The organism is Actinoplanes lobatus (assembly GCF_014205215.1).
Lineage (GTDB): Bacteria > Actinomycetota > Actinomycetes > Mycobacteriales > Micromonosporaceae > Actinoplanes > Actinoplanes lobatus.
Map to the genome: position 1 here is coordinate 8,518,165 of NZ_JACHNC010000001.1, position 115,343 is coordinate 8,633,507.

The window sequence follows — 115,343 nt, forward strand, 5'->3', positions numbered from 1 at the left end:
ATCGCCGGCGCCACCTCCGGCACGGACATCACCGCGTCCAGCGAGACCGCGCTCCAGGTCGCCGCCAGCATCCAGGCCGTCACCATCGTCCTGACCATGCTGCCGATCATGCTCGTCTATCCGTTCATCCAGCGCTACTTCGTCTCCGGCGTCATGCTCGGCGCCGTCAAGGGATAACCGAGGAGTCCTCCCATGGTTCAGCTGACCCGACGACACCTACTCACCGCGTTCGGAGCCGCCGCCGTCACCACCGTCGCGGGCTGCGGTGACGGCGAGGAGTCCACCGAAGGCCTGGACGGCAAGCGCGCCGGCGCCATGGACGGGTTCAAGGCGGGTGACCAGTTCAAGGCCACCGAGCCGATCACCTTCTCGATCATGATGCTCAGCAACCAGGGCTACCCGTACAAGGCGGACTGGCCGTTCTTCGCCGAGCTGACCAAGCGCACCAACGTGACGCTGGAGTCGACCGCGGTGCCGGGCAGCGACTACAACCAGAAACGCAGCGTCATGGTGAGCGCCGGCGACGCCCCGATGATCATCCCGAAGACGTACCACCCGGACGAGGAGGCGTTCATCGCCAGCGGGGCGGTCATCCCGGTCAGCGACTACATCGACCTCATGCCGCACTACCGGGAGAAGGTCTCCCGCTGGAACCTCCAGCCCAACCTGGACGGGTTCAAGGCGCAGGACGGCAAGTACTACCTGCTGCCCGGCCTGCACGAGAACACCTGGCAGGACTACTCGCTCGGGGTGCGCACCGACGTCATGGAGAAGCTCGGGCTGTCCCAGCCGCAGACCTGGGACGACCTGACCACCGTGCTCCGCGAGATGAAGAAGGCCCACCCGGACGTCTATCCGCTCTCCGACCGGTGGAGCACGCCGCCGCAGCCCGGCGCCAACAACCTGCTCAACATCCTCGCCACCTCGTACGGCACGCACGCCGGCTGGGGATACCGGCCGGCCCACTGGGACGCCGCCGCCGGAAAGTTCGTGTTCTCCGGCGCCATGGACGAGTACCGGCAGGTGCTGCAATACCTGAACACGCTGGTCACCGAGAAACTCATCGACCCGGAGAGCTTCACCCAGACCGACGACATCGCCCGCCAGAAATTCGCCAACGGCAAGTCGTTCGTGATCAGCGTGAACGCGCAGACCCTGGTGAACGAGCTCCGCAAGGACATCGCCAAGATCCCCGGCGCCACGGTGTCCAAGCTGATCCTGCCGACCGGCCCGGCCGGCGCCACGCTGCCCGGCGAGAGCCGCCTGGAGAACGGCATCATGATCAGCAAGAAGGCGCTGGAGAGCAAGAACTTCGTGGCCATGATGCAGTTCATCGACTGGCTCTGGTACTCCGACGCCGGCCTGATGCTCAGCAAGTGGGGCGTCGAGGGGCAGACCTACGCCGGCAAGGTCGACGACGGCAGCTTCAAGCTCGACCCGGGCGTCAAGTGGGGCGGCCTCAACCCGGACGCGCCCAAGGACCTCCAGGTCGACTACGGGTTCTTCAACGGCGTGTTCGCGTACGGCGGCAGCACCGCGATGCTCAACTCGCAGTTCTCCGAGGAGGAGAAGGCGTTCCAGGCCGAGATGAACAAGCGCGAGGTCCGCCCGGTCGACCCGCCCGCGCCGCTCAACGACGTCGAACGCGAACAGGTCACCCTGTGGGCGTCGGCGCTCAAGGACCACGTCAACCAGCAGACCCTGCGGTTCGTCCTCGGGCAGCGGCCGCTCAGCGAATGGGACGCCTACGTCAAGGAGCTGGAGGGCAAGAACTCCACCCAGTACGTGGACACCGTGAACAAGGCGTACGAGCGGTACAAGAAGGAACACGGCTGATGAGCCGCTTCCCCACGGCGTGGCGCGAATGCGTCGGCACCGGCCGGATGGAACTCGCGCTGCGCCGTGACCACCAGGACTCCCTGGCCCTGGTCCAGCGGGAGATCGGGTTCCGGCACATCCGCGGGCACGGGCTGTTCAGTGACGGGATGGGCATCCACCGGCCTTTCGTCTACGCCGGACAGCGGCACGTGCGGCACTCCTTCACCTATCTGGACCAGGTCGTGGACGCCTATCTCGAGCAGGGCATCCGGCCCTTCCTGGAGTTGGGGTTCATGCCGTCCGGGCTGGCCTCCGGCGACCAGACGGTCTTCTGGTGGGGCGGCAACGTCACCCCACCGGCGTCGCACACCGAGTGGGCCGACCTCATCGGCGCCACGCTGCGGCATCTCATCAGCCGCTACGGCATCGACGAGGTACGCGAGTGGCCGATCGAGGTGTGGAACGAGCCCAACCTGCCCCAGTTCTGGCAGGACGCCGACGCGGACGCCTACCACCACCTGTACGAGGTGTCCGCGCACGCGGTCAAGGACGTGGACGCCTCGCTCCAGGTGGGCGGGCCGGCCATCTCCCCCGGCGACGACAAGTGGCTGGAGACGTTCGCCGCGTTCGTCTCCCGCCACGACGTGCCGATCGACTTCGTGAGCCGGCACGCCTACACGTCCGGCCCGGCCCGGCACGTCCCGTTCGGCGTGCACCAGAGCCTGGCACCGGCGTCCGCACTGCTCGACCAGTTCGCGCTGCCCCGAAAACAGCTGGCCGGAACACCGTTGGGAGGTCTGCCGGTGCACATCACCGAGTTCAACTCGTCGTACCGGCCGGACAACCCGGTACACGACACCGCGTTCCACGCCGCCTACCTGGCCCCGGTCCTGGCCGGCGGCGGCGACCTGTGCGACTCGTTCGCCTACTGGACGTTCAGCGACATGTTCGAGGAGGAGGGCGTCCCCACCGCCCTCTTCCACGGCGGATTCGGCCTGCTGACACACCGCCAGATCAAGAAGCCGATCTTTCATCTGTACGCGTTCCTCGCACGCCTGGCGCCCGAGTTCGTCTCCCGGGGACCCGACCACCTGATCACCGCCGACGACTCGGGCCGGATCACCGTTCTGGCCTGGGCGCCGGTGGACCACACCGACGCCGCCAACTCGCCCGCCACCCACCACGTGCTGCTGTCCGTCCCGGCGCCCGGCCCGGCCCTGTTCCTGCTGCGGTCCAGTGTCGACGACGAGCGGGGCAACGCGTGGTCGGCGTGGCGGGAGATGGGACGGCCGCACTCCCCCTCGCCACGGCAGGTCGACATGCTGCGGGAGGCCGCGGAACCCGCCCGCGTCCACCGCAGCGTGCAGGTCACCGACGGCCGCGTGGAGATCGAGATCGTCCTCGCCCGGCACGAGGTCACCCTGCTGGAACTCACCCCGGTGGTCGACGAGACCCCGCCCTGGTGGAACGACTCCCGCCTGGTGTCCGGGGAGGAGCCATGAGCGAGCTTGCGAGCGAATCATCAGGCTCAGTATTGAACTCATGGCGGCGCCGGAGCGAAGCGGAGGTGACGCCATGAGCGAGCTTGCGAGCGAATCATCAGGCTCAGTATTGAACTCATGGCGGCGCCGGAGCGAAGCGGAGGTGACGACATGAGCGAGCTCGCGTTCGGCACCGGACCGCTGTCCCGGACCGCCGCGACCGTGCACAACCTGCTCGTCGTCGAGGCGCTGCTCGTGGCCACCACCCTGCCCGGGCTCGTGGCGCTCCTGCTCGACCGCAACGTCGGCAACCTGCCGCTGGTCGCGTTGTGCGCGCTGCCGGTCGGGCCCGCCCTGTCGGCGGCGCTCTACGCGCTGCACCACCGCAGCAGCGACCTGACCGAGCTACGGCCGGCGGCGGCGTTCCTGCGCGGCTACCGGCTCAACGCCCGGGGCGCGCTGCTGGTCTGGGCGTTCTGGCTCGGCTGGATCACGGTCCTCGCGGTGAACCTGGCCAACCTGGGCGCGGCCGGGCTGCCCGGATGGTGGGTGGCGCCGTTGCTGCTGGTCGGCGCCGCCGCGACGGTGTGGATGCTGAACGCTCTCGTGATCACCTCACTGTTCGCGTTCCGTTTCCGTGATGTGGCGCGCCTGGCCGCGTACCTCGTCATCCGGACGCCGGGCGTGAGCCTCGGCAACTGCTGTCTCGTGATCGTGGTTCTCGGCGGCGTGCTGGCGAGTTCCGAGGCGGTCGTGGCGCTGGCCGGATCGGTGCTGGTCCTGGCACTGCTGCACAACAGCCGGCGGCTGATCGCCGTCGTCCGGAAGGAGTTCACCAGGTGAAGATCGGTTACGGCGGCGACTACAACCCGGAGCAGTGGCTTCCCGAGGTGTGGAAACAGGATTTCCGCCTGTTCGACGAGGCACACATCGACACGCTCACGGTCGGGGTCTTCACCTGGGGTCTCACCCAGCCCGGACCGGACGTCTACGACTTCACCGTGCTGGACCGCATCGTCGACCGCGCCGCCGCCGAGGGCCGCCGGATCTGCCTGGCGACCGGAACCGGGGCGCACCCCGCCTGGCTCGCCAAACAGCATCCCGAGGTGACCCGCACCGACTTCGAAGGACGCAAACACCGGTACGGGCAGCGGCACAACTCCTGCCCCAGCTCCCCCGTCTTCCGGCGCCTGTCCACCGAGATGGCCCGCCGCCTCGCCCAGCGCTACGCCGGGAACCCGGCGGTCATCGCATGGCATGTCGGCAACGAGTACGGCGGCGCCTGCTACTGCGACCTCTGCGCCGCCGGGTTCCGTGAGTGGCTGCGTCTCCGCTACGGCAGTCTTTCCTCTCTGAACGCGGCCTGGTACACCACGTTCTGGTCGCACACGTTCACCGACTGGGACCAGATCGAGCCGCCGTCCGCGCTCACCGAACACTGGCGCGGCCCCGACCACACCGCCTTCCAGGGCATCACCCTCGACTACCTGCGGTTCATGTCGGACGCGATGCTCGCCAACTACCGTGACGAGAAGTCGGCGATCCGCGAATCCGACCCGCGCACCCCGGTCACCACCAACTTCATGGGCCTGTACCGGCCGATCGACTACCACCGCTGGGCGCCGTACCTGGATTTCGCCTCCTGGGACAACTACCCGCCCGACGACAGGTCCCCGGCCCGGATGGCGCTCGCCCACGACCTGATGCGCGGCCTCAAGGACGGGCAGCCGTTCTGGCTCATGGAACAGACCCCGAGCGTCACCGCCTGCCGCGACGTCAACCCGCTGAAACGGCCCGGCGTGATGCGGCTGTGGAGCTGGCAGGCGGTCGCGCACGGCGCCGACGCGGTGCTGTTCTTCCAGATGCGGGCCGGGCGCGGCGCCAGCGAGAAGTACCACGGCGCGGTGATCGGCCACGCCGGCCGTGCCGACACCCGGGTGTTCCGGGAGGTGGCCGCCCTCGGCGCCGAACTGTCCGCCCTCGGCGGGATCACCCTCGGCGCGCGGACCCCGGCCCGGGTGGCGCTGCTGTTCGACTGGGACTCGTGGTGGGCGCTGGAGATCTCCGACGGACCGTCCCGGCTGGTCCGCTACCTGGACGTGGTCACCGCCTACCACCGGGCGTTGTGGACGCTCGGCGCCGACCTCGACGTGATCGCAGTGACCGCCCCGCTGGACGGCTACGACGTGGTGGTCGCCCCGGCCCTGCACATGATCAAGGGCGACCTGGCCGAACGGTTGTCGGCGGTCGCGTTCCGCGGCGGCTCGGTGATCACCACGTTCCTGTCCGGGCGGGTCGACGAGAACGACAACGCGTTCCTCACCGACGTGCCCGGCCCGCTGGGCGAGCTGCTCGGGGTCCGCGTGGACGAGTGGGACGCCCGCGAACCCGTCTACGTCAACCGGGTGCGGGTGGGCGACGCGACGTTCCAGTCCCGGCTGCTGTTCGAACTGGTCCTGCCGCAGGGCGCCGAAGTGGTCGGCCGGTACGAGGAGGACTGGTACGCCGGCACGGCCGCGCTCACCCGCAACGACTTCGGCGCAGGCCACGGCTGGTACGTGGGCGCCGGCCTGGATTGCGCCGGACTCACCTGGGTGATCCGCCAGGTGCTGGAGCGGCACGGGCTGCTCGGCCCCTACCCGGATCTGGGCGAGGTGGAGACCACGGTCCGCGTCACCCCGGACGGCTCCCGCCTGCTGTTCATCCTCAACCACGGATCCTCGCCGGTCGACCTCCCGGCTGTCCCCGCCGGTGATGCCCTCCTCCCCGGAGATCCACTGGCCCTCGAACCCTACGGAGTGCGGATCATCCATATGATCACCTGATGTCGATGTCGTGGCTCAACGAGCCCCCACAGTGGTCCGACCGGGACGGGACGATCCGGGTCACCACCGGCCCGAAGACGGATTTCTGGCGGCGCACGTTCTACGGCTACGTCACCGACGACGGCCACTTCTACCACCGGCCGGTGACCGGCGACTTCACCGCCGAGGTGGTGGTGTCCGCCGGGCACTCGGCGCTGTTCGACCAGGCCGGCCTGATGCTGCGGGCCGGCGGGACCACCTGGCTGAAAACCGGCGTCGAGGTGACCTCCGGCGCCGTACAGCTCAGCACCGTCGTCACCCGCGACTTCTCCGACCTCTCCGTGGTGGCCCTGCCCGGGTACGGCGGCGAGCTGGCGCTGCGCCTGACCCGCTTCGGCTCGGCCGTGTGCGTGCACCGCGGCGACCCGGACGGGACCTGGCATCTGGTCCGGCTCGGCCACCTGGACCTGCCGGAGACGGTCGACGTGGGCGTCATGTGCTGCTCACCGCAGCGCGAGGGCCTGGAGGTCACGTTCCGGGACTTCCGGGTCGGCGACCCGATCCCCCGCGAGGGCCTGGAATAGCCACGCCGATCGATTGCCCCGACCGGATAGCTTGACGACGTGACGGAGAGCCGGGACGACCGCATTGTGGCCGAATTCGGTGAGGGCCATGCCGTGGAGGACATCGCCGCGCGCTACGGCCTCACCGTGGCGCAGGTCTACATGGTGGTCGAGCGGGAGGTCCGCTTCGACCCCCAGCCGCCGTCGCCGTACTACACACCGTCGTACTACACGCCGTCCGCCCCGTCCTACCCGGACGTGGACACCATCGTGGCCGAGTACGGCGCCGGCTACGACATCCAGTGGATCGCCCACAAGCACAGCATCAGCGTCGACTGGGTCTACTACCTGATCCACCAGGCCGTCCAGGACGGCACCTGAAGATCCTTCGTGGTTCAAGGTCCACTTCCAACCCTTTGTCCGGTACGCGTGTCCTCGTCCCGTTCCGATCAGGGCCGTTCCGCCCGCCCGGCCCCTCTCGCTGCCCACTCCAGCCTGTGCCGCCCCCGCCGGGCGTAGATCGATTGGATACACCCGCCAGGTGCGGCCGCTCGCTCCAGGTGGGTGGTTACGGTTGTGCTGGCCAGGCACCGGGACTGCCCGCTCACGGCCTTGGCGCCAGTCACCCGGGATGGGTGGTCGCGGCTTGCCGGCCAGGCACCCGCCTTGCATCGCCGCGACGGCCGCCCACTCGGTGGTTTCATGTGCGCTCACCGGCGGCGACCGGCCGAATCTTGCGGCGAAGGCGGGGGAACACGCGAACAGGCGACTTGACATCGACGCCAGGCGACAACTGAGAAAGAGGCTCCAGAACTACCCGGATTCACCACGCGCCTTCACGCTGGTTCTTCGACCACCGCCCACATCAGATCTCGTCGTCGCCGAGTTCGCGCAGCGTGCCGTCCGGCGTCATGCGGTAGCGGCGGGGCGGTCTCATCATCCGTACGAGCCGCTCCATCCGGGCTGCGCGTTCCGCCTGCTCGCGCCCGGTCGGGTCGGCGACCCGGAACGCGTGCAGGTGGACATCGAGCGGATCGATGTCGTCCGGTTCGATCCGCCCCTCGAGGACGAACCCGAAGAATGCGCGCAGGGCCAGCTCGCCCAGCTCCAGCGGGTGGAACGGAAGCGGGTACGGATCCTCGGAGAACATCGGTTTGACGGGATGCTCGCCCGCCCAGTACGGCAGCTCGAATTCGTACGGTTCGCCGATGTTCTCCGCGATGCCGCCGTCCGGGGAGAGGCAGAGCGAACGGACGAGCTCGCCGTCCTCCCACACCGCGAAGCTCAGCGAGTCGGAGACCGAATGCATCCCGTGCATGATGATCCGCCGGCCCGCACCGGCCTGGAGCAGCCGGTCCGGCAGTTCCGAGGGGAGATGACGGACCAGCCGTTGGTCGCAGAACAGTTCGGCACCGGCCAGGACGGTCGCGTAGGAGGTGTCCTCCGGCGGATAGCAGTAGTCACCGAGCGGCCCGTCCCCGAGCAGCGTCACCTCGTAGCCGGGATGCATCTCGCGCAGGAGGTCCAGGGCCTCTGCCGGATCCGACCGGACCGCTTCCCTCAAGGTCGGCCGCAGATCACCTTCACTGAACGCCAACAGCGCGGTCTTCGCACCCATCGATCCCCCCGACGTCAATGATCATTGGAGCCTACGGCCCCCGCTGCTGGCATCTGGCGAAGGCCAGGTGGCCGGAGCGCAGGTAGAGGGTCCAGCCCGTGTCGTCCTCGTAGGTGTCGAGTGCCATCTGTTCGCTGCTGACCACGTCGCTGTCGAGCTGTTCGACGTCGATGTCCACCGTGACGAGCTGGTCGTCCACGTCCAGGTCCCATCTCCCGGCCGCGGCGGCGGGTGGCGGATCGTCCCAGCGCCGCGGTCCGTCCGGGCCGGGCGTCGTGACGCGATGATCGATCTGGCCCGCGAACACCGGCGACAGGGGATCGAGGGTGAAACGGCCGTCGGCCAGTACGAGCCGGTCTCCGTGCGGCGAGCACCAGGCGCCGAGGAACTCGCTCGCCGGCGGTGGGGGCGGTGCCGCTACCGGCCGCGTGACGAAGCCGATGGCGGCGAGACCTGCCGCGGCAACACACAGGCCGAGGGCGAGAGCCACCCCGAGGGCCATTGCCAGACCACGCCGCACTGTCGCTCCTCCGATCGTCGAAGCGAGCCTGCGGGAAGTTCGATCATGGTGGAAGGGCCTTCACCGATCCTGCCCGGAACCTTCACAGGCGTCAGGACGACCGGCCGAGTGCCTTGCGGAGGAGTTCGGCCAGTTGGGCCTGTTCTTCGAGGGTGAGGTTGGACGTGGCCGCCCGGGCGAACTCGAAGGTCTTCTCGAAGGCGGCGTTGAGTTCGTCGCCCGCGGGGGTCCGGGTGAGGCGGCGGGACCGGCGGTCGTGCGGGTCGGCGTGCCGTTCGACGAGTTCCCGGGCTTCCAGTCGGCTGACGATCTGGGTGATGTTGGAGGCGTCGCAGCCCAACTCGTCGGCCAGCTCCCGCATCCCCCGGGGCCGGGCGATCCGGCCCAGCACGCAGGCCTGGGCGACGGTCATCCCGTGCCGGTCGGCGGCGACCTCGTAGGCGCGGTCGTAAGCGTCGACGAATTCGAACATCGCGCGCTCGGCCTCGGTCGACGGGGAAACGGGACCGGAAGGAACGGCCATGCCCAAACCCTAACACTTGATTGACTCAAGCAATTGTGCCAGGGTGATGCTTGAGTCAATCAAGCATTCTTGGAGGTCTCCTCATGCCCAAAATCTTCGAGCCGGTGACGCTCGGCAAGCTGCAACTGCCGAGCCGCCTGCTGATGGCCCCGATGACACGGAGCCGCGCGTCCGCCGACGGCGTGGTCACGGCGCTCACCGCGGAGTACTACCGGCAGCGCGCCGGCGCGGGTCTGATCATCAGCGAGAGCATCCAGCCCAGCGCGATCGGGCAGGGCTACCTCATGACCCCGGGGCTGCACACCGCCGGCCAGGTCGAGGGCTGGCGTGCCGTCACCGGCGCGGTCCACGAGCAGGGTGGGCGCATCGTCGCCCAGCTCACCCACACCGGACGGATCGGCCACCCGGTCCTCTACCCGGACGGGACACTGCCGGTGGCACCGTCCGCGGTCGCCTCCGGCGAACAGCTGTTCAGCCTCGACGGGATGCTCGACCACCCGGTGCCGCGCGCGCTGACCACCGAGGACATCCACGCCACGGTCGGCGACTTCGCCGCCGCGGCCGGCAACGCCATCGACGCCGGGTTCGACGGTGTGGAGATCCACGGCGCCAACGGCTATCTGGTCCACCAGTTCCTCGCCGACAACACCAATCTGCGCACCGACGCGTACGGCGGGACGGTGGAGAACCGCATCCGCTTCGCCGTCGAGGTCGTGACCGCGGTCGCCGACCGTATCGGCGCCGAGCGCACCGGCATCCGGCTGTCCCCGGGGAACCCGTTCAACAACGTACGCGAGGCCGATCCGGCGCCGGTCTACCTGGCATTGCTGGGAGCGCTGACCGGGCAGGGGCTGGCCTACGTGCACCTGATCGAGGGCGGCGACCGGGAGCTGACCCGGCGACTGCGCGCCGCGTGGCCCGGCGCCCTGGTCCTCAACCCGCACCCGTCGGCGGAGGCGTATCCGGCCTCGCCCGAGTCGGCGGTGGAGGCGGTCGAGGCCGGGGTGGCGGATGCCGTCGCGCTGGCGACCCTGTGGCTGGCCAACCCGGATCTGGACGTCCGCATCCGGTCGGGTGGGCCGTACAACACCGCCGACCCGGCGACGTTCTACGGCGGCGACCACACCGGGTACACCGACTACCCGGCGCTCGGCCAGGGCGGTTCCGAGTGAGCCGGGCACATGCGCTCGTCGTCGTCGCCCACCCGCGCCCGGACTCGCTGACCGCGGCCGCCGCGGCCCGTGCCCATGACAGGCTGGCCGCCGGCGGCTGGACCGTCGACCTCCTGGACCTCTACCGGGAGGGCTTCGACCCGGCCCTGCGCCCGGACGACGAGCCCGACTGGGGCGACGCCGCCAAGGAGTACTCGGCCGAGGTACGAGCGCACATGGCCCGCATCACCGCCGCCGACCTCATCGTGGTGGTCTTCCCGGTCTGGTGGTGGGGACTCCCCGCGATCGCCAAGGGATGGGTCGACCGCGTGTGGAACCGGGGATTCGCCTACGAACCGTCCACCCTGCACGGCAAGCGGATGCGCTGGGTCGGGCTGGCGGCCGGCTCGGCGGCCCACTACGCCACCCACGGCTTCGACAAGGCCATCGACCTGCAACTGCGGGTGGGGATCTCGGAGTACTGCGGGATCACCGACGCGACCGTCCACCTGGTGCACGACACCCTCACCGAGCCCGACGTGACCGCAATCGACGAGATCGTGTCGTCCACGACGGTCGCGGCCTAGGGTCGGCTCCCCGCCTGGGCGGAGATCGGTGCGCCGGCCGACCTCCGCCCGGGCGGACCGTTCGCGCTCGTCGTTCCCGAGTTCGCGCAGCGTGCCGTACGGCACCGAACGCATCCCGCGCATGATGATCCGCCGGTCCGTGGTAGCCGGGCAGGGCTCTACAACCCCGACCCGGCCGCACGTCAGGGAGCGTTGCAGGGCGGACCAAGATCATGTAACTGGGCGACCCGGGCGCCATAGGATCGGCGGATGGACCTTGCCGAGTTCGAAGCATTGGCCGGACCGCTGCTCCGGAACGCGGCCTCGGAGCGCGCTCGGTACGGGTTCGCCCTCATCGAGGGCCGTACCGCCACAGCGGAGGAGATCGCGAGTGTCGAGCGCGAGATGGCGGTGACTCTGCCGGACAAGTACAAGACGTTCATTGATGCGGTTCGGTGGAGGTCTGTTCGGCTTCGTCGAGCTGTTCCCGATCATGGCGGCGCCCGAGGAAGCCCGCGACCTGCGTACCGTCAACGACCGCGAGTTTCCCGACCGCACCTTCGTCGTCGTCGCTCCGGTCGGCACCGGCGACCACTGGGGCTTCCCCGTGCGTGACGGACGCTGCCAGGAACAGGTCTGGTGCACCTACCACGACGCCGTCGACGACGAACCCGTCGCAGCAGATTTCCTGGAGTTCGTCGCCGAGCACGGGCTGAAGAGTTCCAGCGATCGGGCACTGGAACGCCGGCACTGAGCCCGCCGAAGAACCGCGCCGACATGTCGCCGGCGAGCGCGACCGGCGGCTGTGAGAGTTTGATGGCGCCACCTTTCTCCGTTGGAATTCCGGCCGGTTCGCCGTATCAGAATCGCAGAACGACATCCGTTCCCAGGAACGGAAAACCGGAAAACCCAAGATCAAATGCTTACACTTCGCGGGCCGGGTGGGGGAGAATTTATGCATGAGGCAGGCATCGTTGTTCAGCAAAGCGGAAATTGCGGCGATGCGCGACCCCACCAAAGCGCGGAACCATTCTCCCGCGCGCGACGGATTCCGCCGGAGACACCAGCGTTGTCGCGAGTGGGGCCTTGAACGGCGTCATGCCGAGAAGCTTCGCCGACTCCACCAGAACACCCCCGCACCCGGGCTCGGCAACGATCCGGCCCCCTCCCCGGCAACCGCTGCCCACCCCACGGCTCCCGTCGCAGCGCCCGGTCTCCGGTCCGCGGCACCCGGTCCCCGGCCCGCAGCACCCGGTTCCCGACCCGCAGCACCCAGTCCCCGACCCGCAGCACCGGTCACGTCTCCGGTCACGTCGGTCACCCCCGACGTTCCGCGTCGTGCGGCGCCCTCCGCGCGATCAGGTGCCCGCACACGACCGGGAGCCCACGCGCCATCCGGCACCTGGCCGGTCGCTCCGACACCGCAGCAGGCCACACCGCTCACCACAGCGGATCAGCGGACACGGCCCACACCACAGGCAAGACCGGACACCGCGACACCCGCAGCGCCGCCGGAGACGCCGCCGGAGACGCCGCCGGAGACGCCGCCGGAGACGCCGCCGGCAGCCGCCCTACCGATCACGACGAGTCCCCGACTATCAAAGCCGCAAATCGGAGTCATTGGCGTAACCAGGACCGCTGGCGTGACCAGGACCGCCGGCGTGACCAGGACCGCCGGCATGACCAGGGTCGTTTGCGTAACCAAGGACGCTGGCGTGACCGGGACTGCCCGAGATTCGTCAGCCCGGTCGTCGGGTTGCGTCCCGGCCGCCGATTCTGAATCGATCGGCTTCGGTGGGCATTCCATGGACGAGCGTGGTCATTGCCGGGCGAAAGTCGCGGTAGCGCGCGACGCTGTCCAGTGCCGCCCGGTCCATGATGATCACCGGGACTGGGTTGAGCTGGGTGCGGCACGCCGAGTGCCACAAGATGGGAGCGTTGCCTGCCGGGCCGAACTGATCATCGGGTGGGTGTCTGGTCGCCGCTTCGTTCTTCTTCGAATGGCTCCGAGCTGCCGTAGAAGTGGAAGTCGTAGTAGCCGAGCGGGGTGGCGGTCAGCACCGCGGGGCACGCATGGCTGGAGGAGTTCAGGGCGGCCGCTGACGTTGTGCATCTGGCCAGGGCCCGGATCCTGGCTGGGGCGGAGGAAGCCGATCCGACCGACCACGGTCGGCGTCGTTGCGATCGGCCTGGTCTGTCCGGCATTCGGGACGCGCTGCCACACAGGAGACCGTCCAGGTAGCTCCGAATCGTTGCCGGCGGCGTGGCCGCGTCATCGACCGTGAGGCGCGATGGGGTGGCCCGGCCACCGATCTCCACCCGGCCGGCACTCGAGTGAGCGCCCCGGCCACCGATCTCCGCTCGGCGGGCGCCGCACAGGCCGGGGTGGCGGTGAGGTCACGCCGGTGGGGCCGGACGGTCCGGGAAGGAAGTGGGCGGGGTCTCGCGTACCGGATCAAGGTTGACGGGTGAGGACCTGCGGGCCGGATTCGGTGATGGCGACCGTGTGCTCGGAGTGGGCGGTACGGGAGCCGTCGGCCGAGCGGATCGTCCAGCCGTCCTCGTCGTACCGGATCTTGTCGGTGGTGCGGCAGAACCACGGCTCGATGGCGATCGTCAGGCCCGGGTCGAGGCGGATGCCACGGCGGGCCCGGCCGTTGTTGGCGACGTGCGGGTCCTCGTGCATGGTGCGTCCGATGCCGTGGCCGCCGAACTCGCCGTTGACGCCGTAGCCGTACGAGCGGGCGGTCTCGCCGATCACCGCGGAGATGTCACCGAGGCGCCCGCCGGGCTGCGCGGCCGTGATGGCGGCCTCCAGGGCGACCTGGGTGGCCTCGATCAGCCGGAGGTCGGCCGGGTCGGGCGTGCCGACGATCACGGAGACCGCGGAGTCGGCGACCCACCCGTCGATGCCGACAGCCATGTCGATGCTGAGCAGGTCACCGTCGCGCAGCACGTAGTCGTGGGGCAGGCCGTGCAGCACCGCGTCGTTGACCGAGAGGCAGAGCACGTTGCGGAACGGTCCGCGGCCGAACGAGGGGGCGTAGTCCCAGTAGCAGGAGTCGGCGCCGCGTTCCTTGATGCGGCGGCGGGCGTGGTGCTCGATGTCCATCAGGTTGACGCCGACGCCGGCGACCCCGGTCAGTTCGGCGAGCAGTTCGCCGACGAACCGGCCGGTCACCGCCATCCGGCCGATCTCCTCGGCGGACTTGAGCTCGATCACGACAGCCTTCCCCTTCCCGGCGCGGTATTTCTATACCGGTATTTATATACCACGCCGTGGCGGGAAGGATATTCTGCTGCCATGGTTCGCCAACCCCTCACCGCCGAACAGATCGCCGCCGGCCGGCGCCTCGGTGCCGCGCTGCGGGCCGCACGCGGTGGCCGTGGCCTCGTCGAGGTGGCCCTGGCGGCCGGCATCTCCCCGGAGACGCTGCGCAAGATCGAGGCGGGCCGGCTGCCGGCGCCGGCGTTCGGCACCGTGGTGTGCCTGAGCCGGGCTCTCGGCGTACCCCTGAATGATCTCGCCGAGGTCTGGCTGACCGACATGCCGGCGCGGCAGGCGTCGTGAGGGACCGCGCCCGTGCCCGCCGGGAGGACGACCCGGCGGGCACGGACGGCCGTCAGGGACGGCCCGCGAGACCGGCCTCGACCAGGGCGGGGAAGTAGCCCTTGGCCTGGCCCGCGGCGGTGGGGTGCAGGACCGTGTTGTCGCGGATGCCCTCGGCGCCGATCAGCCAGGGGCGCGCCGTGCACAGCTCGTGCCCGGTGAACGGCCGCGCCACGTCGACGTAGCGGACCCGGGACTGCCTCGCGGCCTCGGCGATGGCCGCGTTGAGCTGGTGGATCACCTGGTTCGAGCGGACCCGCAGGGCCGGCTGGACCGGTACGCCGGCGCAGCGCCGGGTCCGGGCGAACGGCAGCGGGTAGCCGGTCACCACGATCCGGGCGTTCGGCGCGGCGGTGGTGACCGCACGCATCATCCGGGCGAGATCGCGCGGCAGGGCCGAGGACAGCCTGCGGTTGATCGCGGCGTAGCCGGTACGGCAGGCGGCCACCCGGGCCGGGCTCTGGCAGGCCAGCAGGACCTGCTTGACGCCCAGGTCGTTGGCGCCGGCCGTGATGGTGACCAGATCCGTCTCCCGGCTCAGCGTGGCCACCTGCCGGGTGGCGACATCGATGGTGGTCGCGCCGGTACAGGCCGGGAAGCGCAGCGTGATGGAGCCGTGCGCCTGCCGGGCGAGCAGGGTCGGGTAGGCGGCGGAGCTCCGGCCGCAGGCGTCACCGGTGGAGGCGGCCCCGTGCCCGGCGGCGACGGAGTCGCCGAGCGCGACGTACTGGAGTGGGTCCGGGGCGGCGGCGCGGGCGGCGACGGCCGCGGGGGCGGCCCAGGCTGTCGAGGTCATCGCCATGGCCGCACAGGCGGCGACGACTCGACGGAAGATCGCGGTGGGGTAAGGCATGACGGACTCCGGCGGGGGGGATCGTAAACGGACATCAGGAGCATAAAGGAGGATTCACCCCACACGCGTCAGGGACGGCATGATATGGCACGGTGTCCGATATCGTGAGTCGTCGATGAGTTGCGGAGGCGTGCATGATCCACCCGGCCTGGTTGCCGTCCGAGGCGTTCCGCGCGATCGGCTCCCGGCGGGTCCTGGTCCAGGGCACCGGGCCGCTCGCCGACACGGTCCGCCACGAGATCGCCGAGGCCTGCGCCCGGTTCGGCGGCACCGTCGTACAAGATCGAAAGACCGCGGAGCTGATCCTGTCGATCGCCGGCCCGGGCGGCGAGGGTTTTCGGCTGGGACGTCGCGGCGACGCCACGGTGATCAGCGCCGACGGGCCGTCCGGCCTGCTCAACGGCCTCTTCGAGGTGGTCCGGCGCGGCGAGCGCGCCTTCGGCCCGGCCCTCACCGACGAACGGCACGTGCCCGCGCTGGCCCGCCGCATGCTCGACCACTGGGACAACGTCGACGTGCACCCGGTGATGGGCCAGGTCGAGCGCGGCTACTCCGGCGGCTCGCTCTTCTGGCACGACGGGCGGCCGCGCGATCTCGGCCGGGTCCGTGACTACGCCCGGCTGCTCGCCGCCTCCGGCGTCAACGCCGTCGCGATCAACAACGTCAACGTCCACACCACCGAGACCCGCCTGCTCACCGATCGGCTCACCGAGGTCGCGGGTCTGGCTTCAGCCTTTCGGGTGTACGGGATTCGCGTGCACCTGTCGGTCAACTTCGCGGCCCCCGTAATCCTCGGCGACCTGCCCACCGCCGACCCCGCCGACGAGGCCGTCCGCGCCTGGTGGAAGAGCACCACGGCACGGGTCCACGAGGCGGTCCCCGACCTCGGCGGCTACCTGGTGAAAGCCGACTCGGAGGGGCAGCCCGGCCCGTTCACCTACGGCCGCAGCCACGCCGACGGGGCGAACATGCTGGCCGAGGCCCTGGAGCCGTACGGCGGCGTGGTCCACTGGCGGGCCTTCGTCTACAACCACCGGCAGGACTGGCGGGACCGCTCCACCGATCGCGCGCGGGCCGCCCACGACCACTTCGCGCCGCTGGACGGCACGTTCCGGGACAACGTGATCCTCCAGGTCAAGCACGGTCCGATGGACTTCCAGACGCGCGAGCCGATCTCCCCGGTGCTGCTGGGCATGCCGTCCACCCGGCTGGCCGTGGAGTTGCAGGTCACCGGCGAGTACACCGGCCAGCAGCGGCACGTCTGCTACCTGCCGCCGATGTGGAGCGAGGTGCTGCGGGCGGTCGCCGGCAACGTGTCCGGGCTGGCCGCCGTCTCGAACGCCGGCGACGACCCGTTCTGGACCGGCCACCCCCTGGCCCAGGCCAACCTGTACGCCGTGGGCCGCCTCGCCTGGAACCCCACCCGCGACCCGATCGCGATCCTCGACGAGTGGATCGACCTGACCTTCCCCGGGGCTTCCGCCGAGCTGCGTGACGTCCTGCACGACCTGATGGACGAGTCATGGCAGACCTACGAGCAGTACACCGCCCCGCTCGGTGCCGGCTTCATGGTCCGCCCCGGCCACCATTACGGCCCCGACGTGGACGGCTACGAGTACACGCCGTGGGGCACCTACCACTTCGCCGACCGCGACGGTGTCGGCGTGGACCGGACCGTCGCCACCGGGACCGGCTTCACCGCCCAGTACCCGCCCCTGTGGGCCGACCGTTACGAATCACTCGCCACCTGCCCCGACGAGTTGCTGCTCTTCTTCCACCACGTGCCGTACGGTCACGTCCTGCACAGCGGCGTCACGGTGATCCAGCACATCTACGACACCCACTTCGCGGGCGCCCACCGGGTCACCGCCATGCGCGAACGCTGGCAGGAGGCGGCCGGCCTGGTCGACCCCGCCCTGCACGCCCGCGTCACCGAACGCCTCGACGAGCAGCAGCGCAGCGCCGACGAGTGGCGCGACCAGATCAACACCTACTTCTACCGCAAGTCCGGTGTCCCCGACGCCCACGGCCGCCCCATCCACTGACCGCGTTCACTACGGCCGGGTGGTCACGCGAGTGACGACCCGCCACGCGTCGCGGTAGGACGTCCGCGGGGCCTGCCCGAGCGCCGCCCGCGCGCAGTCGGCGCCCTGGTCGCGCAGGGCTTGCGCGACTGTGGTGAGACCGGCCGGCGCGGCCGCGTCGGTGTCGTCCCAGCCGGTCACCGCCACGTCGGCGGGCACCCGCAGGCCGGCGGTCGCCGCGGCCCGCAGCGCCCCGAGGGCCAGTTCGTCGCTCATCGCGGCGATCGCGTCCGGCGGGCCGGCGCCCTGGAACAGTTCGGCCGCGAAGCTCTCCCCCTCGGTGATGTGGTTGACGGGGCACACCGCCAGACGCAGGTCCGCGGCCGGGCCGGCCCACGCCTCCCGGAAGCCCTCCCAGCGCCGGCGGGTGACGTGGTAGCGGATCTCCCCCACCCGGTCGCCGGTGAGCAACTGCCGGGTGCGGCCGCGGTCGAGCGGGAACCCGAGGACCAGCGGCCGCCGGGCCGCCGCGAACGCCACCCGGCCGATCGCGGCGGCCGCCGCCCGGTCGTCGACCCCGATCGCGGGCAGGCCGGGGCGTTCCGGTCCGGCGTGGATGATCGCGGGCAGGCCGGTGCCGGTGACCGCGTCCAGGATCGGGTCGTCGTCGCTGGTCGTCCAGACGACGAACCCGTCCACGGCGGCCTGCGCGACCCGCTGCGCGTCGGTGGCGGCGCCGGTCACCGGGACCAGGGTGAGGCCCACCCCTTCGGCGGCGCAGACGTCGGACACGCCGGCCAGGAAGCGGGCCGCCTGCGGATCGTCGAACGCGTAGCTCAACCGCTCGCCGAGCACCACACCGAGCGAGCCGACCCGCCCGCGGCGCAGCGACCGGGCGGCCGGGTGCGGGCCGGGATAGCCGAGCTGCCGGGCGGCGGCGCGCACCTTCTCGGCGGTCTCGGAGGAGACCCGTTCCGGCTGGGAGTACGTGTACGACACCGACATGGGCGACACCCCGGCGGCCCGGGCGACCTCGCCCATGGTCGGTCGTCGTCTGGAGTTGCCGGAGTCGCGTGCCATGCCGCACACTCTACTTGTGTATCGTTACACAGGCTTCGTACGGGACACCCCGACCGTCCTCTCCTACGCCGTGCTCGGCTCCTTCACCTTCTGGCTGTACGCGTTCGGCCCCGCCGTCACCCTGCTCCGCGACGAGCTCGGATTCTCGTACACACTGCTCGGCCTCTACTCGGTGCTCTGGTCGCTGGGCTCCGCGGCCGCCGGCGCCGGGTTCGCCCTCGCCGCCCGCCATCTGTCCCGCGCCGCGCTGCTCTGGGGCTCGGCCGCGATCAACACGGTCGCGGCGGCGATGTTCACCCTGGGCCGGGGCGTTCCGGTCACGCTGGCCGCCGCAGTCCTGTTCGGCGTGGGCGGCGCCGCCCTGGTCGCCGTCGTCCAGGCAATCCTCTCTGACCGGCACGGCAGCCGCCGCGACCAGGCGCTGACCGAGGCCAACATCGGCGCGGGCGCGTCCGCCGTGTTCGCGCCACTGATTCTCGGCGCGCTCGCGGCCGGCGCCCTCGGCTGGCGGGTGGCGTTCGCCCTGCCTGCCGCCTGCCTCCTGGCGCTCTACCTGCGCTATCGCGGCGCCGCATTGCCGACCGCGTCACGGCACCGGTCCGGTGCGGAGCCCGGCCGCCTACCACCGGCGGCCTGGCTCTTCGCCATGCTGACCGCGATGAGCGCGGCCATCGAATTCTGCCTGGTCTACTTCGGCCCGCAGATGCTGCTCACCACCGGCCTGTCCGCGGCGGCCGCCAGCACCGCGCTGAGCGCCAACTACCTCGGCATCCTGATCGGGCGCACGCTGGGCGCGGCGGTCACCCGCCGTCCCGGGCGGAGCATTCCCCTTCTGTACGCGTCACTGGCGCTGACCGGCGGCGCGTTCCTGATGTTCTGGCTCGCCGACCACCCGGTTCCGGCCATCGTGGGCCTGTTCCTGTGCGGCGCCGGCGTCGCCAACCTGTACCCGCTGGCCGTCGGCCTCACCCTGGACGCCGCGCCCGGCCAGGGCGACACCGCCAACGCGCGATCCCAGGTGGCGCTCGGCCTGGTCACGGCGGTGTCGCCCTACCTGCTCGGCACCCTCGCCGATCGGTACGGGCTGAGCGCGGCCTTCGTACTCGAACCGGTTCTGATCGTCCTGTCCGCGGCCCTGCTCTGGACCGGTCTGCGCGCCCACCACCGGGTCGTTCCGGCCGAACCCGGCCGATGAGCCCGGCTGTCAGTCCAGCTGGACCCGGTCGATGAGGCCGGCCGCGGTGAACGCCTTGACCAGGGCGTCCCGACCTTCGGTGAAGTGCGCCCAACTGTTGAAGTGCACCAGGACGATCCGCCGCGCACCGAGGATCCGGGCGGCCTCGGCGGCCTGCTCGCTGTCGAGGGTGAGCAGCGCCCCGTCGAACAGCGGAGTCCGGACCGCCCCGGCGAACAGCAGCGCCGTGTCGATCGGCCCGAACCGCTCGGCGACCTGCTCGACCAGTTCCAGGGCGGCGTTGTCCCCGCTGACGTAGACCGACGGCAATCCGTCGCCGGTCAGCACGAATCCGGTCACCTCACCGGTGATCGGCTCGCACCCGGCCGGGCCGTGCCGGGCCGGGACGCCGGTGATCGTCACCGCTCCGACCTGGACGGACTCCCACGGGGCGAGGCCGCGGGCGGTGCCGCCGAGCCGTTCCGCGCCACTGACCGTGGTGAGTGTGAGCGGGACGTCGGCGAGCATGGCGCGGCCGGAGTCGTCCAGGTTGTCGGCGTGCTGGTCGTGCGAGAGCAGCACCACGTCGATCCGGCCGAGGGAGTCCGGCCCGGCAGCGGGCGGGGTCAGCTTGGTCAGGGTGGTGCCGCTGGGCGAGGTGTAGCTGCCCGGCTCGTCGAAGGTGGGATCGGTGAGCAGGCGCAGGCCGCCGTACTCGAACAGGGCGGTCGGACCGCCGAAGGCCTGGACAGGGATGACCTCAGACATGGAAACCTCACGGATAGAAGGGCCGTCATCCGTGAAGTTAGCCGTTTGTCACGGATAAACGCAAGCTGTACCGTGAGATCCGTGATTCCCGCAGCGCCCGGCGCCGACCGCTACCCCGGCCTCGACCTCGCCAACAGCCGGCTCTCGATGCCCGGTGGCCAGGCCGCCGACCTGCTCGCCACCCCGGAGGACGCCACCCACTGGCTGATCGAACGGGACCTGGCCCCGGCCGGCACCGTCCTGCACGAAATCTGCGCGGGCCGCCTGCGCGCCCTGCGGGAGCGGATCAGGGACCTGTTCGCGGCCCACCTCCAGGGCACCGAGCCGCCGGCCGGATCGCTGGCCGCGATCAACACGGCCCTCACCCGGGTGCCGACCGCCGCCGAACTACGGTGGGACCCGGCCACCGGCCTGCACCGGGCCACCCCACACCCGACCGACCAGGCCGTCGACCACGCCCTCGGGGTGCTGGCCGCCTCCGCCGCCGACCTGCTCACCGGCGCCGACGCGGCCCGCCTGACCGCCTGCGACTCCACCCCGTGCATCCGCTACCTGCTGCGCACCGGCCGCCGCCACTGGTGCTCGGTTCGCTGCGGCGACCGCGCCCGCGCGGCCCGCGCCTACGCCCGCCGCACCGACCGCACCTGACGACCGTGGCCCGGCAAATGGCTTCCGTCGCGACGCATCAGAAATTGCCTGGCCCATTTTCCAAGCAACAGAGCTGTGGAAGGCGCGGGCCGGAGGAATTCTCCAGGAACGGCCCGGGATTCGACCGGAATCACCGATCAGTCGAAGTCGAAGATGCTGTTCTTGTCGTAAAAATGGAGGACGTAGCGACAACGGACACAAATCATCAAGGTCATGCGATGACTGGTCAATCCCCAGCGGCTGTCCTGACGAGACTCCTCCTGCCGGAAATCCGTTCCGCGACACAGTGGGCAAGCGAGCTGCGGTTCCGTCACACCGACAATCGTAGCGGGAGGATGCAATCCGGCCCTTCGAATAGTCTCATTCACCGTAGAGAGCGGACGTCGTGGGGCGATCCGGCAGGATCCGCTGCATTTCATCCCGACGATTTGTCACCGAACTGTCCGGTGCGCGGCTCGTGGTGTTCAGCGACGACCCGGCCGTGCTCCTTCTCAGCGCCCGGGCCCGGCGCTATCCGTCGACCGGCCTGCCGGTCGCCACGACATATCCGGCGGTAGTCACGCCCACGGCCACGCCCCAGCCGAGGAAGACCAGCAGCGTGGCGACCGTCGCCCAGCCCGCACGGACCTGCGCCCAGCTCTGCTCCCCGTCCAGCACCTGCCCGGCGAACACCCCGAAACTCAACACGCCGTACGTCACCAGCGTGATCGCCACGGTCCCCGCGGGCAGCACCGCCAGGAGCCGCGGAACCCGCCGGCCGCCCAACCCCGGCACCCACCGCGGAAACCGCTGCCCCCACCGCTGTACCAGCCCGAGCACGAGCAGCCCGGCCAGTGGCGGCACCACGGTGATCGCCACCCCGGTCGCCGTCGACAGGTCCCCGTCGGCGCCGCGCAGCTCCTGCTCGGAGATCCCGAACGGCACCCCGAGCACCCACAGCCCGTGCGGCACGGCCCAGCCCACGATCGGCAGCGCCACCGCCACGTAGGCCCAGTGTCGCGCCCACCCCGGCGCCTGCCGGAACTCGGTCGGCGCCGGCCCGCGCGGCGGCCCCACCGCGTCGGCCAGCCCGGCGAAGGCGATGCCACCGGCCAGCAACGCCACCCGCCCACCGATGTCCCGCCAGTCCGTGGGATGCCCCGCGACTCCCGCCGGAACCTCGAAAAGCAGATGCAGCGGAAAAGCCAGGATCAGCAGAATCGCGGCCGCAACCCAGGTCACGGCAGGCTTCCACCGATCCGCGTACGCGATGACCACCGCAAGGGCAACGCAGAGGCCGAGCGCGCCCCACCCGGCCCCGAACGGCACCGTGACAACCTGCTCAGCACCACACCCGCCGGCCGGATGATCTCCGAGGTCGGTCCGTTCGCAGGCGGTGTACCCCCAGCGGCCACCGGCGATCCAGTACAGCCGGAGCACCACCTCACCGGCAACGAACACCAAGCAGGCGGCCGCAAAAGCTCGACGTAGCGACATACGTCGATCTTGCGAGATGCCCGCTGTGAACCAGCTGAACCGTCCTCAGCCGCTTCCCAGCCCCGATTGGCCGCAGGCATGCCGAAGGCATCGCGGCGGGATGTTCGCAGGCGTGCACCTTGTTCATGAGCCATCATCAGCGCATGTCGTGGTGGCCTTTCGCTGACGAGCGCTCGTTCTGGGAGTGGGCGTGGGACCCGTTCGCCGAGTTGATGGATCAGGACGAGGATGTGCTGCTGGAGGATGTCGTCGGGTTTCCGCTCCTGATCGCGGCAGCGGACATCGGTGAGTGCCCGAAGCAGCAGCTCTGCCGTGTCGTCCTGGAGAATCTCGCCGGCCGCGTCGCTTGGCGGCGCCGACCCGGGGAGTTGGACGCGTTGCGGGCAGCCGCGGGACTGGCCCACGGCAAGCGGCATCCGTATGTCCGCGAATGGGCGGTGTACGCGCGGCGGCTGCTGCGGTACTGCGAGGTGGCAGGGCCGGTGAATCGGGCGGGGGCGCAACAGATGGCGGCCGACATGTTCGCCGGACCGGTGACGCAGTGGGGCCGGCAGGGCACTGACTGGCTGACTGTTGCCGTGTCCGGCGGCGGTCGGCTGTGGGACTGCGCGTCGCGCGACGAGTCGTCGCATCTGTTCATCAACCGCAGGACCGGGGCTTGGCGGGTGCGCCATCCGACGTTGATGACCGACGCCGACCGCGCCTCGCTGTGACCGTATCGGCGCGGACCGTTCCCGTGTGCGTTTCGGCTACATCGTCTGGGCTGCTCAGAGCACCCGGAACGCGCGCCGCTTGTGACGGTGGACCCCCGACCGGCAAGATCATTCGGTGTGAATCTTCTCGACCGGTATCTCCGTGGCGAACGTGAGCAGGTATGGGCGGAACTGCGAGCACTCGGGCCGATCGAGCGTGGCCATGCACAGTACGACGACGCCCGTGGCGTGGCCACGGAGACGATGCGGCGGGTGCGCGGAAACGTTGAGATGGTGCGGGTACGCCTGATCGACTCCGGGTACCAACTGGCCGCGCAAGGCAGGGCTCACATGCCACCGGATGCGGATGCCGGCGCACAACTCGACGCGTTCGAGCGGCGGCACGGACCGTTGCCGTTGTCTCTTCGGGCGTTCTACGAGTTCGTGGGCACGGTGGACTTCATGCAGTCGGCGCAACAGTTGGTCCAATGGGACAAGCGAGAGAATGCACCCGAGCCGGTCTCCGAGCTCCGGTACGCCGGGGAGTACGACCCGTTGGTCGTCGGGCCTCTGGACCACGAGGACGCCGAGTGGGACCGGAAGCAGGGCAGGCATGCCTGGTACCTGGCCCCGGACGAGTGCCACAAGGCCAACTACAGCGGCGGCATGAACTATCACGTCCTGCTGCCCGACAACGGTGCCGACTTCCGGATCTACGGGATGATCTGCAACGAGGAGGACCAGTTCGGGGACTGGTTCGTCGACTACCTGCGGGAGACGTTCCGGGGTGGCGGCTTCCGTGGCGGGATCGCCATCGACGACGACGAGGTTGCTGGCCGGGAACTTCCAGACCTCGCGTTCACCCGCCGGCTCGCCGTCGGACTCCAAGAGATCGGCGACGAGCGAACCACGCCGGAGGAGTGATCACGCACGGGGCCGCGACACCTCGCACAGCCGCCGATCGGGCATCCTGGCGGGCACCATCTGTCGTGGGGACTGGCCTCAGTGTCGGGCGGGCGTCTGAACTGCCGGGAAGCGGGCATGGGGTCGCCTGGAGCCTGAGCCGGCGTTCGGGGTGCGTATGCTGCCCGCCGTGCCGCTGACCTCGCCTGTGCCACCGCTTGACCTTGTTCGGATGTTTCCTGGGGTCGAGGCGTTCGCGCGCACGGCGACGCGGCTGCACCCGCGGCCGGGGACGCCCAGTGTGTCGGGCAGCCACGTCGGGGGGATGCTGCTGTGGCCGAGGGATGAGCCGTGGCCGGCCTGTCCTGGGCCGCACGTGGTGCGGACCGAGATCGAGGTGCCGCCGGAGTTCGCCGGCTTGCTGATGAGGCCGAGCCCCGAGGTGATGACGGGGCTGGCGCAACAGGTTCCCGGGTTCGTCGGGACCATGACGACCGAAGCCGGCACCGTCGTTCTCGGCCGCGAGGTCGTGTCGGAGCCGACCGCGAGTCCGCTGGTGCCGGTGGCGCAACTCCGGGCCGCCGATGTGCCCGACCTTCGTTGTCCCTCCGGGGCTGATGTGCTCCAGGTGCTGTGGTGCCCCAACGATCACCCCGCCGACGCCCCGACGGGTCTTCCGATGCTGCTGAAATGGCGCACCGCATCGGCGGTCGTCGACCCGCTCGACGTGGCTCCCGCGCCTGTCGTCGCGAGGGACCAGGACCGTCTGCCGCGTCCGTGTGTGCTGCATCCCGAACAGGTCACCGAGTATCCCTGGTGGCAGGAGCTGCCGGACGAGCTCGGACGCCGGATCCGCGACTTCGACGACACCCGGGGCTTCGACGAGGACAGCTACTTCTCGGTCTCGCAGGCGCCGGGATGGAAGGTCGGCGGCTGTCCGAGTTGGGAGGTCAGTGATCCGTATCCGATGGACTGCCCGCACTGCCGCAGGCCGATGGACCTGCTGCTGACGGTGGACTCCACCGAAGACCGTGGCGGCGATGCCTGGCTGCCCGTCGAGGAGGCCCATCTGCGGACCTCGCACACCGACCACACGCCCACCGGCGTCACCGTCGGCCGCTTTGCCCGGCTGCGCATCTTCGTCTGCCTGACATGCCCGGACACCCCCATGGGGCAGAGCCTTCAGTAGGCCACATGAGCCGGGAAAGCCGCGCAAGATCAGGCGCCTATCCCGGGAATCATTCGGCCACCGCGCACACCTCCAGCGGCTCCCCGGTCACCCCAGTGACGGGTAGGCGGCCAGGGCGGCCTGCACGTGACCCGGCGTTTCGATCTCCGGGACCACGGTGACGAAGCGTTCGGCCGCGTAGGCGATGATCTCCCGGATGTCGTCCTGGGTGTAGTGGCCGCCGTGCGGGCGACCGTCGGACGCGCCTGTCCGACTCTCCCGCCGCCACGAGCCGACCTCGGTCAGGCGGGGGTAGCGGCGGATCTCGACCCGCCGGCCCTGGTCGTCGGTGAGGTGCAGGTGCAGGGTGTTGAGGCGGTGCAGGGCCATCAGGTCGATGATCCGCAGCACCTCGTGCTTGGGCAGGAAGTGGCGGGCCACGTCGAGCATCAGGCCGCGCCAGGGGAAGCGCGGCTGGTCGAACACCTGAATCGCCGGAAGCGCAGGCGCTGCCGTTCCCCGCGATCGACGGGCTCGCGCCGGTGGTGTGTGCGGCCTCGCGGGACGCCGATCCGCATGCCACGGCCATTGTCAGAGAGGCCGTCGCCTGTCTCGTGCGCACCCTCGGCGACCTGGGCGAACCGGGACCCGTCGTGCTCGCGGGCGGGCTGCCGGCGGCGGGCACACCCGTACGAGACGGGGTCCTGAGGGTTTTGTCGGAACGCGGGCGAAAGCCGCGGACGAGCCTGGACCCGGCCGCCGGCGCGGCGTGGCTCGCCGGCCGGCCGCTCAGCCCTCTGGATCCGGCCGACCTGCACCGTGCCATGCTCGGCGGTGTCGCATAGGGTAGGCGGCCTGATGTCTCTCTACAGCACCCAGCGCCTGCAACGGTTCCGCATGATCGTCACCGGTGGTGGCACCGGCGGGCACACCTACCCTGCCCTCACCACGGTCAACACCCTCCAGGCCCGCCTCGCCGAGACCGGCACCGCGCCCGAGCTGCTCTGGGTCGGTGTCGCCGACGGCCTCGAAGCCAGGATCGCGGAGCGTAACGGGATCCCCTTCAAAGCGGTCACCACCGGCAAACTGCGGCGGTCACCGAACCCGCGTGAGCTGGCCCGCAACGTCGTCGACGCGTTCCGGATCCCGCTCGGCGTCCTCCAGGCCGTGTTCACCGTCGCCCGCACCCGGCCGGCCGTGGTGTTCAGCACCGGCGGGTACGTGTCGGTGCCGATCGGGCTCGCGGCGCGGTGCCTGCGGGTGCCCTACCTCATGCACGAGCAGACCCTCGCGGTCGGGCTGGCCAACCGGATCCTGGCCCGGTTCGCCAACCGGATCCTGCTCAGCCACGAGGCGTCCCTCGAACACCTGCCGGAGTCGGCCCGGCGGCGGGCGGTGGTCACCGGCAACCCGGTGCGTTCGGCCATGCTCCAGGGCGATCCGGCGAAGGGCCTCGCGGCGTACGGGCTCGACCCGGCCCTCCCGGTCGTGCTCGTCACCGGCGGCGCGACCGGCGCCCAGCAGGTCAACCGCATGCTCACCGGCGCACTGGCCGAACTGCTGCCGCACTGCCAGATCGTCCACCAGTGCGGCAGTCACGGGTACGCGGAGATGCAGGAGGCCGCCGGGCAGCTGCCGCCGCATCTGGTGCAGCGGTACCGGCTCGTCGAGTTCATCCACGAGGAACTGCCCGACGTGATCGCCGCCGCGACCGTGGTGGTGGCCCGCAGCGGCGCCGGGACGGTCGCCGAACTGACCGCCCTCGGCAAGGTCTGCGTGCTCATCCCGTACCCGCACTCGGCCGGGGACGAGCAGCGCATCACCGCCCGGCACCTGGCCGCCCAGGGCGCGGCCGTGATGCTCGACGGCGACACGGCCGTGCCGCAGCGGCTGCACGCCGAGGTCGTCGGGCTGCTCGCCGACCCGCACCGGCGGGCCGCCATGGCCCAGGCAGCGGCGGCACACGGAAAGCCGGGCGCCGCCCAGCACGTGGTCACCGAGATCCTCACCGTGGCCGCCGACCGGGGCCGCTGACCACGCCGGCCGTCACGCGCGAGCCCATGCCGCGGTGATCGCGGCGTCCAGGTCGGCGCGGTGGGTGGTCCACCAGCGGAGCAGGCGGGACGAGCGGTGGAACAGGTGGTCGAAGGTGTGGTCGCCGTGGTCGTGGTGGCGGCGCAGGAAGAACGTGTCGGTGGCGTAGTCCCACCAGCGGCGGTGGGCGGCGGCGTGCAGGGCGGCGTCGGAGATCTCCCTGCGGGAGCGGTAACCGGTGAGGAAGGCGGTCACCCGGGGCAGATCGAGGCCGTCGCCGGTGTCGAAGAGGATCGCGGCGGTACGGATCAGCTCGAAACCGTAAGGGCGGACGGCGAGGCGGTCCCAGTCGAGGATGCCGGTGAGCCGCTCGCCGGTGAACAGCAGGTTCCGGTCGGTCAGGTCGCCGTGGGTCCAGCCGAGCGGGCCGGGGGTCACGGCCGGTGGGCGGTCGGCGGCGATCTCCGGGAGCAGGCGCAGCCGGTGGGCGATCTCGGTCGCTCCGAAGCCGTCCGTGGGGAGGCGGGACAGGACGGCGAGTGCGGTGGGGACGTCCGCGGGGGCCGGCAATGAGGACGGTTCCTCCGGCAGGATCTCGCGCAGGCGGGTGTGCATGCCGGCGAGCACGGCGCCGAGGTCGTGGCAGGTGGGTGGGGCCAGGTCCGTGCCGGTGCGGTGGGTGCCGGGGAGCAGCGGCGCTTTTGCGTACCAATGATGGTCGAACTCGGTCAGGTCGATGGGTGACGGGACCGGAAGGCCGTGTGCCGCCAGGATCTCCAGGATCCGCCGCTGGCGGCGGACCGCCGCCGGGGTGACGTCGCACAGGCGCTTGACCACGAACGTGCCGGACGGGGTCTCCCAGCGCCAGTTCGGGTTCATCAGGCCCTGCGTGAGCGGCGTGCAGGAGCTGATCGGCCCGAGGCCGAAGCGGTCGGCGAGCGCTGAGTGGTCGATTGATTGAGGGTACGGGTGAACGCGGCCTAATGTTGCGGCGTGCCTGGATCATCGTTGACCGCCGTCGTCCGTCCCGCCGTCGAGGCCGATGTGGCCCGCATCGCCGCGATCTGCTCCAGCGGGTATCGGGACGCCTACCGTGAGCTGCTGCCCGAGGGTTACATCGAGCGCAGTGTCGTCGAGTTCTACAGCGCGGAGCGGGTGGCGAAGGAGCTCGCGCCCGCGCTGCCGGGGTGGTTCGGTTATCAGGTCGTCGAGGCGGACGGCCTGGTGCTGGGCGCGGCCGGCGGCGGGATGACCGGTCCGGTGGCCGGCGAGCTGTCCCGGGTCTATCTGGACGCCGCCGTGCGGGAGGGTGGGCTGGACACGCTGCTGATGGACCGGATCACCGAGCAGATCCGGGCGGCGGGCGGCACCGAGCTGTGGGTGTCGGTGTTTCTCGGGGACCGGGCCGGGATCGGGTTCTACCGGGCTCGCGGCTTCCAGCCGGTGGACACGGTGCGGGCCGCCCTGTCCCGGGTCGACGACCACATCTCCAGCCTGCGGATGTGCCGCAGGCTGGAGTGAGCCGGTCAGGGGGTGGGGAACTCCTCCTCCGGCCTACCCTCCATGTAGTCGGCGAGCGTCTCGTAGACCGCCGGGTTGACGATGCTGTGCGACATCCGGTCGGTGTGGCCGGCCCAGTCCGGGTTGGCCAGGTAGCCGGCCACCACGAGGGAGCGGGTGCCGACCACCAGGGCGGCGGTCTTGTCGTTGTCGGTGGTGCCGGTCTTGCCGAAGACCGGGTGGCCGACCACGCCGCGCACCTGCGGGGCCGTCGCGCCGGCGCAGTCGCCGAGCTGGGCCTGGTCGCCGACCGGGCAGCGGGCCGCGTCGAGTGCCTTGCGGGCCACCTCCTTGGTGGTCGCCCGGACGCACGACGGCCGGCCGGTGTCGATCTCGGTGCCGTCGGCGGTGGTGATGCTCTCGATCGGTGTCGGCGCGCAGTACTCGCCGTCGGCGGCCAGGGTGGCGTAGGCGCTGGCGATGTCGAGCGGGGTGGACGCCGAGACGCCGAGGGTGAAGGCGCCCCACTCGTGGGCCTGGTCCGGGTCGTTCGCCCGGGTGGCGTCGTCGCCGTCGCGGAACTGCACGCCGAAGCGCTTGGCCACGTCGACCACCTTCTCCGCGCCGATCTCCTCCTGGAGCGGGACGAAGTAGGTGTTGACCGACTTACCGAACGCGGTCCACATGTTGAAGTTGCCGGACTCGCGGGACGAGGCGTTGCTGGGGCAGTAGTAGCCGTCGCACGAGTTCGACGAGAAGTCCAGGTAGCCCGACTTGTAGCGCTGCGGCGAGTAGATGGTGGTGTCCAGCTCCTTGCCGTTCTCCAGGGCGGCCACCATGGTGAACATCTTGAACACCGAGCCGGCCTGGTAGCCGGGGATGTCCGCGCTGCCGGTGATGATGGGGTTGGTGGTGTTCGGGTAGGTGCCGCGGATGCCCTTGCTCGCCAGCTCCGGGTTCGAGGACAGCTCGTTGCGGGGGTCGTCGGCGTCGTCGATCTTGTACTTGCGGTTGGCGGCCAGCGCCCGGACCGCGCCGGTGCCGGGCTCGACGGCGGCCAGCATCAGCGCGTTCCTGTTGTCGTCGCTCTGCCGTTCGGTGATCTCTTTACGAGCGTCGGACTGGGCGTCCAGGTCCAGGGTGGTGACGATGCGGTAGCCGCCGTTCTTGAGCAGGCGCTCCCGGTCGTACGAGGTCTCGCCGAAGGCGCTCTGGCTCAGCCACCACCGGTAGAAGTAGTCGCAGAAGAAGCCCCAGTGGTTCTTCGCCACCGACACGCAGCCCCGCGACGGGCGGGTCGCGGTCTTCGGCACCGTCACCTTCTTGGCGGTGGTGGCCTCGGCCGCGGTGATCTGGTTGAGGTCCCGCATGTTGTCGATGATGTAGTCGCGCCGGTCCACCGCCTGCGGATAGCCGGTGGCGGTGGTCGGGTCGAACGCGGTCGGGGCCTTCACCATCCCGGCCAGCAGCGCCGACTCGGCCACCGACAGGTTCGCCGGGGACTTGCCGAAGTAGACCTGGCTGGCGGCGCTGATGCCGTAGGCGCCGTTGCCGAACGGCGCCATGTTCAGGTAGCGCTCCAGGATCTCCTGCTTGGTGAGCTGCTTCTCGACCTGGACCGCGTACTTCATCTCGGACACCTTGCGCTGCACGGTGTCCCTGGTGGCGTCGACGACCTGCTGCGGGTCGGTCGCCGAGTAGGCGAGCGCCATCCGCACGTACTGCATCGTCAGGGTGGAGGCGCCCTGCTTGCCGCCGCCCTGGTTGTTGTTGACGAAGGCCCGCGCCACACCCTTGAGGTCGACGCCCCTGTGCTCGAAGAACTTGTGGTCCTCGGCGGCCACGATGGCGTCCTGCATGTTCTGCGAGACCTTCGCCAGGGGTACGTCGCTGCGGAACTCGTCGTACATCAGCGCGATCTGGGTCTTGCCGTCGGACGCATAGACCCTCGTCACCTGAGGTGACGACTGCTCGATCAACTCGGTCGGGAGCTCCTGGAGCTCCTCGGACCCGACCTTGGCGGCCAGGCCCGCCATCGCGACGGCCGGGAAGGCGGCGGAGGCGACGACAAGGCCCGCGAGCAGGCCGCATATGCCGAGCACGCCGGCGCTGCGGATGGTCCGATGTTCACCGAGAGGCTTGCCAGTCACTCTATCCAGGTTAACCAGCGCGATCGCCGACTACACTGTTCGCGAGTTTCGTCACAACAGGTAACCCAGACGTTTGGCCCACGTCTGGCCGGTGACCTGCTCGGTTCCACCGAATCCGGGGTGCGGCTCCTGCGCCCGCAGCGTGAAACCGGCCGCCTCGTAGATGCGGCGGGCCGAGACGCACAGGTCCACGGTCCAGAGTGTGACCTCGCGGTAGCCGGCCTTCTCGGCGAACGCCAGGCACTCCCCCACCAGGCGGGAGCCGACACCGCCGCCGCGGGCCGCCCCGGTCACCAGCAGGACGCGCAGCTTCGCCGTGCCCGGCTCGTCGCCGGCCGCCAGCATGACGCAGCCACTGCGCTCGCCGCCGGTCTCGGCGATCCAGGCCGCCTCGCGGTCCCGGTCGTGGCCCGCGGCGTAGTCGGCCACGATGCGGGCGACCAGCGCCTCGAACCCGGCATCCCAGCCGAACTGGCGTTGGTACTCCTCGCCGTGGGCCATCACGATCCAGCCCAGATCGCCCGGCCGGTCGGCCCTGCGCAGCACGGTCATCCCACTTCCTCCCTCACTGAAACAGTCGTTTCAGTCCGCGTATGCTAACCCGATGTCCGCACGCCAGAAAGAGCTGCTCGAGGCGGCCTACCGGTACGCGCTCGACAACGGGATCGCCGACCTGTCCCTGCGGCCGCTCGCGGCCGCGATCGGCTCCAGCCCGCGGGTGCTGCTGTTCCTCTTCGGCAGCAAGGACGGGCTCGTACGGGCGCTGCTGGCCCGCGCCCGCACCGACGAACTGGCGCTGCTGGAGGGCGCCGGAGACGACCTCGGCGACGTCTTCGCCCGGGTGTGGACCTGGCTGGCCGCCGAGGAACACCGTCCGCTGCTCCGGCTGTGGACCGAGGCGTACGCGCGCTCCCTCACCGAACCGGACGGGCCGTGGGCCGGCTTCGCCCGGGCGACCGTCGACGACTGGCTCGGCGTACTGGCGGCCGGGCAGCCGGAGGCCGAACGCGACACCCCGGACGGGCTGGCCCGCCGCACCCTCGCCCTGGCCGTGCTGCGCGGGGCGCTGCTCGACCTGCTGGCCACCGGTGACACCGAACGGGTGGGCGCCGCCGTCCAGGGGTGCGGTTTTCCGCAGTGGCGTCCCTGAGGATTGTCCGTCCAGGTCGGAGGGCCGGCCTCATGGTCGCCGGGCCCGCGGATTTCTAGCGTCGGGGCATGACTTTCGGTGATCTGGAAAGTGGTGTCGTCGGCCTGGTGGAGACCCTCGGCGCGCCCGGCGCGGGCCTCGCGGTGGCCCTGGAGAACCTGTTTCCGCCCATCCCCAGCGAGGTGATCCTGCCGTTGGCCGGGTTCGCGGCCGGGCAGGGACGGATGAGCCTGCTCGCGGCGATCCTCTGGACGACGCTCGGCTCGGTGGCCGGTGCCCTGGTGCTGTACCGGGTGGGCGCCCTGCTCGGGCGGGACCGGTTGCGGGCGATCGTCGAGCGGCTGCCACTCATGAGGGTGGAGGACTTCGACCGGACCGAGGCGTGGTTCGCGCGGCACGGGGCGAAGGCGGTGTTCCTCGGGCGGATGATCCCGATCTTCCGCAGCCTCATCTCGGTCCCGGCCGGGGTGGAGCGCATGCCGGTGGGCCGCTTCCTGCTGTACACGACGGCGGGCAGCGCGATCTGGAACGTCGTGTTCGTGCTGGCCGGCTACCAGCTCGGGGAGAACTGGCATCGCGTCGAGGAGTACGCCGGCCTCCTGCAGAAGGCCGTCATCGTCGTCTGCGGGATCGCCGCCGCGATCTTCGTGGCACTCCGGCTGCGCCGGATCCGGCGCGAGCGGGCGGCCGTGCGGGCCGGTTCCACGGGGCGTGGCACCGTGTACGGGACCGCGCGCCGGCCGGTCGATCGCTGACATCGAGGGGGACGGCGTGCTGCGAAGGTGGACGCGGATACCCGTTGCGGTGGCGGCCGGGGCCGTTACCGGGGCCGCAGAGCTGCTGTTTCTGCTGGTTGCGGGGCTGGTCGTGATGTTCCCCCTGGTTCGGGGCCAGGTCGCCGGGGCGGCGCGGTGGATCGCCGACCAAGAACGGCGCCGCCTGGCGTGGGCCCGCAGCGAGCCGGCTCCCCCACCTCTACGGTCGGCGGGCCCGCGGGTGTTCGGCTATCTCGCGGCCCGGGCCCTGCCCGCCCTGCTCGGCGGCCTCGTTACCGCCCTGCTCGTCACCGGCGTCGCGCTCGCCGGGATCGTGGTCCGCTCGGTTCTGGCCGGGACGATGACCGTGCCCGGCCTACTCGGTCAGGTACTGCTCGGCATCACGCTGCTCACGCTCAACCTCCAGGGCTTCGTCACGGTGGCCGGGCTGGACCGCAGGCTGGCCCGGGCACTGCTCGAGTCGAGCACCCGCGAGGAGCTGGAACGGCGGATCGGCGAGCTGGCGGCCAGCCGGGCCGAGGTGGTCGCGGCCGTCGACGTCGAGCGGCAGCGCATCGAACGGGACCTGCACGACGGGTTGCAGCAGCGGCTGGTCGCGCTCGGCATGCTGCTCGGCCGGGCCCGCCGCAGCCCCGACCCGGAGCGGACGCGGGCGCTGCTGGACCAGGCGCACGCCGACGCCCAGCGCGCCGTCGAGGAGATGCGTGAGGTGGCGTGGCGGGTGTATCCGTCGGCTCTGGCGCACAGCTCGCTCGACGAGGTGCTGGCCATGGTGGCGCAGCGGTCCGCCGTACCGGTACGGATCGACCTCGCGCCGCACCCGCGACCGGGCCGGCCGGCCGAGACGGCGCTCTACTTCGTGGCGTGCGAGGCCGTGACCAACACCGCCAAGCACGGCGCGGCTACCGTGATCACGATCGCGGTCGGGCCGAACGCCACGGGGGTCGAGATGGTGATAACCGACGACGGGGTGGGCGGCGCCGACCCGGACGGCTCCGGCCTGCACGGGCTCGCCCGCCGGGTCGCCGCCCTGGACGGCCGCTTCGAGGTGCGCAGCCCACCCGGCGAAGGCACCACGATCCGGGTGGAGCTGCCGTGCGGATAGTCCTCGCCGAAGACTCCACACTCCTGCGGGAGGGCCTGATCCGGCTGCTGGCCGAGGAGGGGTACGACGTGGTGGCCGCGGTCGCCGACGCCGACCAACTGCTGGCGGCGGTCGCCGAACACCGGCCCGGCATGGTGGTCACCGACGTCCGGATGCCGCCGGCCGGCACCGACGACGGGCTGCGGGCCGCCGTCGAGATCCGCCGCCGCTGGCCGGGCACCGCCGTCGTGGTGCTGTCCCAGTACGTCGAGAAGCGGTATGCCGCGCAGCTGCTGGCCGACCGTTCCGACGGCGTCGGCTACCTGCTCAAGGACCGGGTGGCACACGTCGGCGACTTCCTCGACGCGCTGGAACGGGTCGCGGGCGGGGCCACCGCCCTCGACCCGGAGGTGGTCCAGCAACTGATGTCCACGACCGCACACGGCGACCCGCTGCACGCCCTCACCCCACGCGAGCGGGAGGTGCTGCACGAGATGGCGCAGGGCCACACGAACGCATCCGTCGCGGCCCGGCTGCACATCTCGCAGAGCGCCGTCGAGAAGCACGTGAACACCATCTTCGACCGGCTCGGCCTGTCCCACGTCACCGGCTACAGCCGCCGGGTACTGGCCATCCTGCGCTATCTCGGCGCGGGCTAGAGATCTTTCGTGGTCGAGGTCCGTCTGTCGCTTCCGCCCCTTCCCGGTACGCGTGACGTCGTCCCCGTCTCATCAGGGCCGTTCCGTCCGGTCGGCGCGCGCTTGCTGCCCGCTCCGGCCTGTGCCGCGCCCGCCGGGCGTAGATCGGTCGGATACTCCCGCAGGTGCCGCCCTGTCGCGCCGGGATGGGTCGTCGGGGTGGTGATCGCCAGGCAACCCGGGTGCTACTCCCTGCCGTCACGCCAGTCACGCCCGGGTGGGTGGTTGCGGTGGTGATCGCCAGGCAACCCGGGTGCTACTCCCTGCCGTCACGCCGGTCACGCCCGGGTGGGTGGTTGCGGTGGTGATCGCCAGGCAACCCGGGTGTTGCACCCGGCCGTCACGCCGGTCGCGCCGGGTGGGTGGTTGCGGTTGACGCGCGGTCGCGCCATGAGGGAGCCCGCCGGGAGTCACTCACCGTGACCATGGCGGTGAGTGCGTGGAGGCGCGTGGTACATCGGTGTTGTTCTGCCCACCTCCATCTTCCACAAGGGCCGGTGACCGGGATCCCGCGCTCACACGGAGTTCCGGCCGGTCGGGTTTGTGGAGTGAGCGGGCACGAAAGCCGCCGAGTGGACGGCCGTCACGGCGATAGGCGGGTGGGCGCACACGCTGGCGATGTCGTGGTCGCCTACCTGCCCTACAACGGTGGTGGCGCACACGGCGACTTGCGTGTGCGGCCGCCGGGCCTGGTGGGACCGCGGATGACGACCACCGTGACCGGCGCAACGGCCGAGAGCGGCAACCCGAGTGCCTGGCCAGCAACACCGCAACCACCCACCCGGCGGGACCCGGTCCGCCGAGGGCGAGAGCCGACGCCCCGGCCGTGACCGGCGGCAAGAAGGGGGCCGGGACGGCCTGCCCGGCCACCGATCTACGCCCGGCGGGCGCGGCAAAGGACGGAGCGGGCAGCAAGCGCGCGCCGACCGGACGGAACAGGACGGATAAGGCGGGACGACGTCACGCGTACAAGGAAGAAGGAGCCGGAAGCGGAACGCGGACCTTGACCACGAAGGTCTTCAGGGGTCGGCCAGGCCGGCACGCCACGTCCAGGCGGCGACGGCGACCCGGTTGTGCAAGCCGAGTTTCGCCTGGATGTTGGCGATGTGGGTCTTGGCCGTGCCGGGCGAGATGAACAGCTCGGCGCCGATCTGGGCGTTCGTCAGGCCCCGGGCGACCAGCCGGACGATGTCGGTCTCGCGGTTCGTCAGCGGGTGGGGCGCCTCCGGCCGGGCCGCCGCCGTCGCGGCCCGCAGCAGCCGGACGGTGACCTCCGGGCTGATCAGGGCGTCGCCGGCGACCGCCGCTCGGACACCCTCGACCAGCAGCGCCGGGCCCGACCGTTTGAGCAGGAAGCCGCATGCGCCGTTGCGCAGCGCGCCGTCGACGTACGCGTCGTGGTCGAAGGTCGTCACCACGACCACGCGCAGGCCGGCCTCGGTGAGCAGCCGGGTCAGTTCCAGGCCGTCGATGCCCGGCATGCGGATGTCGGTGAGCACGACGTCGGGCCGCAGGCGGCGGGCCAGGTCCAGGGCCGCCGTCCCGTCGGCGGCCTCACCGACGACCGTGATGTCCGGCTGGGAGTCCAGCACCAGGCGGAAGCCGCCGCGTACGTCCGGCTGATCGTCGGCGAGCAGGACACGGGTGGTCACGAGCCGCCGCCGGGGAACACGGCGACGACCTCCCAGCCGCGGTCGGCCGGTCCGGCGGTCAGGGTGCCGCCGACGGCGGAGACCTGCTCCCGCAGGGCCGCCAGCCCTCGGCCACCGGCGCCGGGCGACCGCCGCTGCGGGGGTGTGGCGCCGGGTCCGTCGTCGCGTATCCGCACCTCGACACCGGTGGGTCCGCCGGTGACGGACACGTCGACCCGCCTCGCCGAGGCCGCGTGCCGGCGGACGTTGGTCAGCGCCTCGGTCACGACCCGGTACGCCACCGCCCCGGTGTCGCGTGGCGCCCGCACCGGGCGCGGGTCCTCGGTGAACCGGACGTCGGCATCGCCTCCGGCCCGGAACCGGTCGACAAGGCCGGGCAGGTCCACCAGTGTGGGCACCGGCCGGACCGCCGGACCGTCCGGCTCGTGCAGCATGCCGACCATGCGATCCATCGTCGCCAGCGCGGCCAGCCCGGCGGCCTCGATGCGTTCCAGAGCCGCGCCGGCCGCCTCCGGGCGGCCGGGCGCCACGAAACGGGCCGCCTGCGCCTGGGCGACGATGCCGCTCACGTCGTGGGCCACGAAGTCGTGCAGGTCCCGCGCCCACCGCAGCCGCAACTCCTGCCGGGCCTGCTCCACCTCCACGGCCCGCTGGTGGGCGGTCAGCCGCGGATAGCCGCCGGCGACGAGCGCCATCCCCGCCGGAGCCGTCCACACCAGCGCGGCCGCCAGCCGCTCCACGATGGGCAGGTCGGCGGCGAGAAACCACAGCCAGGACGCCATCGCGCCGCCGGCGAGCAGCGCGGCCGCGGCGATGTGCCGGCGCGGGCCCCACCGCACCGCCACCGCGAGCAGCGCCGCGAGCGCCCCCGACACGGCGAAGTGGAGGCTCGGGGCGGTGCCGGCCAGCGGGCTCGCGCACAGCGAGAGGCCGCCGGCGGCCATGGTGATCCGGCCGAGCAGGGCACGCAGCATGGCCCGATCGTAGGCGGCCACCCGGTGCCGCCGCCCTCTGCCGATCGGCAGAGAAACCGCGGACCGGCCGGGCCCGGATCGCCATATCGGCAGATGGTTCCGCGTACGCCGGCGGCCGAGGCTGAGAGACGACGGATCCCGGAAGGAGCGACATGTCTCGAACGACGGCACGGGTGGCGCAATGGTGGCGGCGGTGGCCGTTCTGGTCGGGATACGCGGCCGCCGGCTGGTCACTGATGTACGGCTCGCTGGGTCTGTACTGGACGGCCGGCGGCGGTGGGTTCCCGTTCGCGCCGGCCGTCGACGACCGCCGGTCCGGATCGGTGCTGGAGGGAAGCCCGGTCGAGGTGGTCGCCCCGGTCATGGCCGTGCTCGGGCTGCTCGGAGCGGTCGTCGCGCTGGCGATGGCCCGTGGCGCCGGCTCCCGGCGCACCGCGGTCGCGATGATCGTTTTCGGCTGGTTCACGGCGGCCGGGCTCGCCCTGGCCATCCCCGACTACACGATGATCGCCCTGGTCGCGTTCGCCCCGTTGCTGCTGGTCTTCGCGTTCACCGGCGTGCCCGGCCCCCAGGAGGGAATCGGCGACATCCTGTACTGGCACCGCACCAATCTGATCATCCTGTTCGCCGGGGGTCTGCTGTGGGCCGCCGCCACGCTCGCCCACCAGCGCCGGGTGCGTGGCGAATGCCGGCACTGCGGCCGCCATCCCGCCACCGGCCCCGGCCCGTCCCGGCGCACCCTGCTGCGGTGGGGACGCTGGGCAGTGCTGGTCGCCTGCGTGGCGCCGCTGCCGTACGAGATCACCCGGGTGGCCTGGTTTCTCGGCCATCCCCTCGGCATCAGCCACGACTTCCTGCGGATGATGCAGGACACGCCGGGCATGCTGAGCATCGGCCTGGGCTGCGCGATCGCGTCCGCGGTCGGCGGTGTCCTCACGCACGGCCTGGTCAGCCGGTGGGGCGAGGTCTACCCACGGTGGATCTGGTTCCGGGCCGGGAAGCCGGTGCCGCCCGCCCTCGCGGTCGTGCCCGCGTCGATCGTCGCCGTCGTCCTGGTTCCGGCCGGGCTGATGATGGTCTGGGACCCGGACATCGGCGACGGGTGGGCGCTGCGGGCGCCCAGCATCCTCTGGCTGTTCTGGAGCGCCGGCCTGGCGGCCGCCACCTACGCCTACCATCTGCGCCGTCGCGGTTTCTGCCGCGCCTGCGGCCGCGGTGGATGGCCGGAACCCGTCGAGGGTACGCGCGGCGGCGCACCCGCCACAGTTGCCGGCTGACGGTCAGCCCGCCGCTGGTTTGCGGGCCAGCAGGCGGTAGGTGTTGCCGCCCGCCGTGAACGCGATCGCCGCGCCGGCCAGACGGTCCAGGACCGCGGCCGGGATCACCAGCGGGATGACCGCACTCCAGGCCAGGGCTCGCCGAACCCGGGTCCAGCGGGTCGCCGGCCGGCCGGCCCAGGGGCGGTCCGGGTCGGGGAAGTGGCTGTTCATCCAGAGCAGGATCGCGGCGGACAGGTCGCACGGCTGGTGGGCCCGGCCGGTGTCGGTGGCGACCACGGTCAGGCCCCGGGCGGTGATCGCCTCCACGAGACGGGGCAGCGAGACGAGGTTCAGGTGCTGTGGCTGGAAGTACGGCAGCCACAGGCTGCGCAGCAGGCGGGCCGGGCCGAACCGCGGGTTCGGGACCTCGATGAGCAGGTGGCCGCCCGGTGGCAGGGCACGGGCCGCGGCCTCGATCTCGGCCCGCGGATCGAGCGTGTGCTCCAGGTAGTGGTGCATGCTGATCACGTCGTACCGGCCGGCGAGACCGTCCGCCGCCTCGGGGAACATGCCCTGGTGGGCGGTGCCGATCCAACCGCGGCGCTGGGCCTCCAGGACGCCGTCGCCCATGTCGAGGCCGTCGAAGACGGTGTCGGGGAACTCGGGCGCCGCGTACCGGCAGAAGTGGCCCCAGCCGGTGCCGACGTCCAGCCACCTGCGCGGGTGGGTGTGGGCGCGGACCATGTCGACCCGGCCACGGTAGAAGTCGACGGTGCCGGCCAGGAGCTTCTCGCTGGAGGACTCGCCCAGCCCGTCGTAGACGTCGCGGTAGTAGAACTCCAGCCCGGCGCCGTTCAGCCGGGGGTTCTGGAAGGTGTGCCCGCAGTCCCGGCACTGGTCGAGCGAGAAGGAGCCGGGCTTGCTCATGATCCGGTCCGGGGAGGTGAGACGGTGGCGCAGATCGGTGCCGCCGCACCAGGGGCAGTCGTCGCGGCGGGGCTCGAAGAAGCGGCTCGTTCCGTCGGCCAGGTCCCGGGTGTAGCCGGTCCGGGCGTGGGCGCGGCGTTCGTCCATCTCCCGGTCGTACGGTGACCGCCACGTTCCCCGGGCGCACCGCCACCAGCGCAGCGGGTCGCGGAACGGGCGCAGCCAGGCGGCCCGGGCACGGTCGGCCGGGCGCACGGCGGTGCCGGCCGTCACCAGGTAGGGCTGGGCGGCGTAGGCGGCGAGGGCGAGCAGTCCCCACGCCGGGTCGAGGACGACCGCGGTGGCCAGCAGCAGGTAGCCGTACAGGCGGCCGGCCAGGGTGGCATGCACCGACGCGGTGGAGGCGCGCAGCCGGGCCCGGAACGTCGCCGGGTCGTCCGGAACGGCGGTGAGCGCCGGGGTCACGAGCAGGCCGGCGTCGGCCGCGGCGTACTTCTTCAGCCGGTCGGCGATCCGGATCATGGTGGCCGGGTCATGGCCGCCGCCGGATTCCAGCCCTGCGCGGGCGGCCAGGGCCTCGTCGACCAGCAGGGCCTGGCCGGCGCCGCGGCCGGGCGCCAGCGGATCGGTCCGGTAGGTGGCCGGGTCGACCTGGCGGACCAGGGTGAACGTGTCGGACATCGGCAGGTCGGCGGGGACCAGGTCCAGGACGGCGAGGCCCTCCCGCACGGCGTGGGCCACCGCCTGCGCCCGGGTCCGCTCGTCGACAGTGACTCCGGCGGCGGTGATCAGGATGAAGCGGTCGGCCTCGTCCTCCGGAGGGTCGCCGCCGCCGGGCCGGGTGTCCGGCTCCCGAGCGGCCGGAACGTAGATGGCCTCGCCCGCCGGGGAACCCGATGAACCGGTCGCGGACCCTGGGGTCCCGGCGGATGAGGCGGGCACGGAGACCGGCATCCGGGCGGGCGCGGCCGGCACGGTGACCGGGTTCCTGGCGGGAACCGGGGGAAGCGACGGGATGGCGCGGAGACGGGCGCGCAGGCGCAGCCCGTCCAGCAGCAGGACGGCGGCCGCGACGGCGGCGGGCAGCATCGACCCGTTCAACGGGTGACCTCCGGGATCAGAATGGTGGAACGTGCGAGAGATTCCAGGTGGGTGACCGCCTCGTCCGCGCCACCGGCAGCGTGGAAGGCCGCGCGGATCCGGGCCGCCGCGTGGGCGTACCCCGGATCGCTGTGGATCGTGTCGACGGCCGCGCCGATGTGGGCGGCGGTGGCGTGCGCGAAGCGCAGCCGGACGCCCGCGCCCGCGTTCACCACCTGGCCGGCGACGATGCTCTGGTCGTCACGGATCGGGGCCACCACCAGCGGTCGGCCGTGCCACAGCGACTCGGCGACCGTGTTGTGCCCGGCATGGCAGATCACCAGGTCGGCCCGCTTCAGTACGGCCTGCTGCGGCACCCACGGTGTCACGTGGACGTGGCCGGGGCACGGCCCGACCACCCGGCCGGGGTCGGTGATCACCGCGTGCAGGCCGGGGCGCGCGGCCAGGGCTTCGGCGCAGGCCCGCAGGAAGCGGGCCCCCGTCTCGGTGGACTGGGTGCCGAGCGTCACCAGGACCAGCGGCCGGCCGGCGGGCGGATGGACCTCGGCCGGGCCGGGGGCCGCGGCGGAATCAGCGGGCCGACGGGGCCAGGGTGGAGTCCAGGTGCCGGGGTCGTCCAGCGGGGCCGGGCCGACCCAGCGCACCGAGGACGGCGCGGCGGTGGCGGGGCCGGTGAGCTCCGGGGTGGTGAACGCCAGGATCAGGTGCGGCGACATGCGTGGATCGGCGACCGGCCGCGGGTGGGCGACCGCGGCGAAGCAGCCGGACAGCCAGTCGCGCAGGGCCGGCGGGTACGGGTCGAGCAGTTCCGCCGATGTGGAGGCGGAGGTGGCCCAGGGCAGTCCGGCTTCAGCGGCCGCGTAGGCACCGGCCCACGCCTGCTGGTCGGCGACGACCACGTCGGGCCGGTGCCGGATGATCGCGGCGCGGAGACCGGGCAGCATCGCGGTCGCCAGCGGCACCAGGAAGTCCTCGACGAGGAACCGCAGCGCGGCGAGCCCGCGCAGGCCGGGTTCTCGGGCGCCGACGGTGAAGGACACCGGAACGCAGTCGTGGATCTCGGCGGTGGGCCCGAGGCGTTCCCGCAGCCACCGGCCCGTCCCGGCCCACACCACGTGGTGGCCGCGGGCGGCGAGGCGGGCGGCGACCGCCCGCAGCGGGGCGAGGTGTCCGGTCAACGGCGGCACCACGATCAGGAAACGGCTCACGGCGTCACGGCCCCGGCGAGGGCGCCCCGGCGGGCGGCCAGCCACGGCAGGACGACGGCGGCCACCTCCTGAGGCGCGGAGGCGAGCAGCGCGTGGCCGTGGCCGGGAATCACGGCGACGTCGCACGGTGGCAGCAGGCCGAGGACGGTGTCCAAGCGGGCGTGCAGGCCGGAACCGCCGCCGACGACCATCAGCAGGGGGCACCGCAGCCAGCCGTCCGGATAGCGGTCGGCGAGACCGGTCCGGTCCAGGACCTCGGCGGCCAGCGTGGTGGCCTGGAGCGCCCGCGCCGTCGCGGTGAACCGCCGGGCCAGGACGGGCAGGGCGGATTCGCGTTCGGCCCGGGCGATCCACTCGGGGTCGGCGAGGTAGGCGGCCAGCCCGGCCAGTTCGCCGGCGGTCCGCTCGGCCCAGCCGGGGGTCGGCGGCTCGGATTCGATGACGACCAGGGAGGCGACGCCGTCCGGGAAGCGGTGGGCGTACCGGAAGGCGACCGTGCCGCCCCACGAGTAGCCGACCAGGTGCACCGGCCCGGTGATCCTCAACTCGGCGAGGAGCCCGGCCAGGTCGCCGGTGGCGTAGTCGACGCCGTACCCGTGCGGTGGACGGTCACTGCGGCCGTGTCCGCGCAGGTCGTAGGCGGTGACGTCGAAGCCGAGGGCGGCGACCGGCCCGGCCAGGGTGAAGTAGTAGCAGGCCATGCTGTCGCCCAGGCCGTGGACGAAGACGAGCGGTGGCGCGCCCGGATCGGCCTGCCGCATCCGCTGGACGTGCAGGCGTACCCCGTTGGTGTTGATGTGGGCCATCGGCTCAGGCGTGTTCCAGGCGGGCCGTCACGTACTCGGCGAGGTCGCCGACCCGCAACGTGATGATCTCCGGAAGCGTCCGGGTGGACAGGAAACCGGCCAGGTCGATACCGGGGCCGTAGCGTTCGGTGAGCAGGGTGCCGAGCACCACCAGGTCGATGCTCTCGAAGGCGAGGTCGGCGTCGAACGACGTGTCCGGGGTGATCGGCACGGCGTTCAGGTCGTACCCGTCGAGGACCTCGCGGATCAGGTCACCGATCTCGGCGAGAACGGTTTCGGTGGTCACGGCAGCACCTCTCGGTCGGTGGTCCAGGCGACGACGTGCCGTCGTCCTTCGTGATGCAGATCGGTCAGGCGTACGCGCAGATCGCCCGCCGTGGTCGCGACGGTGGCCTCCGTGTCACTCGCGGCGATGACGCGCAGCGTGTGCGGGTTGCCGCCGAGGCCGGTGCCGAGCGCCTTGCCGGCGGCCTCCTTGGCGGCGAAGAAGCGGGTGAACCAGACGGCCCGGTCGCCGCCGAGCAGGTCCCGTTCGGCCGGGGTGAGCGCCGCGGCGACGGTGGCGTCGTCGCGGTCGGCGACCTCGAGGACGTCGATGCCGACCGGCCCGGACGGACGGGCCAGGGCGACGCCGATCGATCCGTGGTGGGCGATCGAGACGGCCAGCGGCGGTAACCGGCGCCCGTGCCGTCCGGTGATCCACGGCCGTCCGGCCTCGTCGTTGCCGGTGTCGAGCTCGATCGGGAAGACCTCGGGGTCGGTGAGCATGGCGCGGACCGCGTCCTTGAGGGCGATCCGGCCGAGCAGCCACGGGTCCCGGCCGCGGGCCGGCCGCCGCTGGTAGAGGGCCCATTCGGCGGGGGTGAGGTAGGTACGGGCGATCAGGTCGCGGCTGGCCTGGTCGGCCCAGTGGGTGGTGGCCCAGTGCCAGCCGGCCTCGTGGCGGCGGGCCAGCCGGGCGGTGGCGGGCGACCGGTCCACGGCCCGGACCGCGTCGTCGCTGGTGAACCGGTGCAGCCGCCAGCCGTGCATCTCGGCCCGCACCGTGCCGTCGTGGACCAGTTGCAGGTCGGCGGTGACCGTGCCGCCGGTGACGGCGACGATCCGGACATGGCAGGTGAGCGTGTCGCCGGGGGCCGGGTCGGGGCCGTACAGGCGCAGCGCGGTGAGGGCGACCGGGAAGGCCCGGTTGTCGCCGTCCAGCTCCTCCGTCATCCAGTAGCCGACAAGTTGGGCGGCGCTGTCCAGCAGGGCGCCACCGGCGGCCGGGGTGGTCAGGGTGCCGTGCACGTGCCGGGCGCCGATCCCGTCGATGCCGGTCACGCCCTGGTAGGCGGGGCCGTGGAACATCCAGCGGCCGGCGTACATCTGGGTCGCGGTCAGGCGTGGCGTGCGGCCCGGTTCGGCGGGTTGCGGCCACACCGCCGGGGCGGGCGGGTAGGCGCCGCTGAACTCGACGGTGGCGCGGGCGTACCCCTGTGCCGTGACGCGGCGGCGGTCCGGCGTGTCGGCGTCGATCGCGAAGGTGACGGTGACCGGCGGCGCGACCGCGAGCCAGCGGTCGAACCCGGCGTCGTGCACACCGGTCACCACGCCGCTCGCGGTGGGCCGGGCCGCGTCGCACAGGTGCCGGATCAGGTCGGTGGCCGGGACCACCGGGAAGCCGTCGCCGGGTTCCGGCCAGCCGAGCGGCAGCTGCACGAACGTGTGGTCACGCAGATAGGGCAGCCGGTCCAGGGACAGGTGGCGGCGGACCGTGGTGGTGGGCACGGCGCGCCGCCGGACGGCGGCGACGACGTCGGCCGCGGCCCGGGCGGTCTCGGCGGCGACGGCGGCGGCCCGGTGGTCACCGGATTCGACGGGTACGGCGACGCGGCCCAGGAGCGCGGCGGCGTCCTCGCCGAGCGACACCACGGGGTTGCCCAGCGACAGCCGGACCGTCGCCCCGGAGGACGACCGGGGGTTCCGTGGCGCGAGCAGGTCCCCGCCGGGCTCGGCGCCCTCGGCCCACAGCGCGGCGAGCACCCGGGTGAGCTGCCCGGTCCCGGTCTGCCGGGGGGTGGTGGCGGCGATCGCCAGGTGGTCGTGGCCGCGCAGCACGTCGTGCACCAGCGAGGCGAGCCCGCCCGGCCCGACCTGGACGAAGGCGCGGACCCCTTCGGCGTGCAGCCGTTCGACGAGTGGCCGGAACCGGACCGGTTCGAGCAGGTGGCGGACGAACAGCTCGCGGATCGCGCCGGGCTCGTCCGGGTACGGCGCCAGCGTCGTCGCCGACCACAGCGGCGTCCGCCACGGCCTGGCGTCGAGGAGTTCGGCGGCGGCGGTGAGGCGGTGCACGTACGGCCGCAGCCGGGACGTGTGGAACCCGGACCGGAACGGCAGCACCTGCCCGGTGATCCCGTTCCCGGCCAGGGCGAGCAGCAGCTTCCCGACCTCGCCGGACGGGCCGCAGACCACGCACTGGTGGGGCGCGTTGTCGTGCGAGACGGTGACGCCGGTCCCGCCCAGGAACGGCTCGACGGTGCCGGCGCCGGCGCCGACCGCGGCGAACACCACGTCGGGCACCTGCCGGACGGCGTCGGCGAACGCCTCCAGCACGGGTTCCAGTTCGCCGTCGTGGTAGCCGGCCGCCACCGCCATGGCGGTCCACTCCCCCAGTGAGTGCCCGGCCAGCACGTCCGGGCGTACCCCCTGGTCGCGCAGCGCGGCGTCGAGCAGCCGGCTGGCCCGGGAGACCGACACGCCGTGCCGGTGCAGGCCGTCGGCTCCGGGCAGCGGCACGTCCCGGCCCATCCGGGCGGCGACGTCGGCGACCCGGGGCTCGAACTCGCCCTCCAGGCCCGGGTAGAGGAACGCGATCCGGCCCTGCCCGCCGGCCAGCAGCGGCCGTGGGCTGAACCAGATGTCCTGGCGTCCCCGCCACGGTTGCCCGGCCGCGACCACCTTGCGGGCGGTGGCCAGGGTGCGGGCGGTGGGCGCGACGATCGCGAGCCGCATACGGCCGGTCCCGGACGGTACGGGCGGCGGCCGGTCCAGCAGCGCCGCCAGCTCGTCGGTGGTGTCGGCGGCCAGCCGCAGCAGCGGCACCGGCTCCCGGACCCGCGGCGGGCGGCCGGCGGCCGGGGCCGCTTCCAGGACGGCGTGGGCGTTGACGCCGCCGAACCCGAACGCGTTGACGGCGGCCCGCCGGGTGTGACCGAACCAGGCGCGGGCCACCGGGATCGGCCGGAACCGGGTGGCGGCCAGCCCGGGGTGCGGGTCCTCGCAGGCGGGCATCGGTGGCAGCACGCCGTGGTGGACGGCGAGGGCGGCCTTGACGAATCCGGCGATCCCGGCGGCCGGCATGGTGTGGCCGATCAGTGCCTTCACCGAGCCGAGGACGGCGGGCCGGCCGGGACCGAACACGGCGTGCAGGGTGGCCAGCTCGCAGGCGTCGCCGGCCGCCGTGGCGGTGCCGTGCGCCTCGATCAGGCCGATCGCGTCCGGGTCGGTGGGGTCGAGTCCCGCGGCCGACCAGGCCTGGCGCAGCGCGGCGGCCTGACCGGCGGAGACCGGGTTCATCAGGCTGGCCGCGCCGGCGTCGCCGGACACCCCGGTGCCGCGGACCACGGCGTAGACCCGGTCGCCGTCGCGGCGCGCGTCGGCCAGCCGTTTGAGCACCACGATGCCGCTGCCCTCGCCGATGACCAGACCGTCGGCGGCGCCGGTGAAGGGGCGGCTGCGGCCGGTCGGGCTGACCGCGCCGAGCCCGGCGAAGACGCTCCACAGGGTGGTGTCGTGGGCGTGGTGGACGCCGCCGGCGAGCACCACGTCGCAGCGGTCGCGGGCGAGTTCGGCGACGGCCTGGTCGACGGCGAGCAGCGACGAGGCGCAGGCGCCGTCGACGGTGTACGCGGGGCCGCCGAACCCGTGCCGGTGGGCGATCCGGGCGGCCGCGAGGTTGGGCACCAGGCCGATCTCGGCGCCCGGCGACACCGGGCCGAGCCGGTCGGTGAACGCGTCGCGGATCCGGGCCGCGGTGTCCGGGTCCAGGCCGGGCAGCAGCTCGGTGAGGGTGTGGGCGAGCTGGTGGGCGCCGCGTACCCGCTGGTCGAACCGGGACAGGGCGGGGGTGAGGTAGCCGCCGCGGCCGAGGATCACACCGATCCGGCCGGGGTCGCACATGCCGGGTTCGAGGCCGGCGTCGGCGAGCGCGGCGCCGGCCACGTGCAGGGCGATCAGCTGATCGGGTTCGGTCAGCGGCAGCGCGGCCGGCATCACCCCGAGGGCGGCCGGGTCGACGGTGGCCAGGTCGCCGAGGAAGCCGCCGCGCCGGCCGGCGGGCAGCCCGTACCCGGGTGGGGCCTCGGTGACGCTGTCGGTGCCGGTGACGATGTTGCGCCAGTAGGTGTCCAGGTCGGGGGCGCCGGGGAACAGCACCGCCATGCCGACGACGGCGACCGGTTCCACGGTCACCAGCCCGGGGCCGCGTAGACGACGCTGGTCAGCGCCGGGTCGCCGTGGGTCAGCTCGTCCAGCAGGGCGGCGGCGCCGGCGGCCGGGTCGATCAGCTGGACGCCCCGTGCGGCGTACCGGCCGGCGAGTTCGGCGGTCACCATGCCGCCGTGCCTGCGGTCCGGCGCCCACGGCCCCCAGTGGACGGTGAGGCAGCGCCGTCCGGTGCGGGCCGCCCAGCGGCGGCCGCAGTCGTCGAGGGCGTCGTTGGCGGCCGCGTAGTCGCACTGTCCCCGGCTGCCGCGGACCGCCGCGACGCTGCCGAACAGGGTCACGAACCCGGGCGCGTCCGGCAGGTGGTCGAGGGCGTCCAGCACGTTGCGGGCGCCGTCGACCTTGGTGCCGAAGACGCGCCGGAACGAGTCGGTGGTCTTGTCGGCCAGCAGCCGGTCCTCGATCACCCCGGCCGCGAACACCACCCCGTCGAGCCGCCGGTACGCGGCGTGCACCGTCTTCACCAGCCCGTGGACCGCTTCGGCGTCGGTCACGTCGAGGGTGCGGTACTCGACGGTCCGGCTCAGGGCGCGCAGCTCGGCGACGGTGGCGGCCACCTCCCGCCGGGCCAGCACGGCACGGGCCCGCCGGTCGACGCCGGCCGGGTCGCGGCCGGCAAGGACGCGCCGCAGCGCGGTCAGGTCGGTGGCGGCGGCCAGTTCGGCGTCCTCCGGCTCGCCGTCCGGCGCGGTCCGGCCGGCCAGCACGATCCGGCAGCCGGTACGGGCCGCGAACTCACCCGCCACGGTCGCGGTGATCCCACGCCCGCCGCCGATCAGGAGCACCACGGAGTCCCGGTTCAGTTCGGTGGTGGCCCGTCCGGCGGACCGGGACGGTGGCACGGGCCGTACCGACGGCGCCAGCCGGTTCGTGCCGTGCCGGACGACCGGCTCACCGTCGCGGTCGGCGAGTTCGGCGGTCAGCAGCGCGGCGACGGTCGCCGTGTCCACCCCGGACGGCACGCTGACCAGCCTGGTCAGGACGCCGGGCCGCTCCTGCCGCATCGACCGGACGAAGCCCGGCAGCCCGTCGGCGCGGGCGTCGCCGTCGACTGCGGCGACCAGCACCCCACGGCCGGTCGCGGCGGCCGCCCGCAGCTCCTCGAACAGCACCGGAAGCCACGGCTGCTCGTCGTCGCCGTCGCCCAGCGGCCCGGCCAGGACGAGGTCGTCGCCGCCGTCGGCCACGACCGGGACGCCCTGCTCGCGCAGCGCCCGGACCAGCTCGTCCGGCCCGTCGACGGTGACCGTGCGCCCGGCCGGTACGGCGTCCGCGGCCGGCGGGGCCGGCGCCCATTCGCAAAGGAACCGTTGCGGCGCGACGGCCGGTGGCCCGCCGTCGAGCAGCGCCGCCATCTCCCCCGCGGTGCGGGCGCGGCCCAGCCGTTCCAGGGCGGGCCCGGTGCCGCCGGTCAGCTCGCCGACGATCTCGGTGCGTTTGATCGAGTCGATGGAGAGGTCGGCTTCCAGGTCGACGTCCGCGCCGATCAGGTCGACCGGGTAGCCGGTACGGGTGCTGATCACCGCCCGTACCCGGTCGAGGGTGTCCACCGGCTCGGCCGGGGCCGTGGCCGCGCCGGTGACCGCCGGCGCCGCCGTGGGCTCCGGGGCGTGGGCCGGCTCGACCGCGGCCGGCGGTGGCGTACCCAGGTAGGCGAGCATGACGTCGCGCTGGGTGGCCACGAACTCCCGGGTGGTGCGCAGGTAGTCCTCGATGAGCCGGTCGGGGTCGCCGGGCAGGGCGGCGGCCGGAACCGGGCGGGCGGCGGCGATCCCGCCGGTCAGGTAGGCGCCGTCGGCGGTCCGGACCGCGTGCCCGTCGACGGTCCAGCGCGGCGGTGGCGCCGGGACCGTGTCGGTGAGGTCGGTGGCGTCCCGGCCCCGGTAGAGCGGGTCGAGGTGCACCGGCACCCCGGCCAGGGCGAGTTCGGCGACCGCGGACAGGGCGCCGGCCAGTCCTCCGCCGGCCTGCTCGAAGTTCACCACCCGGTGCGGGCGGTCGGCGAGGATGGCGCCGACCAGGTTGCTGAGGGTGGTTCCGGGGCCGCATTCGGCGAAGACGCGGGCGCCGGCGGCGTACATCGCCTCGATCTGGTCGGCGAAGCGGACCGGGGCGCCGATCTGGTCGCCCAGTTCGACGGCGATCAGGGCGGGCCGGTCCGGGTACGGCCGGGCGGTGCGGTTGGCGTACACCGGGATCCGGGGCGCCTGCGGCGACAGCCCGGCGACCGCCGCGGTGAACCCGGGCCCGGCCGCGGTCACGAGCGGACTGTGGAAGGCGCAGGCCACGTCCAGGGCGGTGACGGTGTGGCCGAGCGCCCGCAGCCGCGCGGTGGCCTGCTCGACGGCGCCGGGAACGCCCGCGATGACCGTCTGGGTGGGGCTGTTGTGGTTGGCCAGCACCACCCCGTCGACGGCGGCGACCTCGGCGGCGATCTCGTCGGGCGGGCCGGTGACCGCGGCCATCGTGCCGGGCTGGGATCCGGCGGCCGCGAGGATCTCCTCGGCCCGCCGCAGGCTCAGCGCGGACAGGGCGGTGGCCGGCAGCGCGCCGGCGGCGGTGAGGGCGACGAGTTCGCCGTAGCTGTGCCCGCCGGCCATGTCGGCGGTGACGCCGAGCAGGGTGAGGAAGCGGTGGGCGGCCAGGCCGGTGAGCCCGAGGGCGGGCTGGGCGTTGCGGGTGTCGCGCAGCCGGTTCCGCTGGCGGTGGGCGCTGTCCGGGTCGAAGGCCGCGCCGGGGTAGAGGGCCCGTACCCAGTCGCCGCCGTGCTCGGCGGGTTCCCGCAGTTCGGGGAAGGTGATCAGCAGCGACGCGAACATGTCGACGCGCTGGCTGCCCTGGCCGGGGAAGAGCAGTGCCAGTTTCGGGCGCTCGGTGGCCCGTACCCCGTCGTGGTCGAGGTTTTCCAGGCGGGACCGCAGGTCGTCGATCGAGGTGGCGAGCACCGAGTGGGTGGGCGCCGCCGCGGTACGCGACAGCCGGGCGGCCGCGGTCCGGGCGAGGTCCCGCAGCCGGGCCCGTGGGTGGGTGTCGAGCAGCCCGCGCAGCCAGGCGGCGTCGGCCGGTGAGGCGAACAGGAACAGTTCCACCGGCCACTGGTCGAGGCCGTGCCGTGGTTCCGGCCCGCGATGGCCGGTCAGCACGGCGTGGAAGTTGGTGCCGCCGAACCCGAACCCGCTGACCGCGCCGACCCGTCGTTCCAGGGTGTCCGGCCAGGGTCGCGCCACCTTGTCGAAGGCGAACGGGCTGTCCTCGGACCAGTCGTCGTGCGGGCGGGTGAGGTGCGTGGTGGGCGGGCGGATGCCGGTGTGGATGGACAGTGCCGTCTTGATCAGACCGGCCATGCCGGCCGCGCACTTGGTGTGGCCGATCTGCGACTTCACCGAGCCGAGCGCCGCCGAGCCGGGAGCCGCGCCGGCCTCGGTGTACACCCCGGTGAGGGTGGCCAGCTCGGTACGGTCGCCGACCACCGTTCCGGTGCCGTGCGCCTCGACCAGCCCCACCTCGGCCGGTGACACCCCGGCCTGCCGGTAGGCGCGCAGCAGCGCCGCCCGCTGGCCCTCCGGCCGGGGCGCGGTCAACCCGCGGGCCCGGCCGTCGCTGGCGCTGCCGACGCCGCTGATCACCGCGTACACCCGGTCGCCGTCGCGTTCGGCGTCGGCCAGCCGTTTGAGCACCAGGCAGCCGACGCCCTCGCCGAGCGCGATGCCGTCGGCCGCGGCGTCGAACGGGCGGGACCGGCCGGTCGGCGACAGCGCCCCGGCGGCCGCGAAGTGCCGGTAGTCGAGCAGGCTGTTGTGGGTGTCGGCGCCGCCGCACAGCACCAGGTCGGCGCTGCCGGTGACCAGTTCGCGGCAGGCGGCGTCGAGGGCGGCCAGCGAGGAGGCGCAGGCGGCGTCGACGATGTAGTTGGCGCCGCCGAGGTCCATCCGGTTGGCGATCCGGCCGGTGATCACGTTGGCGAGGACACCGGGGAAGGTGTCCTCGGTGAAGCCGGGCAGCTGCGCGTCCAGGGCCTCGGGCACCCGGTCCAGGTAGGCGGGCAGCACGGCCCGCAGGGTGAGCGCGTGCGCCAGTTCGCCGCCGGACTCGGCGCCGAAGACCACCGCGGTACGGGACCGGTCGAACGGCCGCCCGCTGTCGGCGGCGTCCGGGAACGGCTGGTAGCCGGCGTCGGCGAGGGCCCGCCCGGCCGCCTCCAGGGCGAGCAGCTGCACCGGCTCGATGGCGGCCAGCGACGCCGGCGGGATGCCCCAGGCGACCGGGTCGACCGGCACCCGGGGCAGGAATCCGCCCCACCGCGACGGAACGTCGTGCCGGTCCGGGTCCCACCGGTCGGCCGGCACCTCGGTGATGGCGTCGGCGCCGGCGACCACCTGCGACCAGAAGGCGGCGGTGTCCCCGGCGCCGGGGAAGATGCCGGCCAGGCCGACGATCGCCACGTCCAGCGGTGCGGCGGCGCGGTCCGGTTCCGGGCGCGCCACGGCGTCGGCCGGGGGCACGGCCAGCCACGCGGCGGCGCCGGCGGTCACCTCGGCGTGCAGTTCGGCCACGGTGGTGACGGCGTCGCGCAGCACCGCCACCTGACCGGCCATGAACAGGCCACCGTCGCGCTGCACCCGCTCGTCGACCGGTTCCAGATCCCCGCCGGTACGCCGCAGGCCCTTGCTGGCCAGTCGCAGCCGGCCCAGGTTGAGGCGTTCCAGCGCGTCCCAGATCTCCCGGTCCGGTGTTCCGGCGGCACGCAGCCGGTCCCGGGCCGCGGTGAACTCGGCGGCGTACGGGCTGGCCACGCAGCGGGTCAGGTGGCCGGGCGCGGTCTCCAGGACGGTGGTGGCCCGGGCCCGCAGGATCTCCTGCTGGAACACCGGCCCGATCGCGCCCGAGCCGACCGCCTCCGCGGTGAACAGGTACGCCGTGCCCATGAGCAGGCCCACCCCGGCGCCGCGGGCGGCCAGCGGCGCCGCGGCGGCGGTCGCCATGGCGGCCGAGCGGGCGTCGTGCACGCCACCGGCGAACAGTACGTCGAGGTGGTCGCCGGGGTGCTCGTCCAGCCAGTCGAGCAGCACCGGGATCTGCGCCTGCCAGAGCGCGAAGCTGCTGGCCGGGCCGATGTGCCCGCCGCATTCGGCGCCCTCGAAGACGAACCGGCGGGCCCCGGCGCCGAGGAACTGCCGCAGCAGGCCGGGCGACGGCACGTGCAGGAACGCGGCGACGCCCGCCGACTCCAGCCGGGCCGCCTGGTCGGGCCGGCCACCGGCGATGATCACGGCGGCCGGGCCGGCCTCGAGGATGGCGTCGAGCTGGGCGGCGCGGGTCTCCTCCGGGGCGAAGCCGAGGATGCCGGCCGCCCACGGTTGTCCGGCCACCGCCCGCGCCGTCGCCCGCAGCAGGGAGTGGCTGGTCTTGCCGTCGGCGAGCGACAGCGCGACACAGGGCAGCCCGCCTCCGGCGGCGACGGCGGCCGCCAGCTCGGGACGGTCGCTGACCCGGGTCATCGGTCCCTGGACCACCGGAAGGGTGGTGCCGAGCCGCCGGGCGAGCGGGGCACCCGGGCCGAGGGCGGGAGCGGTGCGCCCGGATTCGACGGCCGCCCGGATCGCCCGGATCACGCCGGGCACGTCGCGGTGGCGGCGGGCGAGGTCGGCGGCCAGGTACGCGTCCAGGCCGGCGCCCGAGGTCTGCCGGGTCAGCGCGGCGGCCATCGCCGGTGGCGGGCAGGCTTCCGGCAGCAGCGCCAGAGCCGTGTCGAGGACGACGCCGGCCGCTCCCCCGGCGACCGCGGCCGCCGCGGTGTGCGGGCCGATGCCGCCCCACGCCCACACCGGCACGCCCAGTTCGGCGAGCAGTTGCTGGAGCAGGACGAAGACGGACAGTCCGGCGTCCGGGTCACCGGTCTCGGCGCCCCGGGCGAGCAGGCCGTCGGCGCCGTCGGTGATCGCGGCGCGGGCCTGGACGAGGCCGGTGACCTCGGCTAGTACGGTCCGGCCGCCCCACACCCCGGCACTGATCCCGGCCGGCACGACCACGGTGTCCACCTGTTCCGGCAGGTCCGCGGCCGTCAGGGTCGCGTTCACCCGTACCCCGAACCGGCCCGGCACCCATCGCGCCGCCCGCCGCAGTTCGGCGGCCGCCGGACCGTCGTGTCCGCTGAGATCCAGCACACCCTGCACCCCGGCCCGGCAGCAGGCGGCCAGCAGCCGCCCGTCCGGGAGCCCGAAGGGGGTGACGGCCATGATCGTTGCAGTGTTCACTTCGGTGCAGTCCCCCCGAATCACCCGGCGGTGCCGCCCACGACCACCGATACTGCATTCAACGATCTTAACTTTGTCCAGTTATGCCCCGCTTTGACCGGATTTCGATCACGGGTGGTCACGGGCCACCGACGCGGCCTAGGTTCGATACACGCAACGACGGACGTCGAAGGGGAAGCGCCGAATGTCGAAACAGGTCACGTTCACCGCCGACGGGATCACCCTGGCCGGAAACCTGTCGGTCGCCGCGGACGGCGCGCCGGGCGTGGTGCTCACCGGGCCGTTCACCGGAGTCAAGGAACAGGTCGTGGGCACCTACGCGGCACTGCTGCACGAACGGGGGTTCACCACGCTGGCGTTCGACCACCGCGGGTTCGGGGAGAGCGGCGGCCGCCGGGCGCATGAGGACAGCCAGGGCAAACTGTCCGACCTGCGGGCCGCCGTGAGCCTGCTCGGCGAGCACACCGACCGGGTGGCGGTGGTCGGGGTGTGCCTCGGCGGCGGCTACGCGGTGCGGGCCGCCGCCACCGATCCGCGCATCCGGGCGGTGGTGGGGATCGCCGGGGCGTACAACAGCCCGGCCCGGTTCAGCGCCGGGAACCCGGAGGGCTACCGCGCGGCGATCCGGTCCTTCATCGACCGGTACGACGAGGAGCTGCCCGCCGTCGCGCCCGGCGGTGGCACGGCGGCGATGGGCGGCGACGAGCCGTACGCCTACTACGGCACCGCCCGGGGCGCCGCCGAGCGCTGGGAGAACCGGGTCACCTACGGCTCCCTGCACTCGCTGATGACCCTGGACGCCCTCGGCGCCGCCCCGCTACTCGGGCCGGCCCCGCTGCTGATCGTGCACGGCCGCGTCGACGCCTACTGCTCACCGGAGCTGGCCCAGGCGGCCCACGACGCGGCGCCCGGCCCGAAGGAGCTGGTCTGGCTGGACGCGCAAGAGCACATCGATCTGTACGACGTGGAGCCGCACGTCACCCGGGCGGCCGAGTCGGCGGCGTCGTTCCTGCATCGGCACCTTTCTTCCCCGGCATCGACGTCCACGTCGGCGTAGGCGACTCCGCCCGCGGCGGGCACCACCGGTCGGCCTCGGCCACGTAGTCGTCGGCGATCGGGGAGCCGCACGCGTGCACCCCGGACCGCTTCTCCGTCCAGGCCCTGAAGGTGCCCTCGGAGTACTCACCACAGGAGAGCTTGAAGTCGGCGGTCACCACCTTGAGCGCGTCGTAGGTGATGTACGCCGGGACGTCCGCGTCGTACCTCAAGCTCTTGCCCGCGTTCTTGGCGGTGTCGGCGGGCAGGCCGATCCGCACCGGTGAGCCGAGGTGCTCCCCGAGCGAGGCGGCGAGCACCGGGTCCCATGTCGCATGGTCCATCCGGATCCAGTTCAGGCCCATGACGACCGTCGCCGGATGGACCGAGTCCGGATCGGGCCCCAGGACGCGAGGCTCCGGCTGCTCCTCGACCATGTGGTAGTAGCTGTGCAACAGGAGCGCCCGTTGATCCACGTTCGACCAGGTGATCGTGGTCCCCTCCGGGACGCAGTCGGCCGGCAGCGACTGTATGCACCCGCAGCTGCTGATACTGCTACAGCCGGACGTCGCGAGCAGTGCCAGCAGAGCCACCGGCACGGCGTTCTGCCGCCATCGATGAATCGACATGGGCACATCATGGCGTAGAAGCGGCCACCGCCGGGGTACGACGGTGGCCGCTCGGGGGGCCGGGCTCAGCTCTCGGCTCAGCCGAAGATCGACGCCGCCCACTCGGGGTGGTCGATGAACGGGTTCCGGTTGTGCTGGTAGTTCGAGTAGATGACCTGGTTGCGGGTGCGCTCGGCCGCCGTCGGCGGGTCGGCCGTGTTCCACGCCAGCAGGGTGGAGAGCTTTCCGAGGTACGGGTTCGAGCCGTTCGCGGTCGAGTTGTTGAGCTCCAGGTTCGCCCAGGAGTCGTCGCCCTCGTAGCGCACCGCCATGTAGAACACCATCCGGGCCACGTCGCCCTTGATCGCGGCCCGGGGCTCCCACGAGTCGGCGTCGGTGTAGTTGCCGGTGGCGCCGGAGACCGCGGTGCCGCCCGTGTCGAAGTCCTTGTTGCCGCGCAGCGCGTTGATCGTGACGTCCTCCGGCCGCAGGTGGTGCAGGTCGGTGCCGGGGCCGTTGGCGGTGCCGAAGTCACCGTGCGACTGCGGCCACACGTGCTCCCGGTTCCAGTTGCCGGTCGCCCCGCCGTTGAGCGTCTTGGACCGGCTGATCCCGGAGTACAGCAGGATCACATTCGCCGAGTTCGCCGGGTCCTGGTCGGTGACCATCAGGGCGTTCCACACCGCGTCGTACGAGATCGAGGTGTCCCCGGTCGTGATGATCGTGTGCAGCGCCGACTTGAGACTGGCTCCGGACTTGCCGAGCGCCGACGCGTAGTAGGTGTCGGTGGTGCTGGTCGCCGTCGGGGTGGCGGTGGCCGTGGCGGTCGGGCTGGTCGTGGCCGTGGTGCCGAACGCCATGGCGGTCGGCGACTTGAGCCCGGCGTGCGCGAAGTAGGCGGTGAGCGTGCCGGTGACGGTGATCGCCCGGCCGACGTTCGACGGGTTGGTGGCCAGCCCGAACGCCGAGCGGTAGGAGCTGGTGATCTGGACGTACAGCATGCTGCTCGTGCTGGTCTGGGTCGGGCTGTCGGCGATGGCGAGCGCCGTGTCGCCGGTGAAGGAGCTGAACCGGACGGTGTCGGTGGCGGTCGGTTCGCCGACGATGTAGCCGACGACCGTCCCGCTGCCACCGGTCTGGCCGCTGATCGCCTGGGCGACCGTCAGCGGCGTGGCCGCGGCCGCCGACGGCGCCCGGAGCACCGTGACGGAGGCGACCAGCAGGCCGGCGAGGACCGGTATCAGCAGCGCGACGATGCGCCGATGGACTATGGGAGCGGGCATGGGGGGAGCTCCGTTCACCAGGCTGTATAGACAGCTTTAATTGTGAACGAACGGGCCCCCGCCGGATCCATACCACTTCGGTCATCCCAGCGTGACCACCACCTTCTCGGCGGCGCCGGGGGTGGAGCCGAGCTCCAGCGCCCGCCGCACGTCGGCGTGCGGGATGCGGTCGCTGATCAGCAGCTCGTAGCGCTGCCAGTGCTCGACCAGGTCCCGGGTGACCTCGAAGATCTCGGTGGGGTAGCCCATCGAGAGCACCAGGGTCAGCTCGGTGGTGAGCAGCGCGCCGAAGTCGACCGGGACCGGCTTCTTGTGCACGGCCACCACACCGACCGTGGCGCCGTGCTTGGCGGCGGCCAGCGCCGTCTCCAGCACCACCGGGGCGCCCGCCGCGTCCAGGTAGATGTCGGTGTCCGGGCGCACCCCGCGGACGAAGCTGCGCGGGGCCTCGCCGTGGATCTCGACGAGCCGCTGGAGCACGTCCTCCTCGGCCGAGTTGATCACCGCGTGGGCGCCCACCCGGAGGGCCTTCTCCAGCCGGTTCGCCACGATGTCGACCACCACGACGTGGGCGCCGCGCAGCTCGTACGCGATCGCCGCCCCGAGCCCGACCGGCCCGGCGCCGAAGACCACCACCTTGTCGCCGGGTTTCGGCGCGGTCCGGTTGACGGCGTGGCCGGCCACCGCCATCGGCTCGTTGAGCGCCGCCACCTCGAACGGGATGTGCTTGGGCACGGTCACCAGGTGCACGCCCACGCGCGCGTCCCGGAGCAGCACGAACTCGGACAGGCCGCCCTGCGCGCCGCCGCTGCCGATGATGCCGTCGCCGGACGCCATCGGGTTGAGCACCACGTGGTCGCCCACGCTCAGGCCCTCGACCTCGGCGCCCACCTCGGCGATCTCGCCGGCCGGCTCGTGGCCGAGCGGGGTGGCGCCCTGCCGCGGCGGGATGCCGCCGACCGCGATGTACAGCCCGTCCGAGCCGCAGATCCCGCACGCCCGGATGCGGACCAGCACGTCGGACGGCCCGCAGACCGGCTTCTCCACCTCGACGACCGCGGTCCGGCCGGGGCCGGTCACCAGTACCGATTTCATCGCCACTCACCTCGCTAATACGTATAAGTGACCGGTACGGTAGCCCGGTGACCGGGAAAACGCGAGTGACGATGCGGGACGTGGCCGCGGCCAGCGGAGTGTCCCAGGCGACCGTGAGCTTCGTGCTCAACGACGCGCCCGGCCAGACCATCCCGGCGGCCACCCGCGACCGGGTGCGGCGGGCCGCCGCCGAACTCGGGTACCGGCCGCACTCCATCGCCCGGGCGCTGCGCGAGGGCGCGTCCCGGATCGTGGTGCTGGAGGCGGGCGGGCTGCCCCGCGGCCACAACCTGTCCAGCTTCATCGCCGGACTCGACGAGGAACTGGGGGCGGCCGGCTTCGGCCTGCTCGTGGCGTACGGGGAAGGGGTGTCGGCGCAAGCCGCGATCACCGCGATCGAACCCCGCGCGGTGATCGACCTCCCGGCCGTCTATGCCGGCCCGGACCGTGACGTCGCCGACGGCGGCTGGATCGACGGCATGGTCGCGCACCGCCTCGTCCAGTTGCGGCACCTGATGGAACGCGGGCACCGGGCCATCGCGGTCGCCGTCCCGGCCGACGACGACCCGTTCCTGGCGCTGATGGCCGGGCAGGTGCGCGACGCCGCCGGGGAGCTGGGCCTGCCGTCACCGCTCCCCCTGGTCGTCGACGGCGACCCGGAGAAGCCGGCCGGCCTGCTGAAGGCCGGAGTCACGGCGGTGGCGGCGCTCACCGACGACCTGGCCCTCAGCGTGCTGGCGGCGCTCGCCGACACCGGCCTGAGCGCCCCCGGCGACCTCGCGGTGATCGGTTTCGACGACACCCCGCACGGCGCCCTGTGGCGGCCCGCGCTGACCACCGTCCGGCTGGACGCCCGCGCCTACGGCCGGCGCACCGCCCGCACCCTGCTCGGCCTCCCGATCGGCGACGCCCGGCCGGCCCCCGCCCGCGTCATCTCGCGCGCCTCCGCCTGAGGATGTTCAAGACCTAGATCCAGCCCTGCTGCCAGGCGTGGTGGGCGGCCGCGTGGCGGGTGTCGGCGCCGAGCTTGGCCATCGCGGCGGAGAGGTAGTTGCGAACCGTGCCGGGGGCCAGGTGCACGGTGGCGGCCACCTCGGCGATCGGCGCGCCACCGCGGACCACGGCCAGGATCTCCAGCTCACGGTCGGTGAGAGGGCACTCGTCCTCGGTGAGGGCGCTCGCCGCGATCTCCGGGTCCACGTAGCGGCGGCCGGAGTGCACGGTCCGGATGATCTCGGCGAGGCGGGCGGCAGGCGTGGTCTTCGGGACGAAACCGGCGACCCCGGCGGCCAGGGCGCGGCGCAGCACGGCCGGGCGGGCGTGGCGGGTCACCAGGACCACCGGGATGCCGAGCCTTGACCGGATCTCGGTGGCCGCCCGCAGACCGTCACCGGGCGGCATCTCCAGGTCGAGAACCGCCAGGTCGGGGCGCTCGCGCAGGGCCACCTGGACGGCGGTCACGCTGTCGGCGGCCTCACCCACCACGGTCAGGTCCGGTTCCAGGGCGAGCAGGGCGGCGAGGGCGCCCCGGATCAGGCTCTCGTCGTCGGCGAGAAGCAGCCGGATCACCGGGCCGCCGCCACCGGGAGGGCCGCCGTCACGGTGAACTCGCCGTCCGTACGCCGGAATCGCAGGCTGCCACCGGCGGCCGTGAGCCGGTCGCGGAGCCCGGCCAGGCCGCCCTCCGGTCCGTCCGGGCCGTCGAACGGGTTGTCGTTGACGAAACGCAGCGCCCCGTCGCCGGTCAGCGTGATCTCGCAGCGGGCAGCCGTGCTGTGCCGCAGCACGTTGGTGGTGCACTCGCGCACGACCAGGCCGAACAGGTTCTCCACGGCCGGCGGGAGGACCGGCGGATCGGGCGGCAGCGAGATCGACGACCGGATTCCGGCCGCTCCGAGGACCCGGGCCGCGTTGGCGATCTCGGTGTCCAGGGACACCGACCGGTAGCCGCGGACCAGCTCCCGGGTGTCGCCCAGCGCCTGCCGGGCCAGTTCCTGCACCTCGCCCATCAGTTCGGCGGCACGGGCCGGGTCGGTGGCGGCGAGCCGTTCGGCCAGCTCGCTCTTCAGCGCGATGACCTGGAGGTTGTGGCCCTGGATGTCGTGCAGTTCAGCGGCGAACCGGCGCCGCTCGCCGGTGACCGCCGTGGCCCGCTCGGTGTGCCGGGCCCGGTCGAGGCGTTCCGCGACGGCGCACATCCAGATCTGGGCGTAGATCCCGGCGGTGCACAGCGCGGTGACGGCCAGGTCGGAGAGGGCGCCGCCGAGGTGCCGGCCGCCGGCCAGGGAGGCGGCGAACGCCAGCGCCGCACCGGCCGGCCACAGCCTCCAGGCCGGCCGGGGCAGGCCCGCGAGCACGACGGCCAGCGACAGCACCCACGCGAATCCGCCATCGCCGGTGGTCCGCGAGTACAGCAGCAACCCGGCCGCGGCCAGCGCGGCGATGATCGTCATGGCGGCCGGCGGCGGTGGCGTGCCGAGCGCCGGTACGGCCATGAGCCGGCCGGCGACCAGGCACACCGGGACGACCACGGCGAACACGGCGGCCCGCGCGGCGGTGGTCCCCGCCTGGGTCACGGTGAGCACCACGATGCCGGTCAGGCAGGCGATCAGCGTGTACCAGTTGAGGCGGCGCAGGGATGTCACGCCACCATGATGCGGTTCGATCCGGCCGGGACGCGAAAGTTGATGACATCTGTCATGCGGGCTCGTGTGCGCCTGACACTACGAGCCGGGCGGGCCTGCGCTGATAGTCGACGGCATGAATGCTGTTTCGTGCCGGGGGCTGCGGTTCGCGTACGGCCCCCGAGGTGTTGATCTCGAAGTTGCCGCCGGGGAGATGGTCGCCCTGGTGGGTGTGAACGGCGCCGGGAAGACCACCACCATGGAGCTGCTGATCGGGCACCGGCGGCCGGCCGGTGGCACGATCCGGGTGCTGGGCCGGGATCCGTACGCCGAACGCCGCCGTCTCGCCACCGAGGTGGGCGTGGTCCCGCAGGACAGTGGCCTGGCGCCGGACCTCACCGTGACCGAGACGCTGCGGTTGTGGCTGCGCCTGCACCGCCGCCCGGTGGCGACGGAACTGCTCGGCGCGGTGGACCTGGAGCACCGGGCCGGGATGCGGGTGCGGCAGCTGTCCGGCGGCGAGCGGCGGCGCCTGGATCTGGCCGTCGCCCTGTGCGGGCGGCCGCGGCTGCTGCTGCTCGACGAGCCGACCTCCGGACTCGACCCGGACTCCCGGGCCCGGACCTGGAAGCTGCTCCGGGAACACCGCGACGCGGGCACCTCGGTCCTGGTCAGCACCCACTATCCGGAGGAGGCGGAAGGGCTCGCCGACCGCATCGTGGTGATGGACGGCGGGATGCTGCGATGAGGGCCTGGCTGCTGCTCGCCGGCGCCGAGTTCACCATGCTGCGCCGCAGCGCGTTCACGCTGGCGATGGGCGCGGTGCTGCCGCTGGCGCTCGGCGGGCTGATCCTGTGGGCGGAGGCGGACACCGGGCGGGCCGGCCCGGGAACGGCCGCCGGGTTGCTGCTGGTCACGCTGGTCACGCTCACCGCGTACGTCTCCGGCACCACCACCCTGGCGTCGCGCCGGCAGCAGAACGTGCTGCGCCGGTGGCGTGGCAGCGGCGCCTCCGACCCGGCGATCCTGGCCGCCGCCCTGACCCCGCCCGCGGTGCTGACCCTGGCCCAGGTGCTGCTGCTGTCCGTCGCCCTCGACCTGCGCGGCGTCCGGCCCGGCCCGCTGCTGCTGGCCGTACTGGCCGGAATCGTGGCGGCCTGCGCGCTGGCCGCCCTGACCGCGGCGTTCACCTCGGCGCCCGAGCTGGCGCAGCTGACGACCACGCCGATCGCGCTGGCGTTCCTCGGTGGCGCGTTCTGGGTGGCCCGCACCCCACCGGCCGAGGTCGGCTGGGCCATGACGTTGCTGCCCGGGGCCGCGATCACCCAGCTGACCCGGATCGCCTGGGAGGTTCCCGGCACGGACGGCTCGCTGGTGGCGGTGGCGCTGCTGCTCGTCACGGCCGTGGCGGCGGTCGCGGCGGCCACCCGGGTCTTCGTCTGGGATCTCCGCCGCTGAACGGGTGGGGTCACCGGTCGGTCGGCAGGAATCCGTCGCGTCAGATGGCGATGAAGCCGGTCCAGAGGCCGATCACGCCGATGATTCCGGAGGCCACGATCAGGATGCAGAGGACGGTTTCGGTGGGTGTGAACAGTCGGCGGCCTCGTTCGCTGCGTGCCTTGACGTAGAGCAGGGTGGCGGGGGCGAGGAGTACCGAGCACAGCAGCAGGAACTTCAGGCCCGCGGCCTCGAACAGGAACAGTGTGTAGGCGGTCGCGATGCCGGCGATGATCGTCTCTTTGCGGCGGGTCCCGGCGGGCACGTTCTGGTAGGAGTCGCCGGTGAGCCCGAGCTTCAGCGCGTATGCGGCGGCGAGGAAGTAGGGGATCAATGCCAGGCTGGTGCACAGGTCGAGCATGAAGTTGAGCGCATCGGTCAGCACGAGGGTGACGGCGAGCAGCAGTTGGACGGCCAGTGAGGTGACGACGAGCGCGGTGATCGGGGTCGCCTTGTCGTTCTCCTTGCCGAGGAAGGCGGGGAAGTCCTCGTTGTGGGCCGGGATGTACATCACCTCGGCGGCCATCAGGGTCCAGGCGAGGTAGGCGCCGAGGACGGAGATGATGACCCCGGCACTGATGAACCAGCTTCCCCAGTCGCCGACGACGTGTTCGAACACGCCGATCATCGAGGGCTGGCGGGTTGCGGCGATCTCCGGCTGGGTCATCACCGCGTAGCTCGACAGGGTCACCAGGGCGAAGATCGACAGCACCGCCAGGAAGCCCAGGACGGTGGCCTTGCCGACGTCTTCGCGTCGTTTGGCGTAGCGGGAGTAGACGCTGGCGCCCTCGATGCCCAGGAACACGAACGTCGTGATGATCATCGTGTTGCGGACCTGCTCGTTGAGCGATCCGAGGTCGCCGTAGCCGGTGGCGGTCCAGTTGTCGGCGAAGATGCCGGCGTCGAACGACAGGAACAGCACGACGATGAAGACCAGGATCGGCACGATCTTGAGGATCGTCACGATCCGGTTGATGATGGCCGCGTCACGGACGCCGCGCGCGATGACGTAGTGGAACAGCCAGACGCCGGCGGTGGACAGCGCCAGTGCCACGACGGTGTCGCCGTCGCCGAAGGCGGGGAAGAACGCGCCGAGGGTCGCGCTGATGAACACCCAGTAGAAGGCGTTGCCGGCGACCGAGCTGGCCCAGAAGCCGATCGCGGAGTTGAAGCCGGCGTAGTCGCCGAAGCCGGCCTTGGCGTAGATGAAGACTCCGGAGTCCAGCTCGGGTTTGCGGATGGCGAGGTTCTGGAAGACGAAGGCGAGCATCAGCATCCCGGTGCCGGCGATCGCCCAGGCGATCAGCGCCCCGAGGATTCCGGTGGCCACACCGAAGCGCGCGGGTAGGGAGAACACGCCGGCGCCGACCATCCCGCCGACCACCATCGCGGTGAGGGTGGGCAGGCTCATCTTGGCCGGTGTCACGACCGGGGGGTCGGCAACCGGGGTGTGAGCGGCGGTGTCGGCCATGGTCAGTCACTCCGTTCTGGTGACGGGTCGACCACGGCTGGCTCGACCCTCTCGATCTTGAAACCGGTGATGCCGTACAGCACGCTCAGCGCGGGGCTGGCGTAGCAGAAGATGGCGTACGGCAGGTAGAGCAGGGTGGAGACGCCGAGGGTGGCGCCCATGAACGCCCCGCACGAGTTCCACGGCACCAGCGGGGAGGTGACCGTGCCGCTGTCCGCGGTCAGCCGGGACAGGTTCGTCGGGGCGAGACCGCGGCGGGCGAACTCGACTCGGAAGACACGGGCGGGCAGGATCAGGGCGATGTACTGGTCGCCGGCGACGACGTTCAGGCCGAAGGCGCACGCGAACACGGTGAAGAACAGCCGGCCGGTGCTCTTCGCGGAGGCGATCATCGGGTCGACCAGTCGCGCGATCAGCCCGAACTTCTCCAGCAGGACGCCGAAGGTCACGGCTCCGAAGATCAGCCACAGGGTGAACAGCATGCTCGACATGCCGCCGCGGGAGACGAGCCGGTCCACGTCGGCGATGCCGGTCTCGGCGTGGAACCCGGTCGCCATCGCCAGCCAGGTCGCCTTGATCGATTCCACCAGCATGTTGCCCTGCCCGGCGATGAAGTCGGCGATGACCTGCCGCTGGGTGAATGCGGCGAGCACGCCGGCGAACAGCGCCGAGGCGAGCAGGGAGAGTGACGCCGGCGCCTTGCGCACCGACAGCACGATCAGCAGCAACAGTGGCAGCAGGTTTACCGGGCTGATCCAATACAGTTGGTCGAGGTCGGCCAGTTCGGTCGCTGTCGCCACGGCGTCCTGCACGTCCGGGGCCCGGACCAGGCCCACGATGAAGAAGACGGCCAGCGCGATCAAGAAGGCCGGCCCGGAGGTCCACACCTGGCGTTTGATGTGCTCGCGTGGGTCGACCCCGGCCATCTGCGCGGTCAGGATGGTCGTCTCCGACAGCGGTGAGGTCTTGTCGCCGAGGTAGGCGCCCGAGATCACCGCCCCCGCGGTGATCGCGGGCGAGACGTCGAGCAGGGTGGCGATCCCGACCAGGCCCACGCCGATCGTCGCCGCGGTGGTCCAGGAGCTGCCGATGCTCAGCGCGACGATCCCGCAGATGATCGCCGTGGCCGCGTAGAACCACGACGGCGACAGCACCTGAATGCCGTAGTAGACCAGTGTGGGGATGGTGCCGGACAGGTTCCAGGTGCCGATCAGCGCCCCCACGGCCAGCAGGATGAACATGGCGCTGGTCACCGAGGCGAGCGCCTCCTGCCCGGCGCCTTGCACCTCCTGCCAGGTGTGCCCGTTCTTCAGCGCGATCAACGCCGCGATCGCGGCGCACATCACCAGAGCCACCTGCAGCGGCCCGTCCAGCGCATCCAGACCGAACAGCGCCAGGGAACTCGCGATCAGCGCCGCCAGCGCGACCAGGGGGATGACCGCATCGATCAGCGACGGTCTCCTGACCGTAGGCCCTCCGGGTTCTGCCATCGCGTACCTTCCAGGACACGGGACGCGTTGTCAGAAGTCCACGGCGTCGCGAATCAGTGGGCAGGTCATGCAATGCCCGCCGCCCCGGCCGCGGCCGAGTTCGGCGCCGACGATCGTGATGACCTCGACGCCGGCGCGGCGCAGCAGCGTGTTCGTCTGGGTGTTGCGGTCGTAGGTGAACACCACGCCGGGCTCGACCGCGACCGCGTTGTTGCCGCTGTCCCATTGCTGGCGTTCCGAGGCGTACACGTCGCCGCCGGTCTCGATGACCCGCAACTGTTTGAGGTTCAGCGATGCGGCGACCACGTCGACGAACCTGCGGTCGCCCTCGTCGACCACGTCGACGCCAGGGTCCTTGTCACTGGGCAGCAGGGAGAACGTGTGGATGCCGTCCACGATGGCCGGATAGACCGTGACGATGTCACGGTCGGCGAAGGTGAGTACGGTGTCCAGGTGCATCGCGGCCCGCAGTTTCGGCATTCCGGCCACGATGACACGTTCGGCCGCGCCCGCCGCGAAAAGCGCCGCCGCCACCTGGGTGATGGCTTGCCGTGACGTACGCTCGCTCATTCCCACGAGCACCACGCCGTTACCGACCGGCATGACGTCGCCGCCCTCGAACGTCGACAGACCCCAGTCCTGTTCGGGGTCACCCCACCAGACCGTCGCGCCGGCGAAGTCGGGGTGGAACTGATAGATGGCCTTCATCAGCAGGGTCTCGTCATGCCGGGCCGGCCAGTACAGCGGGTTGAGGGTCACCCCGCCGTACAGCCAGCAGGTGGTGTCCCGGGTGTAGAGCGTGTTCGGCAGCGGCGGCATCAGGTATTCCCGGGTGCCGGTCTGCTCCCTCGCGAGGGACACGTACCCGGAGCGGAAGTCGTCCGGCAGGTCCGAGGTGGCCAGCCCGCCGATCAGGAACTCGCTGAGCTCACGGGGTTTGAGTTCGCCGAGGAACGCCCGGGTTTCAGTGAGCAGGCCGAGTCCCACCTCGTTGGCGATGATCTTGCGGTCCAGCAGCCACTTCTTGGCTTCCGGAATCGCCATGGTGTCGGCCAGCAACTCGTGCAACTCGACCACCTCGACACCGCGGTTGCGCAGCTTGTTCACGAAGTCCAGATGATCGCGCTGTGCGTTCTCCACCCACATGACGTCGTCGAACAGCAGGTCGTCGGCGTTGGTGGGGGTGAGCCGGCGATGCGCCAGGCCAGGCGCGCAGACCAGGACCTTGCGCAGCCGACCGACCTCCGAATGGACCCCGAAGTTGTTGGCGGGCATGACGTACCTCCGGTCAGGGTTGACTGACGGTTACGGCTGCCCGCTGCGAGGAGCGCCGCGCGCCTGTCCGAATTTTTGCTTAACGCCCTATTATGTCCGAGTATCCCAGATTGAAGGGGTTACGGCTTGGAAGGACGATTTCCAGCGCATTCAAGGCCTGCCTCCGGCCGCGCGCCGACCTCACTGAAGATGACGCCAGAACAAGGGCGCCGACCTGCGTGAACAACACGGGCCCGTGGCCCGGCCGCGTCGTGCGCCCGGCAGCCCGGATGCTCGGTCAGTGACGCGAGACATCCATGGCGGTCATTCCGTGTCGAGCTCGTCGGCCAGTTCCTTCTCCTGCTCGTGCGACAGCGACGTCTTGAGGACCTGGCCGCCGAACGGCTTGAGCGCATCGATGAACTTGTCCTCGGTCCGCTGCCCGCTCATGATCACAACAGCGGCCTTGCCAGGGCCCAACAGGGACTGCACCCGATCCCGGAACGACCTGTCGATACCGACCTTGCCCAACACGCCGAACAGGGCGCCGAGAGCGCCGCCGAGCACGACCCCGGCGACCGGAACCAGGAACAGCAGCCCGAACAACGCCCCCCACAGCGCCCCACCCGCCGCAGACCCCGACACAACCCTGGTAGGCGTGTCCACATGGCTCTCTCCATCCGAGTCGACGGTAACCACCGCCAAACCGGTCAGGTCGACGATCCGGTCCTTCTGTAACTCGATCACCTGCGCGTAGCAGCGCTTGGCGGTGTCGTGGTCGTCGTACCCGATGATGATCAAATCTGACATGTCACAGCCCCCGTTCCCGGCATGCTCGGCATCGCACCCCGCCCAAGCCCTGAGCAGGGGCGGATCAGCCGCCGGTGTCACTGGAACCCTAGGCAGCGGCCGGCGACGACGTCCTCATCCGCCAAGAATGATCATCAAGCGGCCGGGAACGTGACCTCCGGCCCGCATCCGGGTGCCGCCGGCCCTGGCCGGAGCGGTGGCGCCCGGCGCAGAGTGCACGGGAGCCGGTCACCAACCCGCGACGGGCCCGGCCCATCCACCCCGGGGAGCTTTCTCATGCGACCGAGCACGGCGACCGGGGTCCGGATCCCCCGGCAGGACAGCACCGACCGCCCTTTCATCGTGATCTGGGAGGCCACCCAGGCCTGTCCGCTGGCCTGCCGGCACTGCCGCGCCGAGGCCCGGCCGGAACGCGACACCGGGGAACTGTCCACCGACGAGGCCGTCGGCCTGATGCGCCAGATCGCCGACTTCGGCCGCCCGTCACCGCTGTTCGTCATCACCGGCGGCGACCCGTTCCAGCGTCCGGACCTGAACACCCTGGTCGCTGCGGGCACCGACCTGGGCCTGGCGGTGTCGGTGTCGCCGTCCGGAACCCCGACCCTGACCCGCGACGCCCTGGCCGGCCTCCGCGACGCGGGCGCCCGGGCGATCTCGCTCAGCGTCGACGCGGCCGAACCCACCGGCCACGACGGGTTCCGGGGCGTGCCCGGCGTCTTCGCCGCGACGCTGCGCGCCTGGGAGGACGCCCGGGAACTCGGGCTCAAGGTACAGATCAACACCACGGTCACCGCGGACACCGTGACCGGCCTGCCGCGCATCGCCGCCCTGGTGCGCGACCGCGGCGCCCTGCTCTGGAGCGTGTTCTTCCTGGTCCAGACGGGCCGCGGATCCGCCCTGCGAGCCCTGGGCGCGGACGCCACCGAGGACGTCCTGCACGCGCTGTACGACATCGGCGAGACCGTTCCGGTCAAGACCACCGAGGCCCACCACTTCCGCCGGGTCTGCATCCAGCGCGGCAGCGGTCAGGGGCCGGACGGTCGTGGCGCCCTCTACCGGCGGCTCCACCGCGACCTGGCCGCCCTCGGCCTGCTCGACGGCGGCCGCCGGTCCCGCCGCCCACCGCTGCGGGTGAGCGCCGCCAACGGTTTCGTCTTCGTCTCGCACCGCGGCGACGTGTTCCCGAGCGGCTTCCTGCCGATGGCCGCCGGCAACGTCCGCGATCAGCCGCTGACCGACATCTATCGCTCATCGCCGCTGTTCACGGCACTGCGCGACCCGGACCGGCTGGGCGGCCGGTGCGGGGTGTGCGAGTTCCGCACGGTCTGCGGCGGCTCACGGGCCCGGGCGTACGCGACGACCGGTGACGTCTTCGCCGAAGAACCCACATGTTCCTACCAGCCGGGATCCTGGCATGACGGGAAGCGCCTCTGAGATCTTTGGTTTTGTTCAGTCCGGGGTGCTGGCCGGTCGCGTGGTGTCACGGGTGTGGCGGTCACGTGCCGGTGGAATCCTCGGCTGACGGCCCGGCCGCGATCGTGGTTGCGGCTGGGCGGGTTGTTTGATCTCGTGGTCGGCCTCTGGCCCGGCCTGGTGGGCCGGGTCTGGGAGGGTCGTCCCGCCGGACGCTGTCCCACCGCACCGGTCGGGGCGGGGGCGGGGCGGGAACCCGGTGTCGCGAGGGCGCCGGGCTGGAAACTCGGAAACCCCGCGATTGTTGCCGTGGTGGGCGGGGTGGGGTGGGTCGGGTCTTGTCCCGCACCGCGCGGACCGGTCCGTCGATGGTGGCGCGGATGGCGAGGGTCCCGGCGCGGGTGCCGGTGGTGTGCTGCTGGCCGAGCAGCCCGCGGGCGACGATCCGCTGCGACGCGGCATGATCCCGGTCGGCCGACAGGCGGCAGTGCGGGCAGTGGGCCCATTTGTGACCGCGGCTGGTGACCCGGTCGGGAGCTTTCACATGCCGCAGGAGGTGTCCGCAGCGGGGGCAGCCGGCACTGGTGCCGCGGGCGGGGACGGTGACCACCGCGATCCCGGCCTTGCCGGCCAAATGCCGCAGGGCGTCGAAGATCTGGCCGCGGACGTGGGCGCCGAACCTACGGTTCATACTCCGTCCGAGCCCGCGGGTCTCCAGGGTGGCGAGGTCCTCGATGTAGATGACACTCACCTGGGCGGTGATGGCGTGGTCGACGGCCCAGCGGGCGGCGGCCCAGGCGAGACTGCCGTTCAGGTGACGGATCTTCGCCTGCACCCGCTGATGTTCGCGTTCCAGCAGGTCGTGGCGGGTTTGCAGGACCGGGTCGGGACGGCCGGTAAGCAGCCTGGCGTGCTGGTCGGTTTTCGCCCGGACCTGTTCGGCGATGGTCCGCAGCCGCAACAGTTTCGCGCTGACACCGGCCGCGTCGAAGCTCAGGGGTGTGTTGTCGGCCAGGACTCGGCGGCGGCCCTGCCGATCGGTGCCGAGGCGGGCGATGCTGCCGGTGAGCAGGGTGGTGTTCCCCCAGTCCAGGCCCAAAGCGTGCACATGCCCGGCCGGTTCGGCGGCGGGTACCGGGATCCGCCACGGCACATCCACCCGCACCCGGCCCTCGACCAGCCGCAGCGTCGGGGTGTGCACACTCGCCTGGGCGGGCACGGTCGGCGGGATGCGGACCGGCAGGGTCAGCCACTGCCAGTCCCGGTGGCTGCGCGGGTGTGCACAGGCGGGTAGCAGGATCCGCAGCTGCAGGTGGGTGTCGGGCCGGTCGGGGTCGCGTTCGACGGTGACCTGCTGCCGGTCGCAGGCGGCGAGCAGGATCTGCCCCGACACCCGCGGCGCGGCCTCCACCTCGGTCACCGACCCCGGCAGCCTGCACGTGGCGGTAGCGGTCAACCCGGCCGTCCGGTCCTGGCCCACACTGCCAGCCGCCCCGGAAGCCGCCATCACGCCCGAAACCGTACCTCCAACATGGAGGAAACTGCACCTTCCCTAAAGAACTCAATCAACTGTCGGCAGACCCTTCGATGGACCAGTCCGTCTAGGTCAGCACCCTGATTTTCGCGGTGCCAGATCGCCATCTCCAGCACGTCGCGGTGAGAAGAACAGGTTTAGCCCACAGTTTGGTGCCGAGCCGCCATCACGGCAGCCCGGCACAGTCTTCTTCACACTCACTTTTGAACAAACCCGCCCCATGCTAGTCCCACGGGAAGTTCCCGTACCTGTAGACGTACGGGTAGTTCCAGTCGTACGGGTAGTCCCCGTAGTTGTAGGCGTACGGGTAGTACCCGTAACAGTCCCACGCCGGGCAATCGTCGGCGGCAGACGCCGGCATCACTCCGAGTGTCGCACCTGCTACGAGTCCGACACCCACTGACAACATCTTCTTCACTGCACTCATGGCCTGCCCTCCTCGCTGGCCGAGACTCCTTGTCCTTCGAGCCCACCACACGCTTCCGGGCGCCGTGCCGTCTTGCCCGGCTCCTGCCCGATCCGCCGAACCTGCCTGACCGAACAGATACTCCGTCCGCAGTCAGCCCCATCACCGCGACCACGGCGTACAATGCGCTCCGATCCGCGCCATCCGGGCGCTCGCACGCACCGGGCCGCTCTCCCCACACGGCCATGCGACCGGTCGGGTCTATGTCCTGTTCCCGAGCGGCTTCCTGCCGATGGCCGCCGGCAACGTCCGCGATCAGCCGCTGACCGACATCTACCGCTCCTCGTCGCTGTTCACGGCCCTGCGCGACCCGGACCGGCTGGGCGGCCGGTGCGGGGTGTGCGAGTTCCGCACGGTCTGCGGCGGCTCACGGGCCCGGGCGTACGCGACGACCGGTGACGTCTTCGCCGAAGAACCCACGTGTTCGTACCGGCCGGGATCCTGGCATGATGGGAGGCCTTCGATGACCACTGTGGACTAGAGGAGCCGCTCGTGGCGGACACGGCCGGGCAGAACCTGGACACCAGCATCCCGCACTCGGCACGGCTGTGGAACTACTGGCTCGGCGGCAAGGACAACTTCCAGGCGGACCGGGATGCCGGTGACGCCATCGCCGGGATGCTGCCGTCGATCGTCACCCTGGCCCGGGAGGACCGCCGGTTCCTGCGCCGCTCGGTCGAGCACATGGTCCGCGACGGTGGCATCCGCCAGATTCTGGACATCGGCACCGGCCTGCCGACCGCCGACAACACCCATCAGGTGGCGCAGGAGGTCGCGCCGGAGACCAGGGTGGTCTACGTCGACAACGATCCGCTGGTGCTGGTGCACGCCCGGGCGCTGCTGTCCGGCACGGCGGAAGGCGAGACCAACTACGTCGAGGCCGATCTGAACGACCCGGATGCGATCCTGCGGGCCGCCCGGCAGACCCTCGACTTCTCCCGGCCGGTCGCGCTGACCCTGCTCGGCATCGTGCACTTCCTGCGCGACGACGATCTTGCGTACGAGGTGGTGCGCCGCCTGGTCGACGCGGTGCCGCCGGGCAGCTACCTGGCGATCGCGCACGGCTGCTACGACATCAACACGGCCGAGGCGAACCGCATCGTCGACTTCTGGAACGAGCGCGGCACCCCGAAGATCAAGTACCGCAGCGCCAAGGAGATCACCGCCTTCTTCGACGGTCTGCGGCTGCTGGAGCCGGGCGTCGTCCCGTGCAACCGGTGGCAGCCGGACGCCCACACCGGCGACGTCGACGTGAACCAGTACTGCGGCGTCGCCGTCAAGCAGTGACCCTGCCCAAATCGGTGAACACCCGCTCCCGGAGTGCCTGCCCAATCGCTGAGCACCCGCTCCCGGAGTGCCTGCTCAATCGCTGAGCACCCGCTCCCGGAGTGCCTGCTCAATCGCTGAGCACCCGCTCCCGGAGCGCCTGCTCAATCGGCGAGCAGGCGCTCCCGGAGCGCCGCGAGGTCGCCGGGCATGAGCCCGGCGGCCAGCAGGCACGCCTCCACGTCGATGGCGCCGAGCAGTTCGTTCAGTGCCTCGGCGATGGTCGTGCCGCGCGACGCCAGCCGGGCCGCCACCGGATCGTCGTCGTCCTCGAAATACCGCCGCAGGCGCTCCTCACTCACCGTGTAGTCGTCGATGATCGCCTCGGCGCCGACCCCGGCCAGCGCGAGCAGCAGCAGCGAGACGAGTCCGGTCCGGTCGCGCCCGATCCCGCAGTGCACCACCACTCCGCCGGGAACGGCCCGCGCCACCACGGTCACCGCGGCCACGCAGCGTGCCGCCTTCCGCTCGAGAAACGGCCGATAGTAGAGCGGCGTCCCGTCCACGTCATCGTCGATGATGCTGTACCAGAACTCGGCGTCGTCGTTGTCGTCCAACGGCACCCGGACCACCGTGATCCCCTCCGGACGGGTCACCGCCGCCGTCCACTCGTCGGGCTCACGGAGGTCGACAACCGTACGAATGCCGTGGTCGTGCAGGGAGACCCACCCGGCGGGAGAGAGCCGGTCGAGGCTGTCGGCCCGGACGACAGCGCCGTGCCGGACGGCGCGGCCGTCGCCGGCCGGGAGTCCGCCGAGGTCACGGACGTTCCAGCAGCCGTCCCAGTCCAGATGCCGATCGATCACCGCCACAGTCTGCCAGCATGCACCGGCCGGAATCGCCGCCGACATGCGCCCGCCGTTTCTCTCTACAGAACCTGTGTGGCCGAGGTCCGCGTCTCACTTCCGGTTCTTTTCCTTGTACGCGTGTCCCCGTCCCGTCCTATCAGGGCAGTCCCGTCCGGTCGGCGCGATCTCGCTGCCCACTCCGGCCTGTGCCGCCCCCGCCGGGCTGAGATCGGTCGAACACCCCCGCATGTGCTGCCGCTCGCTCCAGGTGGGTGGTTGCGGTCGTGGCCCGCCAGGCAACCGGGGCGCCGCTCCCTCTGGGCGGGTGGTTACGGTCGTGCTCGCCAAGCACCCGAGGCGCCACTCCCGACCGTCACGCCACTCCCGCCAGGCGGGTGATTGCGGTCGTGCTCGCCAAGCACCCGAGGCGCCACCCCCGGCCGTCACGCCACTCCCGCCAGGCGGGTGGTTACGGTCGTGCTCGCCAAGCACCCGAGGCGCCACCCCCGGCCGTCACGCCACTCGCGTCGGGTGGGTGGTGGCGCTTGGTGCCGGTCGCGCCACGGGGAACCCGTCGGAAGTCACTCACCGTGACCGTGATGGGGCGCATGAGGTTGCGTGGTTCATCCGTGCTGTTCTGGAGTCTCTTTCTAGGCTGTCGCCGGGTGGATGCCAAGTCGCCTCTTCGCGTGTTTCCCGTCTTCGCCGCGAGGTTTGGCCGGTCGCCGTCGGCCGCGCGAGTCATCCGCAGGCATCGATGTAGATCTTGGGTGATCGTCACCGAACGTGCGATCTTGCGCCATTGTGGCCATCCGGGAGTCGTCTTCTTGGTCGCCCACGGCCGAATCCGCAATCCCTCGACGGCAGGACGCGTCACCCGGAGCGATCTTGAACGATTTACCACCCGAGGCGGTGGTAAATCGTTCAAGATCGCACAACAGCGGCACGCAAAGCGGGCGAAACGGGCACCTGTTTCCGGCGAAAGCCTCATTTTCGCCTAGCGAGGCGGACGGCGCCCCCGTTTGGCGGTTCGCCCGACCGGGCGCTTGACGTAGAACCGCGAACGCCCATGAAGGAGACTCCCGGATGTATCCGATAGCCCAAGGTCTTCCAGCGGAAATGGATCATGGGCGATGGTTGGCCGCTGGACAACAGCCAGGAATCAAGATCGGCCCGACAGCCGCCATCGCCCAAGATCGCCGGTGAGTCGGGGTGACACCGCAGCCATCCGAATGCGCGACTCGACATCGCGGCCACCCACAACCAAGAAACAGGCTCTCTGGCTACCCCTATCCTCCACAAAGGGCTGGTGAACCGGGTTCCCCGCTCACGCGAAGTGCCGGCCGGCCAGGCTTTCGGCGGTGAACGCACACGAAAGCCGCCACGTGAGCGGCCATCGCCGCGATAGGCCACGTAGGCGACCACGACACCGCCGCCGTGCGCGCCCACCGTCGTGAAAGCAGGACCACCCACCTCGGGCGACCGGCGTAACGGCCGAAAGCAGGCAACCCCGATGCCTGGGAAGCAAAACCGCTACCACCCACCCAGACGGAGCGGAGTGACGGCCGGGACCAGGCAACCCCGATGCCTGGGAAGCAAAACCGCGACCACCCACCCAGACGGAGCGGAGTGACGGCCGGGAGCAGGCAACCCCGATGCCTGGGAAGCAAAACCGCGACCACCCGCCCAGCGTGACCAAAGTGGTGACGACCACCGATCTCAGCCCGGCGGGCGCGGCACAGGCCGGAGCAGGCAGCAAGCACGCGCCGACCGGACGGGACGGCCCTGATCAGGCGGGGACGAGGGCACTCGTACAAGAAGGCCTTGAAAGATCTTCAGCCAGCAGCCGCCGGGCGAATGGTGACGGTGATGCCGGGCGGAGCGTTCACCTCGATCTCGGGCGCGCCGCCGGTTCGGCGCCACGAAACGGAGAGGCGGCCGTACGGGGTGCCGACGTGGGCGCGCACCCACTCGACACCGCACGAAAGGTCGGGGTCGATCGTCACGGTGCGGTAGCCGGGTGAGGTGGGCTGGATGCCGGCCACCCGCCGGTACAGCCAGTCGTCGACGCAGCCGAAGGCGTAGTGGTTGAGTGACACCGGCCGGACCGTCCCGTCCGGGGCTATCGCGTCCCAGGATTCCCAGACGGTGGTGGCGCCGCGGTCCACCTCGTACAGCCAGGACGGCATCTCGGACTGCCACAGCACCCGCCGGGCGAGGTCGCGGTGGCCGTGGTCCCAGAGCACGTCGAGCAGGTACGGCACGGACAGGAACCCGGTGTCGAGGCGGCCGCCGCGGGCTTCGACGAGGGCGGCGAGCCGGGCCGCCGCCTCGGTCCGCAACGGTGGAGGGAGCATGTCGAAGGCGAGGGCGAGCACGTACATGCCCTGGAGGTCGACGTCGAAGCAGCGGGACGGGTCGAAGGACGCGCGTACGGCGGCGGCGCGCCGGTCGAGGTCGTCGGCGAGTTCGGTCCGGCCGAGGACGCGGGCGGCACGGGCCGTGACGGTGAGTGTCTGCGCCCGGAACATCGGCGCGACGACCGGCCCGGTCAGTGTCGGCGCGATGCCGATGGCCTCGTGCAGCGGCCGGCCTTCCATGGTGCTGGGTGTCAGCCAGTCGCCGAAGTGGTCGCCGTCGTCGTAGCCGGGTGACGACTGGTGTTCGATCCAGGCGAGCATGGCGTCCAGGTTGCCGGCGAGGATCCGGCGGTCGCCGGTGCGCTCGTAGAGGGTCCACGGGACGAGGGCGATCGCGTCGCTCCAGCCGGCCGCCGCCACGATGCCGCCGATCCCGGACGCGGTGGCGGCGTGTTCGGCGTCCCACGGCGTGTAGGGCGACATGATCGGGATCCGGCCGTCGGGCATCTGGTCGGCGCGCAGGTTCGCCAGCCAGCGGTTCAGGAACGGCACCACCTGCGCGTTGTTGGTCGCGGCGGCGGCGAACACCTGGATGTCGCCGGTCCAGCCGGCGCGTTCGCGTTGCGGGCAGTCGGTCGGTACGGACAGGAAGTTGCCGCGCTGGCTCCACACCACGTTGCGGTGCAGCCGGTCGAGGCGGGTGTCGGAGGTCTGGAAGGAGCCGGTCCACTCGATGTCGCTGGAGAGCACGACCGCCTGGATCTCGTCGACGGCCACGGCGCCACGGATTCGGGCGTAACGGAATCCGTGGAAGGTGAACTCCGGCTCGTACGTCTCAGGACCGGGTCCGCCTGTCACGTACACGTCGGTCTGCTCTTTGTTGATCCCGGTGATGTTGGTGAACCACGAGCCGTCCGCGGCGAGGGCCTCGGTGTGTTCGATGGTGACCGCCTGCCCGGCGCCCGCGGCTCGCAGGGTGAGGCGCACCCGGCCGGCGAGAACCTGGCCGAAGTCGGCGATCCAGCCGGCCTCGGCGTCGCCGGTGACCGTGACGGCCGGGAGGGTGAGCACCCGTCGCACCGGTTCGCCGGTGAACGGCCGCAGCGTGCCGGTGTCCTCTTCGGTGACGGTCACCGGTTTCCAGTCGCCGTCGTCGAAGCCGGGCGCGTCCCATCCTGGCAGTTCCCGACGACGGTCGTAGTGTTCGCCGACGAACAGGTCGGCGTACGCCCACGGGCCGGCGGCACTGCGCACGTCGGCGCCGGAGACGATCAGTTCGGTGCCGCCGTCGGCGTGGTCGAGGTGGAGTTGCCAGGTGGCGCTGGTCTCGGCGCCGAACTGGGCGCTCGATCCGGTGACGCCGATCCGCCCGGCCCACCAGCCGTCGGCCAGCGCGACGCCGAGCACGTTGTCGCCGTCGGCGAGCAGGGCGGTGACGTCGTAGCACTGCACCGAGACCCGGTGCCGGTAGCTGTCGAAACCGGGTGCGAGCACCTGGTCGCCGACCGGCCGGCCGTTGATCCGCGCGGTGTAGACGCCGTGCGCGGTGGCGTAGAGGCGGGCCCGGACGAGGCCGTCGCGGACCCGGAACCGCTGGCGCATCAGCCGCACCGGGCGTAGTCGCTGCTCGACCGGGCTGTCCGGCCGCTTGCCGGCGATCCAGTCGAAGAGGCTCCATCGTTCGAGCGCGGTGGGCTCCTGCTCCGGCCGGATCCAGGCGGCCCGCCAGTCGCTCGCCTCCAGCAGTCCGGTCTCGAAGGCCGCGGTGGTCCAGCCGGTCGGTTCGGCGGCGGCGTCGAGCCACGCCCGGACCCGCCACCGGTACGCCCGGTTCGAACCGAGTGCGGCGCCCGCGTACTCGATGGCGGGAAATCCGTCCTCGCTCGTGATCCGGCCACTGCGCCAGACCGGTTCGCCGTCCGCACGGTCGACCTCGATCTCGCACGCGTCCATCACGCCGGCGGCGGTCCAGCTGAGCCGGGGCCGGCGCACGCCGATGCCGAGGGGCTGGTCCAGGTATTCGACGCGCAGGTCACGGCACCGCTGATCAGGCATGGCGACACGCTAGAAGCCAAAAACCGAGAAGACAAGGTTTTTGTACGCGCGGCGCACGGTCAGTGGGTGCCCTCCATTCGCCGCATCCGATAGATGACGTCCCCGGCCAGATCCTCGCGCCGCCGCCGGGCCTCCTCGCCGAGCTCCTCGATCCGGGCCAGCGCCGTGGCCCGCTTGTCGTCCAGGCTGTTGACCCGTTCGGCATGCGCGTGCCGGGCGTCGGCGACGACCGTGGAGGCCCGCAGCTCCGCATCGCTGACCAGCAGGCTCGCCTCGACGGACGCCTTCTTCAGCAGTTCGTCCGCCTCCCGCCGGGCCTCGGCGAGACGCTCGTCGGCGGTGCGCTGGGCCAGCCGCATCAGCCGCGGCGAGACCGGGGTGGGCGACGCCCGTACGGCCGCGGCCCGCGCCTGTTCCAGTTCGGCTCGCAGGGCGGCGGCCCGTTCCTGCGCGCGGGCGCACTTGCGTTCCAGTTTGCGCAGGTGCCCGACCAGGTCGTCGTATTCGAGCCGTTCCGCGAGCGCCCGGTTCTCGGCGGCGAGCCGCTGCATCTCCCCGGCCACGTCGTCGAGGAACCGGTTGACCTCACCCTCGTGATATCCGCGCGCGCCGACCGGGGGCTCCCGGAACTCGACCTTGCCGACGTCGGCGGGGGTGAATGACACGGAGGGGTCCACCTTTCTTACCGGAAGCACGTGGACGACATTCAGATGCTGGGTGTGCACGTTCCCATAGGACCGTTGAACGGTCGCTTCAGATCGTGCGCAACTCATGCCTCCGGAGGGGCGCCAAGGTGTCCGAACGACGCGTAGTGACGAAGCCCACCAAAACGCGTCGTCAGGAAGTAGACGCGACCCTCCCATCAATGTCAACACCACGTATCCGAAAGGGCTCCTCACAGTGATCGCGGGCCGAACCGACCCCCGCTGACCGTGGGTTTCGCCGCCTATCGGTCGAGGGTGAACGCTCCGACCAGGGCCCGTAGCTCCTCGGCCGTACGGGCCACCTCCGAGCTGGCCTGCCTGGTCTGGCCGGTGCCGTCCACCGACACCGCGCTGGCCCGTGCCACCTCGGCGATGCTGATCGCGATCCGGCTGCTGCCGCCCGCCACCTCGCTGATGCTGCGGCTCATCTCCGCCGTGGTGGCGGTCTGCTCCTCCACCGCGCTGGCGATGGTGGTCTGGTAGTCGTTGATCCGGGCGATCACCGCGCTGATCCGGGTGATCGCCTCCACCACGCCACCGGTCTCCTGCTGGATGGTCGCGACCCGGCTGCTGATGTCATCGGTAGCCCGGGCGGTCTCCTGGGCCAGGTCCTTGACCTCGCTGGCCACCACCGCGAAACCCTTGCCCATCTCACCGGCCCGGGCCGCCTCGATGGTCGCGTTCAGCGCCAGCAGGTTCGTCTGCTCGGCGATCGACGTGATCAGGTTGACCACGTTGCCGATCTCCACCGAGGAGGCGCCGAGCTGCTCGATGCGCTGGGTGGCGGCGGCCGCCTCGCCGACGGCCTCACCGGCGACCTGCACGGCCCGGTTCGTGTTCTCCGAGATCTCCCGGATCGACACGCCCATCTCCTCGCTGCCCGCCGCGACGGTCTGCACGTTGCGGGAGATCTCCTCCGCCTCGCCGGAGGCCGCCGATGTCTGCTCGTCCGTCCGGTGCGCCGCCTCCGCGATCTCGTGGCTGGTGGCGGAGAGCTCGGTGGCGGCGCCGGCCAGGGTGTCGGCGTTCTCCGCCATCCGCTTCATCGTGGTGCGGATGCTCTCCACCGCGGCGTCCAGCTCGGCGGCCATCGTGCCGAGCTCGTCGCGGGTGGTGATCCCGGTCCGCCGGGTCAGGTCGCCCTGCGCGAGCGCGGCCACCACCGCGCCGACCTGGCGCACCGGCCGGAGGATCGACCGGACCAGCGGCACCGACAGCAGCACCAGCAGGACGAGCCCGGCGGCGGCCACGCCGAGCATCCACCACCGGGCCTCGGTCTTGGTGGTCTCCATCTCCCCCTGGTGCTCGGTGATCTCGCCGTCCACCGTCTCGTGGATGGCGCTGATCTGATCGTCGACCAGGCCGTTCTGTTCGGCGACCGACGCGTACCGCTCGCGGGTCACGCTGCGCGGGTCGGCCTTCGCGTCGGTGACGAAATCGGTGACGAACGAGTTGAACGCCGCCACGTTGTCACTCAGGCCGTCGATCGCCTCGCTGACCCCGCTCTCCTCCAGGTCGTAGGAGCTCGCCGCGGCCAGCGCCTCGTCGGCCGACGCCACGTCGTCGGCGGCGTCCCCGGTCACGTCGTCGCCGTGGGCCGCCCGGTAGGCGTCGACCTTGAGCTCGGACTCCCGGGTGTCGAGGTGGTTGAGGGCGGCCTTGGTGGCGGTGTATCCGGTGAGGGCCGTCTGCTGCTCGGAGAGCTGCCGCTGCGACCAGATGCCGATGCCGGTGAGCACGAACGCCACGAGCAGCCCGGCCACCACCATCGACGACAGCCGGCGGCCCACGCTGAGGTCGGCGAGTCTGGGCATGTGTTCTCCCACGGCAGCTCGGCGGAGTCCTTTCACCTACCGGTTCGACCCTTTTGGGCCAGAACTGAGGGACTCAGCCGATCATGTCGGCCACCACGCAGGCGATGTTGTCGGGGGCGCCGGCCGCGTACGCCAACTCGATCAGCCGGTCCACCGCCGGCCCGCAGCCGGGCTCCGCGGCCAGGGTGTCGCGCAGCGCGGCCGGGGACACGACGCTGGACAGGCCGTCCGAGCAGAGCAGGTAGCGGTCGCCGGGCCGAGCGGTCCGCAACGCCAGGTCGGCCTCGACCGGACGGCCGCCGCCGAGGGCCCGGCTGAGCAGGGCCCGCCGCGGGTGGCTCGCGGCCTGCACCGGGGTGAGCCGGCCGCGGTCCACCTCGTCGCGGACCCACGTGTGGTCCCGGGTCAGCAGGCTGAGCTCGCCACCGCGCAGCAGGTAGGCCCGGGTGTCGCCGATGTGCACGAGGGCCAGCCGATCGCCGTGCCGCAGCATCGCGGTCAGGGTGGTGGCCGGCCGGTCGTCACCGGCGCCGAGCCCGCGTACCGTCTCGTCGATGCCGTCGATCGCCGCGGCCAGGACGGCGAGCAGCTCACCGGCCGGCCGGTCCAGCGCTTCGAGCGCCTCGAGGGCGCCGACGGCGGCCCGTGCGGCGGCCGCCCCGCCGGATCCGCGGATGCCGTCGGCGACGGCCAGCAGCCGGTCACCGGCGTAGGCGACGTCCTCGTCGCTGTCCCGGACGGCGCCCCGATCGGTACGGGCGGCGCGGCGGATCGCCGGGGCGCCCGCGGCGTGTTCGGCCCCGGACAGCTCGCCGACGAGGGCGGTGACCTCCCGGGCCCGGTCCGCGGTGTCGGCGGTGACCCCGCCCCAGTAGGCGGCGACGGCCTCGGCCACCGCCCGCGGGTCCCGGTCGCACACCGTGCGGATGGCGGCCAGGGGCATGCCGATGCGGCGCAACCGGGCGATCAGTCGCGCCCGTTCCCGCTGGTCCGGGTGGTAGAACCGGTATCCGGACTCGGGGTCGACCGCGGCCGGCGGGAGCAGGCCCAGCTCGTCGTAGAGCCGCAGCGCCTTCGGCGTCATCCGGACGGCACGGGCGAACGCCCCGATCGCCAGCAGCCCCACGTGTCCTCCTCTGCACACCGGCCCTTCCCGGCCATCTTTTCCCCTCTCCCGGCGCTTCCGCTTTGACAAGATTGTCGTGGACACTCGTGCGCCCGCCGTGAGTGCCGAGACGACAGAGGTGAGCTGCGGTGGCGGACCGGAACGACAACCTCCCCCCGCTCGCGACCCTGGACAGCGCGGCTCTGCTGGACAGCGTTCAGGAGGCGGTCTTCGCCGTCGATCCGCAGGGCTTGGTGCGCGGCTTCAACCGGGCCGCCGAGGAACTGCTCGGGATGACCGCGGCCGAGGTGTGCGGCCGCCACCTGGACGACACCCCGTTCCGGCCGGAGTACGGTGACCAGCCGATCGGCACCGCCCTGGGCCGGCTCTTCACCGCCCGGCCGACCCGCCCGGTCGTCCGTAGGCTCACCGTCCGGCACCGCGACGGGCGACGCCTGGAGACCCGGGCCGCGATGTCCGTGGTGCACGGCTCGGCCGGGCCGCTGGCCTGCGTCTTCGTGACGGATCTGTCCTCGCTGGCGGCCGCCGAGGACGCCGTGGAACGGCACAACGCGTTCCTGACCGCCCTGCTCGACAGCCTCTCGGTCGGGGTGATCGCCTGCGACGACACCGGCCGGGTCATCCTGGTCAACCGGGAGATGCGCCGGGTGCACAACGACCCCGAGGACGGTCCGGTGCCCGCCGACGTGTCCGCGACCCACCCGAAGCACCTCTTCGACCTGAACATGGATCAGCTGCCCTGGGAGAGGACGCCGCTCATCCGGGCCTGGCGCGGCGAACGGCTCGCCGCCGAGGACGTCGTGATCCGGGTTCCGGGCCGGCGCAGCCGCGTCTTCGCCACCACCGCCCAGCCGATCACCGGCCGCGACAGCCGCCGGCTCGGCGCGGTCGCCGTCGCGCACGAGATCACCGTGCAACGGCATGCCGACCGGTTCCGGGCCTGCCACCGTGAGGTGGAGCAGGCGCTGCGCCGTTCGGCGTCGATCGCCGAGGCGGCGCCGGCCATCCTGCGGGCCATCACCGGCGCGCTCGGCTGGCCGAGGGCCGAACTGTTCCTGGTCGACGAGCCGTCCGGCAGCCTGCGGTCGGTGGCCGGCTACAGCACCTCCGGCACGGACACGGACGACTTCTTCGGGCACGACCCGGTCCGCGGCCGCGGCATCAGCGGCCGGGTCTGGGAGTCCGGCGAGCCCCTCTGGGTCGCCGACATCAGCCGGTACACCAAGCTGGTCACCGCCCACGAGCGGGAACGGGTCGAGATGTGCGCACGGCACGGCATCCGTACCATCCTGGCCGTCCCGGTCCGCGACGGCGGCATCGTGCTCGGCGTGCTGACCTGCTACGCCGCGTCGCCCGAGGTGCACGAGGACCTGTTCACCCTGCTGCTCGACGGCATCGCCGCACAGATCGGCGTCTACGTGGCCCTGCGCCGCGCCGAGGAGCTGGCCCGGCAGCTCACCCGCTCGCAGGACGACTTCCTCGACCTGGTCGGCCACGAGCTGCGGACCCCGCTCACGTCGATCACCGCCAACGCCACGATGCTGGCCGAGGAGGCGACCGGGCTCGACGACGAGCAGCGGCAGATGCTGGCCGCCGTCTCCCGTAACACCACGGTGCTCCAGCAGATCGTCGATGCCCTGCTCGACCTGGCCGCGCTGGACTCCGGCCATCAGGAACTCCACCGGGCGACGATCGACCTGGTGACGGTGGTGGCCGAGGCGGTGGCGGTGTGCCGGCCACGCGCCGTCGGCGCCGGGGTCCGGCTGTACGCCGACCTGCCGGAGCGGCTGCGGGCCGACGGTGACGCCGTCCGGTTGCGGCAGGTCGTCGACGACCTGCTCTCCAACGCGCTGAAGTTCAGCCCGGCCGGTGGCGACGTGCAGGTGACCCTGCGGGCCGTCGACCACCTCGCCGAGCTGTGCATCGCCGACAACGGCATCGGCACCCCGGAACCGGAACGGGACCAGCTCTTCAACCGCTTCTACCGGGCGGGCAACGTCCGCCATCAGGGCATCCCGGGCTTCGGGCTGGGGCTGCCCCGGGCCCGTACCATCGTCCGGCTGCACGGCGGCGAGATCAGCCTGCGCCAGCGCCGGCCCGCCGGCACCGTCGTCTGTGTACGCCTCCCGGCCCTCTAGCCGACCAAGGGCTTGAGGGCCGCTCCGACCTGGGCGATCATGCCCGGGCGGTGGCCGTTGCGGATCAGGTTGATGGTGATGCCGTCGATGCCGGCGCCCAGCACCCGCTCGTGCAGCTGCTCGGCGACCTGCTCGACGGTGCCCACGATGGCGCGCTTGCGGCGGTCGTCGGGGATGCTCTCGGCCAGCTCCTTGACCTCCTGCTCGGTCTCACCGACCATCCCCATCACCAGGTAGCTGGTGGCCAGGGTGGCCGGGTCGCGGCCGATCTCGTCGCAGCGCTCGCGCAGCACGGCGACCTTGCGGGGCAGGTCGTCGGTCTCGCAGATGATGTTCATGTGGTCGGCGAAGCGCGCGGCCAGCCGGAACGTCTTGCGCTCGCCCCCGCCGCCCAGCATGACCGGGATGTGCGGCCGGACCCGCGGGTTGTTCATGGCGCCCCGGGCCTGGTACCACTTCCCGTCGAGGGTGGCCGGCTCGCCTTCCAGCATCGGCGTGATGATCAGCAGCGCCTCCTCGAGCCGCTCGAACCGCTCGGTGTAGGTGCCGAACTCGAAGCCGTAGTCGTGGTGCTCGCGCTCGAACCAGCCGGCCCCGATGCCGAGCACGGCCCGGCCCTTGGAGACCACGTCGAGCGTGGTCACGGTCTTGGCGAGAAGAGCGGGATTACGGTACGTGTTCCCGGTGACCAGCGTGGACAGCTGGACCGTGGAGGTGGCCGTGGCCAGCGCGCCGAGGGTGGTGTAGGCCTCCAGCATCGCGTTCTCCGCGGGGCCGATGCCCGGCAGCTGGTAAAGGTGGTCCATCACCAGAACCGTGTCGAAGCCGGACGCCTCGGCCTCGCGGGCCTGCGCCACGACCGTGTCGAACAGCTCCCCGGCCGGTCCGGGATAGGTGAAGTTGGGAATCTGGTAGCCGAGCCGGATGCTCACGCCATCTCCAATGTAAGTGGTCTCTTACTTGCTAATGTAAGAGCCTACTCACATGGAGGCAAGGGTGTCGGCGAATCGCGGTTACCACCACGGCGATCTCCGCGCGGCCCTGATCTCGGCCAGTTTCGACGTGCTCGCCGAGTGCGGGCTCCAGCGCTTCTCGGTCGCCGCCGTGGCCCGCCGCCTGGGGGTCAGCTCGGCCGCGCCGTACCGGCACTTCCCCGACCGCGGCCACCTGCTCAGCGCGGTCTCCGCCGCCGCGGCACGCGACCTGCGTACCGCGATCGTGGCCGCCGCCGACGACGCCGGGACCGACCCGGCCGACCGGCTGGCCGCCGCGGCCGGCGCCTATGTGCGCTATGTCGCCCGCACCGGCGCCGGACTCCAGGTGATCTACGCCCCCGAGCTGTACCCGCTGGCCGACGACGACCGCCGCGAGCACACCCGGGCTCTGATGACCACCATGCTCGACCTGGCCTCGGCCACCGGCACCACCTCGTACGCGGACGCCGTCCTGCTGGTGGAGGCGATGATCGCGGTGGCGCACGGCTACACCACGCTGTGGTCGGACGGCTTCTTCTCCCGCAACGACATCGGCGCCGACCAGATCGCGGCCCGGGCCGCCGAGGCCGCCCGGATGGTCTTGACCACGCCGGAAACCGGGTGTTCGAATCAGAAGGTCCAGATCGACTGATCTCACTGCGGCGGACGGGGTCGGATGGCTGCCTCTCCCTACAGTCTGGAAGGCGCGCGCACGATCCTGTCCGGCCCGGACGACGGCTGGATCGGCACCCTCGGCACCCTGCTCGGCGTGGGCGTGATCGCCTCCGGCCCGGCCGGGCTCGCCGCCTGGGGCTGGGTCGACCAGAAGAACGAGGTGGTCGGCCTGCTCGCCAAACTGGTTGCGGCGGGCCGCGAACGGCTGCGCGCCGGCCGCTCCCCGGAACGCGCCGACGTCCTCGCCGCGACACACACCGCGCTGGTGTACGGGGCGTTCTTCGCCGCCGTCCGGGAGACCGTCGGTGCGGTGTACGACCGGGTCGGGCTGACCGAGCAGGACAAGCGCCGCCTCACCGACCGGGCCGCCGCCGGACCGGCCCAGGAGCAGCTGACCCAGATCGTCACCACCGTTCCGGTCCCGCTGCCGTGGGCCGGCTGCGGATTCCGGGCCACCCGGGACACCGTGATCGCCCCGCGCTACCGGGACCTGGCCGTGCTGTGCGTCCGGTTCTTCCAGAACTTCGCCGTCTGGGAGCGCGCCGAGGTGCTGAGCCCGGTCCAGCCGCTGATCGAGGACATCGTCGGCCGGGCGGTCCGCCGGTACGACGCCGAGTACAAACTGCTGGCCGCCGACGTCCGTGAGTTCGAGATCTGGGCGATGCTCGGCGAACACCACGCCACCCAGGCCACCGCCGGACAGGCCGTGGAGTCGCTGGCCCGGCTGGAGCGCCTGATGGTGTCGCTGGCCGGGGCCGGCCGGGAGCAGGCCGGTCAGGTGCGCCGGTTCGTGGCCGAGTTCAACCGGGCGGCGCTGCGTGAGCCGCTGGTCGCCGCCGGGGTGTCCGACGATCTGCCGGCGCTGCGGGTGCCGGCCATCGAGGACGGATACCTCAGCCCGGCGTACCGGTGGATGGTGATGACCGACGCGGCGGCCCCGGCCGACGAGTCGTGGTGGGAGAAGCGCACCCCACTCGGCGGTGACCTGGACGCCTTCCTGGCCGCCTACTTCTCCTCCCCGCGCAGCCACGAACGCCCGCTCGTGGTGCTCGGCCACCCCGGCTCGGGCAAGAGCATGTTCACCAAGGTGTGCGCGGCCCGGCTCTCCGGCAGCGACGCCTTCACCGCCGCCCGGATCCCGCTGCGCCAGGTGCCGGACCCGAGCGCCCCCGTCTACCAGCAGGTCGCCGCGGTGCTCGGCAAGGCCACCAACGGGCGGGTCTCCTGGGCCGAGCTGAGCGACGCGTCCGCCGACGCGACCCGGGTGCTGTTCATCGACGGGCTCGACGAGTTCATGCAGGCGTCCGGCACCGCCGAGTCGAACTATCTGCAGAACGTCGTCGAGTTCCAGCGGATCGAGCGGCTCGCGTCCCGGCCGGTCGCGGTCATCGTCACCTCCCGCACCCTGGTGGCCGACCTGGCCCGGATCCCGGAGGGCTGCCTGGTCATCAAGCTGGAGGACTTCAGCACCGGGCAGGTCGGGTCGTGGCTGGAGATCTGGGAGCGGGCCAACCCGTACCTGGGGCACAGCGGGCTGGCCGGCATCCCGTCGGCCGCGTCCGTGCTGTCCTACGGCGACATCGCCCACCAGCCGCTGCTGTTGCTGCTGCTGGTGCTGCACGGCGCCGCCAACGGGCTGCCGCCCATGCAGCAGGACTCCACTCCGGCGCAGATCTACGGCGCCATCCTGCGGCGGTTCATCGAGCGGGAGCTGAACAAGCCGGACAGCCCGGCGCGCGCCGACCACGAGGCCGGGATCCAGGCCGAGCTGTGGCGGCTCGGCATCGCGGCGTTCGGCATGTTCAACCGGGGCAAGCACTACATCGAGGAGCAGACCCTCCTGGAGGACCTCCAGGCTCTCGACCCGGCGCCCCGCCAGCGGCAGAACGTCCGGCGCGGCGGGGCGCTGAGCGCGGCCCGGCGGGTCCTCGGCAGGTTCTTCTTCATCCACGCCTCCGAGGTCGACGAGGGGGTGGAGGGGCGCAGCTACGAGTTCCTGCACGCCACCTTCGGCGAGTACCTGACCGCCTACTTCGTGATGACCGAGCTCGCCGAGCTGTGGCGCTCCCGGGACCGCCCGTCCTCCCAGAACTGGGACGACGACCGCCTGTACGCGCTGCTGTCGCACCAGACGCTGAACTCCGGCGGCTCGTCGGTGCTGCCGTTCATCGAGCAACTGCACGCCGGCCCGGAGAGCGCCCGGCGCGCCGGCGACATCCTGCGCGTGCTGCTGCGCGAGGCCGAGGACCGCTGGGACCGCGGCCGCTACGGCACCTACTCGCCGTCCACCGGCACGTACATGGAGCGGTACGCGATCTACACGGCCAACCTCCTGCTGCTCCTGCTGCACGTGGAGAGAGACCCGGTGACGCTCGCCTCGATCGTGCCGCCGCCGGAGGACTCGAACGACTGGTGGACCCGGCTGGTCCGGCTCTGGCAGGGCTACCTGGACGTCGACTTCCTGGACACCATCTCCCCGGAGAACGAGCCGGACTGGGCCGTCACCCGGGGCGGCGCGACCGCCGCACAGCCCGCCGTGCACACCGAGTGGCTGGCCCTGTCCCGCATCGACGCGGTGGTCCTCAACGCCGGCCACGGCGCGGTCGGCAACGAGTACGCGATCGCCAGCTCGGACCGCGAGATCGAGGCGCTCGGGCAGGCGGCCCGCGCCTACGTCGACCCGGAGGCGTTCTGGGACGGCCGCCGTACCGTCGGCGACCTGATCCACGCCGACGAGACCGGCCGCGCCCACCACTACAGCCGGGCGCTGCTGGCCGCGCACGTCGCGCACAGCCCGGAGCTGTTCCGCGTCGCCGACGTGACCGCGCTCGACCCGTTCGCCCTGGAGGCCCGGGTGTCACCGGACTGGTGGCCGCGTTCCCTGCTGGCCGCCCAGTACCCGGAGCTGGGCGACCGGCCGGAGACCACGGCGTACCTGGCCCAGGTCCCGGTGGAGAGCCCCGGTTTCGCGGCCCTGCTGGCCGGGGCGCTGATCTGGGGCGACCGCTGGCCGGCCGGCACGGACGTCCTGGCCCGCACCCCCGGGGTGCTGCACGAGGTCGCCGCCGGACTGCGCCCCTGGATCGACGGGATGGCCGGGCTGACCGACGAGCGGCGGCAGGTCCTGGTCATCGCCGGTCACCTGGTGGTGGCGATGCGGCGGCTGCTGGTCGCGGACTAGCCGCCGCTAGTCGGCGACGCCGCCGAAGGCCACCACGTGCTCGATCCGCAGGCGGACCAGCAGCTCACCCTCGACGGCGTTGCGGGCGCCGTAGCTGTCGGCCAGGTCGGCGCCCATGTAGCGGTGCGCGATCCGGGTCGACCAGACCCGCATGTCGGCCAGGTCCGCGCTGAGGGTCGCGCTGCCACGGACGGTGACGAACGCGTACGGTGGGGTCTCCTCGTCCACGCTGAGTGACGCCCGCGGATCCCGGGCCAGATTCCGGCCCTTCACCGTCGACGCGCCGGTGTTGAACACCAGGTCGTCACCGTCGAGCACGAACCACACCGGCACCACGTGCGGTGACCCGTCGGCCCGTACCGTCGCCAGCTTCCCGGTCCGCGTCCCCGCGCCGAGGAACTCCCGCCACTCCGGCTCGCTCATCGTCTGTGCCACAACCCGCATTCTGCCCGGAAGATCGCCGTGGCGTGGGTCAGGCACACGCAGCCGGACGACCCGCTGACGATTCCCCTCCGATCCCCGGTTCGCCCGCCGATGGTGGCCCGACGATCGAGAACGGGGAGTCATATGACCGAACCACTGGTGGAGAGACGAATACCCGGTGCCCTCTACGGCCGAACGGCCACCGAGATCACCGGGCCTCTGCGGCCGACCGGGGGGCGGGTCCTGTACCGGCCCGCCTATTCGCGGCGCGACGACTGGATCCTGCGCTCGCTCGGTGTGGCGCACGTCGTCGTGGCCGTGGTGCTCGGGGTGTACCTGCTGCTGCCGGGCAACCTGCCGGTGGTCGACGGGCTGAACCCGGTGATGGCCGCGCTCACCGTGGCCGGTCTCGCGGTGATGGTGATCATGCAGGTCATCGTCGGGCTGCGGACCTGCGTGCTGACGTTCTTCGCGGCCCGGGCGCGTGACCCGATCCCGATGACGCCGCCACGCGGCATGCGGGTGGCCGTACTCACCACGATCGTCCCCGGCAAGGAACCGGTCGAGCTGGTCATGGCCACTTTGCGGGCGATGAAGCGGATCCGGCACGACGGCGTGCTCGACGTCTGGCTGCTCGACGAGGGCGACGACCCGGAGGTACGGCGCCGGTGCGCGCGGCTCGGCGTACGCCACTTCAGCCGCAAGGGGCACCCGGAGTGGAACCAGGCGTCCGGCCCGTACAAGGCGCGCACCAAGCACGGCAACCACAACGCCTGGCGGTCGGCGCACGAGAGTGACTACGACGTGGTCGCGCAGATGGACCCGGACCACGTGCCGTACCCGAACTTCCTGGAGCGCACGCTCGGCTACTTCGCCGACCCGGACACCGCGTTCGTGGTCGCCCCGCAGGTGTACGCGAACCTCACCGAGTCGTTCGTGGCCCGGGGCGCGGCCGAGCTGGCCTACCTGTTCCACGGGGTGATCCAGCGTGGCGGCAACGGGCGCGGCGCGCCGCTGCTGATCGGCACCAACCACCTGTACCGGCCGGCCGCGTTCAAGCAGATCGACGGCTACCAGGACTCGATCATCGAGGACCACCTCACCTCGATGGTGATCTTCGGGGCGGTCAACCCGGTGACCGGCAGCACCTGGCGTGGCGTCTACACGCCGGACATCATCGCGGTCGGCGAGGGCCCGGCGACGTACTCGGACTTCTTCAGCCAGCAGAAGCGGTGGGCGTACGGGATCTGGGAGATCGCCCGCGGCCACTCGCCGGCCGTCCTGCGCCGGCTGCCGAGGGTGAGCCAGCGGCTGTCCTTCGCCGCGTTGCAGACCCACTACCCCACCACCGCGATCTCCTGGGTCAGCGGCATCTTCCTGACCGGCCTCTACCTGGTCGGCGGGATCACCATCACCCGGCTGCCCGGTGTGCTGTGGGCCGCCCTGTTCCTGGCCAACATCGCGTTCGGGCTGGCGTTCATCCAGTTCACCCGCCGGTTCAACCTGGTCGCCCACGAGCGCCGCTCGTGGGGTCTGTCCGGGATGGCTCTGGAACTGGCCACCGCGCCGGTCTACCTGGCCGCGGCGGCCGCCCAACTGGCCGGACGGCCGCTGGCCTATGTGGTCACCCCGAAGGGCAAGGCGGCGACCGGTGACACCTGGCGCACCTTCCGGCCGCACCTGGGCTGGGCGGTGCTGAGCGCCGTCTTCATGGTGGCCGGAATCGCGCTGGGTCACACGTTCCTGTCGCTGTACCTGTGGGCGCTGCTGACCATCGTCACCTGCCTGGCCCCGGTGGCCCATCTGGTCCTGGGCCGGCGGTCGCAGGGCCGGCCGGTCACCGCGCGCAAGCACGTCGGCGAGCGGCTGATGGCCGCCGGCCTGCTCAACGAGTCGCAGCTCGGCGAGCTGCTGGACCGGCAGATCATCACCGAGGGCCCGTGGCAGAAACTCGGCGACCTGGCCGTCGAGGCCGGCTACGTGACGCCTGTCCAGCTGGACGAGGCGGTCCGGGTCGCCGCCTAGCGGTACGCGGACAGCACGAAGGCGGTGACCCGGTCCGGGTCACCGCCTTCGTGCTGTCCGGCGCAGCCGCGGCAGGTCGAGACCGGCGAGCTCGCCGTCGCGTTTCACGATCCGGCCGTCGATGATCACGGTACGGACGTCGCCCGGCCCCACGGTGGCGACGACCGCGCCGGCCAGCCCCGGCCCGTCCGGCAGGTGCGCCAGGCCGTCGATCAGGATCAGATCGGCCCGGCGGCCCGGCGCGATCGTGCCGACCCGGTCGGCGAGACCGATGGCGGCCGCGCTGTCGGCGGTGGCCGCGGTCAGGACGCCGGCGGCCGGATGCATGACGCCGGTGGTGAGCCGGTGCGACCGGAGCGTGTCCCGCAACGGCTCGAACAGGTCCACCGGCGCGTTCACCACGACGTCGGTGCCCAGCCCGGCCCGCCCGCCGGCCGCCGCGAACGTGCTGTACGCCGACACGCCGTGCCCCATGGTCGCCTCCACCAGCGGGGTGACCGTGACCCCGGTCCCGGTGCCGGCCAGCAGTTTCGCCTCCTCGCCGGTCAGCCCGTTGACGTGCACCAGGTGCAGGTGCGGGCCGAGCAGGCCCTCGTCGTGGAGCCGGCGCAGCGGTGAGCCGGGGCCGCCGCCCGCGTGCAGGGTCACCAGCATGCCCAGCTTTCGGCCCATTTCGATCTCGCGGACGGTGTCGTCCCAGTCGCCGAACCCGGGGCCGTTGATCGCCAGCGCGCCGGTGACCCGCCCGCGCAGCCCGGCCAGCCGCCGGACGTCGGCCTCGTCGGCCGGGTTGTTGTGCCCGAGCACGGCCCGGATGCCGGCCGTCTGGTAGGCGGCCAGGACCGCGTCGGTGTGCTCCGGTGTCCGGGTGACGTTGCCGAAGTCGAGGACGGTGGTGATGCCCGCGTTCAGGGCTTCGGCCGCGCCGAGCAGGGTGGCGTGGTGGGCGTCGTCCGGCCCGTACGCGGGAAGGAGCCGGCCGAGCACGGTGGCGAGATAGTCGGCGAGCGTCATGTCCGCGCCGATGCCGCGCAGCGGCGCCTGTGCGACGTGCCGGTGGCCGTCGACCAGGCCGGGCGCGACGACGAGCCCGGTCGCGTCGAGCACCTCGTCCGCTCCGGCAGCCGGGAACCGGCCGACCGCCACGATCCGGCCGTCGTCCACGAGCACGTCGGCGCGCTCGCCGGAGACCAGGCGGCCGCCACTGATCACAAGATCCATGTCTCCCCCTAGAAAGCTTTTCCGAAAGGTATCCAGAAAGCTTTGTTCGGCGCAAGTAGGATGACCCGGTGGCCAGGGACGTGGTGGACGACATCGCCGGGGCGTGGGACGCCGAACTCCCCGGCGTGGTCGGCGCGGAACTCGAGATCAGCAAGCGGGCGGCCCGGCTGTCCGCCCTGCTCAACGCCCCGGTCGAGGCGAAACTGGCGAAGCTCGGCCTGACCAGGGCGGAGTACGACATCCTCGCCGTGCTGCGCGCCGCCGGCGAGCCCTACCGGCTACGGCCGTCCGCCCTCACCCAGCGGCTCGCCCTCACCTCCGGCGGCACCAGCAACGTGCTGCGCCGCCTCACCCTGGCCGGCCTCATCGAACGCGACCCCGACCCGTCCGACGCCCGCAGCTCCTGGGTGCGCCTCTCCCCCACCGGCGCGACCAGGGCCGAGGAGGCGGTCCGCGCGGCCAGCGCCGCCCAGGCGGCCCTGCTGCGGGACGTGCCCCCGGAGGCGACCCGCGCCGCCATCGACGCGCTGCGCACGGTCCTGATCGCGCTCGGCGACACGGCCGGCTAGAGAGCCATTTCGGTCAAGGTCCGCGTTCCGCTTCCGCTTCTTTCCCGGTACGCGTGACGTCGTCCCGCCTTGTTCGCCCCGTCCCGTCCGGTCGGCGCGATCTCGCTGCCCGCTCCGGCCTTTGCCGCGCCCGCCGGGCGTAGATCGGTGGCCGGGCGGGAGCGGAACCGGCCCGGTGACCGCGATCGGGACGTGGCGGGCCGATCACCCCCGTCCGGGTGACACCGCGCGCCCCGGGATCTCGGCATCGGGCAGGATGATCGGATGAGTCCAGTCAGCCGTGGCCGCAGGAAGAGATCCCGGAGCACCGGACAGCGCGTCGTGCGCCAGGTCCAGGCCGGCCCGGTCACGTGCGACTGCCCGGACTGCTCCGGCGGGCAACTCGAACCGCTCGCTCTCGTCGCGGACCTGCTCGACGACGGCGGCCCCCTCCTCGACATCGAGGAGGCCGTCGAGGCGGAGCTGTTCGCCGCCGGCCTGCTGGCCATGGGTGAACTGGCCGGTGCGGGTTTCGCCGAGGCGGTCGCCGCCGTCATCGTCCCGGAGCTGGAGCGGACCGCCACCCCCGCCGCGCTCGCCGTGCTGCACGCGATAGCCCTGGTCGACGACGGCACGGCCGCCGCCGAGGCCGTCGCCCGCCTGGAACCTGCCGGCCTGCGCGCGCCACGGTGGCTGGCCGAGGCACGCATGCCGGTGAGGCCCGGCCTCTACCGGTGCTTCGCCGAACCGTCGGGGCAGGCGTCGTCGGTGCTGCTCGGCACGTTCGAGCGGGCCGGGCGCATCGACGGTTTCGCTGTCAACGTCGACGACAGCGACTGTCACGCCGCCGTCGACGTGGTGCTGTTCCCCGGCGAGGCCCTCGATCAGGTCGTCGCCACGATCGAGGACAACGCCCGCGAGCACGGGCTGCCGATCACCGCCGACCACCTGGATCCTGCCGAGTTCCGCTGGCAGGCCGAGCGGGCCCTGTCCGCACGCGCCGCCCATGACGCCGGCCTCGACCCGGACGAGATCGCCGCGGGGTGGGAGGACGGCGACGAACCCGGCTACCACCAGCTCGCCGTGCTCCTGCTGGCGCGGGTGCGGACCCTGCCCCAGCCGTCGCGCCCGCCGGCCGAGCACCTCGACGACGAGATCGAGCTGTTCACCCGCATCGCCACGGAGACGTCGCCGCGACGGCGGGCGCCGGGGGCGAAGCTGCCGGCGAAACGGAAGAAGTCCGACGGCCCGGCGCCGCTCTTCCAGCTCAAGGTGGGCCTGCGGGGCGCGAAACCGCCGATCTGGCGACGCCTGGAGGTCCCGGCGGACACCGGCCTGGCCGACCTGCACACGATCATCCAGATCGCCTTCGACTGGGACGACAGCCATCTGCACGCCTTCGAGACCGGGTACGGCACGTTCGGCGCCGCCGACCCGGAACTGGGTCATCAGGCCGAACGGCCGGTGACCCTGGAGCAGGTGGCGGCCGGCGCCGGTGGCCGGATCCGGTACACCTACGACTTCGGTGACGGCTGGGAGCACGACATCCTGGTGGAGAAGGTGCTGGAACGGGGCTCGGAGGCGTACCCGCGATGCACCGGCGGGCGTCGTGCCGCCCCGCCGGACGACTGCGGCGGCATCTGGGGCTACCAGCGACTGGTCGAGATCCTCGGCGATACCGCCCACCCGGAACACGCAGAGCTGCGCGAGTGGCTGGGTCTCGACCATGCCGACGAGTTCCGGCCGGACCGATTCGACGCCGCGGAGGTGACCCGCTCCCTGGCCACCCGGTTCAAGCGCTGACCGTCAGCTCTCGGCGACCGGCCGGAGCCAGGCGGGCGCCGCGCCGCCGCACTCCATCGCCGCGATGCCGTCCAGCATCTCGGTGAGCCGGCCGGGGGTCAGCCCGGTCTCCCGGCCGGTGTGGACGCCGTCCTCCTTCGCGGAGAACCACACCACGGTGACCTCGGCGCGGGCGCCGCGGAAGAGGGTCACGACGGCTTCGAGGTGGTCACCGGAGATGGTCAGCATCCAGAGGTGTTCCAGCTCGTCGCCGTTGCGCGGTCCGTCGAGCTCGGTCCGGATCGGACTGTCCCGGGTCGAGGCCCAGGAGCCCATGGCGGCCCCGAGCTGAAGGTCCCGGCTGTAATGTGAATCACCGCGCATGATCGAGAAGTTAGACCCTCCGCTGCTCAAACCGGTCGCCCCATCGGCGTGTCGTTATCAACCGGAACCACATCGTCCGGCAACACGTCACCGGGGACCACATCGTCGGGAACCACGTCTTCGGCGATCACGTCATCGGGCACCGGCTCCGGCCTCCGGAACCGGTCGATGCAGTTCACCCGGATCGCGACGGGCAGTGGCAGGTACATCGCCAGGAGCAGCAGCCCGGCCACGCTGATGCCGGGGTTGGTGGGCAACGCGGTGGTCTCGTCGGCGGAGTACGGGTAGAGCGGCGGCTCCTCGACGGTGTCGAACATGATCAGGTAGAAGGCGGCGAGGGAGCAGGCCGCCACGATCGTGCCCCACGCGACGGCGCCGGGCTGTCCCGCCCGCAGCCGCAGGCTCACGGCGAACATCAGGACGAGCACGGCCAGGACGACGACCGTCAACCGCCCGGTGAACCAGCCGTCCGGCCAGCTCCCGGCGACCTCGGCCGTCCCCGGCCCGCTCGTGACCCACTCCCGCACCCGGGCGGTCAGGACGGCGGCCACGGCACAGACCATGGTGGCGACGATCAGGATCGTCCGCTCGTGCCGCTGGCTGAAAACCAGCAGGCACCCGATCAGCGCCAGCAGGCCCAGCACCACGATCGCCGAGTTGAAGCCGTCGGCGCCGGTCTCCGCCAGCATCCGGCCGGACACATCGGACCGTCGCTCCCACACCCGCGGGGCCCAGCCCTGATGCGTCTGCTCCTCGCGGCTCAGCACCCGCAGCAGCAGCACCGTCCAGACGATCAGGGTGCCGGCCGAGGCGACCAGACCCGCGACGGTCGCCGCCCGGCGGAACCGCACCGGCCAGGTCGCGACCGCGTACGCCAGCAGCGCCGCACCGGCGAGCCACAGGAACGAGACGCCCCCGATATCGGTCAGGCTCTCCTCGACGAGCGTGTATCCGGTGGCGTCGGTGCGTGACCGCCACCAGTCGGCCTGGGCCAGCGGCCAGAGCAACCCACCCGTGACCAGAATCGTGATCAGGACGCCGTAACGGAACGTGCGGGGATCTTCACGGACCATGCCGGACACGGTAGCGGTGCATCGCCAGCATCCGATACCGGGACCTGACTCAGTCCCGCATCGCCGCGGTGACCGGCCGCCGCCCACCGAGCCGCGCCGGAACCGCGGTGAGTGCACCCACCACCAGCACCGTTCCGATCACCACCATCGCCAGCTGCGGAAACGACGGCGGCGTGGCCCGGTCCCCGTCGCCACCGGTGGCCCGCATGATCGCGGCGAAAAGCAGGTATCCACAGGGGAAGACGCCAAGGATCGCGCCGCCGAGCGCGGGCAGCACCTGGGCCGTCCCGAGCGCCGCGCTCACGTCACCGGGCGTGGCGCCGAGCGCGCGGGCCAGCGCCGACGAGCGCCGGTTGTCGAGCACGGTCGCCCAGGTGATCACGACGGCGTTGACCGCGGTGAGGCAGAGCAGCATCACCGTCCACACCAGCAGTACCCGGCGCAACGCCGCCACCTGGAACTCGGTGTATCCGGCGACCATCGCGTCCCCGGTGAGGAACCCGTCCAGGATCAGCGCCACGTAGATGCCGCTCACGGTGACGGCGACGGCGGCGACGGCCAGGAGCGCCCGTCGCGGTCGCCGGGCGGTCACCCGCAGGGCGAGGAGCAGGGGTACGGGCATGCGCGCCGAAATCCTGATCAGCCAGCCGATCCGGCGCGGTGGCCGGGGCGTGTCCGCGAGCGCGCCGACCGTGCTGGTTCTCGCCGCCCGCAGTGCCGGGACGGCGGTGGCCAGAACCGCCACACCCATGGCCACGGCCGTCACCACGGCAGCCGTCGTCACGGTGAGTGACGGCGTTCCGGCGGTGCCGAGCAACCCGGCGCCCGGTTCGGCGAGCAGCGGCGCGGCCAGGGATCCGATCGCCAGCCCGGCCGCAGCCGCGATCAGGGCGACCAGCAGGTACTCGGCCAGCAGCACGGCCGCGACCAGGCCCGGGGTGCCGCCGACCGCCTTGAGCAGGCCCACCCGACGGGTCTGGTCGGCCATCCGCCCGCCGACCAGCACCGCGAGACTGGCCGTGGCGAGCAGGCCGAGCAGCCAGGCGCCGATCATCAGCAGGATCTGCGAGTCACGGGCCAGCTCGGTGGCCTCGTCACGGATCTCCGTCCACGACGCCATGCCGACCGGGGCGGGTACGCCGTCGAGATGCCGGTCCATGAACGCAGCCGTCTGCTCCGGGTCGGCCAGGCGCGCGCTCACCACGTACCGTGATGATTCTGTCTCGGTGGTGAGGCCGCGCGCGTCCGCCCGGGTGACCCAGACCAGGCCCGGATTGCGCAGCAATCCCTCCGGCAACGATCGGTCCTCCGGGACGGCGCCGTGCAGGCATCCCTCGTCGACCAGGCAGGTCACGGCCGGATACGGCGCCATCGCGGCGGTGACCGCGGTTCCGGCCACCCGGAACCGCCGGCCGCCGAGGGTGACCTGATCGCCGGGCCGGACTCCCAGGGTGTCGGCGAAGGCCGCCTCCAGGACGGCTCCGCCGTCGCTCACCCAGGCGCCCTCGACGACGGCGGGTTGATCGACTGCCGCGGCTTCCGCGTCGCGGCCGATGACCTGCACATCAGAGGTACGCCCGGAGGCGTCCAGCCGTGACGCGACGACGGGGTACGGGCCGCTGGTCGCCACGATCGCCGGATCCCGCACGAGTTCGGTGACGGCGGCCAGATCCGCGAAGACGACGACATCCGGACCGTGGGTCGCCTCCCGGGTCTGCCGGTAGGGGTCGCTTGCGGCGTCCCGCAGCACCAGCCCCAGGGTGAGTGTGCTGGTGGCGGCGAGGATGGCGAGGAGCAGGAGGACGGCCTCGGCGGGGCGGCGGCGCAGATCCCGGACGGCGAGGCGGGTGACGAGAAGCAGGCGGCCCACGGTTCTCAGTCCTCCAGGCCGACGAGACTGCCGAGCCGCCCACCGGTGCCGCCGGTGAGCCGGGTCTCGTCGATGAGCACGCCGTCCCGCATCGACAGGAGCCGGTCGGCGGTGGCCGCGATCCGCGCGTCGTGGGTGACGATGACCAGGGTCTGCCCGGCCTCGTGCAGGCTGTCGAAGAGTCGCAGCACATCGAGGGTGGCGGCACTGTCCAGATTGCCGGTCGGTTCGTCGGCGAGCACCACCGCGGGCTCGTTGGACAGCGCCCGGGCCACCGCGACCCGCTGCCGCTGACCGCCGGAGAGCTGCGCCGGCAGCGCCCCGGCCCGCCCGGCGAGACCGACCCGGTCCAGCAACTCGGTGGCGCGACGGCGTGCGGCCCGCGGGGAACGGCCGGCCAGCAGGGCGGGCATCTCCACGTTCTCCACCGCGGTCAGCTCGTCCAGCAGGTGGAAGGACTGGAAGACGAAACCGATGCCGGTACGCCGGAGCCGGGCCAGCGCCTTCTCGCCGAGATCGTCGATCCGGCGGCCGTGCAGCTCGATCCGGCCACCGGACGGCCGGTCCAGGCCGCCGAGCAGGTGCAGCAGGGTCGACTTGCCGCAACCGCTGGGGCCCATGACGGCCACCGTCTCGCCGGCCATCACGTCCAGATCCACCCCGTCCACCGCCCTCTCGCCACCGCCGTAATGCCGGCGCAGGTCACGGGCGCTCAATACGACGGTCACGATCCGCTCCTTCGACCGGCCCAGGTCCCGCTTGCCGGGTCGGTCCAGGTCCCGCCTCTGTGGTGGGTCCAGGTCCGTTCGCACGCCTCCAGCCAGCGCAGGTCCGCCTGCAACCGGAGGACGACGCCCTCGAGCAGCAGTGCCGCGGCCGAGTGCTCCGGCTCGGCCATCGCGGCCCGCTGGGCGTCGCGCAGCCGGCGCAGCAGCTCACGGCGCTGGGTGTCGACGATGGTCAGCGGGTCGGCCAGCCCGGCGGCTGCCGCCGCGATCAGCTTCAGGTGGAACTCGGCCAGGTCGGGCTTGGGCCAAGTCGTCTCGGCGATCCACGCGGCGACCCGCTGCTGGCCGTCGGGGGTCAGCGCGTACACCTTGCGATCCGCCCGGTCGGCGCCGTCGGCGGACCGCTCCGCGGTGAGCAGGCCGGCCCTTTCGAGGCGGGTGAGCGTGACATAGACCTGACCGGCGTTCATCGCCTCGCCGAGCGGCCCGAGCGCGTCGCGCAGCCGGGCGCGCAGCTCGTAACCGTGGGAGGGCTCCTTGGCGAGCATCGCCAGAACCACTTCCTGTTGCATGCCACCCCCTAGGGATAACCGTTAGCCATAGTGTCTAACGGTTATCCCCCACCTCCGTCAATACGCTAGGCTCGGCGCGTGTCGCATGTGGAGACGCAGGGCGTGCTCGCGCACCACGGAGGCCTGATCGTCGACCGGTCCGAGATGACCGTCGGCGTGGTGCGCGCGATCTCCCGCCCCACCGGCCTGGAGCTGGACCTTCTGGCGCGCCGCCCGCTCGACCGGCGCAGCGGCCCCGAACGGCAGGCCGACATCAGGGCCGGCCGGTTCACCCCGCCCGCCCCGCGCCGGCTGCTGCCGGAGCACGACGAGGGCATGGAGCTGCGGATCGCCTGGCTCGACCCGTCCGGGCGGGCGCACTGGCAGTTCGGCGGCTCGCGGTCGTCCTGGAGCGGCGACCACTACGAGGGCGTCGACGGGCCGAGCATCCGCACCGGTCTGATCCTGCCGCCGCTGTTCGACCGGGCGCCGCTCGTGTTCGCGTGGCCGGAGATCGGATTCCCGGAGACCGTCGTGGAGCTGCCACTGCCGGACCGGGCGACGGTCGAACGCGGCACCGTCCCGATCTGGGTGGCGCCGTTCGACGTCCGGCGGCCGCCCTCGCCGTTACGGAGCCGGACCGGCGAATACTGTCACCAGGCGCCACACATCGAAGCCGGGCGGATCATCGCCGGGCCCCGGGTCCTGAACCGTGACGGCCGGGTGGCCGTCGTCCTCAACCGGCTCACCGCGGCCGGCGGGATCCTGTCGCTGGAGATCCTCAGCGTGGCCCACGGCGAAGCTGCGCGGGCGGCGAGCGACGACGCCTTCCCCGGCGGGCGCCCGGAAGGTGATCCGGGCGCGGCGGTCGCGATCCTGCGCGACCGGGAGGCGGTCTGGCTGCCCGCACACGAGAGCGCGGCCGGGGGCGGTGACACCGAGTTCCGGTCCACCGCCGAGTTCCTGGTGGAGCGGCCCGACAGCGACACCCTCACCCTGGTGATCGCCTGGCCGGTGGCGGGTCTCCCGGAGGCCTGTGTGGACCTGCCCCTCAACCCGGCCTGACACCCCTCGACCACGGCGGAGAGCGGGTCGTCTCAGCGGCCGCACCTTTCGGCGGGGACCTGGATGGTCAGGTGGTCCGCCAGGGCGTCCAGGAAGTCCCGGGCGTCGAAGGCCGCGCCTGCCGACACCACGCCGACCGCCTTCGACCGGCCGGTGAGCAGACGGGCGACGGCCTCCACCGCGAGCGGTGCGGTGATCGCGTAGATGTCCCGGCCCGCTGCCGACATCCGGCGCTCCTCGCCACCGGAACGGACGACCACGTCGACCACGAACGTCTGCGCCGACCGGCCACGATCGTCCACGGCGACCGGTGCCGACGTGGCGGCGGCCAGGTCGGCGGCCGCGACCGCGGTCATGTAGGTGCGCACCTCCGGGACGTCGAGGTGGCTGGGCACGGTGACCACATCGGCCATGGTGAACTCGCCGATCACCGGCTGTGTGCCCAGCGGCCCGGGGAAGGTCCACTCCAGGCTCGGCAGGGCGTCGTCGTGGTACCGCAGCTCGCCTCCGGTGAACCGGACCCGGCGACCGCCCCGGCGCTGCCCCGAGACGGTGCCCGAGGCCAGCGTCCCGGCCGTGGGGTGCCAGCCGCTCAGCCCGTACGCGATGTGCACCTCATCGGCGGTGTTCCACTCCCCTGTCGCGGCAGTGACCAGCAGGTCGCCCAGGCCACCGTAGAACGCCATGGCCGGAACCACCGGGACGCCCGCCTCCCGTGCCCGTTCGGCGAAGAGGGTGAACGTGTCGGCGTTCGCCTCGATCTCCGCGGCCACGTCGACATACGGGATACCGGCCCGCAGAGCCGCCTCGACCAGCGGCCCGGCGGTCTCCGCGAACGGCCCGGCGCAATTGATCACGGCGGCCGCACCGGTCAGCGCCAGGTCCAGCGAGGCCGGATCATCGACGGTCGCCTGCCGCGCCTCGCCCTGCCCCATGGCCCGCAGCCGGTCCAGGTCACGGCCGATGAGCAGCGGCTCGTGTCCCCGCTCCCGCAGCTCCGCCACCACGAACCGCCCGGTGTGCCCGTACGCCCCGAAAACCGCCACACCCGCGTTCATCCCGTTTCCCATGCCCAGAATCCTGTCCTGGCGCAGAGAGCCGAACCAGTGTCCGGAACGACAGGCACCGTACAATTTCCGACATGGACTCTGTCGCTGTCGCCGCCACCGACGGCATGCTGCATTTCGAGCTGGCGCTGGCGTACGAGGTCTTCGGCTCCCCACCGGACGCCATCCCCGGCCCCTGGTACGACGTCACCGTCTGCGGCACCCACCCGGTGCGTGCCGGCCGCTTCCTGGTCGAACCCGACCACGGCCTGGAGCACCTGGCCACCGCCCACACGGTGATCGTCCCGGCGCTGGCCGACGTGGAGGCGGACCCGCCCGCCAACCTGGTCGACGCGGTCCGGGCAGCACACGAGGCCGGCGCCCGGGTCGTCTCGCTGTGCACCGGCGTCTTCGTCCTCGCCGCCGCCGGACTGCTCGACGGCCTGCGCGCCACCACCCACTGGGCACACACCACCCACCTGGCGACCCGCTACCCGGAGATCGAGGTGGACCCCGACGTTCTGTATGTCGACAACGGTCGGGTCCTCACCTCCGCGGGCAAGGCCGCCGCCATGGACCTGTGTCTGCACCTGGTCCGGCGCGATCACGGCTCAGCGGTGGCCAACATCGTGGCCCGCCGCCTCGTCGTGCCACCGCACCGGGCCGGAGGTCAGGCCCAGTTCGTGTCCACCCCGGTGCCCGCACAGGACGGCCACCCCCTCACCGAGTTGCTGGTCTGGGTGATGGAACGGCTGGACCAGCCGCTGACCGTCGAGGACCTGGCCCGCCGGGCGAACCTGAGCTCCCGCCACCTGGCCCGCCACTTCCACGCGATCACCGGCACCACCCCGTTGCAGTGGCTGCACACCCAGCGCATCCGCCGCGCCCAGGAGCTCCTGGAGTCCACCGACGACAGCATCGAGTCGATAGCGACCGCGGCCGGCATGGGAACGGCCACCACACTGCGCCGCCACTTCCACCGTACGATCGGCGTCCCGCCGGACGTCTACCGCCGCACCTTCCGCACCAGCCCCTGATCCTGGGTAGGGCGCGGTCCAGAGCGGGCGGTGGTCGCCAGGCGAGAAGTATCAGTCGTTGCGCCAGCAGCCTCTGAGGAACCACCGCTGTTGCCGGTCCACCACGGACCCGCCTATGGCGCTGACAGCAGCAGTCGGGTTTCGACGTTACGGTAACCCGATTTCCGGAAAGCGGTGGCCATCGGAAAGTTGCCCACGTCTGTGGTCGCGGTGATCTGTTCAGCGCCCCGGTTCACGTGGCTCCGCGTGATCGCGTCGAGGATGATCCGCGCGTACCCCCGTCCCCGCATCTCGGGGACCACGCCGAGGTATCCCACATTCGCGTTGTACGCCGTTGCGGACGGAATCGCCAGGCCGGCCAGCAGGCCGTCCGGCTGATACACCACTCGCCACCAGCCGCGTTCGCCCGGTGCGTCGAGATAGAACTGCATCTCGTGCCGGGCCGCCTCTCCCGGGCTCAACCGTGCCCGCTTCTTGCGGGTCTCGTCGTCGAGACTGCCGTCACCGATGCGGCGAAAGACCTCAACCATCTTGTCGTCGTCCGGCTCCGCCACGAAGATGAGCCGGTCGTCTGCTTCCGGCACACCGCAGGCCGGTGTCCACTCGAACTGCAGCCGCTCCACCGCGTGGGTGAAGCCGGCTGCCGCGGCGGCGCCCTGACGCCACGCCACCGCTTCCCGGCTGGCGGGATCGGCCCGCCAGCCGTTTTGCAGAGTCATCCGGAACGCCTCCGGCAACTGGTCTCCATGCTGCTCCTGGAAGCACCGATGTGCGGCGCCGAGCAGTCTCGCGGCGAGACCAGCCCGATCACGGGCCGAGGAATCGGTCCATAGGCAGTCGAGCAGCAACGGCCGGGTGCCGTCCGGCCGGCCCCACCACACCGCCCGGGCCACGATGCGGCCCTCGTCCTCCGCGATCCATGTCCATTCCGGGCGGAACGTTCGTCGCGCCAGATCCGCGCGGTACCGTTTTGCCGAGACGAAGCCGACCGGTTCCTGCGCGATGAAGACATCGACCTGCTGGAAGACCTCAACCGGGAGATCGTCGATGTGGAGGCTGCGGAAGTTCACATCGCCTCGGTGAGCCGGTCAGACAGATCAGACATGTCGATGAGTGTGCCCTGCAGCCGCCAGCGTCGACTCCCGGCGGCCAGGTGACAGGACCCATCGAGTGGGGATGTCGAACGGAAGTCGCACCGCCCCCGATCCTGAAGCACTGTTGCCGGGCGCCCGGCAGACGGCGACTTATGGCGCGAGTCCGAACTGATCCGCGACCTCTACGCACGCACCGACTACGCGGGTGCCCTGGGTCGTCTCGTCGGCCTGGTACCGATGCTGCACACAGCTGCCCACGGCTCCGGCTCGGCCACCGCATTGACTGCCGCCGTGAGGTCGCGTTCGTTGGGCAGGCGATCGCGGTCCGCGACTCGAAGAACCCGGACGGCACGCCGCTGACTTGCACGTCTGCGGAGTGGGATGCCTTCGTGGGCGGTGCGAAGGACGACGAGTTCGACCAGGCCTGATCCGACCCAAGCACCACGCCAGAAGCCGCCAAGCCGTCCGGCGCAAGACCGGACGGGGTTCCTACCCGGTCATACGGCGCGCAGGGCACCTGGTCGGCGGCCGGACAGCCGGTCCAGCGCCACCCTCGTGGTCTCGTCGGCCGGGAGATGGACGATCAGCCGCTGCTCATCGGCATCCGGCAGGTCCAGCACCTCGAACGCGAGCCGCAACAGGCCCACCTCGGGATGTGCCAGCAACTCCACACCGGACCGCTCCGGGAAGCCACCCGGCGCCGCCATCCGCTCGGTGAACTCGGCCCCGACCAGCACCGTGAGATCGCCGGCCAGCTCCACCGCGTGTGGATCTCCGCGGCGCACCTCACTCTTGAGCTGGGCGATGTGGCCTTCGGCCACCCGGCCCCAGTCGGGGTACACACTACGAGCCCGCGGATCCACCATGACGAACCGAAGAATGTTGTGCCGGCGACCGTCGAAGAGCCCGACCGGCCGGAACAACGCCTCGTATCCGCTGGTGGCGGCCAGCACGTCACCGAGCCGGTTGAGCACCACGGCCGGACCTGGCTCCAGTCTGCCGAGCAGCGCACGAACGGTCGGCCGCACCTCGGTGCCCGGCATGTGCCCGGCCGGGCACATCACCCCGGACGCGGCCTTGCCCAGCCAGCGCAGATTTTCCCGGTCAGCCCGGCTGAACCGCAGCGCGGTGGCGAGCGCGTTGAGCACCTCCGGCGATGGATGCTGGTCACGGCCCTGCTCGAGCCGCGTCAGATAGTCCACACTGACGCCGGCCAGCGTGGCCACCTCGCTACGGCGCAACCCCGGCGTCCGCCGGCGTGACCCGGCCGGAAGCCCCACCTCCGCCGGCGTGGTCGCCTCTCGCCGCTCCCGCAGGAATCGCCCCAGTTCGTTGTCGCTCACGCCTCGACGTTAGCCAATTCCCCCTCCCGCAGCCTGGCCCTGCCGGGGCTAGGATCGACCGGGCCTCCCTCCCTGCGGCCGACCGGGGCAGGGTGGTTCCCATGGATCTGGGACTGAACGGCCGAACCGTGATCGTCACCGGCGCGACGGGCGGGCTGGGTGAGCCGATCGCCCGCCGGTTCGCCGCCGAGGGCGCCGACGTGGTGGTCACCTATCACGATGCCGCCGACGCGGCCGCCAAACTCGCCGCCGACCTGGGCGGGCGCGCCTTCCGGTTCGAGCTGGGCGATCCAGCCTCGGCCCGTGACCTGGTCGAGGGCGTGCTGGCCTGGACCGGCCGGGTCGATGTGCTGGTCAACAACGCGGTCCGCTGGGGCTCCGCCGAGCCCGACCGCACCGGTGGGTTCGAGAACACGCCGGACGATCTGTGGCTGCGGGTGCTACGCGACAACATCGAGGGCGCTGTGGCACTGACCAGGCTCGTCACCCCCCACATGCGCGAGCGCGGTTGGGGTCGCCTCGTGCACGTGTCGTCGTCGATCGCCTCACACGGCATGGCCGGCGGCGAATTTTACGGGGCGGCGAAGGCAGCTCTCAGCGGCTTCAACCGATCGGCGGCGTTCTCCCTGGGCCGGTCCGGCGACATCCTGACGAATGTGGTGTCGCCCGGCCTCACCCGGACCCGCAACAACACGCACATCACCGACACGCTGCCAGAGGCCTACCTGGACACCATCCCATTGGTCAGGCTACTGACGGCCGAGGAGATCGCCGCCCCGGTGGTGTTCCTCGCCTCGGCCGCCAACACCGGCATCACCGGGCAGGTGATCGCCGTCGACGGTGGCGTCTGATCACATCGCGGGCGGGTCGAGTTCGGCCGTCACCGCCTTGGCACCGGGCCCGGACGTCACATGTCCTCGCCGAGGACGGCCCGGTGAGCGGACTCCTTGAGCTTCCCGGCCCGGCGTGGTTCATTGAGCGTTCGCGGTGCCTCGGAATTTTCCTCGCGCGGTCTTGCCGCCGTTCTCCTTCTCGAGCTTCTTGATGAGTTTGCGGGCCGCCTTCTCGTCGAGGACGGCGACCCCGGCCGGCGCGGTCTCGTCAGGCGCCGCCGCGTCGTCCGGTGTGGTGGCGGGCGGCGCGGTCACAGCGGCGCTCGGTGGGCTGCTTCGCGCGGGCGCCGTCTGCGGCCCCGGGCTACCGGCACCGGTGGCCGCGACCATCGCGAGCACCCCGGCGCCGACGGCGGTGCCGAGCCCGGTGAGAAGAAGCCCACCACCCTTTCGTCCGGACCGGCCGGCCGCCTCGCGGTCAGCCACCTTCGGATCCACGCCCAAAGCGGCCTCGCCGCCCTCGGTCACCGGAAGGAGCTGGGTTGCCCCACAAGCGGAAGCATCCCCAACCGCTCGCCCACGACGGACAGGGAGCCCGTCCAACGCCACAGCGGATCCGCCCCCGGCTCCTTCCCCACGACGGACAGGCAGCCCGTCCAACCCCACAGCCGGCGCATCCTCAACGACTCGCCCACGACGGTCAGGGAGCCCGTCTGACGCAGCGGATCCACCCCCGGCTACCTCCTGCCGGCGGGCGGGCTTCCGATTCTCGGTCGCCCGGCGAGATCGGGCCGGCTCCGGATCCGCGAGCATGCTGGGCGATGTGGGATCGGGGGCGAGGCTCATGTTCTCCAGGGCGGCGCGCACGGCTGCCGGGTCCGATGGCCGGTCGGCGGGGTATTTCGCCAGCATGGCCTGCAACAGGAGATCGAGTTCGTGTGGCACGGGACGGTGGGTGGAGGCGGGACGCGGGACGCGTTCGACGTGGTCCCAGGCGATCCGTATCGGGCTGTCGCCGGTGAACGGCGGGTTTCCGGTCAGCATGGCGTACAGGACGCAGCCGAGCCCGTACAGATCGGTGCGGACGTCGACCGCGCCGCCGGCGACCTGTTCGGGTGCCATGTAGGTGCTCGTTCCGAGCATCTGCGCCGAACCGGTCAGTTCGCTGCGCGTGGCCCCGGCCACGCGGGCGATGCCGAAGTCGCAGACCTTGGCCCGGCCGTCGCCGGTGATCAGGATGTTGGCCGGTTTGATGTCACGGTGCACGATTCCGGCCTCGGACGCCGCCTCGAGTGCGGCGCACACCTGGGCCGCGATCCCGACCGCTCCGGCGATGTCGAGAGGGCCGGTCGACAGCAGTGCGGCGAGACTGCGGCCCGGCACCAGTTCCATCACCAGGTAGGGGACGCCACTGTCGACACCGACGTCGTGCAGCGCCACGATGTTCGGGTGCGCGAGTCCGGCCACCATCCGGGCCTCCCGCTCGAACCGGCCCGCGACGGTCGGGTCGGCCAGCACCCGCTCGTGCAGAACCTTGACCGCGACCATGCGCCCGAGCCACCGGTCGGTTGCCTGCCAGACCACGGCCATTCCGCCGCTTCCCAGCATCGACCGCAGTTCATACCGGTCGTTCAAGACGTATCGTGCCATCGCGACACCTTGGCACAACTCCCCGCCACCCCGCACGTGTCGACCGGCGGCAATGCCCCGACCCGGTGAAAGCCCGATCAGGAGGCGGCCCGCTGAGGCATGTCGGCGAACGCTGATCTCAGGGCGGGCACAGCGGCGGGGGCCGAGGATGCGGGGATGGTTCGCCTGTCGGAACGATCCGCTGTCGTCCTGCTCGCCGTTTCCCGGCCGTGGTTCTGGCCGGTCTCCTGGGTGCCCGCCTATCTCGGCACCGTCCTGGCCGGAAAGGCGTGGATGCCCGTTGACCCGCCACGCGCGGCGGTGGCGTTGCTGATCCTCGGGCCGCTGGTGTGGGGTGCGGTCCTGGCCCAGAACGACCTGTACGACCTGGACAGTGACCGGGCCAACCCGCGCAAGGCGGACGCGCCGCTGGTCACCGGCGTGGTCACCGCCGGGCGGTTGCGCTGGTGGTACCGGGGCTTCGCGGTGGCGGCGCTGGGGTTCGCGCTGGTCGTCGGGCCGCTGTTCGTGCTCGGTGTGGCGGCGGTGCTCGGGCTGGGGTGGGCGTACAGCGTGCCGCCGCTGCGGCTGAAGACCCGGCCCGGCTGGGATGTGGCGGTCAACACGCTCGTCGTGGGTGCCGTGGCGCCGGCCGCCGGCTGGGCGATCACCCGGGAGCCGTGGGCGTTCCCGTGGCAGTTCGCGCTGATCGGGGTGCTGTTCGCGGCCGCCTTCTACGTACCGACCACGGTCACCGATCTGGCCGCCGACGCCACGGCCGGCTACACGACGTTCGCGACTCGTTTCGGGGCGCGTACGGCGTACCGGATCGGGGTGGTTCTCTGGATTCTCGCCATGGCCGTGGCGCTGATCTGCGCGCGTCTCGACCTGGTCGTGCCCCGGTCGACCCTGGTGCCGCAACTGATCGTCGCGCCGATGCTGGTGGCGGGTTATGCGGCGCTTACCCGGCGGCCGACGATTCCCCGCCTCGCGGCGTTGTCGGTGCTGTTCGCGGTGCCGACCGCCGGGTTCGCCCTCGCCTATGTCGGCTGATCGGGGTCCGGCATCCGGCCCCGGGCCGCCCGGCTGTCGTCACGTCGGGTCACCGCCGAGCAGGCGGCGAAGGCCGCACCGGCGCCTCCATGACGTGCATGGTCTCCACCGGCCGGAACCCGAATCGCTGGTTCGTGGCGATCATGGCGGCGTTCTCGTCGGCGGTCCAGGAGTGCAGATGGCCCACACCGGGGAAGCGTGCCGTCAGTTCGGCCAGGTTCGCCGCCTTCAGGGCCGTGCCGAGGCGACGGCCGCGGTGCGCACGCAGCACGAACGTGTCGTCCTGCTGCGCGTGGCGGCCGTCGGAGTTGACGAAGATCCGCGTGTACCCCGCTGGTGTGCCATCCGGGGCGCGCAGCAGCGTGGTGACGATGCCCCAGCCGGCGGCGGCCAGCCGCTCGTCGCCGTGCAGCACCTCGGCCGCGGCGAACGTGGCCGGCTCGTGGTCGCGGTCGCCGATCGGCACGTCCTGCTCCATCAGCGTTCGCATCGCCGCGAAGTCGGCCGCCGTCGCGGGTGACACCGGGCCGGTCCAGGTGTACGGCCGGTACCCCTCCGGCAGCTCGGCCGGCACGTCCGGAACCGGCAGGCCGATCAGGTAGCGGCGCTCGGTCAGTTTGCTCTCGAAGCCGCGTGCCAGCGCGAACCGGCCACCGGCATGCTCCGTGAGGGTGTCCGTCAGCGGCACGTTGACCTCGGTGGAGACGATCCGGCGTCCCCGCTCGCCGGCCAGCGCGACCGCCGTCTCGAACAGGGCGGCGCCGGCGCCGCGCCGCCGATGCCGCGGCGCCACGGCGAGTTCCACCTCGACGGTGTGCGAATTCGCCACCCGGGGCAGGTTCACGACGATCCCGCCGAGGCACTCGTCGCCGTCCCAGGCCCCGTAGGCCAGGCGTTCGAGGTGGGCGTTGCTCTCGGTGGTGCGCAGCGAGGTCAGCGTGGAGTCGGCGCCGGCCACGGTCGGACGGTCGCGGCCGGCGACGCTGCCGGCGTGAAACGCCGTGAACCACGGGCCGGCTTCGGGACCATGCGGGTCGAGCGCACGCAACTGCATCCGGCCACCCTCGGACCCGGCAGCCGTGCGGCGCAACCGAATTCGGGCCCTACGCGGTCGACGACCGGGTGTGGAGCCCGCCCCAGGTCAACCGGCGCCACAGCCACTCGGCCGGCCCCTGGCGGAAGCGGCGCAGCCACAGCACCGACCAGATCCACTGGAGGGTCAGGACGCTCACCGTGATGAGGACGACCGTCCCGGTGTCCCAGCGATCCGACCCGCCGGCGAGCCTCGACACCGCCAGGACCAGCAGCGTGGCGGACAGGTAGTTGGTCAACGCCATCCGGCCGAGCGGGGTGAACACCGTCGTGAGCGCGCGCCGCAGCGGTGTCCGCAACAGCAGCAGCACGGCGCACACATAGGCGCCGGCGGTCAGCAGCCCGGCCACCGGGTAGGCGATACGGAACACCCGGCCGTCCGGGTCCGATGCGGCGGCCTGCCACTGCACCACGGCGGCGGGGACGGCGCCGGCCACGAAGAGGGCACCCAGGATGGCGGGACCACGTCCGTACCCCTCGATTCTCGCCGTCACGCCGTAGCGGGTGAGGGCCGATCCGAGCAGCAGGAGTCCGGGGATCAGCGAATACCAGCCACCGAGCAGCGTCACCGACACGACGATCAGGACGCCGCTCGCCACCGCGACCACCCGCCGGGGCAGCCACGTCGACGGCATCAGGACCACCAGGCCCACCAGGGCGTAGGCGGTCAGCACATCGCCGCGCCACAACACCGTCAGGTGCACGAGGCCGATCGCCAGAAGCACCGCCATCCGGCGGAGAAGAATCGATCTGGGGTACGCCGTACGCGCTCGCGCCTTCTCCATGAGCAGCGCGAACCCGACTCCGAACAGGAGCGAGAAGATGGGGAAGAACCGCTGGTCGACCAGCATGTGCAGCAGGGTCGACGACGATCCGTCCGCCGGGCCGAGCGGGTCCCCGGTGTGTGCGATCGGTTTCACGTTGGCGAGGAGGATGCCGCAGAGGGCGAATCCGCGGAGCACGTCCAGGGCGGCGATCCGTCGGTCCCCTGATGACGGGGCGATGGCGGCCGGCGAGGTTTGAGCCGAAGTCATGCCGCTCAGCCTTCGCTGTTCGGCGGGTCCGGCCCTCCGCCCACGGTCCGGAACCGACGGCCGCACCCTACGACTTCTGGCCGGTAGGAGGCCCGAAGCGGACGGCTGCCACTTCCAACCTATATCGCACTGGGGGACTTGCGGCAAGAGGGCGGAATTGGGTGAGAATCGCGGTCCACAGCCGAAACGGGGGAGAAATGATCGATGTGATCGTCGCCGGGGGCGGGCCGACCGGCATGATGCTGGCGGCCGAGCTTCGGCTGCACGGGGTGCACGTGGTCGTGCTGGAGCGGGAGCCGGAGCCGCCACCGTTCGTGCGCTCGATGGGTCTGCACGTGCGCAGCATCGAGATCATGGATCAGCGGGGCCTGCTGGACCGGTTCCTCGCACACGGGCGCAAGCATCCGCTGGCGGGCTTCTTCGCCGGCATCGAGGCGCCCGCGCCGGAGCGTCTCGACACCGCGCACGCCTACGTGCTCGGCATCCCGCAGACGATCACCGACCGGCTGCTGGCCGAGCATGCCGCCGCGGCGGGCGCCGACATCCGCCGCGGCGCCGAGCTGACCGGCCTGCGCCAGGACGGCGACGGGGTGACCGTCGAACTGGCCGACGGCACCCGGCTGCGGGCGCGCTACCTGGCCGGATGCGACGGCGGCCGCAGCACCGTACGCAGACTGCTCGGCATCGGCTTCCCCGGTGAGCCGGCACGGGTGGAGACGCTGCTCGGCGAGATCCGGGTGACCGCGTCGCCGGAGACGGTGGCGGAGGTGGTCGCCGAGGTCCGGCGTACCCAGAAGAGGTTCGGGCTGGGGCCACTCGGTGACGGGGTGTACCGGGTGGTGGTCCCGGCCGCCGGGGTCGCCGAGGACCGCACCGCCCCGACCACTCTCGACGAGGTCCGGCAGCAGTTGCGGAAGGTGGCGGGCACCGACTTCGGGGCGCACTCGCCGCGCTGGCTGTCGCGGTTCGGTGACGCCACCCGGCTGGCCGAGCGCTACCGGGACGGCCGGGTGTTCCTGGCCGGCGACGCCGCGCACGTCCACCCGCCGACCGGTGGGCAGGGGCTGAACCTGGGTGTGCAGGACGCTTTCAACCTGGGCTGGAAGATCGCCGCCACGGTACGGGAGTGGGCCCCGGACGGCCTGCTCGACACCTACCAGGCCGAACGGCACCCGGTCGCCGCCGACGTCCTGAACAACACCCGCGCCCAGATGGAGCTGATGTCGACCGAGCCGGGCCCGCGGGCGGTACGGCGGCTGCTGGCCGAGCTGATCGGCTTCGAGGAGGTGAACCGCCACCTGATCGAGAAGATCACCGCGCTGAACGTGCGCTACGACTTCGGCCCCGGCCACGACCTGCTGGGCCGGCGGCTGCGGGACGTGCGGTTGAAGCACGGCCGGCTGTACGAGCTGACCCGCTGCGGCCGTGGCCTGCTGCTGGACCAGACCGGCCGGCTGGACGTGACCGGCTGGACGGACCGTGTCGATCATGTGGTCGACGTGAGCGAGGAACTGGACGTGCCGGCCGTGCTGCTGCGACCGGACGGCCACGTGGCGTGGGCCGGGGACGGCCAGGCGGACCTGGCCGGGCATCTACCCCGTTGGTTCGGTGCGGCGAATTGACACCGGACAGGTGATCCGTGACCCCGTGGAGGCGCCACAGTCAGTACCCTCGATCCGGTGAGCGCCGCGCCCGATCCGCTGCACTATTCCGACATCGTCGCCGCCGGGGATCTCCGGACCGCCCTCCAGGCCAGGTTCGAGGAGTCCGGTGCGCCACTGCGTGCCGAGGTCCCGTCGTCGCCCGGCTGGATCCGGGTGGGTGCCCGGGTCGAGACCGGCGACCGGCAGGTGACCGTTCTGATGGCCGTCGACGACCGCGCCTTCCTGCTCGAGTTCTGGATGCGCGGTGTCGCGATGGCGCGGGGCCGCACCGCCGATCTCGGGGAGGTCGCCGCCGGGATCGGCACGTTCCTGTCCGGTGCGAAGGTGGCCGAATTGAGCGCCACCCACGCGTTCGTGACGTACGGCGGGTTCGCTGAGGCGTTCGAGCGGGGCGAGGCGGAGGCGATCGCGTTCCGGTGGGGGCGTTACCTGGACGGTGAGGAGCCGCTGCCGCACGGCCGCCAGCTGGACGGGTTCCTGCGGGCGGCCGCGGAGGAGCCACGGTTGCGGGCGCTGTTCCCGTTCACCAGTCACTGGGACCTCGGTCTGCGGCCGGGCGTCGCGGACGCCCCGAACCGGGCGGTCGCCTGGATCCGGCCGGTCGGCGGCCGCTACCTGGTGGCCGGCCGCGACCGTGGCGACCTGGAGCGCACCGCCGATGCGGTCGGGGCCTCGGATGCGGTCGCCCTGATTCTGGCCGCATGGGACCGGAACGCGTAGGGATCTGAGGGCAACGGACCGCTCAAGCCCGGCGCGGGCACAGCGGCCTGGAGGCCGCAGCTCCTCGGCGAAATCCCACCCTGGGTACGCGAACGGCGTACCGGAAAAAGGGGTCAGAGGAGGCCGAGGTCGCGGGCTCGGGCGACCGCCTCGCTGCGCTTGGCGACGCCCAGCTTGCGATAGATCGCACGGATGTGCGCCTTGACGGTGTTGACCGAGATGCCGAGTTCGCGGGCGATCTCGGCGGAGCCGAGCATGGTCGGCAGAAAGAGCAGCACCTCGGCTTCGCGTCCGCTGAGCACCTCGGTGGCCGCGGTCTTGCGGGTGGCGCGGAGCGCGGAGCGCAGCTCCTCGAGGAAGGTCGCATGGCCGTCGCCGGGGTGCAGGAGCTGGAGGCGCTGCAGGAGGTCGTCGAGGCGTCCGTCGGCGTGGACCAGGAACGGGCGGCGGATCTCTTCGCGTTCGGCCAGGTGGAGGGTGTCGCTGAGCAGCTCGACAGCCTGGCCGGCCTGGCCGCGGGCGTCCGCGATCAGGGCGATGATCAGGCCGGCCTCGACGGTGGCGGCGGTGTAGGGCAGGACCGCGGGCCGGGGGTCGAGCAGGTGCCCGGCCCGCCGGAAGTCCTTGTGGGCGAGGGCGAGCCGGGCGTGGGCGACCTGGTGGGCCAGATCTCCGCCGGCCATCGTGATTCCGGCCGGGGGCGCGCCGATGTCGCCGGCGGCCAGGTCGGCCTCGATCTCGATCATGGCGAGCCAACGGTCGAGCCACGGGATCCGGGTGCGCGGGCTCCGGTCGGCGCGGGCGGCTTCCAGGAAGACCCGCGCCTTGGCCGGCTCGCCGCGGGTCGCGGCCAATCTGGCCTGCGCGCCGAGCATGACGACGCGCTGCGCGGCCTCCGGCTCGCTGTGGTGGGCCCGCATCCCGTCCTGGAGGGCCTGTTCGGCGTCGGCGAACTCGCCGCGTTCCAGGTGGACCAGGACCATGGCGAGATGCGCGGCCACCGCCTGCACGGTGTGCTGCCAGCCGCGTTTGGTGGCCAGTTCGCGGGCGTCGCCGGCGATCTGCCGGGCCGCGGCGACCGAACCGCACATCACCTCGAGCAGACCGAGATGGCCGTCGGCGTTGATCTCGGCGAGTTCCAGCCCGGCGGCACGGGAGGCGCCGGCCGACGCCCACAGGTCACGAACGGCGGCGTCCAGGTCGCCTGACCACAGGTTGGCCAGACCCCGGTTGTTGAGCGCGATCGCGCGCTGCTGGGTGACGGCGGCGCCGCCCGCGGCGACGTCGGTGGCCAGCAGCGCGAGCAGCTCGTCGCAGCCGGCCCGGACCGCCGGCAGGTCGCCGACCGCACGGTCGACGGCCAGTTGCAGGGTGAGGCGCATCAGCTCGACCGGCCGGTGCTCGTCGCCGGGGCGGCGGCGCAGCAGGCGGCGGGCGTGGTCGAGGCGCGCCGGGATGGCCTCGTAGTCGCCGTCGTGGAAGAGCAGGACGGCGGCGCAGATCATCAGTTCGGCGGTGGAGTCGAGCCGGTCGGCGGGCACCTGCCGCAGCAGCCGCACCAGCGCGGACCGGTGCGCGGAGAGGACGAGCGGGGCGGCCTGGCCGGTGACCAGCCGTCCGATGTAGGTCCAGTCGCCCGCCGAGACGGCGTGGGTGAGCGCTTCCATGACCGAGTCGTTGGCGGCGTGCCAGCGGGCGGCCCGCCGGTGCAGCTCGGCGACCATGGCCGGGCTCTCCACCTGGAGGCGGTGGCCGAGGGCGTCGCGGAGCAGGTGGTGGTAGCGGAACCACAGCGGACGGTCGCCGAGCCGGACCACGAAGTCGTTCTCGTGCTCGAACTCCTCCAGCATGCGCTGGCCGTCCCGGCCGGTGGTGATGGCGTTGGCCAGGCCGGCGCAGATCCGCTCGCAGATGCTGGTCTGGAGCAGGAACCGGCGCTGCCGGCCGGTGCGGTTGGCCAGCACCTCCTCGGTGAGGTATTCGTCGATGCCGCGGCCGTCACCGGCGAACTCGGCGACCGACCGGCTGTGGTGCACGGCCAGGAAGCCGGCGCCGAGGTGCAGGCCGATGGCCCAGCCCTCGGTCCGGTTCAGGAGGGTGGCGAGGTCCGGGGCGGTGAGGGTGATCCCGTGCCCGGTCACCAGGTCGGCGGCCTCCGGCTCGGTGAACGCGAGGTGGCTGGCCCGGATCTCGGTGATCAGGCCCGCGGCACGCAGCCGATGCAGGTTGATGACGGGCCGTGCCCGGCTGATCAGAAGCAGCCGAACCGGCTCGGGCGGATATCGCAGCAGGTCGCTCATCTCGGCCAGCACGCGCGTGTCGTCGATCTCGTGGAAGTCGTCGATGATCAGCACGGCCCGGTCCGGCAGATGGCTGAGACCGTCGGCGATGACCCGTATTCGCTCCCGCTGGTCGGCCGGGACGGAGGTGAGCGCGGCGAGCGGGTTGCCGTCGGTGAGCAGGCCGGCGGTCCGCAGGGCGGCCACCACGTACGCCCAGAAGGTCTGCGGGTCGTTGTCGTGGCGATCCAGGTTGAGCCAGGCGACCGGCTTGCCCCCGGCCCGCGCCCAGGCCGAGACGAGCGTCGTCTTGCCCCAGCCGGCGCCCGCGCTGACCAGCGTGACCGGCGTGTCCATGGCCGCGTCGAGCAGGTCGAACAGCCGCTGCCGGTCGACGCCGGCGCGGGCCACCCGTGGCTGGGCGGTCTTGACGGGTATCAGGGGCAGGAGAGGTGCTCCGATCCGACTCGAGTCCATCGCTCTCCCCCGGGAAATACCGCGTGCCTCAGCGAAACATGATGGGTCATTCAAGTCCATACCGGCACACCCATCGCAAGTGACCGATTTTGATCGTGGTGCGGATCACTACGGCAGAAGCCATGACGCCCCGCCCTCCGCCGCCTGCCCGACGGTCCGTATCCTTGCCCAGCCTGACGACCGCATCAATCCCTACCGCGTGCCCGGAAATTATCCACGCCCTGTGTGGACGGTCAACAAACCTTCGAAATGACATTCGATGAGCACTCGGTCACTCACCGACAGGCGCCACAGTCCATTTTGCAAATGGCGCGAGGACAGCTACTGTGTGCCGCATCGCAGGACAGCTGTTTCCGGAGGTCACAGTGGCCTGGTTCGTCGGCCAGTCGCTCGTCGTCATCGCGCTCGCGTTCATTCTGGGCGTCACTGTCGGCAGGTTCTCCGCACGTTTCGGAAACGTTTCCCCCGACGGTCGCCGGCACGCCGATAATGCGCTGGAAAGCGACGGCGACGAACTGCAGCGGATCGAGGGCATCGATCCGGCCGTGGCCGCCGCGCTGCGCACCGCCGGGATCCGGACCATCGCACAGCTGGCCGATAGTGATGACGACGCCATGCGCGAGGCCATGCGGGCCGCCGGGCTCGGGTTCGTTCCCAGCCTGTCCACCTGGAGCCGGCAGGCACGGCTGATCGTCCACCGCGACGCCGAGACGGCGGCCCGGTGACCGGCGCCATCAGCGGGGCGTTCACCGACGCCGCGACCCGGCGCTGGTTCGCGGGCCTGGCGCTGCTGTTCGGGCTGACCGCGCTCGCCGGGTTCCAGCTCGGGCCGAACCGGCACCGGATCGAGCACGACCTGGCCACCCGCTCGCGAGCCGCGCTGACCACGGCCGGGCACACCGGCGTACGGGTGTCGTTCTCCGGCCGGGACGCGACCGTCGTGACCGGATCGCAGAGCCAGGCCGACGACGCCCGCGAGGTGCTCGCCACGGTGGCCGGGGTGCGTGCCGTGCACACCGAGGTGGTGGCGGCCGCGGTCCCGATCGAACCGGCGTTCCTGCTGGTCGTGGTGGACGGCCGGGCCCACCTCAGCGGGCGGGTCACGGCCGCCGCCACCCGCACCGCCCTGCACGACGCCGCCGCCGGCACG

General features: G+C 71.9%; 98 protein-coding genes and 1 pseudogene (2 of these 99 only partly in view). 47 read left to right on the forward strand and 52 right to left on the reverse strand.

Translation table 11 applies throughout. From position 1 onward, the window contains the following. From BJ964_RS38900 to BJ964_RS38930, 7 genes are all read left to right on the forward strand, one after another. Positions 1-177 carry the 3' end of a carbohydrate ABC transporter permease gene (locus BJ964_RS38900; protein WP_229806955.1) on the forward strand. The gene continues 693 nt to the left of window position 1, outside the view, so only the last 177 of its 870 coding nucleotides appear in the window; its start codon lies off the left edge, out of view; the stop codon is at positions 175-177. Between the two features lie 15 nt (positions 178-192). Next, positions 193-1,836 (forward strand): ABC transporter substrate-binding protein, encoded by a 1,644-nt coding sequence (locus BJ964_RS38905; protein ID WP_188125328.1) that lies wholly within the window; start codon positions 193-195, stop codon positions 1,834-1,836. Further along, the gene (locus BJ964_RS38910) at positions 1,836-3,320 is read left to right on the forward strand and encodes a GH39 family glycosyl hydrolase (protein WP_188125329.1); all 1,485 of its coding nucleotides are present in this window, start codon (positions 1,836-1,838) and stop codon (positions 3,318-3,320) included. The genes BJ964_RS38905 and BJ964_RS38910 overlap by 1 nt, the downstream gene beginning before the upstream one ends. Positions 3,321-3,470: 150 nt before the next feature. After that, a complete protein-coding gene (locus BJ964_RS38915) occupies positions 3,471-4,142 on the forward strand; it encodes a hypothetical protein (protein ID WP_188125330.1) in 672 nt (223 codons plus the stop codon). Continuing rightward, positions 4,139-6,124, forward strand: coding sequence for a beta-galactosidase (locus BJ964_RS38920; RefSeq protein WP_188125331.1), 1,986 nt, complete (start codon positions 4,139-4,141; stop codon positions 6,122-6,124). The genes BJ964_RS38915 and BJ964_RS38920 overlap by 4 nt, the downstream gene beginning before the upstream one ends. Next, positions 6,124-6,687, forward strand: coding sequence for a DUF1349 domain-containing protein (locus BJ964_RS38925; RefSeq protein ID WP_188125332.1), 564 nt, complete (start codon positions 6,124-6,126; stop codon positions 6,685-6,687). Before BJ964_RS38920 ends, BJ964_RS38925 begins: the two co-directional genes overlap by 1 nt. 39 nt (positions 6,688-6,726) lie before the next feature. Beyond that, the gene (locus BJ964_RS38930) at positions 6,727-7,047 is read left to right on the forward strand and encodes a Mor transcription activator family protein (protein WP_188125333.1); all 321 of its coding nucleotides are present in this window, start codon (positions 6,727-6,729) and stop codon (positions 7,045-7,047) included. Between the two features lie 484 nt (positions 7,048-7,531). On the opposite strand, the gene BJ964_RS38935 is transcribed toward BJ964_RS38930, so the two are convergent. The 3 genes from BJ964_RS38935 to BJ964_RS38945 all read right to left on the reverse strand — a co-directional run bounded on the left by BJ964_RS38935 (position 7,532) and on the right by BJ964_RS38945 (position 9,327). Further along, positions 7,532-8,284 (reverse strand): DUF6928 family protein, encoded by a 753-nt coding sequence (locus tag BJ964_RS38935; RefSeq protein ID WP_188125334.1) that lies wholly within the window; start codon positions 8,282-8,284, stop codon positions 7,532-7,534. A 31-nt stretch (positions 8,285-8,315) separates the two neighbouring features. Then, the gene (locus BJ964_RS38940; protein WP_188125335.1) at positions 8,316-8,804 is read right to left on the reverse strand and encodes a hypothetical protein; all 489 of its coding nucleotides are present in this window, start codon (positions 8,802-8,804) and stop codon (positions 8,316-8,318) included. A 91-nt stretch (positions 8,805-8,895) separates the two neighbouring features. After that, positions 8,896-9,327, reverse strand: a complete 432-nt coding sequence (locus BJ964_RS38945) for a MarR family winged helix-turn-helix transcriptional regulator (protein WP_188125336.1) — start codon at positions 9,325-9,327, stop codon at positions 8,896-8,898. 83 nt (positions 9,328-9,410) lie between these two features. Here BJ964_RS38945 and BJ964_RS38950 point away from each other — a divergent pair, with 83 nt between their 5' ends. The 3 genes from BJ964_RS38950 (at position 9,411) to BJ964_RS38960 (ending at position 11,798) form a co-directional block, all read left to right on the forward strand. Continuing rightward, entirely contained in the window at positions 9,411-10,499 is a 1,089-nt protein-coding gene (locus tag BJ964_RS38950) for an alkene reductase (RefSeq protein ID WP_188125337.1), read from the forward strand. Continuing rightward, positions 10,496-11,065, forward strand: a complete 570-nt coding sequence (locus BJ964_RS38955) for an NAD(P)H oxidoreductase (protein ID WP_188125338.1) — start codon at positions 10,496-10,498, stop codon at positions 11,063-11,065. The genes BJ964_RS38950 and BJ964_RS38955 overlap by 4 nt, the downstream gene beginning before the upstream one ends. Positions 11,066-11,489: 424 nt before the next feature. Next, entirely contained in the window at positions 11,490-11,798 is a 309-nt protein-coding gene (locus BJ964_RS38960; RefSeq protein WP_188125339.1) for an SMI1/KNR4 family protein, read from the forward strand. 699 nt (positions 11,799-12,497) lie between these two features. Here the strand turns inward: BJ964_RS38960 and BJ964_RS48680 are convergent. Beyond that, on the reverse strand, positions 12,498-12,626 hold the full coding sequence (locus BJ964_RS48680; protein ID WP_262479414.1) for a hypothetical protein: 129 nt from the start codon (positions 12,624-12,626) through the stop codon (positions 12,498-12,500). 873 nt (positions 12,627-13,499) lie between these two features. Beyond that, entirely contained in the window at positions 13,500-14,267 is a 768-nt protein-coding gene (gene map / locus BJ964_RS38965) for a type I methionyl aminopeptidase (protein WP_188125340.1), read from the reverse strand. Between the two features lie 81 nt (positions 14,268-14,348). On the opposite strand from map, the gene BJ964_RS38970 reads away from it, so the two are divergent. After that, positions 14,349-14,615 (forward strand): helix-turn-helix domain-containing protein, encoded by a 267-nt coding sequence (locus tag BJ964_RS38970; RefSeq protein WP_188125341.1) that lies wholly within the window; start codon positions 14,349-14,351, stop codon positions 14,613-14,615. A gap of 52 nt (positions 14,616-14,667) precedes the next feature. Here BJ964_RS38970 and BJ964_RS38975 read toward each other — a convergent pair whose 3' ends face one another. Then, positions 14,668-15,507: an SGNH/GDSL hydrolase family protein gene (locus tag BJ964_RS38975; RefSeq protein WP_188125342.1), complete on the reverse strand. Its 840-nt coding sequence runs from the start codon at positions 15,505-15,507 to the stop codon at positions 14,668-14,670. A gap of 134 nt (positions 15,508-15,641) precedes the next feature. On the opposite strand from BJ964_RS38975, the gene BJ964_RS38980 reads away from it, so the two are divergent. Next, the gene (locus tag BJ964_RS38980) at positions 15,642-17,552 is read left to right on the forward strand and encodes an alpha-glucuronidase (RefSeq protein WP_188125343.1); all 1,911 of its coding nucleotides are present in this window, start codon (positions 15,642-15,644) and stop codon (positions 17,550-17,552) included. A 9-nt stretch (positions 17,553-17,561) separates the two neighbouring features. Here BJ964_RS38980 and BJ964_RS38985 read toward each other — a convergent pair whose 3' ends face one another. Next, positions 17,562-18,611, reverse strand: coding sequence for a substrate-binding domain-containing protein (locus BJ964_RS38985; RefSeq protein WP_188125344.1), 1,050 nt, complete (start codon positions 18,609-18,611; stop codon positions 17,562-17,564). 16 nt (positions 18,612-18,627) lie between these two features. Between BJ964_RS38985 and BJ964_RS38990 the strand changes: the two genes are divergently transcribed. Continuing rightward, positions 18,628-19,806 (forward strand): MFS transporter, encoded by a 1,179-nt coding sequence (locus BJ964_RS38990; RefSeq protein WP_188125345.1) that lies wholly within the window; start codon positions 18,628-18,630, stop codon positions 19,804-19,806. Positions 19,807-19,815: 9 nt separating this feature from the next. On the opposite strand, the gene BJ964_RS38995 is transcribed toward BJ964_RS38990, so the two are convergent. Beyond that, the gene (locus BJ964_RS38995) at positions 19,816-20,553 is read right to left on the reverse strand and encodes an MBL fold metallo-hydrolase (protein ID WP_188125346.1); all 738 of its coding nucleotides are present in this window, start codon (positions 20,551-20,553) and stop codon (positions 19,816-19,818) included. A gap of 45 nt (positions 20,554-20,598) precedes the next feature. Between BJ964_RS38995 and BJ964_RS39000 the strand changes: the two genes are divergently transcribed. Then, positions 20,599-21,201, forward strand: a complete 603-nt coding sequence (locus BJ964_RS39000; protein ID WP_223149686.1) for a CGNR zinc finger domain-containing protein — start codon at positions 20,599-20,601, stop codon at positions 21,199-21,201. Between the two features lie 510 nt (positions 21,202-21,711). Here BJ964_RS39000 and BJ964_RS39005 read toward each other — a convergent pair. Next, complete coding sequence (locus BJ964_RS39005) at positions 21,712-22,677, reverse strand: hypothetical protein (RefSeq protein WP_188125347.1); 966 nt, start codon at positions 22,675-22,677, stop codon at positions 21,712-21,714. 125 nt (positions 22,678-22,802) lie between these two features. On the opposite strand from BJ964_RS39005, the gene BJ964_RS39010 reads away from it, so the two are divergent. The 3 genes from BJ964_RS39010 (at position 22,803) to BJ964_RS39020 (ending at position 25,461) form a co-directional block, all read left to right on the forward strand. Next, positions 22,803-23,390 (forward strand): hypothetical protein, encoded by a 588-nt coding sequence (locus BJ964_RS39010; protein ID WP_188125348.1) that lies wholly within the window; start codon positions 22,803-22,805, stop codon positions 23,388-23,390. A 252-nt stretch (positions 23,391-23,642) separates the two neighbouring features. Then, positions 23,643-24,293, forward strand: a complete 651-nt coding sequence (locus tag BJ964_RS39015; RefSeq protein WP_188125349.1) for a hypothetical protein — start codon at positions 23,643-23,645, stop codon at positions 24,291-24,293. A 169-nt stretch (positions 24,294-24,462) separates the two neighbouring features. Next, positions 24,463-25,461 carry a hypothetical protein gene (locus tag BJ964_RS39020; RefSeq protein ID WP_188125350.1) on the forward strand — a complete coding sequence of 333 codons (999 nt, stop codon included), beginning with the start codon at positions 24,463-24,465 and terminating at the stop codon, positions 25,459-25,461. 87 nt (positions 25,462-25,548) lie between these two features. Here the strand turns inward: BJ964_RS39020 and BJ964_RS39025 are convergent, their stop codons facing one another. Beyond that, positions 25,549-25,926, reverse strand: coding sequence for a family 20 glycosylhydrolase (locus BJ964_RS39025; RefSeq protein WP_307838050.1), 378 nt, complete (start codon positions 25,924-25,926; stop codon positions 25,549-25,551). A 128-nt stretch (positions 25,927-26,054) separates the two neighbouring features. On the opposite strand from BJ964_RS39025, the gene BJ964_RS39030 reads away from it, so the two are divergent. Beyond that, positions 26,055-26,285 (forward strand): hypothetical protein, encoded by a 231-nt coding sequence (locus BJ964_RS39030; protein WP_188125351.1) that lies wholly within the window; start codon positions 26,055-26,057, stop codon positions 26,283-26,285. A gap of 13 nt (positions 26,286-26,298) precedes the next feature. Beyond that, positions 26,299-27,474, forward strand: coding sequence for a UDP-N-acetylglucosamine--N-acetylmuramyl-(pentapeptide) pyrophosphoryl-undecaprenol N-acetylglucosamine transferase (locus tag BJ964_RS39035; protein WP_188125352.1), 1,176 nt, complete (start codon positions 26,299-26,301; stop codon positions 27,472-27,474). 12 nt (positions 27,475-27,486) lie between these two features. Here the strand turns inward: BJ964_RS39035 and BJ964_RS39040 are convergent, their stop codons facing one another. After that, entirely contained in the window at positions 27,487-28,428 is a 942-nt protein-coding gene (locus BJ964_RS39040; protein ID WP_316254251.1) for a phosphotransferase, read from the reverse strand. A 39-nt stretch (positions 28,429-28,467) separates the two neighbouring features. Between BJ964_RS39040 and BJ964_RS49360 the strand changes: the two genes are divergently transcribed. Next, the gene (locus BJ964_RS49360) at positions 28,468-28,995 is read left to right on the forward strand and encodes a GNAT family N-acetyltransferase (protein ID WP_188125354.1); all 528 of its coding nucleotides are present in this window, start codon (positions 28,468-28,470) and stop codon (positions 28,993-28,995) included. 5 nt (positions 28,996-29,000) lie between these two features. On the opposite strand, the gene BJ964_RS39050 is transcribed toward BJ964_RS49360, so the two are convergent. Together BJ964_RS39050 and BJ964_RS39055 are read right to left on the reverse strand one after the other, a co-directional pair. Then, entirely contained in the window at positions 29,001-31,010 is a 2,010-nt protein-coding gene (locus tag BJ964_RS39050; protein WP_229806960.1) for a transglycosylase domain-containing protein, read from the reverse strand. Between the two features lie 165 nt (positions 31,011-31,175). Beyond that, entirely contained in the window at positions 31,176-31,676 is a 501-nt protein-coding gene (locus BJ964_RS39055) for a GNAT family N-acetyltransferase (protein WP_188125356.1), read from the reverse strand. Between the two features lie 52 nt (positions 31,677-31,728). Here BJ964_RS39055 and BJ964_RS39060 point away from each other — a divergent pair, with 52 nt between their 5' ends. The 4 genes from BJ964_RS39060 to BJ964_RS39075 all read left to right on the forward strand — a co-directional run bounded on the left by BJ964_RS39060 (position 31,729) and on the right by BJ964_RS39075 (position 34,793). Beyond that, complete coding sequence (locus tag BJ964_RS39060; protein ID WP_188125357.1) at positions 31,729-32,274, forward strand: TetR/AcrR family transcriptional regulator; 546 nt, start codon at positions 31,729-31,731, stop codon at positions 32,272-32,274. A 68-nt stretch (positions 32,275-32,342) separates the two neighbouring features. Continuing rightward, on the forward strand, positions 32,343-33,029 hold the full coding sequence (locus BJ964_RS39065) for a DedA family protein (RefSeq protein WP_188125358.1): 687 nt from the start codon (positions 32,343-32,345) through the stop codon (positions 33,027-33,029). A gap of 115 nt (positions 33,030-33,144) precedes the next feature. Next, positions 33,145-34,155 (forward strand): sensor histidine kinase, encoded by a 1,011-nt coding sequence (locus BJ964_RS39070; protein WP_188125359.1) that lies wholly within the window; start codon positions 33,145-33,147, stop codon positions 34,153-34,155. Then, the gene (locus BJ964_RS39075; RefSeq protein ID WP_188125360.1) at positions 34,146-34,793 is read left to right on the forward strand and encodes a response regulator; all 648 of its coding nucleotides are present in this window, start codon (positions 34,146-34,148) and stop codon (positions 34,791-34,793) included. The genes BJ964_RS39070 and BJ964_RS39075 overlap by 10 nt, the downstream gene beginning before the upstream one ends. 1,058 nt (positions 34,794-35,851) lie before the next feature. Here BJ964_RS39075 and BJ964_RS39080 read toward each other — a convergent pair. Then, the gene (locus BJ964_RS39080) at positions 35,852-36,484 is read right to left on the reverse strand and encodes a response regulator (protein ID WP_188125361.1); all 633 of its coding nucleotides are present in this window, start codon (positions 36,482-36,484) and stop codon (positions 35,852-35,854) included. Continuing rightward, entirely contained in the window at positions 36,481-37,458 is a 978-nt protein-coding gene (locus BJ964_RS39085) for a sensor histidine kinase (protein ID WP_188125362.1), read from the reverse strand. The genes BJ964_RS39080 and BJ964_RS39085 overlap by 4 nt, the downstream gene beginning before the upstream one ends. A gap of 152 nt (positions 37,459-37,610) precedes the next feature. Between BJ964_RS39085 and BJ964_RS39090 the strand changes: the two genes are divergently transcribed. Further along, positions 37,611-38,735, forward strand: coding sequence for an NYN domain-containing protein (locus tag BJ964_RS39090; RefSeq protein WP_188125363.1), 1,125 nt, complete (start codon positions 37,611-37,613; stop codon positions 38,733-38,735). Between the two features lie 3 nt (positions 38,736-38,738). Here BJ964_RS39090 and BJ964_RS39095 read toward each other — a convergent pair whose 3' ends face one another. The 6 genes from BJ964_RS39095 to BJ964_RS39120 are packed head-to-tail and all read right to left on the reverse strand — an operon-like array spanning position 38,739 to position 53,483. Beyond that, complete coding sequence (locus tag BJ964_RS39095; protein WP_188125364.1) at positions 38,739-40,745, reverse strand: methyltransferase domain-containing protein; 2,007 nt, start codon at positions 40,743-40,745, stop codon at positions 38,739-38,741. Beyond that, a complete protein-coding gene (locus BJ964_RS49365) occupies positions 40,742-41,953 on the reverse strand; it encodes a glycosyltransferase (protein WP_188125365.1) in 1,212 nt (403 codons plus the stop codon). Before BJ964_RS49365 ends, BJ964_RS39095 begins: the two co-directional genes overlap by 4 nt. Beyond that, on the reverse strand, positions 41,950-42,759 hold the full coding sequence (locus BJ964_RS39105; protein ID WP_188125366.1) for an alpha/beta fold hydrolase: 810 nt from the start codon (positions 42,757-42,759) through the stop codon (positions 41,950-41,952). Before BJ964_RS39105 ends, BJ964_RS49365 begins: the two co-directional genes overlap by 4 nt. Before the next feature lie 4 nt (positions 42,760-42,763). Then, positions 42,764-43,045: an acyl carrier protein gene (locus tag BJ964_RS39110; protein WP_203832800.1), complete on the reverse strand. Its 282-nt coding sequence runs from the start codon at positions 43,043-43,045 to the stop codon at positions 42,764-42,766. Continuing rightward, positions 43,042-47,208, reverse strand: coding sequence for a beta-ketoacyl synthase N-terminal-like domain-containing protein (locus tag BJ964_RS39115; RefSeq protein ID WP_203832799.1), 4,167 nt, complete (start codon positions 47,206-47,208; stop codon positions 43,042-43,044). Before BJ964_RS39115 ends, BJ964_RS39110 begins: the two co-directional genes overlap by 4 nt. A 2-nt stretch (positions 47,209-47,210) precedes the next feature. After that, positions 47,211-53,483 (reverse strand): type I polyketide synthase, encoded by a 6,273-nt coding sequence (locus BJ964_RS39120; RefSeq protein WP_188125367.1) that lies wholly within the window; start codon positions 53,481-53,483, stop codon positions 47,211-47,213. Between the two features lie 202 nt (positions 53,484-53,685). Between BJ964_RS39120 and BJ964_RS39125 the strand changes: the two genes are divergently transcribed. After that, positions 53,686-54,558, forward strand: coding sequence for an alpha/beta hydrolase (locus BJ964_RS39125; protein ID WP_188125368.1), 873 nt, complete (start codon positions 53,686-53,688; stop codon positions 54,556-54,558). Here the strand turns inward: BJ964_RS39125 and BJ964_RS39130 are convergent. From BJ964_RS39130 to BJ964_RS39140, 3 genes are all read right to left on the reverse strand, one after another. Continuing rightward, the gene (locus BJ964_RS39130; RefSeq protein ID WP_188125369.1) at positions 54,479-55,165 is read right to left on the reverse strand and encodes a hypothetical protein; all 687 of its coding nucleotides are present in this window, start codon (positions 55,163-55,165) and stop codon (positions 54,479-54,481) included. The genes BJ964_RS39125 and BJ964_RS39130 overlap by 80 nt on opposite strands. Positions 55,166-55,242: 77 nt before the next feature. Continuing rightward, positions 55,243-56,427, reverse strand: coding sequence for an endonuclease (locus BJ964_RS39135; protein WP_188125370.1), 1,185 nt, complete (start codon positions 56,425-56,427; stop codon positions 55,243-55,245). A gap of 81 nt (positions 56,428-56,508) precedes the next feature. Then, positions 56,509-57,522: a zinc-dependent alcohol dehydrogenase gene (locus tag BJ964_RS39140; RefSeq protein WP_188125371.1), complete on the reverse strand. Its 1,014-nt coding sequence runs from the start codon at positions 57,520-57,522 to the stop codon at positions 56,509-56,511. Between the two features lie 47 nt (positions 57,523-57,569). Between BJ964_RS39140 and BJ964_RS39145 the strand changes: the two genes are divergently transcribed. Further along, a complete protein-coding gene (locus tag BJ964_RS39145; protein WP_229806954.1) occupies positions 57,570-58,475 on the forward strand; it encodes a LacI family DNA-binding transcriptional regulator in 906 nt (301 codons plus the stop codon). 13 nt (positions 58,476-58,488) lie between these two features. Here BJ964_RS39145 and BJ964_RS39150 read toward each other — a convergent pair whose 3' ends face one another. Together BJ964_RS39150 and BJ964_RS39155 are read right to left on the reverse strand one after the other, a co-directional pair. Next, positions 58,489-59,091 (reverse strand): response regulator transcription factor, encoded by a 603-nt coding sequence (locus BJ964_RS39150; protein ID WP_188125372.1) that lies wholly within the window; start codon positions 59,089-59,091, stop codon positions 58,489-58,491. Further along, the gene (locus tag BJ964_RS39155) at positions 59,088-60,167 is read right to left on the reverse strand and encodes a sensor histidine kinase (RefSeq protein WP_188125373.1); all 1,080 of its coding nucleotides are present in this window, start codon (positions 60,165-60,167) and stop codon (positions 59,088-59,090) included. The genes BJ964_RS39150 and BJ964_RS39155 overlap by 4 nt, the downstream gene beginning before the upstream one ends. Positions 60,168-60,282: 115 nt before the next feature. Between BJ964_RS39155 and BJ964_RS39160 the strand changes: the two genes are divergently transcribed. After that, the gene (locus BJ964_RS39160) at positions 60,283-60,894 is read left to right on the forward strand and encodes an ABC transporter ATP-binding protein (RefSeq protein ID WP_188125374.1); all 612 of its coding nucleotides are present in this window, start codon (positions 60,283-60,285) and stop codon (positions 60,892-60,894) included. Next, complete coding sequence (locus tag BJ964_RS39165) at positions 60,891-61,604, forward strand: ABC transporter permease (RefSeq protein WP_188125375.1); 714 nt, start codon at positions 60,891-60,893, stop codon at positions 61,602-61,604. The genes BJ964_RS39160 and BJ964_RS39165 overlap by 4 nt, the downstream gene beginning before the upstream one ends. 40 nt (positions 61,605-61,644) lie before the next feature. Here BJ964_RS39165 and BJ964_RS39170 read toward each other — a convergent pair whose 3' ends face one another. From BJ964_RS39170 to BJ964_RS39185, 4 genes are all read right to left on the reverse strand, one after another. Continuing rightward, on the reverse strand, positions 61,645-63,114 hold the full coding sequence (locus BJ964_RS39170) for a basic amino acid/polyamine antiporter (protein ID WP_188125376.1): 1,470 nt from the start codon (positions 63,112-63,114) through the stop codon (positions 61,645-61,647). Between the two features lie 2 nt (positions 63,115-63,116). Then, positions 63,117-64,604 carry a Na+/H+ antiporter NhaC gene (gene nhaC / locus BJ964_RS39175; RefSeq protein ID WP_188125377.1) on the reverse strand — a complete coding sequence of 496 codons (1,488 nt, stop codon included), beginning with the start codon at positions 64,602-64,604 and terminating at the stop codon, positions 63,117-63,119. A gap of 30 nt (positions 64,605-64,634) precedes the next feature. Then, the gene (locus tag BJ964_RS39180) at positions 64,635-65,879 is read right to left on the reverse strand and encodes an arginine deiminase (RefSeq protein ID WP_188125378.1); all 1,245 of its coding nucleotides are present in this window, start codon (positions 65,877-65,879) and stop codon (positions 64,635-64,637) included. Between the two features lie 303 nt (positions 65,880-66,182). Beyond that, positions 66,183-66,659, reverse strand: coding sequence for a DUF1269 domain-containing protein (locus BJ964_RS39185; RefSeq protein WP_223149687.1), 477 nt, complete (start codon positions 66,657-66,659; stop codon positions 66,183-66,185). Between the two features lie 285 nt (positions 66,660-66,944). Here BJ964_RS39185 and BJ964_RS39190 point away from each other — a divergent pair, with 285 nt between their 5' ends. Next, positions 66,945-68,102: a TIGR04053 family radical SAM/SPASM domain-containing protein gene (locus BJ964_RS39190; RefSeq protein ID WP_188125379.1), complete on the forward strand. Its 1,158-nt coding sequence runs from the start codon at positions 66,945-66,947 to the stop codon at positions 68,100-68,102. A 61-nt stretch (positions 68,103-68,163) separates the two neighbouring features. Here the strand turns inward: BJ964_RS39190 and BJ964_RS49370 are convergent, their stop codons facing one another. Both BJ964_RS49370 and BJ964_RS39200 read right to left on the reverse strand, forming a co-directional pair. After that, complete coding sequence (locus BJ964_RS49370) at positions 68,164-69,501, reverse strand: zinc ribbon domain-containing protein (RefSeq protein WP_188125380.1); 1,338 nt, start codon at positions 69,499-69,501, stop codon at positions 68,164-68,166. Positions 69,502-69,838: 337 nt separating this feature from the next. Beyond that, positions 69,839-69,976 carry a hypothetical protein gene (locus BJ964_RS39200; protein WP_188125381.1) on the reverse strand — a complete coding sequence of 46 codons (138 nt, stop codon included), beginning with the start codon at positions 69,974-69,976 and terminating at the stop codon, positions 69,839-69,841. 319 nt (positions 69,977-70,295) lie between these two features. Between BJ964_RS39200 and BJ964_RS39205 the strand changes: the two are divergent. Beyond that, positions 70,296-70,562, forward strand: a pseudogene (locus BJ964_RS39205) (hypothetical protein); the annotation flags it as partial. Between the two features lie 11 nt (positions 70,563-70,573). Then, on the forward strand, positions 70,574-71,368 hold the full coding sequence (locus BJ964_RS39210; protein WP_188125382.1) for an SAM-dependent methyltransferase: 795 nt from the start codon (positions 70,574-70,576) through the stop codon (positions 71,366-71,368). Positions 71,369-71,511: 143 nt separating this feature from the next. Here BJ964_RS39210 and BJ964_RS39215 read toward each other — a convergent pair whose 3' ends face one another. The 5 genes from BJ964_RS39215 to BJ964_RS39235 form a co-directional block, all read right to left on the reverse strand. Beyond that, a complete protein-coding gene (locus BJ964_RS39215) occupies positions 71,512-72,213 on the reverse strand; it encodes a tyrosine-protein phosphatase (RefSeq protein ID WP_203832798.1) in 702 nt (233 codons plus the stop codon). Between the two features lie 1,817 nt (positions 72,214-74,030). Continuing rightward, complete coding sequence (locus tag BJ964_RS39220) at positions 74,031-76,610, reverse strand: alpha-L-rhamnosidase (RefSeq protein ID WP_188125384.1); 2,580 nt, start codon at positions 76,608-76,610, stop codon at positions 74,031-74,033. A 59-nt stretch (positions 76,611-76,669) separates the two neighbouring features. Continuing rightward, complete coding sequence (locus BJ964_RS39225) at positions 76,670-77,275, reverse strand: DivIVA domain-containing protein (RefSeq protein WP_188125385.1); 606 nt, start codon at positions 77,273-77,275, stop codon at positions 76,670-76,672. Positions 77,276-77,556: 281 nt separating this feature from the next. Next, positions 77,557-79,128: a methyl-accepting chemotaxis protein gene (locus BJ964_RS39230; RefSeq protein WP_188125386.1), complete on the reverse strand. Its 1,572-nt coding sequence runs from the start codon at positions 79,126-79,128 to the stop codon at positions 77,557-77,559. A 73-nt stretch (positions 79,129-79,201) separates the two neighbouring features. Further along, entirely contained in the window at positions 79,202-80,254 is a 1,053-nt protein-coding gene (locus tag BJ964_RS39235) for a MerR family transcriptional regulator (protein WP_188125387.1), read from the reverse strand. Positions 80,255-80,382: 128 nt separating this feature from the next. Between BJ964_RS39235 and BJ964_RS39240 the strand changes: the two genes are divergently transcribed. Next, a complete protein-coding gene (locus tag BJ964_RS39240; RefSeq protein ID WP_229806953.1) occupies positions 80,383-82,392 on the forward strand; it encodes a sensor histidine kinase in 2,010 nt (669 codons plus the stop codon). On the opposite strand, the gene BJ964_RS39245 is transcribed toward BJ964_RS39240, so the two are convergent. Further along, on the reverse strand, positions 82,389-83,324 hold the full coding sequence (locus BJ964_RS39245) for an LLM class F420-dependent oxidoreductase (RefSeq protein ID WP_188125388.1): 936 nt from the start codon (positions 83,322-83,324) through the stop codon (positions 82,389-82,391). The genes BJ964_RS39240 and BJ964_RS39245 overlap by 4 nt on opposite strands. 64 nt (positions 83,325-83,388) lie before the next feature. Between BJ964_RS39245 and BJ964_RS39250 the strand changes: the two genes are divergently transcribed. Then, positions 83,389-84,018 carry a TetR/AcrR family transcriptional regulator gene (locus tag BJ964_RS39250; protein ID WP_188125389.1) on the forward strand — a complete coding sequence of 210 codons (630 nt, stop codon included), beginning with the start codon at positions 83,389-83,391 and terminating at the stop codon, positions 84,016-84,018. A gap of 24 nt (positions 84,019-84,042) precedes the next feature. Beyond that, positions 84,043-87,222: an NACHT domain-containing protein gene (locus BJ964_RS39255; protein WP_188125390.1), complete on the forward strand. Its 3,180-nt coding sequence runs from the start codon at positions 84,043-84,045 to the stop codon at positions 87,220-87,222. A 6-nt stretch (positions 87,223-87,228) separates the two neighbouring features. On the opposite strand, the gene BJ964_RS39260 is transcribed toward BJ964_RS39255, so the two are convergent. Continuing rightward, entirely contained in the window at positions 87,229-87,657 is a 429-nt protein-coding gene (locus BJ964_RS39260; RefSeq protein WP_223149689.1) for a PPOX class F420-dependent oxidoreductase, read from the reverse strand. A 132-nt stretch (positions 87,658-87,789) separates the two neighbouring features. Here BJ964_RS39260 and BJ964_RS39265 point away from each other — a divergent pair, with 132 nt between their 5' ends. Next, positions 87,790-89,670, forward strand: a complete 1,881-nt coding sequence (locus BJ964_RS39265; protein ID WP_188125391.1) for a glycosyltransferase family 2 protein — start codon at positions 87,790-87,792, stop codon at positions 89,668-89,670. Positions 89,671-89,709: 39 nt separating this feature from the next. Here BJ964_RS39265 and BJ964_RS39270 read toward each other — a convergent pair whose 3' ends face one another. Beyond that, complete coding sequence (locus BJ964_RS39270; RefSeq protein ID WP_188125392.1) at positions 89,710-90,891, reverse strand: amidohydrolase family protein; 1,182 nt, start codon at positions 90,889-90,891, stop codon at positions 89,710-89,712. A gap of 68 nt (positions 90,892-90,959) precedes the next feature. On the opposite strand from BJ964_RS39270, the gene BJ964_RS39275 reads away from it, so the two are divergent. Both BJ964_RS39275 and BJ964_RS39280 read left to right on the forward strand, forming a co-directional pair. Beyond that, on the forward strand, positions 90,960-91,460 hold the full coding sequence (locus BJ964_RS39275) for a MarR family winged helix-turn-helix transcriptional regulator (RefSeq protein WP_188125393.1): 501 nt from the start codon (positions 90,960-90,962) through the stop codon (positions 91,458-91,460). Between the two features lie 321 nt (positions 91,461-91,781). Next, on the forward strand, positions 91,782-93,242 hold the full coding sequence (locus BJ964_RS39280) for a plasmid pRiA4b ORF-3 family protein (RefSeq protein WP_188125394.1): 1,461 nt from the start codon (positions 91,782-91,784) through the stop codon (positions 93,240-93,242). Positions 93,243-93,245: 3 nt separating this feature from the next. On the opposite strand, the gene BJ964_RS39285 is transcribed toward BJ964_RS39280, so the two are convergent. Genes BJ964_RS39285 through BJ964_RS39305 form a run of 5 tightly spaced genes read right to left on the reverse strand, consistent with a single transcriptional unit; the run spans position 93,246 to position 97,848 of the window. Continuing rightward, on the reverse strand, positions 93,246-93,605 hold the full coding sequence (locus BJ964_RS39285; protein ID WP_188125395.1) for a hypothetical protein: 360 nt from the start codon (positions 93,603-93,605) through the stop codon (positions 93,246-93,248). A 26-nt stretch (positions 93,606-93,631) separates the two neighbouring features. Beyond that, positions 93,632-94,678: a hypothetical protein gene (locus BJ964_RS39290; RefSeq protein ID WP_188125396.1), complete on the reverse strand. Its 1,047-nt coding sequence runs from the start codon at positions 94,676-94,678 to the stop codon at positions 93,632-93,634. 49 nt (positions 94,679-94,727) lie between these two features. After that, positions 94,728-96,548: an ABC transporter permease gene (locus BJ964_RS39295; RefSeq protein ID WP_188125397.1), complete on the reverse strand. Its 1,821-nt coding sequence runs from the start codon at positions 96,546-96,548 to the stop codon at positions 94,728-94,730. A gap of 5 nt (positions 96,549-96,553) precedes the next feature. After that, positions 96,554-97,276 carry an ABC transporter ATP-binding protein gene (locus tag BJ964_RS39300; protein WP_188125398.1) on the reverse strand — a complete coding sequence of 241 codons (723 nt, stop codon included), beginning with the start codon at positions 97,274-97,276 and terminating at the stop codon, positions 96,554-96,556. Continuing rightward, positions 97,273-97,848 (reverse strand): PadR family transcriptional regulator, encoded by a 576-nt coding sequence (locus BJ964_RS39305; RefSeq protein ID WP_188125399.1) that lies wholly within the window; start codon positions 97,846-97,848, stop codon positions 97,273-97,275. Before BJ964_RS39305 ends, BJ964_RS39300 begins: the two co-directional genes overlap by 4 nt. Before the next feature lie 78 nt (positions 97,849-97,926). On the opposite strand from BJ964_RS39305, the gene BJ964_RS39310 reads away from it, so the two are divergent. Continuing rightward, positions 97,927-98,892, forward strand: coding sequence for a hypothetical protein (locus tag BJ964_RS39310; RefSeq protein ID WP_188125400.1), 966 nt, complete (start codon positions 97,927-97,929; stop codon positions 98,890-98,892). 32 nt (positions 98,893-98,924) lie between these two features. Here the strand turns inward: BJ964_RS39310 and BJ964_RS39315 are convergent, their stop codons facing one another. Further along, positions 98,925-99,962, reverse strand: a complete 1,038-nt coding sequence (locus BJ964_RS39315) for a saccharopine dehydrogenase family protein (RefSeq protein WP_188125401.1) — start codon at positions 99,960-99,962, stop codon at positions 98,925-98,927. A 71-nt stretch (positions 99,963-100,033) separates the two neighbouring features. Here BJ964_RS39315 and BJ964_RS39320 point away from each other — a divergent pair, with 71 nt between their 5' ends. Further along, positions 100,034-100,975, forward strand: a complete 942-nt coding sequence (locus BJ964_RS39320; RefSeq protein WP_188125402.1) for a helix-turn-helix domain-containing protein — start codon at positions 100,034-100,036, stop codon at positions 100,973-100,975. 113 nt (positions 100,976-101,088) lie between these two features. Here BJ964_RS39320 and BJ964_RS39325 read toward each other — a convergent pair whose 3' ends face one another. Beyond that, complete coding sequence (locus tag BJ964_RS39325) at positions 101,089-101,712, reverse strand: GNAT family N-acetyltransferase (RefSeq protein WP_229806952.1); 624 nt, start codon at positions 101,710-101,712, stop codon at positions 101,089-101,091. A 509-nt stretch (positions 101,713-102,221) separates the two neighbouring features. Here BJ964_RS39325 and BJ964_RS49630 point away from each other — a divergent pair. Continuing rightward, entirely contained in the window at positions 102,222-102,497 is a 276-nt protein-coding gene (locus tag BJ964_RS49630) for a DUF397 domain-containing protein (RefSeq protein ID WP_188125403.1), read from the forward strand. A gap of 69 nt (positions 102,498-102,566) precedes the next feature. Here the strand turns inward: BJ964_RS49630 and BJ964_RS39335 are convergent, their stop codons facing one another. Next, positions 102,567-103,412 carry a helix-turn-helix transcriptional regulator gene (locus tag BJ964_RS39335; RefSeq protein WP_188125404.1) on the reverse strand — a complete coding sequence of 282 codons (846 nt, stop codon included), beginning with the start codon at positions 103,410-103,412 and terminating at the stop codon, positions 102,567-102,569. 101 nt (positions 103,413-103,513) lie between these two features. On the opposite strand from BJ964_RS39335, the gene BJ964_RS39340 reads away from it, so the two are divergent. Then, a complete protein-coding gene (locus BJ964_RS39340; RefSeq protein ID WP_188125405.1) occupies positions 103,514-104,263 on the forward strand; it encodes an SDR family NAD(P)-dependent oxidoreductase in 750 nt (249 codons plus the stop codon). A 120-nt stretch (positions 104,264-104,383) separates the two neighbouring features. Here BJ964_RS39340 and BJ964_RS39345 read toward each other — a convergent pair whose 3' ends face one another. Next, on the reverse strand, positions 104,384-105,895 hold the full coding sequence (locus tag BJ964_RS39345) for a serine/threonine-protein kinase (RefSeq protein ID WP_188125406.1): 1,512 nt from the start codon (positions 105,893-105,895) through the stop codon (positions 104,384-104,386). A 156-nt stretch (positions 105,896-106,051) separates the two neighbouring features. On the opposite strand from BJ964_RS39345, the gene BJ964_RS39350 reads away from it, so the two are divergent. Next, the gene (locus BJ964_RS39350; protein ID WP_188125407.1) at positions 106,052-106,927 is read left to right on the forward strand and encodes a UbiA prenyltransferase family protein; all 876 of its coding nucleotides are present in this window, start codon (positions 106,052-106,054) and stop codon (positions 106,925-106,927) included. Between the two features lie 49 nt (positions 106,928-106,976). Here BJ964_RS39350 and BJ964_RS39355 read toward each other — a convergent pair whose 3' ends face one another. Both BJ964_RS39355 and BJ964_RS39360 read right to left on the reverse strand, forming a co-directional pair. Then, positions 106,977-107,981 (reverse strand): GNAT family N-acetyltransferase, encoded by a 1,005-nt coding sequence (locus tag BJ964_RS39355; RefSeq protein ID WP_188125408.1) that lies wholly within the window; start codon positions 107,979-107,981, stop codon positions 106,977-106,979. 49 nt (positions 107,982-108,030) lie between these two features. Continuing rightward, positions 108,031-109,053 carry a DUF418 domain-containing protein gene (locus BJ964_RS39360; RefSeq protein WP_188125409.1) on the reverse strand — a complete coding sequence of 341 codons (1,023 nt, stop codon included), beginning with the start codon at positions 109,051-109,053 and terminating at the stop codon, positions 108,031-108,033. 197 nt (positions 109,054-109,250) lie between these two features. On the opposite strand from BJ964_RS39360, the gene rox reads away from it, so the two are divergent. Both rox and BJ964_RS39370 read left to right on the forward strand, forming a co-directional pair. Next, a complete protein-coding gene (gene rox / locus BJ964_RS39365) occupies positions 109,251-110,675 on the forward strand; it encodes a rifampin monooxygenase (protein ID WP_188125410.1) in 1,425 nt (474 codons plus the stop codon). Between the two features lie 57 nt (positions 110,676-110,732). After that, entirely contained in the window at positions 110,733-111,437 is a 705-nt protein-coding gene (locus tag BJ964_RS39370) for a DUF6193 family natural product biosynthesis protein (RefSeq protein ID WP_188125411.1), read from the forward strand. Positions 111,438-111,550: 113 nt separating this feature from the next. Here the strand turns inward: BJ964_RS39370 and BJ964_RS39375 are convergent, their stop codons facing one another. Continuing rightward, on the reverse strand, positions 111,551-114,193 hold the full coding sequence (locus tag BJ964_RS39375) for a LuxR C-terminal-related transcriptional regulator (protein ID WP_188125412.1): 2,643 nt from the start codon (positions 114,191-114,193) through the stop codon (positions 111,551-111,553). Between the two features lie 365 nt (positions 114,194-114,558). Between BJ964_RS39375 and BJ964_RS39380 the strand changes: the two genes are divergently transcribed. Then, on the forward strand, positions 114,559-114,918 hold the full coding sequence (locus BJ964_RS39380; RefSeq protein ID WP_188125413.1) for a helix-hairpin-helix domain-containing protein: 360 nt from the start codon (positions 114,559-114,561) through the stop codon (positions 114,916-114,918). Further along, on the forward strand, positions 114,915-115,343 hold the 5' end (the start) of the coding sequence (locus BJ964_RS49375; protein ID WP_188125414.1) for an OmpA family protein. It continues 591 nt past the right edge of the window; the window shows 429 of its 1,020 coding nt (coding positions 1-429); it begins with the start codon at positions 114,915-114,917; the stop codon falls past the right edge of the window. The genes BJ964_RS39380 and BJ964_RS49375 overlap by 4 nt, the downstream gene beginning before the upstream one ends.

Coding starts and splice junctions, on each gene's coding strand:
- BJ964_RS38905 (WP_188125328.1), top strand. CDS start 193: ATGGTTCAGCTGACCCGACGACACCTACTCACCGCGTTCGGAGCCGCC.
- BJ964_RS38910 (WP_188125329.1), top strand. CDS start 1,836: ATGAGCCGCTTCCCCACGGCGTGGCGCGAATGCGTCGGCACCGGCCGG.
- BJ964_RS38915 (WP_188125330.1), top strand. CDS start 3,471: ATGAGCGAGCTCGCGTTCGGCACCGGACCGCTGTCCCGGACCGCCGCG.
- BJ964_RS38925 (WP_188125332.1), top strand. CDS start 6,124: ATGTCGATGTCGTGGCTCAACGAGCCCCCACAGTGGTCCGACCGGGAC.
- BJ964_RS38935 (WP_188125334.1), bottom strand. CDS start 8,284: ATGGGTGCGAAGACCGCGCTGTTGGCGTTCAGTGAAGGTGATCTGCGG.
- BJ964_RS38945 (WP_188125336.1), bottom strand. CDS start 9,327: ATGGCCGTTCCTTCCGGTCCCGTTTCCCCGTCGACCGAGGCCGAGCGC.
- BJ964_RS38950 (WP_188125337.1), top strand. CDS start 9,411: ATGCCCAAAATCTTCGAGCCGGTGACGCTCGGCAAGCTGCAACTGCCG.
- BJ964_RS38960 (WP_188125339.1), top strand. CDS start 11,490: ATGCGGTTCGGTGGAGGTCTGTTCGGCTTCGTCGAGCTGTTCCCGATC.
- BJ964_RS38970 (WP_188125341.1), top strand. CDS start 14,349: ATGGTTCGCCAACCCCTCACCGCCGAACAGATCGCCGCCGGCCGGCGC.
- BJ964_RS38975 (WP_188125342.1), bottom strand. CDS start 15,507: ATGCCTTACCCCACCGCGATCTTCCGTCGAGTCGTCGCCGCCTGTGCG.
- BJ964_RS38980 (WP_188125343.1), top strand. CDS start 15,642: ATGATCCACCCGGCCTGGTTGCCGTCCGAGGCGTTCCGCGCGATCGGC.
- BJ964_RS38985 (WP_188125344.1), bottom strand. CDS start 18,611: ATGGCACGCGACTCCGGCAACTCCAGACGACGACCGACCATGGGCGAG.
- BJ964_RS38995 (WP_188125346.1), bottom strand. CDS start 20,553: ATGTCTGAGGTCATCCCTGTCCAGGCCTTCGGCGGTCCGACCGCCCTG.
- BJ964_RS39005 (WP_188125347.1), bottom strand. CDS start 22,677: ATGTCGCTACGTCGAGCTTTTGCGGCCGCCTGCTTGGTGTTCGTTGCC.
- BJ964_RS39010 (WP_188125348.1), top strand. CDS start 22,803: ATGAGCCATCATCAGCGCATGTCGTGGTGGCCTTTCGCTGACGAGCGC.
- BJ964_RS39035 (WP_188125352.1), top strand. CDS start 26,299: ATGTCTCTCTACAGCACCCAGCGCCTGCAACGGTTCCGCATGATCGTC.
- BJ964_RS39050 (WP_229806960.1), bottom strand. CDS start 31,010: ATGGCGGGCCTGGCCGCCAAGGTCGGGTCCGAGGAGCTCCAGGAGCTC.
- BJ964_RS39055 (WP_188125356.1), bottom strand. CDS start 31,676: ATGACCGTGCTGCGCAGGGCCGACCGGCCGGGCGATCTGGGCTGGATC.
- BJ964_RS39060 (WP_188125357.1), top strand. CDS start 31,729: ATGTCCGCACGCCAGAAAGAGCTGCTCGAGGCGGCCTACCGGTACGCG.
- BJ964_RS39065 (WP_188125358.1), top strand. CDS start 32,343: ATGACTTTCGGTGATCTGGAAAGTGGTGTCGTCGGCCTGGTGGAGACC.
- BJ964_RS39070 (WP_188125359.1), top strand. CDS start 33,145: ATGTTCCCCCTGGTTCGGGGCCAGGTCGCCGGGGCGGCGCGGTGGATC.
- BJ964_RS39085 (WP_188125362.1), bottom strand. CDS start 37,458: ATGCTGCGTGCCCTGCTCGGCCGGATCACCATGGCCGCCGGCGGCCTC.
- BJ964_RS39090 (WP_188125363.1), top strand. CDS start 37,611: ATGTCTCGAACGACGGCACGGGTGGCGCAATGGTGGCGGCGGTGGCCG.
- BJ964_RS39105 (WP_188125366.1), bottom strand. CDS start 42,759: ATGGCCCACATCAACACCAACGGGGTACGCCTGCACGTCCAGCGGATG.
- BJ964_RS39120 (WP_188125367.1), bottom strand. CDS start 53,483: ATGGCCGTCACCCCCTTCGGGCTCCCGGACGGGCGGCTGCTGGCCGCC.
- BJ964_RS39125 (WP_188125368.1), top strand. CDS start 53,686: ATGTCGAAACAGGTCACGTTCACCGCCGACGGGATCACCCTGGCCGGA.
- BJ964_RS39130 (WP_188125369.1), bottom strand. CDS start 55,165: ATGTCGATTCATCGATGGCGGCAGAACGCCGTGCCGGTGGCTCTGCTG.
- BJ964_RS39135 (WP_188125370.1), bottom strand. CDS start 56,427: ATGCCCGCTCCCATAGTCCATCGGCGCATCGTCGCGCTGCTGATACCG.
- BJ964_RS39140 (WP_188125371.1), bottom strand. CDS start 57,522: ATGAAATCGGTACTGGTGACCGGCCCCGGCCGGACCGCGGTCGTCGAG.
- BJ964_RS39160 (WP_188125374.1), top strand. CDS start 60,283: ATGAATGCTGTTTCGTGCCGGGGGCTGCGGTTCGCGTACGGCCCCCGA.
- BJ964_RS39165 (WP_188125375.1), top strand. CDS start 60,891: ATGAGGGCCTGGCTGCTGCTCGCCGGCGCCGAGTTCACCATGCTGCGC.
- BJ964_RS39170 (WP_188125376.1), bottom strand. CDS start 63,114: ATGGCCGACACCGCCGCTCACACCCCGGTTGCCGACCCCCCGGTCGTG.
- nhaC (WP_188125377.1), bottom strand. CDS start 64,604: ATGGCAGAACCCGGAGGGCCTACGGTCAGGAGACCGTCGCTGATCGAT.
- BJ964_RS39180 (WP_188125378.1), bottom strand. CDS start 65,879: ATGCCCGCCAACAACTTCGGGGTCCATTCGGAGGTCGGTCGGCTGCGC.
- BJ964_RS39190 (WP_188125379.1), top strand. CDS start 66,945: ATGCGACCGAGCACGGCGACCGGGGTCCGGATCCCCCGGCAGGACAGC.
- BJ964_RS39200 (WP_188125381.1), bottom strand. CDS start 69,976: ATGCCGGCGTCTGCCGCCGACGATTGCCCGGCGTGGGACTGTTACGGG.
- BJ964_RS39220 (WP_188125384.1), bottom strand. CDS start 76,610: ATGCCTGATCAGCGGTGCCGTGACCTGCGCGTCGAATACCTGGACCAG.
- BJ964_RS39230 (WP_188125386.1), bottom strand. CDS start 79,128: ATGCCCAGACTCGCCGACCTCAGCGTGGGCCGCCGGCTGTCGTCGATG.
- BJ964_RS39255 (WP_188125390.1), top strand. CDS start 84,043: ATGGCTGCCTCTCCCTACAGTCTGGAAGGCGCGCGCACGATCCTGTCC.
- BJ964_RS39265 (WP_188125391.1), top strand. CDS start 87,790: ATGACCGAACCACTGGTGGAGAGACGAATACCCGGTGCCCTCTACGGC.
- BJ964_RS39270 (WP_188125392.1), bottom strand. CDS start 90,891: ATGGATCTTGTGATCAGTGGCGGCCGCCTGGTCTCCGGCGAGCGCGCC.
- BJ964_RS39285 (WP_188125395.1), bottom strand. CDS start 93,605: ATGCGCGGTGATTCACATTACAGCCGGGACCTTCAGCTCGGGGCCGCC.
- BJ964_RS39290 (WP_188125396.1), bottom strand. CDS start 94,678: ATGGTCCGTGAAGATCCCCGCACGTTCCGTTACGGCGTCCTGATCACG.
- BJ964_RS39305 (WP_188125399.1), bottom strand. CDS start 97,848: ATGCAACAGGAAGTGGTTCTGGCGATGCTCGCCAAGGAGCCCTCCCAC.
- BJ964_RS39315 (WP_188125401.1), bottom strand. CDS start 99,962: ATGGGAAACGGGATGAACGCGGGTGTGGCGGTTTTCGGGGCGTACGGG.
- BJ964_RS39320 (WP_188125402.1), top strand. CDS start 100,034: ATGGACTCTGTCGCTGTCGCCGCCACCGACGGCATGCTGCATTTCGAG.
- BJ964_RS49630 (WP_188125403.1), top strand. CDS start 102,222: ATGGCGCGAGTCCGAACTGATCCGCGACCTCTACGCACGCACCGACTA.
- BJ964_RS39340 (WP_188125405.1), top strand. CDS start 103,514: ATGGATCTGGGACTGAACGGCCGAACCGTGATCGTCACCGGCGCGACG.
- BJ964_RS39345 (WP_188125406.1), bottom strand. CDS start 105,895: ATGGCACGATACGTCTTGAACGACCGGTATGAACTGCGGTCGATGCTG.
- BJ964_RS39350 (WP_188125407.1), top strand. CDS start 106,052: ATGGTTCGCCTGTCGGAACGATCCGCTGTCGTCCTGCTCGCCGTTTCC.
- BJ964_RS39355 (WP_188125408.1), bottom strand. CDS start 107,981: ATGCAGTTGCGTGCGCTCGACCCGCATGGTCCCGAAGCCGGCCCGTGG.
- BJ964_RS39360 (WP_188125409.1), bottom strand. CDS start 109,053: ATGACTTCGGCTCAAACCTCGCCGGCCGCCATCGCCCCGTCATCAGGG.
- rox (WP_188125410.1), top strand. CDS start 109,251: ATGATCGATGTGATCGTCGCCGGGGGCGGGCCGACCGGCATGATGCTG.
- BJ964_RS39375 (WP_188125412.1), bottom strand. CDS start 114,193: ATGGACTCGAGTCGGATCGGAGCACCTCTCCTGCCCCTGATACCCGTC.